Here is a 112,562-nt window from a genome sequence, read left to right on the forward strand (position 1 = left end):
CGAGTTCATCTGCAAGGCATGGGCTTCCCAGCCCGAGCGCTTCACTCTCAATCCGCTCCAGCAAATGCCGGGACTAAACATCTAGAGCGTGATCCCGAACCGAAGGTCCGCGTTAGCGAAAAGTGGAATCCGGTTTTCGGAAAAGATCATGCTCAAACAAAAAGTTAGAACGTACGCTTACTGGATGTCGTCGCTCTCGTCCTCGTCGGGGCTGGCGCAGCTTACATTGCCTTCCGCGCAGGTCGAATCGGCAGTGAGCTGCTTGGTGCGGTCGTCGGTCAGCCGTGTCAGGCATTCCGATATCAGCATCGGATAGATCGAGCCGCCTTCGCTGTCCGCGGCGGAATAGCTGCATTCCGCGTCGCGAAATGCGATCCACGCGCGCTGCGCCGTCTGCAACAGCTTCCTGGCTTTTGCATCGCCTCCGCCGATGAGATCCTGGTAGGCCTTGTTGAGCTTGGCGTCGGCGGATTTGGTGTCCGCGTCGGCGCAGATGTTCATCATCTGCTGGCTGTCGTCGTTGCGGTCGCATTCCTGCGCATAAGCAACAGAGCCTGCCGCGAGGACGACAAGACAGGCGGACACAAGAATTCGGCGCATGATGATCTCCAATTCGCAACCGCATCATTCCAGCCGGTTCAATCACGCGCCGCAAGGCGCCAGTGGCGGATATTTGATGATACGAAACGGTCCGTATCGTTTAGGTAACGCGCTTGCGGTTGACACGGGCAACGCTCCTCGTCTATGAGCCTCGCACAGTTCAAAGGCGCGTCGGTGGGCGCGCCTTAATAATTCGGCCCGGGACAGGGCCCAGACCGACGGGCAAGACCATGAAGATCAAGAATTCGCTCAAGGCGTTGAAGGCGCGTCACCGTGACAACCAGCTGGTTCGTCGCAAGGGCCGCGTCTACATCATCAACAAGACCGCTCCGCGCTACAAGGCGCGCCAGGGTTGAGTTTTCGACCGGAGGCTGCGCGCCTCCGTTCGCATGATACGCCTCTCACGCTAAATTCAGTTTGACGATCCGGCGTCGGGGGCTAGATTCCCGCGATGCGGATTCTTTTTGCATTTTTCACGGCTTTCCTCGTTTCCGGCGCTGTCTCGCTGCCGGCCTGGGCTGAAGATCCGACTACAACTCCGCCGACAGCACCTCCGGTCGTCAAGACGAAACAGGCGCGGCTCGATCAGCTGTTTGCCGATCTCAAGCGCGAACGCAATGAAAAGGCGGCCGAGCGCATCGCCGGGCGCATTGGGAACGAGTGGTCCCAGTCGGGCAGCGCCTCGATCGACCTGATGATGCAATGGTCGCAGAAGGCAATCGAAAACCAGAAATTCGATGTCGCGCTCGATTTCCTCGATCAGGTGGTGACTTTGCAGCCGACCTATGCGGAAGGCTGGAACCGGCGCGCCACTGTTCATTTCATGATGAAGAACTACGGGAAGTCGATGGCGGACATCGACCGCACCCTGCAGCTCGAACCTCGCCATTTCGGCGCGCTTTCGGGCCTGGCCCAGATCATGGCCGAAACCGGCCACAAGCAGTCGGCGCTCGAAGCCTGGCAGCGTGTTCTCGGCATCTATCCAATGATGCGCAGCGCCCAGGACCAGGTCGGCGCACTTTCCGAGGAGCTTGCCGGCGAAGGCATTTGAGACCAGTAAAGGAGTAGGGGTAGGGGAGTAGGGGAATAAGGGAGTAAGGCAGTATGTGAGTGGTGCAGATTGCATTGTGGAACGCACTCTGGAACACATGCCCCTACTCCCCTACTCCCCTACTCCCCTACTCCCCTACTCCCCTATAGGCCCGATCTACGCCGCTTGCTTCCGTGACGAGTTTCTCCACAAGGGCGGCGGCCAGCATTTCCCGGAGCTTCGCAACGCCCTGCCCGGCCCAAATGGGCAAGAAGTCAGCCCGCTTGCTTTCATCCTTTGCCATCGAAAGCGGCATGACCAGACTCGCCTGTAGCGGAAACGCCAGCGCAGCATCTTCCTCACCAGCCATTTCCATCACAAACCGGTTGCGCACCACGCGCGCTGGGCGGCCAGTGAAGCAGCGAGTCACCGACGTGCTCTCGTCGTTGGCCCAGCGCAATGCTACGCGATAGACTGGCTGCACATTGGCTTCAGGACAGGCCAGGAAAGCCGTGCCGATCTGCACACCAGATGCACCAAGTGCAAAGCTGGCAGCAATGCCGCGACCGTCGAAGATACCGCCGGCGGCAATTACAGGCACCCGCACGGCATCAACAATCTGCGGTACGAGCGCCATGGTGCCGGCAGTGCCGATAGCAGGGTCGCCAGTGAATGTGCCGCGATGCCCACCCGCCTCGTATCCCTGGGCGATAATGGCGTCCACCCCTCCTGCCTCAAGCTGGCGCGCTTCCGAGACAGTGGTGGCCGAACACAAGACAGTACAGCCGGCCGCCTTCAACTGCTGCACAATTGCGGTGTCCGGTAGGCCGAAGTGGAAGCTGACCACCTTGGGGCGCAGCTCGAGCACAATTTCGAGACGCTCACGATCGAAGGTGGGGAAGGGCTCGCCCGGCTCGGGTACCGGTCCGAGGCCGACCTCCTCATAGCAGCCGCGAAGGCGGTCTCGCATACTTTGGGCTGCCGCATCATCGCCTGCCGGCGCCGGGTGCGCAAAGAAGTTGACGTTGATCGGACGATTGGTGGCGTGCTGCGTCGCCATGAGCTGCTCGCGGATAGCCGCCGCAGGCAGAATGCCGCATCCGAGCGAGCCAAGCGCCCCGGCATTGCTGACTGCCGCCGCGAGTTCCGGCGTGGTGATGCCGCTCATCGGCGCCTGGATTATCGGGTGCTCAATGCCGAGGAGTTCCAGAAGATCAGTGCGCATCCACATTGGATCACCCTCCTCTTTCTCCCAGGAGAGATTACCTTAACTGACTTCCAGCTCAAGTCGGATAGGGCCTTCGAACCGCTTCACGGCCGGCCACACACCTGATGCAAGCTGGCGGAGTCCGGCGTCGATCCTAACCCAACCGCCGTCGATGCGCCGGGCTGGCGCCGTGTTTACGACGCGCCATGCCGCCGGCCTATCCGGCAGCCGCGGCCGACATTAGCGGCCGACTTCCGATCCGACATAGGCGATGCGCAGCATGTTGGTCGATCCCGGCGTCCTCAGCGGCACGCCGGCGGTGATGATGACGCGGTCGCCCGGCTTGCCGAAGCCCTCCTCGAAGGCGATGCGGCAGGCGCGGTCGACCATGTCGTCGAGGTCGCTGGCATCGGGGGAAACGACGCAATGCGTGCCCCACAACAGCGACAGCCGCCGCGCCGTGTTGAGGATCGGCGACAGCGCCACGATCGGCACTTGCGGCCGCTCGCGCGCGGCGCGCAAGCCGGTGGTGCCAGACGCGGTATAGGTGATGATCGCCGACAGCTTCAGCGTCTCGGCTATTTCGCGAGCGGCGAGCGAGATGGCGTCGGCTCCGGTCGCTTCCGGTTCCGAGCGCTGCGCGTTGATAATGCCGGCATAGGTCGGGTCGGTTTCGACCTTGGTGGCGATCCGGTTCATCATCGCCACCGCCTCGACCGGATAGGCCCCGGCGGCGGATTCCGCCGAAAGCATGATAGCGTCGGCGCCTTCAAACACCGCGATCGACACGTCCGACACCTCGGCGCGCGTCGGCACCGGCACGGTGATCATCGATTCCAGCATCTGCGTGGCGACCACCACCGGCTTGCCGGCGCGGCGCGCGGCGCGGGTGATCTGCTTCTGGATGCCAGGCACGGCTTCGAGCGGCATCTCGACGCCGAGATCGCCGCGGGCAACCATCAGCGCATCCGAGAGCTCGATGATCTCGGCCAGCCGGGCGACGGCCTGCGGCTTTTCGATCTTGGCCATGATCAGCGCCCGGCCGCGTGCGATCTTGCGCGCTTCGGCCAGGTCCTCGGGCCGCTGCACGAAGGACAGCGCCACCCAGTCGACGCCTGTTGCCAGAACCGCGTCGAGATCCCGGCGGTCCTTTTCCGTCAGCGCGCCGACCGGCAGGTCGGTGTCGGGCAGACTGACGCCCTTTTTGTCGGAAATGGTCGTGCCGGCGACGACGGTGCAGACGATCGCCTTGCCGTTGCTGCTGACCGCCTTGAGCTCGAGCTTGCCGTCGTCGATCAGCAGGCGATGACCAGCCTCGACCGAACGCAGGATTTCGGGATGCGGCAGGTAGACCCTCGTCGAATTGCCGGGCTCGGGATTGTCGTCGAGCGTGAAGGTCTGGCCCACGGTCAGCACCTCTTTGCCGTTGGCGAACTTGCCGACGCGCAGCTTTGGCCCTTGCAGGTCGGCGAGAATGCCGATCGGCCGGCCGACTGCCTCCTCGACGGCACGAATGCGGCCGACAAGTGTGCGCATCAATTCATGGTCGGTGTGGCTCATATTGATGCGGAACACGTCGGCGCCGGCTTCGAACAGCTTCTTCAGCATCTCCTCGGACGAGGAGGCCGGACCGATGGTGGCGAGGATCTTGACCTTGCGGCTGCGTCTCATTGACTGTTTGTTCCCGGGGCGGCTGGAGCGCCATCCGTTGCGGGCTCGTCAGTCAGCTGGACCATCCAGCTTGCCTGCTCGCCCGTGTCATATTCCTGGAATCCGGCGCGCTGAAAGCCCCGGGCGACGCAATCGGTAACGCCGGCGATCTTGAACTCTTTTTCGGCCACGCACATGTTGATCGGGCCATCCCAGCGTCCGCCGCGCTCGGCGTCTTCTGCATAAAGATAGTAAAACCTTGATGACAACGGTCCCTCGATCAGCGTCTTGCAGCTCGATCCTTCGATGTGCCACCAGCCTTCGGTGATCCAGCCGGCTTTGGCGCGGTAGCCGATGCCGACACCAACCAGGTTCTGTGTGGCGTTGCAGACCCGGAAATCGGCCCGTGCCGGCGAGGCCGAAATCACCGCGAAAAGGCCCATGGCAGGTATCAGGAGCGGCATGGCCAAGGCATGGCGCACACGCAGCCTGCCAGCGAAACCCATCCCGAAACCCCTCAAGAACCACATTTGCATCTCTCAACGCCCCTTTTCGGAAAAGTCCGCACGCATGTCAACGCGCCGATCTGTCCAATTCCAATCGATTTAGAAGGCTCTGACGCGCTTGCTGTCGCCCCTGCTCAGTTTTTTGGCAGAAACCGTGGCCAAACAACGGCATTGCGCGAGCGTTCTCTTCGTGGAATGACGATACCACCCTCCCCGGAAGCCAGCGAACAGACCTTTCCCGCCAATGACCCGATCCACAGTTTTCGCGCCTTTCGATATCGTCGAAGGCGATCGCAAGCGCGGCATGGTGCTTCTGGCCGATCACGCCCGCCGCGACCTGCCGGAGGAGTATGGCAGCCTTGGGCTGCCGGCGGCGGAGTTCGACCGCCACATCGCCTACGACATCGGCGTCGAGACTGTAACCCGCGAACTCGCAAGTCTGCTCGGCGTTCCGGCGGTGCTTGCCAATTTTTCGCGACTGCTGATCGACCCCAATCGCGGCGAAGACGATCCAACGCTGATCCGCCAGCTCTATGACGGCACCGTCATCCCGGGAAATTATCCCATGGCCACGGAGGAGCGCGAAAGACGGCTGGACCGTTTTTACCGCCCCTATCATGATGCCATCGGCGCCATGATCGCCTCTGTGGCGCAAGCATCCGCTCAGACACCCTTCATCTTTTCGGTGCATTCCTTCACGCCGACCATGCAAGGCTTCGTGCGGCCGTGGCACGTCGGCATACTATGGGATCTCGACGATCGCGTGGCGCAGCCGCTGATCGACATGCTCGCCGAGGACAAGAGCCTCATCGTCGGCGATAACGAACCCTATGACGGCGCATTGCGCGGCGATACCATGTTCAGGCACGCCATCGTCAACGGCTTTGCCCATGCGCTGCTCGAAATCCGCCAGGACCTGATCGCCGACCGCAAGGGTGCCCTCGCCTGGGCCGAACGGCTGGCGCCGATCGTTGACGCGATCGATCGACGTGCCGATATACACCAGGTGAAAATATTCGGCTCGCGCACCGGGCCGGTATGATGGAGGCCCAAGGGAGGCCAACAGGACATGACCGAACTCAGCGACGAACAAAGGCGCGATTTCGAAGCCGCTGCCTTCCGCCGGCTAGTCGCGCATCTGCGCGAGCGTTCCGACGTACAGAACATCGACCTGATGAACCTCGCCGGCTTCTGCCGCAACTGCCTGTCCAACTGGTACCGCGACGCGGCGCAAGCCGAGGGTGTCGAACTCGGCAAGGAACAGTCGCGCGAGATCATCTACGGCATGCCCTATGCCGAGTGGCAGGCACTGAACCAGGTCGAAGCCTCCGACGCCAAGAAGGCCGAGTTCGAGGCAAGACGCCCTACGGATCACTAGGGGAGGCCGCCGTGCCTAAGATTGACGTTGCCGACGTGCCCAGACGCAAGGGCTCATCCTATCCACCGCCGTTCGATGCACCCTGTGCCGAACGCGTGCGGCAGCGGCTGGGCAACGCCGGCGGGCTCACCGATTTCGGCATCAATCTCATGCGCCTGCCGCCGGGCAACTGGTCGAGCCAGCGCCACTGGCATTCGCACGAAGACGAATTCGTCTACGTGTTTGAAGGCGAGCTGACGCTCGTCGAAGATGCCGGCGAGATGGTGCCGCGCGCCCGGTGATTGCGCGGCCTTTCCGAAAGGATCAGGCAACGGCCATCACATGATCAATAAATCGGGCGCGATGGCGATCTATCTCGAAGTCGGTTCGCGCTGGCCCGACGATGTAACCACCTGCTCCGACATCGACATGATGAGCACCAACGCCGACGGCCGGTTTGTACACAAGGATGGCACGCCTTATCCCGAGCCCTAGGAATTTCGGAGTGGACCGTCGAGATGGTTGGCCGACGCGAGAGGACGTAGCGCCTGGTCCAAGCACTTTCGGCGAAGAGCGCTTGACTGTGAATTGAATCGATCTAATTTGCCGCGCAAAGCCATTTCCGGACCGGATTCTACCCGATGGACGCGCAGAAAATTACGCAGACCGCGATTCGTGGACGCTGGGCAGTGGCCGCCATCTTCCTCGCCAATGGCTTCCTGACCGGCAGCTGGGCGCCGCAGATCCCGGTGTTCCTGACCCGGCTGGACATCAGCAAGTTCACGCTCGGCCTGCTGATTCTGTTGTTCGGCGCCGGCGCCGTCACCGCCATGACCTGGTGCGGCCATCTGATCTCGAAGCATGGCTCCCGCATGGTGCTGCGCTGGTTCGGACTTGCCGGCAGCTTCGGCCTTTTGGTCGTGGCTCTGGCCCCCAACGTGCCGTTGGCGGCCGTCGCCATGTTCATTTTCGGCGGTTCGATCGGCGGCATGGACGTCGCCATGAATGCCAATGCAGTGGCAGTCGAACGGCGGCTGTCCCGTGCCATCATGTCGTCCTCGCACGGCTTCTGGAGCCTTGGCGGTTTCGCTGGCGGCGCTTTGGGCGGTTTCGCCATCCAGAACTACGGTCACCTCGCCCATGCGACGATGGTGACGGCTCTTGCCTTCGCCGTCATCGCCGTAGCGGTCCGCTACCTGATCGCCGAGGACAAGCACCCAATCGCCGAGCACCACAAATTCGCGCTGCCGGCCAACCCGCTGGTCTATCTAGTCGGACTTATGGCGCTGCTGACGATGATCTCCGAAGGCGCGGTGCTCGACTGGGCAGCGCTGTATCTCCGGCAGGAACTCGGCGCCGATCTTGCCATCGCAGGCCTGGCCTACGCCGCCTTTTCCGGCGTCATGGCCGTCATGCGCTTTCTTGGCGACGGCGTCCGCAACCGTTTCGGTGCCGTTACGACGTTGCGCGCCTCGGCCCTTGCCGCTGCTGCCGGCATGCTGGTGGCCGGGCTGGCTCCCTCGCCTTGGCTGGCCATTGCCGCCTTTGCCTTTTGCGGCCTCGGCATTGCCAACATGGTGCCGATCATTTTTTCGGCCGGCGGCAACCAGGAAGGCATGGCGTCCGGCACAGGCATGAGCGTCGTCACCACAATGGGTTACTCAGGCATTCTGGTGGCGCCGTCGGCGATCGGCTTCATCGCCGAGCACTCGAGCTTCGGCCCGATCTTCGTCGCTCTGTCCGGGCTGCTGGTCGTCGTGCTGTTGATGGCCGGCCTCGCTCACCGCGCCGAATTCGCTGCCGAGCCCGCACCGGCCGAATAGCGCTTGAACTCTTCGTAGAGGAAATCCGCGACGCGGCGGATGCGCACGCTGGTGCGCACGTCGCGATGCATGGCCAGCCACACCGGTAGCGTCGGCAGCGGGAGACCGGGCAGCACTGTTTCGACCAGCGCATCGCGCTCGGCCAGCGGCTGCTGGCCAAAGCCGATGCCGTTTCCCGCCCGCACCGCTTCCCAAAGCACGATCTGATTGTCGGTCCTGAAGCGGAAGGCACTGCGGGTGAGCGCGACGCCGAATTGGGCGAAGCCGCGAATGATCTCGTCGCTGCGGTCGAAGCCGACCAGATCGTGGCCGGCCAGATCGCGGGCCTCGCGCGGACGGCCGCGCCGGTCGAGATAGGATTTTGCCGCACAGGCGCGGAGCGGAATGTCGGTCACCTTGCGTGCGACCAGTTCATTCTGCGCCGGCTGGACCATGCGAATGGCGATATCGGCATCGCGGCGCAAGAGGTTTTCGACCTGGTTCGACGCGACGATCTCGACCTCGATGCCGGGCTCCTCGGTCCCAAGCCTCGCAGTCATTTCCGGCAGCACATAGGCCGCCACCACCTCGCTGGCGGCAATGCGCACCGTACCCTCTATCGCTTCGACCGATCCCAGCGCCAGCAACGAAAAGGCGCTCGCCTGCTCGCTCACCGCGCGGCCCCGTTCAAAAAGCGTGCTGCCCGCTTCCGTGAGCGCATAGCCGCGCCGCCCGCGCCGGAAGAGCGTGACGCCGAGCGCCTGTTCCAGCTCGGTGATGTGGCGACCGAGCGTCGGCTGGCTCGCGGCAAGTTTTCGCGCGGCGGCCGACAGGCTGCCGGTCTCCGCCACGGTGACGAAACTCTTGATCAGGTTCCAATCGATATCCATTCAAACTTGAATATCAGACCGCCAGCTTTAGTCAATTTTCATTCGTTTGCGAGGAGATCACATTGCGGTCGTAGCGCAAACACGGAGACGAACAATGACCAAGATCGCAATTCTCGGCGCCAATGGCCGGCTCGGCCGCACGGTGGCCAAGGCCTTCCTCGATGCCGGCTACGATGTCCGTGCCATCACCCGCAGCGGCAAGGTGCCGGCCGAGCTCAAAGGCGCCACGGCGATCGCCGGCGACGCGCTCGACCGTGCTGCGCTGATCCGCGCGACCGAAGGCGTCGATATCATTTTTAATGGCCTCAACCCGCTCTACACCGACTGGAGCAAATGCCTGCCGATGGCCGAGAATGTGATGGCTGCCTGCCGGGCGAATGGCGCGCTGCATCTCTTCCCAGGCACCGTCTACAATTACGGCTCGCCGATGCCGGCGGTGATCACTGAAGCCACGCCGTTTCGTCCGACGACGGAAAAGGGCCGCATCCGCGTCGCCATGGAGGACCTGTTTCGCCGCGAGGCCAACGCAGGTCGGGTGCGCACGATCCTGCTGCGCGCCGGTGGTTTCTTCGGCGGCACCGGCAGCGGATCGTGGTTCGATCTGGTTGTTGCCGCCAAGATGACTAAGGGTATCTATACGGCACCGGGACCGGTCGATCTCGTGCATGAATGGGCCTATCTGCCCGACCTGGCCAAGGCTTTCGTCGGACTGGCTGACAATCTCGACAAGCTCGGCTTCTACGAGGCGCTGAACTTTCCCGGCCATGCGGTGGCCGATCTGGAGATCAAGGCGGCCGCGGAGAAGGCGCTCGGGCGCACGTTGAAACTGACGATGATGCCGTGGTGGGTGCTGCGCGCTGGCAGCCCGTTCGTGGCCATGTGGCGCGAGATCGTTTCGATGTCCTATCTCCGCTTCGAGCCGCACCGGCTCGTTTCAGGCAGACTGGAAAGCGTTATCGGTACGATCCCGCACACGCCGCTGGAAGATGCAGTGTCGGAAGCGCTCGAGGATATCGGCATCGCCACGCTCAAGACGATGCAAAAAGTTGCCTAACAACAAACCAAAAAAAGGCGGATGGCCAGATGGTCATCCGCCGCTGTTCGGGAGGGAGGTTGCGCTCAGATCCGGCCCATCAACAGCAGCACCAGGACAACGATCAGGATGACGCCGACGATGCCGGATGGGCCGTAACCCCAAGACCGGGAATGCGGCCACGCCGGAACCGCGCCGATCAGGATAAGAATAAGAATAATGACGAGAATGGTGCTGATCGTCATCAGAAAATCCTCGCTTTGAGGTTGCAATGACGGAACAATGCAGAAGGCCGCCCATTGTTCCAGGGCGGCCTTGCTTGATCAGGACGGCGATCCGGACTCTATTCGGCGGCCTTCGGGAAGGCGATCGCCGGTTCGGCGCCCAGATCGGCGTCCGGGCCTTTCGACGGGATGTCGGCCTTAGGACGCCCAAACAGACGACTGAACCAGCCACGACGCGCACCGGGTTTGAGCTTGGCGCGAGTGAACACCATCAGCATCGACGGCGTCACCACCAGCGTCAGCACGGTGGCGAAGGACAGCCCGAAGACGATCGCCGAGGACAGCGAAATCCACCATTGCGTCGACGGCGCGTTGATCGTCGTCTCGTGATGGAAGATTTCGAGGCCGAGGCCGAAGGCGATCGGCAGCACGCCGAGGATCGCCGACACCGCCGTCAGCACCACCGGGCGGGCACGTTCGCGGCAGGTCTGCAGAACGGCTTCGTATTTGTCCCAGCCCTCTTCGCGCAACCGGTCATAGGTGTCGATCAGCACGATGTTGTTGTTCACCACCACGCCGGCCAGCGCGATGACACCGATGCCCGACATGACGATGCCGAATGCCTCTCCCGTCAGCAGCAGCCCGAGGAACACGCCGATCGTCGCCATGACCACGCAGGACAGCACCAGCCAGACGCTGGTGAATTTGTTGAACTGCGCCAGAAGCACGATGAAGATCAGGAAGATCGCCGCACCGAAGGCTTTGCTGAGGAAGGCCCCGGCCTCCGCGCTGTCCTCATTCGAACCGGCAAGCTTCCAGCGAATGCCGCTGCCGAGGTTCATGTCTGCGACAGCTTTGGTGACCTCCTGCTGGACGGCAGCCACCTGGGCGCCGGCAGCGACGTTGGCCTGGACGACCACCGTTCGCGCACCGTCGATGCGGTTGAGGATACCGACCGTCGGCTCCGGCTTGCGCACGACGAAGTTCGAGATCGGCACCGAGCCTTGCGCTGTCTGCACCCTGAGTTCGTCGAGCGTCGACAGCGTGCGCCGATCCTCGGGCAGGCGCAGTCTGATGTCGACGGCATCATCGGCGCCGGCGGGCCGGTACTCGCTGAGTTTGAGCCCGTTGGTCACCAATTGCACCACCGTTCCGACCGCGGTCGGGCTGATGCCGTACTGCGCCGCCTTGGCGCGATCGACCTCGAGCGCCCAGTCGACGCCGGGCGGCGCCAGACCATCGGAAATATCGATGACGCCGGGCACCTTGGCAATGCGCGCGGCAACGGCGCGGGCCTTGTCGTCAAGGCCCTTCGGATCGACGGCCGAAAGCCTGATCTGGATCGGCTTGCCGGTGGGCGGGCCGGCTTCCGGCACGCGAACCTCCACGTCGACACCGGGAATGCCGGCCATCACGCCGCGCAGTTCGTCGAGGATTGAGTTCGCCGATTTACGCTCACGCCAGTCGACGAATTCGTACTGGATCACGCCGACCACGTCTTCCGGAACGTCCTGGCCGCCGCCCTGCGTCTTGCCGACACGGGTATAGACGGACTTAACGCCCGGCCAGCCGAGCAGCCGGTTTTCCGCCGTCTTGGTGGCCGCATCCATTTCGGCAAGCGAAAGATTGCCGCGGGCGTGGACATAGAGCAGGCCGTAGTCAGGCTCGACATTCGGGAAGAATTCGACGCCGGCGCCGAATTTCGAATAGGCGTAGCCGACGCCGAACAACAGCGCCACAGTGAGGACAAGCACGGTGATGGGATAATGCACCGCCTGCTTGACCACGGCCATGTACCAGCCGTCGCGATTGTCGTCGGGGTGATGGGCGGGCGCCTTGGCGAATATGGCGCCCAGCGTCGGTGCGAAGACCAGCGCATAGAGCATCGAGGCCGAGAGCGTCACGATCAGCGTGATCGGCATATATTTCATGAAGTCGCCGATGATGCCCGGCCAGAACAACAGCGGCGAGAAGGCGGCAATGCGCGTCATCGTCGCCGCGATGACCGGGCCAGCCATGCGCTTGGCGGCAAGCGCGAACGCTTGCTCCTTCGGCATGCCCTCGCTCATGCGTCGCTCGGCGAATTCGGTGACGATGATGGCGTCGTCGACCAGCATGCCGACCGCCAGGATGAGGCTGAACAGCACGATCATATTGATCGTGTAGCCCATCATTGCCAGCAACAGGATGCCCATCAGGAAGGATGAGGGGATGGCCAATCCGATCAGCAGCGAGGCACGGCCAGACAGCGCGTAGAGAATGACGATGAACACCAGGATGACGGCGATCATCACGTGGTTCTGCAGGTCGCCGAGCAACTGGTTCACGAAGACGGACTTGTCTTGCGTGTAGGTGACGTGCATGCCCTCCGGCATGGTCTTGATGAAGGCGTCGGAAACCTCTCTGACCTTGCCAATCGTATCGATCAGGTTGGAGCCGATGCGCTTCTTCACCTCGATGGCAATCGCCGGCTTGCCGTCGAGGCGGGTAACCGTCTCGGCGTCCTTGAAGGTCGAGCGGATGGTGGCGATATCCTTGGCCTGCACCACCGCATTGGGGCCGGCGACGACCGGAAGCGCCGCCACATCCTCTGGCGTCTCGATAAGCGAGGGCACCTTGACCGCGTATTTGCCCTCGGACCCTTCGATATTGCCGGCGGCGACAAGACTGTTGGAAGCGCCGACGGCACCAATCAACTGGTCGAGCTGCAGCCCGTAGGAAGACAGCTTCATCGGATCGATGACCACTTCGACGAGGTCGTCGCGCGCACCCTGCAGCGAGCCCTCAAGCACGCCAGGCACTTCCTCGATGCGGTCGCGCAGCTCGCGCGCCGCCGCCGTCAGCACGCGCTCGGGCACCTCGCCCGACAGCGTCACGACAAGGACGGGGAATTCGGAGATGTTGACCTCTGAGACCACGGGCTCCTCAGCCGCTTGCGGCAGGTCGGCCTTGCCGTCCTGCACCTTGCTGCGCGTGTCCTGCAGCGCGGTGGCGAGGTCCGTCTGCGGCTGGAATTCGACCAGCACATAACCGCCGCCCTGGAAGGCGGCCGAGCGCATCTCCTTGAGGCCCTTCAGGCTCTTCAGCTTGGCTTCCATCGGCCGCAGCAGGAGGCGCTCGGAGTCTTCCGGCGAGATGCCCTGGTAGATCAGGCTGACATACATCATCGGAATCGGAACGTCCGGTTCCGCCTCCTTTGGCGTCGACTGGTAGGCGACCGCACCGGCAAGGATGAGAAAGACCAGGACCGAAATGGTCAGCCGGGCATTGCTGATTGCAAGTTTGACGATGTCCATGATTACTGCGTCCCGGTCGTCGCTTCGCCCAACAGCTTTTGGATGGTCGCCTGGTCGGCTTCGACCGGCTTGATCACTTCGCCTTCCTTCACCAGCTCCTGGCCGGCGACGATGATGCGGGCGTCGGCCGGAATGCCGCCGAGCACCAGGCCGGTCGGCGTGTCGTCGACCAGGTCGATCGGGAAGAACACGACCTTGTCGTCCTTGTCGACGGCGCGAATGCCGAGATCCCCCTTGTCGCCGAGCGTCACCACCGATCGCGGCAGCATCACAGCGTCCGTCGGCTGGGCGCTGAGCGCGATTTCGGCCGTCATGCCGGCCGGTACGGAACCATCGGCGTTGGGGATGGCGACTTCAACCCGGAAGGTACGGGTTGCCGACGATGCATCCCGGCTGATGTAGCGGACGATGCCTTCGACATTCTGACCGCTGACCAGACGCACATTTGCCTTGTCGCCGATCTTCAGATAGCCGAGATCGCGTTCGCTGACCTCGCCGCGCGCAATCACCGGGTCGAGGCTGAGAATGGTAGCCACCTCGCCGCCCTGCATCACCGAACTGCCAAGCTCCACCGGCACCCGGTCGATAACGCCGTCGAAGGGCGCCTTTACCTCATTGCGGTCGAGCTCAGCTTGCGCGGCGTCCAGTTGCGACTTGGCCAGCGACAGGTTGGAGCGGGCCGTATCGAGCTGCAGCGTCGGCAGATTGCCGGTTTTCATCAACCGCAAGGCCGCAGCCAGTTCCGCTTCACGCTGCACGACAAGTTGTTTGGCGTTGTCGACCGCCGAGATTTTTTCCTCGGCGGCAAGCATCAGGATCAGGTCGCCGGTCTTGACGTGCTGACCCTGCTTGACCGGCAGCTTGTCGATGACGCCGGCGACGCGTGTCGCCAGGACGGCGCGCTTATCGGCTTCGGTCAGTCCGGAAATGCGGATAGCGCGTGCATAGGTGCGCCGCGGCGGGGTTATGACCGCGACCGTGCGCAACGGCGCCTTGGGCTGTTTCGCCTCGGCAGTCCCCGGCTTGGCTGCGTCGGCTGGCTTGGGCTGCCCGACCTCTCCTGTCTTGGGCTTGTTGTCGGCGGACGCGCTGCCGACGGACGAGAATTCGCCCGTCGCCATCCAGCCGGCGAACCCGATAAGCACAACAATGGCTGCAAGCTTGTGAAACCTGAATTTCGGCATCGTCATTTTTTCCAGTGCGCGGGGTTCGGCCAGGCCGCATCTTCTACTTGGGGCGCGTCGCCGATATGGGTGCGCGCGAGGCCGTATTCAAATTGCCGTGATCGGCGAAGCGCGCTTCTACCTCAAAGTTGCATCGCAATATAGTCAGAAAAGTTGATGGATTGTTGCTTTGTCCGCAAAGATGCGGCTGCAGCATCGGCTGTTGATCGCCAAAACAGCGGTATGGCAGCAAGTGTCAGGATGATTGGACGGATTGTGATGTCATCTGCTTTGCGGAGGAGCCGGAACAATTCCAGGAAAGGTGTGAAACGGTTTTCCGTCCGGAATTGCGTCAAAACAAAAAGATGGAGCGGTTCGGCGTTTCCGAAAGGATGAACCGTTCTAGGCCGGACGGCGGGCGGCCTCGGGCTGCTTGCGCGCCGCAAGAAACTCCTTGACCCGCCGGCCCGGCGCCGGCCCGCGCACCGGCTTCAAGCCGTCGTCGAGCTCGCCGGACAGATCGATCGTCGGCCGCTTGCCGACGGCGTCGTAATTTTCTTCCAGCCAGTCACTGGCTGCGGTGCGGCCGAGGTCGCGCAGATAGGCAAGAAACGCCCATTCGGCATTGACCTTGGACGATGCCGACAGATCCTTGAACGCTTCGTCGGCGTCGATGCGGTGCATGCGGATGTCGCGATATTCGCCATGCGGCAATCGGCCGGCGGCGATCAGTTCCTTGACGAAGGCGATCGAGCGGAATTCGCGCAACAGCCCGGCATTGAAGGTGATCTCGTCGATGCGGTTCTGGATTTCATTGGCGCTTTTCGGCGTCCCCTCGCGGACCACCGGATTAATCTGCACCAAGAGCACGTCCTCGGTGGCCGCGGTCTTGAAGAACGGGAACAGTGCCGGGTTGCCGCCATAGCCGCCATCCCAATAGGGCACGCCCTTGATCTCGACGGCACGGAACAATTGCGGCAGGCAGGCCGACGCCATCACCGTGTCGAGGTCGATCTCGCCGTCCGAGAAGACCCGCAACTGGCCGGTCTCGACATTGGTAGCGGAAATGAACAGTTCTATCGATTTGCAGGCGCGCACATTATCGAAATCGATCTCACGTTCGACCACGTCGCGCAGCGGATTGATGGCGAGCGGATTGGCGATATAGGGCGAAAATACCCGAGACATCGTATCGAACAGGAAATAGCCGGGCGTGTTCTCGATCGACCAATTGCCCCAGGCGACGTCCCAAGGCATGCGCTGCACCGGGCTGAAGCGCCCCTTTGCCGCCACCGCACGCCAGAAATCATCGAGCTTCCGCCGCGCGCCCTCGACGCCGCCGCGGACAAAGCCGTCGGCCAGCGCCACGGCATTCATGGCGCCGGCACTGGTGCCCGAAACCGCCGTTATGTCGAGGCGCCCGTCCTCGAGCAGCCGATCGAGCACGCCCCAGGAAAACGCCCCGTGCGAACCGCCGCCTTGCAGCGCGATGTTGATCTTCTTTGGCTCTTCCGCCTTGCCGTTTTTCGGCATGGCGTGGCCCTTGACCGCTGGATGGCTCACTGAGCGGTCCAGCCGCCATCGACAGAGATGTGCGTGCCGTTGATCTGCGCCGCCGCATCCGAGCACAGGAACACCGCGGCCGCCGCAACCTGTTTGATCGTGACGAACTCCTTGGTCGGTTGCCTTTCGAGCATGACCTCGCGGACCACCGTCTCGCGGTCCATCTTGTTGGCCTTCATCTGGTCGGGGATCTGCGCCTCGACCAGCGGCGTCAACACATAGCCCGGACAAATGGCATTGCAGGTGATCTTGTCGCGCGCCAGCTCAAGGGCGACAGTCTTGGTCAAGCCCATAATGCCATGCTTGGCTGAGACATAGGCCGACTTGAACGGCGACGCGACCAGGCCGTGGGCCGAGGCGACGTTGACGATCCGGCCGCCACCGGCCTGTTTCATCAACGGGATGGCGGCTGCGATCGTATGGAAGGCCGATGACAGGTTGATGGCGATGATCGCATCCCACTTCTCGATCGGGAAGCTTTCAACCGGCGCGACATGCTGGATGCCGGCATTGTTGACCAGGATGTCGACCGAGCCGAATGTCTCGGCCGCCTTCGCCACCAAAGCCCGGCACTCGGCCGGCTTCGACATGTCGGCCTTGATGTAGATGGTCTTCACCTTGTGGTGCTTGGCGATTGCGTCGACGATGGCGTGATCGTCGGCGGTGTCGGAAAAGGAATTGACGACGACGTTGCAGCCTTCAGCCGCGAGCGCGTGGGCAATTGCCAGGCCGATGCCCGAGGTGGAACCGGTGACGATGGCGGTTTTTCTGGCGGTCAAGGCGGCTTATTCCTTTCGAGGTGGGCTCCCGTGGAACCATGCTGCACTGCAGCATATAGGCTCTCTGCCACCCAAGAACAGCGGATGTGTGGAGCAATTACATGAAAATTTTGTCATGTAGACCTCTCTCATCTTTGACGAGAGAGGTGTCCGGCACCGGCTGTAGCGGGCCGGTTTCCGTAAAGCATTCGGGGAAAAATCCTCAGGCGACGAGGTCCGGCACCGGCCCGATATAGCGCGACTGCGGCCGGATCAGCCGTCCACTCGTCTGCTGCTCGCGCGCATGCGCGATCCAGCCGGCGACGCGCCCGGCAGCAAAGACATTGGTGAACGCCTCTGTTGGAAAGCCCGCCGCTTCCAGCAGAAGTGCTGTGAAGAACTCGACATTAGTCTGGAGCGAGCGCGACGGCTTGGCGATGCGAAGCACTTCGAGCGCCGCTTGCTCTACGCTTTCGGCAAACGCCAGCCGGTGGCCGGCTTCGCCCTTGGCGCCGAGTTGCCGCACCACCGCTTTCAGCACGTCGGCACGCGGGTCGCGCACGCGGTAGATGCGATGCCCGAAGCCCATGATGCGCTGGCCGCGCCCGATCTCGTCGCGCAGCCAGCCGGCGGCGTCGCCATGCGCCTCGATCGCATCCAGCATCTCGATTACCGGACCTGGCGCGCCGCCATGCAGCGGCCCCTTGAGCGCTCCGAGCCCGGCCAGCACCGCCGAAGCAAGCCCAGCCTGCGTCGAGGCGACCACGCGCGCGGCGAAGGTCGACGCGTTGAGGCCATGGTCGCAAACCGTCACCAGATAGGTATCGAGCGCCTTCGCCAATTTCGGCGAGGCCGCAATGCCGGTCAGCATCCGCAGAATGTCGGCGGCATGATCGGCCTTGCTGTCAGGCGCAATCGGGCTTTCGCCGCGCTGCAAGCGCAGCAAGGCCGGCGTCAGCACGGCAGGTGCCGCAACCAGCCGCAGCGCGTCCGGCAATTTGTCACCATCCGGCAGCAGGGCAATGCCGGCGCGCATCGCGCTGTAGATATCGAGGGATGCGAGAAACGGCAGCAAGGGTTCGGTCTGCTCGAACACTTCGCTGCGCGCCCGACCGATCGCGATCGCCAGCTCCCTGCCGTCGGGAAGATCGTCGAAAAAGCCGTCGAACAGCAGATGAACCACCTCGGCGTATTTCCAGCGGCCTGCCAGGTCGGGCAACGAATGGCCCCGGATGGTCAGGCGGCCACCAAGACCGTCAACATCGGAGAGCACCGTTTCCGCCGCCACCACATCATCGAGCCCATTCGCCATTGGTTTTCTCCTTGACCCTTTCCGTGCGGTAGATAAGGGTTGGCGACTGGCCCATCAATCTTGATCAATAGAATCAACATGACAAGGCTGACATGACGGAGTGGCTGACGCGGGACGAAGCCCTGGAGCGTCTCAGGGTGCGCGCCCAGACGCTCTATGCCTATGTCAGCCGCGGACGCATCGGCATGCGGCCGGATGGGGCCGATCCACGCCGCAGCCAGTATCGCGCCGACGACATCGCGGCGCTGGCGAGCCGCCGGGCGCGCGGCCGAAACCCGCAGGCAATCGCCGAAAGCGCGATTGCCTGGGGTGAGCCGGCGATCGCCACCACGATCTCGACCGTTTTGCACGGCCGCCTCGTCTATCGCGGCCAGGATGCGGTCACGCTCTCCGAGACTGCCACGCTGGAGCAGACGGCAAACCTGCTTTGGGCGTCTGGCGCACCAGTGTCGTTCGGGTCGGCGAGCCGCCATAGTAACGGCGCGACTAACCGGCCGGCTGCCTTCGCGGAATTGGCCGCGTTGGCGGCCAACGGCCGGCCTTCGCTCGGCCGCCGATCGGCTTCGCTCAACCACGATGCGGCCGGCGCCATCGCCGCTCTGGCTCAGGCGCTCGGCGCGGTTCACGGAAGCGGTGCCGTGCATGAAAGGCTGGCGCGGGGATGGTCGCTCGATGCGGCCGGCGCAGACTTGATCCGCCGCTCACTGGTACTGTTGGCCGATCACGAATTGAACGCATCGACCTTCGCCGCACGGGTCGCCGCGTCCACCGGCGCACCTGTTTCGGCCTGCCTGCTTGCCGGCCTCGCCACCCTCTCCGGTCCGCGCCATGGCGGCGCCGCGGAGGCGGTCATGATGTTGGGCGAGGATGCACAGAGATTGAGGCCGGATGCGGCTGTCGGTCGCTGGCTCGGTCACGACAGGCCACTGCCCGGATTTGGCCATCCGCTTTATCCCGACGGCGATCCGCGTGCGGAACCGTTACTGGCCGCGATAGATGTCGATGATGGGCTGTCACGGCTTTGCGATGCGGCCTTTGCGGCAACGGGCATGCGCCCGAACGTCGATTTCGCCTTGGCTGCGCTCACGCGCAGTCTCCGTTTGCCGTCCGATGCCCCGTTCCGTCTGTTCGCGCTCGGCCGCAGCGTCGGCTGGGCCGCGCATGCCGTGGAGCAGGTGACAAGCAGCGGCCTGATCCGGCCGCGCGCCCGCTACCAGGGACCGCTGCCGGAGCAGCTCTAGCCGCGCTGTGTGCGAAAGTCTCAGCGGCACCCGAGGGAAGGTTCGACGCGGCGCCTCGCCCTGGCAGTCACGACATCGTGTCGAGCTTGCGCTGCATCGCGGCGATCTGCTCCTTCAGCTCCTGAAGGTCGTCGGGTTTTTCCGGTGTTTCTTTCTTGGCCGGTTCGGGTGGTGCTGCTGCCGGCGCAGAGCCCGCGGGCGGGAACGGCGTGAACAGCCGCATGGCGTTCTGGAACATTTCCATGTTGCGCCGCGTCTGCTCCTCCAGCACCTTGATCGGCGTGGCGATCTTCATCATGTCCATCGGCGACTTGCCAAGGGCATCTTTCATTTGCTCGCGAAAGCGTTCCTGCTCCTTCGAGAAGGCCAGCATCGACTGTTCGAGAAAGCTCGGCACGATCATCTGCATCTGATCGCCGTAATAGGCGATGAGCTGACGCAGGAACGGGATCGGCAACATGTTCTGCCCGTCCTTGTTCTCCAGCTCGAAGATGATCTGGGTCAGCACCGGATGCGTGATGTCGTCACCGGTCTTGGCGTCCTGGACAGTAAACTCCTCGCCTTTTTTGACCATTTCAGCGAGATCCTCGAGCGTCACATAGGTGCTGGTGCCCGTATTGTAGAGACGGCGATTGGCATATTTCTTGATAACAATAGTTTCGTCTTTTGCGGCCATCTGCATCCTCCCCGGACACCGGGCAGCTTAAGTAAGCCGCCGGTAACGATTGCGCCTTTTTAAAGGATATGCGCAAAAGCGTCATGAATCCAAGCAGTTTGTGCAGTGCGGGAACATTTTATGTTGCGCAGCACGGACGGGCCGCCGTTGCAGCGACGGGCGGCCTGCTTGCGGCAGTGGGGCGCCATGCCCATTTCGGGTTTGACTCGGGTTGTGGAAAGGGCAAGAAAAGTCCCCGACGGCACCCGAAATCGTTCCCCGAAAGCCTGGAGAAGAACATGTCCGCTTCCAACGCCATCGTTGTCGCCAGTGCAGCGCGCACGCCTGTCGGCTCCTTCAACGGCGCCTTCGCCAACACGCCAGCCCATGAATTGGGTGCGGTCGCCGTCAAGGAAGCGCTGGTCCGTGCCGGCGTCGACGGCAAGGAAGTGGACGAGGTCATTCTCGGCCAGATCCTGACCGCGGCTCAAGGGCAGAACCCAGCGCGGCAGGCGGCTATGGCCGCCGGCGTGCCGCAGGAGGCGACCTCCTGGGGCCTCAACCAGCTCTGCGGCTCCGGCTTGCGCGCCATCGCGCTCGGCATGCAACAGATCGCCCAGGGCGACGCAAGGATCATCGTTGCCGGCGGCCAGGAATCGATGTCGATGGCTCCGCATGCGCAGCATCTGCGCGGTGGCGTCAAGATGGGCGACTTCAAGCTGATCGACACCATGATCAAGGACGGCCTGACCGATGCCTTCTACGGCTATCATATGGGCAACACCGCCGAGAACGTCGCCCGCCAGTTCCAGATCACCCGCGACGACCAGGACCAGTTCGCACTGGCTTCCCAGAACAAGGCCGAGGCTGCGCAGAAAGCCGGAAAATTCAAGGACGAGATCGTTGCCTTCACAGTCAAGGGCAGGAAGGGCGACACGATAGTCGACCAGGATGAATACATCCGCCACGGCGCGACAATCGACGCCATGACCAAGCTCAAGCCGGCCTTCGACAAGGAAGGCACGGTGACAGCAGCCAATGCCTCCGGCATCAACGACGGCGCCGCAGCCGTGGTGCTGATGACCGAAGCGGAAGCCGCAAGGCGCGGCATCACACCTCTGGTGCGTATCGTTTCCTGGGCGACCGCCGGCGTCGACCCGCAGATCATGGGGACGGGACCGATCCCCTCCTCGCGCAAGGCGCTGGCCAAGGCCGGCTGGTCGGTCGGCGATCTCGATCTGGTCGAAGCCAACGAGGCCTTCGCCGCGCAGGCCTGCGCCGTCAACAAGGACATGGGCTGGGACCCGGCCATCGTCAACGTCAATGGCGGCGCCATCGCCATCGGCCATCCGGTCGGCGCCTCGGGCGCCCGCATCTTCAACACGCTGGTCTACGAGATGCGCCGCAGAAGTGCCAAGAAAGGCCTTGCCACGCTGTGCATCGGCGGCGGGATGGGTGTTGCCATGTGCGTGGAAGCATTGTGATGAGATAAGCGATACGAATAGGATGCTGGCGCAAAGCGAGTAGGGAGTAGAGGGCAAACCCCACCGCTTCAACGCTCAGTCATCTGCATTTCCCGGGAGGACACATGACAAAGGTTGCAATCGTCACAGGCGGGTCGCGCGGCATCGGCGCGGCGATATCGGTCGCCTTGAAAAGCGCCGGCTATTCGGTGGCCGCAAACTACGCCGGCAATGAGGAAGCGGCGGCAAAGTTCAAGGCCGCAACCGGCATCCCGGTCTATAAATGGTCCGTCGCCGACTACGAGGCCTGCGCCGCCGGCATCAAACAGATCGAGGCCGATCTCGGTCCCGTCTCGGTGCTGGTCAATAATGCCGGCATCACTCGCGACGCGATGTTCCACAAGATGACGCGCGAGCAATGGAAAGAGGTCCTCGACACCAACCTTTCTGGTGTCTTCAACATGACGCATCCGTTGTGGGGCGGCATGCGCGACCGCAAGTTCGGTCGCATCATCACCATCTCGTCGATCAACGGCCAGAAAGGCCAGGTAGGCCAGGTCAATTATTCGGCCTCGAAGGCCGGCGATATCGGCTTCACCAAGGCACTGGCCCAGGAAGGCGCGCGCGCCGGCATTACCGTCAACGTCATCTGCCCCGGCTATATCGCCACCGAGATGGTCAAGGCGATGGACGAGAAGGTGCTTAACGAGCGCGTCATCCCGCACATCCCGGTCGGCCGTCTCGGCGAGCCGGAGGAAATCGCGCGCTGCGTCGTCTTCCTCGCTTCCGACGATGCCGGTTTCATCACCGGCTCGACCATTTCAGCCAATGGCGGCCAGTACATTAGCTGAGGCTTGGGATGCCGCGGATGCCCCCCGTACCGGCCCGACGGCAGGTACGGGCAGATAACCGGGCTGTCACGCGGCAAGCTTCAGCACTGGGCTGGCTTCAGGCTGGGTTCGGGCAATTGCACCTGCCTCGCACGCGGGTGCCGGCAGACGGGCAAGCGGCGCCCGACTGAGGCCCGATAGCTTCAAGGCGATGCGGCGCTTCAGGAATGGTGTGAAGTTCAGCACCGATAGCATGAGGTTGCGGACGAACCGCTTCACCGGACTGCGGGTAAGCGCCATGCCGGTCATCATGCCAGCCAGGTCAAGCACCTCCTGGGCCGCCGGGCGTCGCAGTGTTTCATAGAGTTCGAGCTCCGCTTCCGGGCGCACGCCGTTCACCACGTCGCCAAGCAACTGACCAAGCACGATCGCGTCGACGATGCCGGTATTCATGCCTTGCCCTCCCGCCGGGCTGTGTACGTGCGCGGCATCGCCCATCAGGAACAACCGGTCCTTGCGGTATGACCCGACCAGGCGGTGATGCACGCGAAAACGCGAGCTCCATTTCAGGTCGAGCACCCGGCCTCGTTTGCCGGTCGGTCCGCGGCTGTCCAGCAGCGCCTGTATGTCTGCGACCGCGGGTTTTTCCGGCGCGTCGTCCATTGTCGCGACGACGCGGTACGATCCGTCTGGGAGCGGCGCCACCACCACCAGCCCGGCTGGCGCAAAGAACAGCGACACCTCGGTTGGCCCAACCGGCCAGTCGAGACGAACGTCGGCGAGAACGAACGACGCCTCGTAGGCCGCGCCGTCGAACTCGACGCTGGCCGAGCTGCGCACCAGGCTGTGCATACCGTCGCCGCCAACGACGTAGCGTGCCGATATGATCTTCTCGCAGCCGTTCTCGACCACCGTCACGCACGCACCGTCAGTGTCCTGAACCACGGCCTTGGCCTCGACCATGCGGTGGATCACGCCGCCCAGGACGGCAATCCGCTCGGCGAACACCTGCTCGGTGAGATTCTGAGGCAGCATCATCAGATAGGGATGCCTCGACGGAAGCCTTCCGAAATCGAGCTTGAGCAGTGCCCTGTTGCGGTCGCGGATGGCGAAATTCTGCAGCTTCAGGGCAAGCTCGCTCAGCCGCTGTGTGACGCCCAGCGGCTCCAGCGCTTCCAGCGTCTGTGCGTGGATGACGCCAGCCCGCGAGGTCTGAAGGCCCTCTCCAAGCCTGTCGATCAGAACATGGTCGACCCCGGCCTGGTGCAGCACGATGGACAGCGCCAAGCCGGTCGGGCCGGCGCCAATAATCAGGATTTCCGTTGTATCGGGCAACATTTTCTCTCTCCATTTGTCAACATATGTTGACTTTTTAGCCGAAGCCATTGCATTTGTCAACGACCGTTGGCATATGCATTTTCATGACCGAGAATCAGTCGAAGAAACCCAGCAAGTCGGATCGCACCCGGGCTCAGATACTTGAGGCCGCGAAGCTCCTGTTCGCCGAACGCGGCTATGACGGCGCCTCGATCCGTGACGTCGCGGCGCATGCTTCGATCGATCCGGCCATGGTGATCCGCTATTTCCGCAGCAAGGACGAGTTGTTTGCCAGGGCGGCGGTCGTCGATCTGAAATTGCCCGCACTACGGGTGATCGACCGGACCGACATCGGTAAGACACTGATCAGGCGATTTCTCGAAATCTGGGAAGATCCGGCCAACGGTACCGGCATGGTAATTCTGCTGCGTTCGGCGACGTCGAACGAATTTGCCGCCGAAAAGTTGCGCGATGTATTTGCCAACCAGGTGAGGCCACTGGTTGCGGCGGTCGCTGATCCCGCCGATGCGGGCCGGCGCGCCGGGCTCATTTCCAGCCAGTTGCTGGGACTGGCGATGTGCCGGTACCTGCTGCGGCTTCCGCCGGTCGTCGCCCTGTCTCAAGACGAAATCATCCAGAACGTTGGCCCCACATTGCAGCGATATGCCGTCGGAGCGGACGTATCCTGAACAAGCCATTCGGCATGGTTGGCCGAGTTCTGAGCCTCACGCACTAAGCGCGTCGACCCGATGGCCATGATGCCGCGTGTGCCGAACCAGTACACAAAGGTTAACGGCCGCTGCGCAGCCTGTGCAAAAACCGCCCAGCAGCCTGTGGATTCTCGGTGGAAAAGCTGTTCACAACACAACATGTTGCGGTGAACAAACCAAGAAACTTCGCCTATCTCTGATTCGTCGCCGATTCGTTCCGGCTTTGAGCGGAACGTTAACGGCGAGAGCTGAAAACACCCTCGAAATGATTAAAGCGCATTAGGAAACATCAATAATTTCATAATGTTGCGCGAAGCAGGTTGGCCGGCCACGATCATTCACCAGCAAAGGTTAACCGTGGTGCTGGCTTGGATGCCGCCTGCATGAATCGGGCCAGTTTCCGTGATTCAGCATGTGGTGAGATTCGCCGGCAGAAAGCCCAGATGTAGCCGTGAACAAAACCTGAATCAGCGCGAGTCAGTGATTCGTCGCTGATTCGTTCCAGACTCGTTCCAACTGTTAATCGGGAACAGATTTTTGGCTTTGAAGCGACCAATCGGCCCGCCCTCGGCACATTCCGCTTTCGCTTCGCGCCCGAAATCCCTATGTGTCGCCTGTCATACGCGGCCAATATGGGCGCGCTCCCGACAATGCGAGGCAGAGAGCCTTATTTCCAGGCCGATGAACATCCATCCGAAACACACTGAACCGCTGATCCTGTCGGGTCGAGACGTGACGGCCGTGCTCGGCCCGACCAACACCGGCAAGACCCATCTCGCCATCGAACGCATGGTGGCGCATGAAAGCGGCGTCATAGGCCTGCCGCTCAGGCTGCTTGCCCGCGAGGTCTATACGCGCGTCTGCGAGAAGGTCGGCGCCCATAAGGTTGCGCTCATCACCGGCGAGGAAAAGATCCAGCCGGCTGGCGCGAAATACTCGGTCTGCACCGTGGAAGCGATGCCGCGCGAGACCGACGCCGCCTTCGTGGCCATCGACGAGGTCCAGCTTGCCGGCGATCTCGAACGCGGCCACATCTTCACCGATCGCATCCTGCATCTGCGCGGCCGCCAGGAGACGCTGCTACTGGGCGCGGCCACCATGCACGGCATCCTGCAGCGCCTGCTGCGAGGCGTGTCGGTGGTGACCCGGCCGCGGCTATCGCATCTTGCCTATGCCGGCTCGAAGAAGCTGACCCGCCTGCCGCGGCGCACCGCGATCGTCGCCTTCTCCGCCGACGAGGTCTATGCCATCGCCGAGCTGATCCGCCGCCAGCAGGGCGGTGCCGCCGTCGTGCTCGGCGCACTCAGCCCGCGCACCCGCAACGCCCAGGTGGCGCTGTTCCAATCGGGCGACGTCGACTACCTCGTCGCGACCGACGCCATCGGCATGGGCCTCAACCTCGACCTCGACCACGTCGCCTTCGCCCAGAACCGTAAATTCGACGGCTACCAGTACCGCAACCTGACGGCGGCCGAGCTCGGCCAGATTGCCGGCCGCGCCGGCCGGCATCTGCGCGACGGCACCTTCGGCGTCACCGGCCAGGTCGATCCGCTGGATGAGGAACTCGTCAAGAAGATCGAGGCACATGATTTCGACCCGGTGAAAGTGTTGCAGTGGCGCACCGCGCATTTCGATTTCGCCAACCTCGATGCGCTGAAGCGCTCGATCGAGACCAACGCCCCGGTCGAAGGCCTGACGCGCGCACTGCCGGCAGTAGACGCGCAGGCGCTCGAACATCTGTCGCGCGACGAGGATGTCCGGGCACTCACCACCGATGCCAGGCGCGTGGCGCTGCTGTGGGAAGCCTGCGCGCTGCCCGACTACAGGAAGATTGCGCCGGCCCAGCACGCCGACTTGATCGCCTCCATCTACATGGACCTTGCCAGGCACGGCCATGTCGACGAGAACTACATGGCCGAGCAGGTGCGCCGTGCCGACACCACCGAAGGCGACATCGACACGCTATCGCACAGGATTGCCCAGATCCGCACATGGACCTTCGTTTCCAACCGGCCCGGCTGGCTGGCCGATCGGGCACACTGGCAGGAAAAGACGCGCGAAATCGAAGACAGATTGTCGGATGCGCTGCATGAGCGGTTGACGAAACGTTTTGTAGACCGCAGGACTTCCGTCCTCATGCGGCGCCTTAGAGAAAACACGATGCCTGAAGCCGAAATCAGCCCAACCGGAACCGTCCTCGTCGAAGGCCATCACGTCGGCGAGTTGCAGGGTTTCCGCTTCACCGCCGACCAGAGCGCCGGCGGCGAGGATGCCAAGGCAGTGCGGGCGGCGGCGCAGAAGGCGCTTGCCGCCGAGTTCGAGGCGCGGGCCGAGCGCTTCGGCGCCTCTGCCAATGGCGACATTGCGCTGGGTTCGGATGGCACGCTGCGCTGGATCGGCGCCCCGATCGGCACGCTGGTTGCCGGCGAAGACGCTTTGAAGCCGCGTCTCGTTCTGCTCGCCGACGAGCAACTCACCGGCCCGGCCCGCGACAAGGTTGCGGCGCGCGCCGAGCGCTTCGTCAATTTCCAGATCGAATCCCTGCTGAAGCCGCTGGTTGATCTCAAGAATGCCGAGCAGATCACCGGCATCGGCCGCGGCATCGCTTTCCAGCTTGTCGAGCATTTCGGCCTCATCAACCGTCGCGACATTGCCGACGAGATGAAGTCGCTCGACCAGGAAGGCCGCGCGGCGCTTCGCCGTCTCGGCGTGCGCTTCGGCGCCTACCATGTCTTCGTGCCGGCGTTGATCAAACCGGCGCCGGCCGGGCTGATAACGCTGCTGTGGGCACTGAGGAACGACGGCAAGGACAAGCCCGGCTTCGGCGATGTCGTTCACGCACTGGCCTCCGGCCGCACCTCGGTGGTCATCGATCCCACATTCGACAAGACCTTCTACAAGCTTGCCGGCTACCGCAATCTTGGCCGGCGTGCCGTACGCGTCGATATTCTCGAACGACTGGCCGACCTGATCCGGCCGGCGACCAACTGGAAGCCGGGCCTCGGCCCTCGCCCCGACGGCGCCTATGACGGCCAATCCTTCATGGTGACGCCGCCGATGATGTCGATCCTCGGCGCCACCGCCGACGACATGGAAGAAATCCTGAAGGGACTCGGCTATCGCGCCGATGCCAAACCGGCAGCCGAGGTCAAGGCGCGGCTCGAAGCACAGGACAGTGCCGCGCGTGACGCTGCCACTGCAAAGCAGGCGGCGGAAGAGGCTGCGCGAGCCGAGCAGGCGAGGATGGCGGAAGCATCTGCCGCGGCAGAGCCGCCGGCGGAGGTTTCCGAGCCAGTGTCGGATGCGACCCCAGTTGCGGAGGCAGCAGCCGAAGCCGCGACCGAAGCGGCGGCAGAGCCTGTCGCGGAAGCTCCAGCCCCAGAAGCTGCGGCAGAAGTCACGCAAGAGGCCCGGCCCGCCGCCGAGGCGACTGCTGAAGCGCCTGCGGAACCAGCGGCTGAGCCAAGGGCGGAACTTGGGGCGGAAACTGAGGCTACGGCACCGGCAGAGCCGCCGGTTTTCGAAACTACGGAAGCATCGCCCCCCGAACCTGCAGCAACGGCGGAAGCCGTCGCCGGCGAAGCTGCTCCAGAAGCCGAGGAGCCAAAACCCATCCTGTTGTGGCGGCAGGCTCGTTTCGACCAGCGCCCACGTCATCGCCAGCATGACAACCGCCCCCGGGACAATCATCGGGACAATCGTGCGCGCAATGGTCAAGCTGCGCCGGGCGGCCGCAGCGATGCGCCGGTAGATGCCGGCGCGCAACCGACGCCGGGCGACGGGCCTGCCCGTCAGGGGCGCCACGACCAGCGCGACGGCGCCGGCAAGCCGCGCTTCGACCGCAGCAAGTTCAAGCCGAGGCCGCAAGGCGAGGCGGCAGAGCGCGCAAGCAAGCCGCAAGGCGAACGCCCCGACCGGCGCGAAAACCGGCCCGACTGGAAGGGTGGCCGACAGGACGGCAAAGGCGGCGCCCAAGGCGCAAAGCCCGCCTTCCAGCCAAAGCCGCGTGAGGAACGCCCGGTCCGCTTCGATCCGGACTCGCCCTTCGCCAAGCTCGCCGCGTTGCGCGACCAGCTGAAGAAGTAAGCTGCTCGTCCGATGGTCACTGATGCCCGCCAGCGCATCGACAAGTGGCTGTTCTTCTCGCGCGCGGTAAAGTCGCGCACGCTGGCAGCCAAGCTGGTCGTCGCCGGACGGGTCCGCATCAATCGCGACAAAGCAGCGCAGGCCTCCGATACGGTCCGGCCGGGCGACGTTTTGACCATCACGCTGGAGCGGCGGATCTTCGTCTGGAAAGTCCTTGGCACCGGCGTACGGCGTGGCCCGGCCGAAGAGGCCCGCCTGCTCTACGAGGACATGTCGCCGCCCCCCGCGCCCAAGGGCGAGGCGCTTCCCGATGCGGTGCCGCCGTTGCGCGAGGCCGGCAGCGGCCGCCCGACGAAGAAAGAACGCCGCCAGACCGACCACCTGCTCGGCGACGATTGAGCAAACTCGAACGTCCGCTTTGCCGGCCCTCTGGAATTCCATTCCGGAAACCGCGGCACCGCTGGCAAGGGCCGCCCTTGCCACCAGCGGACAAAGGCGTTACCTCACCAAAAAAGCCCAACAAAATGGGACGTCCCGGAGCCGACCAATGACCTATGTCGTGACCGACAATTGCATAAAATGCAAATACATGGACTGCATTGAGGTCTGTCCGGTCGACTGCTTCTACGAAGGTGAGAACATGCTCGTCATCCACCCGGACGAGTGCATCGATTGCGGCGTCTGCGAACCGGAATGCCCGGCCGATGCGATCAAGCCCGATACCGAGTCGGGCCTCGACAAATGGCTGCAGATCAACACCGAATATGCCGAGAAATGGCCTAACATCACCGCCAAGAAGGAGCCGCCGGCCGACGCTAAAAACTTCGATGGCGAAACTGGCAAGTTCGAGAAATATTTCTCCCCGGAGCCCGGCGAAGGCGATTGACGAGCCTGCCGGCTGCGGCGGCCTGACGCCGCGTAACAGACGTGATACATTAACTGCCTTGACAGGCGGCGACGGCGCATGGCCTTCGCGCGTGCAGCAAAACCTTGATTCTCCCGACTTTTTGTGTTATATCAAACCAAACATGCCGGTGACACAACGTCGATTTATGGCGCAAACGCCCCAAATCACTGAAAGGTGAATTTCTCAATCCGGACCAGAGCGATCTGGGGCAGGCGGTCGCAATGTTGCGATTTGCCGGTCCTGGCCTTTCCGGTGAGTTCATCGTTGTGTGGCTAAGGACCGGTCACCCCGGTCGCACGAGTTCGGGCCGGCACGATGCCGGTACCACAACAAGGAGTTCAGGGCGTAATGGCAACGATCACCCCGCAGAAGAAGTCCACCGCAGCGCGCCACGGTTTCAAGACCGGCGAGTACATCGTCTATCCGGCGCATGGTGTCGGCCAGATCGTCTCGATCGATGAGCAGGAAGTCGCGGGCCACAAGCTGGAGCTGTTCGTCATCGACTTCCAGAAGGACAAGATGCGCCTCAAGGTGCCGGTCGCCAAGGCGACCTCGATCGGCATGCGCAAGCTGTCGGAAGAGGATTATGTCGAGCGCGCGCTGAAGGTCGTGCAGGGCCGCGCCCGCGTCAAGCGCACCATGTGGTCGCGCCGCGCCCAGGAATATGATGCCAAGATCAACTCCGGCGATCTGATCTCCATCTCGGAAGTGGTGCGCGACCTCTATCGCGCCGACAACCAGCCGGAGCAGTCCTATTCCGAGCGCCAGCTCTACGAGGCGGCGCTTGACCGCATGGCCCGTGAGATCGCGGCCGTCAACCGCATGTCGGAGACCGAAGCGGTGCGCCTCATCGAGGTGAACCTCAATAAGGGTCCGAAGCGCGGCGCCAAGGCCGACAACGAGGAAGCCGAGCAGGAAGAAGCTGCCTGATTTTTTCTCGCCTTCGAATTCAGAAAGACCCGGCCTCGCGCCGGGTTTTTTGTTTTAGCTGACTTTTCTATTTGGCTGACTGGCGATGGCCGTTCTAGCTCTCGCGACCGCCCTCCCTTTCCGCCTCCTGCTTCAGCGTGGCGATAAACCGCTTGGTCCGCTGGCGTTCCGGGTTGCTGAACAGCACCGCGGCCGGGCCTTGTTCGACGATGTTGCCGGCATCGAGGAACACCACTTCCCGCGCGATCTTCGAGGCGAGCCGCAGATCATGCGTCGCCATCACCATGGTCGTGCCCTCGCTGGCGAGCTTGCCGAGCACGTCGACCACCTCCTGCGCCAGTTCCGGATCGAGCGCAGAGGTCGGCTCGTCGCAGAGCAGGACTTTCGGCGAAGGCGCCAGCGCCCGGGCAATCGCCACGCGCTGCTGCTGGCCGCCTGACAGGGTCGCCGGCCAGGCATCGGCCTTGTGCGCCATGCCGACCTTTTCGAGCAGGGCGAGCGCCCGTTGGCGCGCCCTTTCCTTGGGCCATTTCAGCACCGTCACCAGCCCCTCCATGATGTTCTCGATCGCAGTGCGATGCGGAAACAACTGGAAATTCTGGAACACCATGCCGGTCTGCAGCCGCAGCCGCTGAATATCCCTGGTCGAGACCCTGCCGCCAGGGTGGAATTCGAGTGCATCGTCGCCGATCCGCACCGTGCCTGAAGTCGGCAGCTCGAGCAGGTTGATGCAGCGCAAAAGCGTGCTTTTCCCGCCGCCCGATGGCCCGACGAGCGCCGTGACGCTGCCTTCCTCGATGGTGACGGTCACGCCCTTCAGCACGAGATTGTCGCCGAAGCGCTTTTCAATGTTGGTGAGGCCGATCATGCGCGCGCCTCCAGGAAGCCGCCATAACGGTTGAGCCGTTTTTCCAGCCGCGCCTGCAAGGCCGACAGCACGGAGCTCATGACCAGATAGAGGGCCGCTGCCTCGACATAGAGGATCAGCGGCTCATAGGTGGTAGCGACGATGCGCTGCGCTGCCTGGAACATCTCCGGCACGGTGATGGCGGCGGCGAGCGAAGTGTCCTTGACCAGCGAGATGAAGGTGTTGGACAGCGGCGGCACCGCGACGCGCCCCGCCTGTGGAAGAATGGTGCGCCGCATTGCCTGGGCCCAGGTCATGCCGATCGAATAGGCCGCTTCCCACTGGCCCTTGGGCACCGAACCGATGACGGCGCGGATGATTTCCGACGAATATGCACCGATGTTCAAGGTGAAGCCGATCAGTGCTGCCGGAAAGGCGTCGAGCAGGATGCCGGCCGATGGCAGGCCATAGAAGATAAGGAACAGTTGCACGAGAAGCGGCGTGCCGCGGAAGATCCAGACGTAGAAGCGGACCACGGCGACCAGGGGTTTGGGGCCGAACAGCCGGACAAGCGCCACGACCAGGCCGAGGACAAGACCGAACGCAAACGACAGCAGCGTCAACGGCACGGTGAAGATCAGTGCAGCCCACAGCAGCGTAGGCAGGGATTCCAGCATCAATTGCAGCCAGTGCGGCACTAAGCTCCTCCTTGCCAGATTGCCGTCGCTCATATCACGCGAAAGCGGCGGGCCGTCAAAGACAGCTCGCCGCGATACGAACGACGCGGGCCGGCGTTCGGCCCACACGAGAAAGCCGTTTTACTTCGAAACGTCCTGGCCGAAATAGGTGTCGGCGATTTTCTGGTAGGTGCCGTCGGCCTTGATGTCGGCCAGCGCCTTGTTGATGGCGGCCACCAGTTCCGGATCGCCCTTGCGCACGATGACGCCGGAATAGTCGGCGTTTTCCTCCTGCGCGGCAATCTTCACATTGGCGTCTGGCTTGTGCTTCTTGAAATCGAGGAAGGACAGGCTGTCGTTGATGGTGGCGTCGGCGCGGCCGGTGAGAAGCAGTTGGATCGACTGATCGAAGCCGTCGGTGCCGACGAGTTCGGCGCCGTTGGTTTCAGCCAGCTTGCCGAAATTCGAAGTCAGCGACTGCGCCGCCTTCTTGCCCTTGAGATCGGCGAAGCTCTTGATATCGGTGTTGTCGCCACGCACGATCAGCACTGCCTTGGAGGCGATGTAGGGATCCGAAAAGTCATATTTGGCCTTGCGCGCTTCGGTGATGCCGACCTCGTTGATGACGGCATCGTAGCGGTTGGCGTCGAGACCGGCGATCAGCCCGTCCCATTTGCCTTCGAGGAACTGGGCTTTGACGCCGAGGCGCTCGGCGATGGCCCGCGCGATCTCGACGTCGAAGCCAACCAGCGCGCCGGAAGCATCATGATAGGTGAAGGGCGCATAGGTTCCTTCCGTGCCGACCTTGAAGACGCCGGACTGCTTGATCTGGTCGAGATTGGCGCCGGCATGACCGGCGGCGATGGCCAGAACCTGCAGCGTCCCGGCGATAATGAGCGATTTGAGCCATTTCATTTTTCTGTGATCCCGTCCTTGGCCGATGTCCGGCGTCATTGCGAGTGCCGGAAAATGACAGATGCGCGATGCCGGAATAAGAAACTAGATTTCAAAAATCTCGCGCCCTTGAAATCCCATTCTCAACCAGCATCTCCCGACGCCATCCGGCTGAGTCAGGGCCGGTGGCGAATCGCCTGGAACAGCGCAATCGACATGACAGTCCGGGGGAACATTCCCCCGCATGGCACGTTCTTCGCTGTTGTAGGGCGCGGCGCCGCCATTTCAACCATCGGCGCCAACTCACGATTCGATCGCACCGCAACGCCTGAAACAGGAGCGCGGCATGATGGAAGACAGTGCAGGACGGACCATGGTTCGCGCGGCGATGAAAGCCCCTTATCTGGAACGTGACGAAGAGCATCTCCTGGCGCTGCGCTGGAAGGAAAATAATGACCAGCAGGCGCTGCACCGCATCACCGTCGCGCATATGCGGCTGGTCATTTCCATGGCGTCGCGGTTTCGCCACTACGGCCTTCCGCTGGGCGACCTGATCCAGGAAGGCCATGTCGGACTGCTGGAGGCAGCGGCCCGTTTCGAGCCCGAGCGCGAGGTGCGGTTCTCGACCTATGCGACCTGGTGGATCCGGGCCTCGATGCAGGACTATATCCTGCGCAACTGGTCGATCGTGCGCGGCGGCACCAGCTCGGCGCAAAAGGCGCTGTTCTTCAACCTGCGGCGCCTGCGCGCCCGCCTGGCAAACGGCGCCGAGCAGACGTCGAATGCCACGCTCTACCGCGAAGTGTCGGCGGCTCTCGGGGTATCGGAGGCCGATGTGGCGATGATGGATTCCCGCCTTTCGGCACCCGACAGTTCGCTCAATACGCCGCTTGCCGACGACGCGGGCGCAACCGAGCGGATGGAGTTCCTGGTTTCGGATGACCCGCTGCCCGATGAGGTCGTCGGCGACACGATCGATGTCGAACGCCGCTCGGTGTGGCTGAGGACGGCACTCGGCGCGCTCAATGCGCGCGAGCTCAGGATTATCGAGGAGCGCCGGCTGAGCGACGAAGGCGCGACGCTCGAAGCACTCGGCGAAACACTCGGCATCTCCAAGGAACGCGTCCGCCAGATCGAGGCGCGCGCCATGGAAAAACTCAAGGCGGCGCTGGTAAAGCAGAATCCGGAATTTCTCGCAGCCTGAACCGCGTCGGCTGCTATTTGTCGGTGACGATCTTGACCTTGTCGCCGGCCGAAACGGCGGCACCCGGCGACAGCGCGTTGAGCACCCTGAACAGATCCAGCTTGCGGTCGACGCCGACCATCTGTGCGGCCAGCGAGCCCATCGTCTGGCCGGGCTGCACCGTGACGATGCGGATACGCAGCGGCTTCAGCGCTGCCTTCTCGGCAGCACTCAGGATGCGGAACGAGCCGCTGACCGAGCGCGCCACCGTGCTCAGCGAGGTGCTGGCCGACGGTGCAGCGGTCAGCAAGCGGTAGACCTGGCCGCCGGCGCGGATCACCGCAATGTCGAATTGCCAGCCATCGGCGCCGGCATGCGCGGTTGCGGCTTCGTTGCCGTTGATCGTCTCCTGGCGAACGCTGCTCTCGTCGAGGCCAGCGACCCAGCCGCTGCGGATGTAGTCGGTCAGCGAGCGGTCCTTGTCGATCGAAACACCGTCAAAGCGGATTGCCATGTCGCCCGGGCCTGTCGCCGTCACCGCCGCCGCCGAATTGTCGATGATAAAGCCGTTAGGCACCGAGAACGACACGCCGAGGCCAGGATGCAGGAAGGTTTCACCGCGCACATAGCCTTCCTCCGGCGTGTCGCCGTAAAGCAGCCCGTCTACGCCGGCAAGGAATGAATCGCGGTCGCGCGACCCGACACCGGGCGCGCCGAACTGGCGGGCGTGGCGCTGCGCGAGATCGATACGCTGCGGCGTGTTGGGGTGCGTCGCCAGGAAGTCGAGGCTGGCGTCGGTGGCGCCGCTGATCGAGCGGAAATCGGTATAGGCCGACATCGACTGCAGGAAGCGGCCGGCGGCGTAGGGGTCGAAACCGGCTTCGCCGATCGACTTGATGCCGATGGCGTCGGCCTCCAGCTCCTGATTACGCGAGAACTGGGCCAGCCTCAGCTTGCCGCGGATCAGCGCCGCCTTGGCCGTCGGGTTGTCGCCGAGCACGTCCGAAACGACCTTGGTCGCCAACCCCTCTTCCGCTTCCAGCTGCTGGCGCTGCAGGCCGTGGTTAGCCGTAACGTGGCCCATCTCATGCGCAATGACGGCGGCAAGCTCGGCCGAATCGTTGGCCAACGCCAGCAGGCCGCGGGTGATGTAGAGATAGCCGCCCGGCAGCGCGAAGGCATTGACGTTGGGCGAGTTGAGGATGGTGATGCGGTAGGTCTGGGTCGGGTTGGCCGACACCACGGTCAGTCTGCCCACGATCTTGGCCACCATGCGCTCGAGCTTGGGGTCAGAATACTCACCGCCATAGGTGGCAAGGATGCGCGGGTGCTGCGCCTTCGCCAGTTGGGCGAGCTTGCTGTTGGCGGCGACATTGTCGACCGTGATCGGCTTGTCGGAGGGCTGGAAGCCCGATTCCTGCACGTCGGGAGGCGTGAACATCTGGCAGCTTGCCAGCGCCAAGGCAAGACCGGCCAGCGCCAGAAAGCGAGCCAGCGGTTTCACCCTCCGATTGTCGATGCCGGTCGGCAGATCGGCTTCCTTTCAAGTCCTGGGACGTGACCGCGAAAATCGGGCGCGATTTCCGGAAAGCATCACGCGCAAAATCAAGTGCTACGGCGTCCTTCGTGCGTCCGACAGATACGAGGCAGCAAGGGCAAATCACGGTCTAAGCCGGACCAACTCCTGGCGGACCTAGCCACACTACCTCGACCATGGCAAGCAAGCGCCGCTTCGCCTTGCGCCGGTTTGACCATAAATTATGTCCGCTTCCGGGCAACATCTCGTGATCCAGCCGCAAACGGACCCGAGCCGATATAGCGTCGGAATGCCTCCGGTCCAGCCTCGACGAAAAAATCGGCGGCGGCGCCCGTCGCGGCAACCGTGCCACCATCCAGGAAAACCATGTTTTGGCCGATACGGCGCGCATCGTCCGGCTGGTGCGTGACGAACAGCACCGTCATGCGCTGCTCCGAATGGACGTCGGCCACCAGGTCGAGCATGTCGTCGCGCAGTGCCGGTCCCAGCGAAGCGAACGGCTCATCGAGCAACAGCACCGGCCGGTCGCGCACCAGGACCCGGGCGAGTGCGACCCGCTGCCGCTCGCCGCCGGAGAGTTCGCGCGGCAGCCGGCTTTCCTTGCCGGAAAGGCCGACGCGCTTCAGCGCTGCGGAGATTGCGGCGCGGTCAGCCTCGCTCAGCCTGAGCGAAGGCGAACGGCCGAGCCCGACATTCTGCTCGACGGATAGATGGGCAAACAGGTTGTTTTCCTGGAACACCATCGATACCGGCCGCGCTGAAGGCGGCGCAGTGCTGACGTCGGCGCCGCCGATCAGCACGCGGCCCGACCGCGGCGCCTCGAAACCGGCCACCAGATTGAGTAGCGTCGACTTTCCCGACCCGCTCGGCCCCATGATGGCGGTGATTTCCGACGGCGGGAAATCGACATCGAATGTAAGCGGCGTTTCACCATAGCTGAACGAGACCTTGTCGAGCCGCACGGCTGCGCCTTTTTCCACCGAAATGGACCGTTCCGGGCTGATCGGCATCATGATTTCTCCCTCCTTCCCAGCCAGTCCGCGGCCAGCACCAGCGCCAGGCAGACAAGGCCGAGCAGCAGCGCCAGCCCGGCCGCATCCTCGGTGCGGTAACTGCCCATGCGCGCCAGCAGCAGATAGGGCAAGGTCTGCACGGAATCGCTGCCGAACAGCGCAATGACGCCGAGATCGCCGAGCGACAGCGCCATGGCGAAAGCAAAGCCGGTGGCTAGCGGCCGCCGCAGCGACGGCCAGTCGACCAGCCGCAACCGGTTCCAGCCCGAGATACCAAACTGTGCACAGAGCCGTTCGTGGCGTTCGCTTGCCGCGTCATAGGCAGGGCGGATGGCGCGGATGGCGAACGGCATCGCCATCACCGCATTGACCGCAACGACCATGACGGGGGCGATCGCAAAGACATCGCTGACGGTGCGCAAGAGCAGGAACCAGCCGGCGCCGATGACAATGGGCGGCACCACCAGGACGAACCCCGCACCGGTGTCGGCCAGATGTTCGAGCAGTGTCCGCCGGCCTGTCCGCCGGGTGAGCGCCAGCGCCCGGCGCGCCATGACCAGCGACAGCGACAACGCCACAGAGAGCATCGCCGACAGGAGGGAGAGCACGCCACTGGTCGCCGTCGCTTGCCGCACCGCGCTCTCGCCGGCCAGGCGGCCGAGATCGGCGCCAAGCCCGGCTGCCAGCGTCGCCGCCATCGGCCCGGCGACAAACAGCAATGCCAGCCCGATCACCAGCGCGTTCAGCACGGTCTCGGCCGCACCGGCTGAAAAATACCGGCGCGGCGCCACCGGCAGATTGGCGTCGCCGGTCACATTGGCGCCGAGCCGCGTCAGTGCCAGCACGACCACGAAGGTCAGCGCAATTTGCAACAAGGTCAGCGTCACCGCCCGCGCCGGGTCGAAGTCGAAACGCAGCGCCTGGTAGATGGCAACCTCCAGCGTCGTCGCGCTGGGTCCGCCGCCGAGCGTAAGCACGATGGTGAAGGAGGTGATGCACAGCATGAAAACGAGCCCGGCGATGCCCGGCAGGGCCGCACGCAGCGGCGGCCATTCGATCAGCCGAAAGGCCGGCGCAGCGCCCATGCCAAGCTGGCTCGCCAGCCGCCATTGGTTGGCCGGCACGGTCTGCAATGCTTCCAGGAACAGCCGCGTTGCCAGCGGCAGGTTGAAGAAGACATGGGCAACGAGGATGCCCGACAGGCCGTAGATGCCGGGCCAGCTCTGGCCGCCTAGCGCGCCCAGCGTGCCGGCAAAATACCCGGCACGGCCGTAGAGCGCCAGGACACCGAGTGCGGCAACAATGGCCGGCAGCGCCAGCGGCAGAGCGAAAAGCTGCAGGATAAAGCCTCGCCCGAGAAACTGTGGATGCCGCGACAGGGCGCGCGCGACGAACAGCGCCGGTGCAACGGAGAGCAGGGTCGAAAGGACTGCCTGCCAGAGCGTGAAACGGGCGACGCGCAAGAGATAGGAATCGAAAGCGGAGGCGGCGCCGGACGGGTCGCGTGTGGCTTCGACGACCAGCCCGGCGAATGCCCCGCCGATCAGCAGCGCGATGGCGGCGAGCGCGACGACGCCGGCAGTGACGCGGGAGTCAGGACGGCGAGCCTGCATTTCGCGCTACCCAGCTTGACGATGGGTGCGGTTGAGGTCGGGAACGAACACCATATGGAATCCTACTTGCTCATCGCCGCAAGCCACTCATCGACCCAGGCCTTGCGGTTGGCCGCGACTTCCTCCGGGCTGAACAGCAAGGTCTTGGTCGGTTTGACAAGCTTGTCGAACGCCGGGTTGAGCGGCTTGTCGGTCTTGCCGGCCGGGAACATCCAGTTGGTTTCGGGAATGACATCCTGGAATTTCGGTCCGGTCATGAAGGCAATGAACTTTTCCGCCAGCGGGTTCTTCGCGCCCTTGGTGGTGATCCCCGCAACCTCGATCTGCAGATATTCGCCCTCCTCGAAGGACGCCGCCTGGTAGCGCTCGGTGTTTTCGGCGACCATGTGGTAGGCCGGCGAGGTGGTGTAGGACAGCACCATCGGCGCCTCACCCTTGGTGAACAGGCCGTAGGCCTCGCTCCAGCCTGGCGTCACCGTCAGCACCTTCGCCTTGAGCTTGGCCCAGGCTTCGGGCGCCTTGTCGCCATAGACCGACTTGACCCACAACAGCAGGCCAAGGCCCGGCGTCGAGGTGCGCGGATCCTGGATGACGATCTTGTCGCCGGCATCGCCCTCGACCAATTCCCTGAGGCTTTTCGGCGGGCTCTTCAGTTTTTCGGTATCGTAGACGACGGCGAAATAGCCATAGTCGAACGGCACGAAAATATCGTCGCTCCAGGCTCCCGGGACGCTGACGCCCGACACGGCGCCGTGCGGCGAAAACAGGCCGGTTGCCTTGGCGTCCGCCGTCAAATTCGTGTCGAGGCCAAGCACGATATCGGCCTTGGTCGCGGCGCCTTCCAGCTTCACACGGTTGAGCAGCGCGACGCCGTCGGCGACCGAGACGAATTCAACGACGCAGCTGCATTCGGCCTCGAAGGCCTTCTTCACAGCCGGTCCCGGACCCCAATCGGCGGTGAAGCTTTCATAGGTATAGACCGTCAGCTTATCCTGTGCCGATGCCTGCCCCGGCAGGGCGAGCGCGGATGCCGCAAACAGGACAATTGAGACAAGAGAGTGGAAAAAACTGCGCATCGGCGCCTCCTTCGTTCGCGTTGAAAGGAATTGAGGCGTCGGGCTGTCCGAAACGTCTAATCCCTCCGCCGGTACAAACCGGATCAGGTTCAGCGGGTTGGCAGTCTTGCCTCTCAGCCGGTCCGCGAAAATCGCGTCCGGCACCCCGTTAGAGCGTTGCGACACATAGGCCCGGCCGAAGTGCTGCGCAAGCGGAAGTTTGCCGGGCATCCAAAGCCCAGCCTTCCGTTTCGTCTGCCGTTTCATCTTCCGTTTCCGGGGCAGGGCTGGTAAGGGCCACGAGATATGAGCACATTCACCATCCTGCTTGGCGGCGATCTCATCCGCACGCCGCTGCTCGACCGCCAGGTCGAAGGCTCGCGCGTCATCGCTGCGGATGCCGGCATCGGCCATGCCCGCATGCTGGGCCTGAGGCCGGAACTCTGGGTCGGCGATTTCGATTCGGTGCCTGCCGATTTGCCGGAGGATCTGGCGGCCGTGCCACGGCAGGTGTTTCCCGCCGAAAAGGACAAGACCGACGGTGAACTCGCTATCGCCGCCGCACTCGAACGCGGTGCGACCAGCCTTGTGCTCGCAGGCGCCTTCGGCGGCAAACGCACCGATCACATCTTCCTGCATCTGGCGCTGAGCATCCGGCTGGCGGAAGGCGGGACGGAAGTGCTTTTGACCAGCGGCGCACAGGAAGGCATTCCGTTGCTGCCGGGAAAGGCTCGCTTCGACTATGCCGACGGCACACTGTTTTCGGTGCTCGGCTTCTCCGATCTCGCCGGCCTGAGCGTCACCGGTGCCAAATGGCCGCTCGACCATGTCGAGGTCGCGTTCGGCTCGTCGCTGACCATTTCCAACGAGGTCAGGGGCCGGCTGGAAATCGCGCTGGCCAGCGGCCGCGCGCTGCTGCTCGCGCATCCTTTTCCCCTACCTGAAAGCTGACATGGCGCCGCCGCTTCTCAATCTCGACGGGATAAAGCTGACCTTCGGCGGCACGCCGCTGCTCGACGGTGCCGCCCTGACGGCCTCTGCTGGCGACAAGATCGCCCTGGTCGGCCGCAACGGCTCGGGCAAGTCGACGCTCCTCAAGATCGCCGCCGGGCTGATCGAGCCGCAGGACGGCGAAGTCTTCCGCCAGCCTTCGGCGACCGTCCGCTACTTGCCGCAAATTCCCGACATGGAAGGTTTTGCGACCGTCCGCGCCTATGTCTCGGCAGGGCTCGGACCCGCCGACGATCCCTACCGCGCCACCTATCTGATGGAGCATCTCGGCCTGACCGGCGAGGAGCGGCCGAACGACCTCTCCGGCGGCGAGGCGCGGCGCGCCGCCCTCGCCCGCGTCATGGCGCCGGAGCCCGACATTCTCCTCCTCGATGAGCCGACCAATCATCTTGACCTTTCGGTTATCGAATGGCTGGAGGAGGAGCTTGCCCGCACCTCCTCGGCACTGGTCGTCATCTCGCATGACCGTCGTTTTCTCGAGCGCGTGTCGCGCGCCACAATCTGGCTCGACCGCGGCCAGACCCGCCGTCTCGACAAGGGCTTTGCCTTTTTCGAGGAATGGCGCGACACGGTGCTGGAGGAGGAAGAGCGCGAGCAGCACAAGCTCGGTCGCCAGATCGTGCGCGAGGAGCACTGGCTGCGCTATGGCGTGACAGCACGGCGCAAGCGCAACATGCGCCGGCTCGGTGAGTTGCAGACCATGCGCCAGCGCTTTCGTGGTCATCGCGGCGCCGAGGGTGCGGCGACGATGACAGCCAGCGACGCCGCCGAATCCGGCAAGCTGGTGATCGAAGCCAAGAACATCGAGAAGAGCTTTGGCGATCTGACTGTGGTCAAGGGATTCTCGACCCGCATCCAGCGCGGCGATCGCGTCGGCCTGGTCGGGCCGAACGGCGCCGGCAAGACGACGCTGTTGAAGATGCTGACCGGCGAATTGAAGCCGGACGCAGGCACGGTGCGGCTCGGAACCAATCTGGAGATCGCCACGCTCGACCAGAAGCGCGAGGCCGTCGATCCGCAGGAGACACTGGCGCAGTATCTCACCGACGGTCGCGGCGAGAACCTCGTCATCAATGGCGAGCAGCGCCACGTCGTCTCTTACATGAAGGACTTCCTGTTCAAGCCGGAACAGGCGCGCACGCCGGTGCGCGAGCTTTCGGGCGGCGAGCGGGCACGGCTGATCCTCGCCCGCGTCTTGGCGCGGCCGGCAAACCTGCTTGTGCTCGACGAGCCGACCAACGACCTCGACATGGAGACGCTGGAACTGCTGCAGGAATTGGTCGCCGGCTTTGCCGGCACGGTGATCCTGGTCAGCCACGATCGCGATTTCCTCGACCGCACCGTGACCAGCATCATCGCGCCGGATGGCGACGGCCGCTGGATCGAATATGCCGGCGGCTATTCCGACATGCTGGCGCAGCGCGGCGGCACCAGGCTGGATGACCGCAAGGCGCGGCCGAAGGTAGAGACCAGCGAGGCGATGGCTGCAAGCAGGACCAACGCGGCCGCTCCCAAGGGCCCGGCCAAGAAACTGTCGTTCAAGCAGAAATTCGCGCTGGAAACCTTACCCAAAAAGATCGAAGCGGTGTCGGCCTCGATCTCGCGGCTGGAGAACAACATCGCCGATCCGGCCTATTACGAGCGCGACCCGGCCTCGTTCCAGAAGACGATTGCCGCGCTCGACAAGGAGCGCGTCACACTGGCAGCGCTCGAGGAGGAATGGCTGGAACTCGAGATGCTAAGGGAAGAGATGGAGGGATGACAGGTTGCATGCACGCTGATATGCGCCTACATTATGCGCATAAATGGGAGCGGCTCCATGCTTCAATCGAATCCAAAAACCCAGAGAAAGTCGGTTAATACATCGATCGACTCCCGATTGATCGAGGATGCCAAGGCGTTGGGCATCAATATATCCCGCGCTGCTGAAGAGGGCATCGCCAAGGCGATTTCGGCCGAAAAAGGCCGCCGGTGGCAGGAGGAAAACAAGGGAGCGATCGACAGTTCCAATGACTATGTCAGGCGCAACGGCTTGCCTTTGGCCAAGCACCGGCTGTTTTGATGGCGCGTTATGATTTCTATCAGAGTGCCGAAGACGACGGTTACCTTCTCGATGTCCAATCCGACCTTCTGGGACGGCTCGACACCAAGGTCGTCGTCCCGCTGATGCCCGCCAACAAGGCGCCAGTGCCGGGCCGCCGCTTAAACCCTATCTTCACAATCAACGGTAAGGACCATGTCATGGTCACTCAATTCATGTCAGCCTTGATGAGCGCCGAATTGCCCGTTGCCGAAGGAAATCTTTCTCGCCATCACGACGAGATCGTGAGCGCGCTCGACATGCTGTTCCAAGGCTTCTGAGCCAAAGAGGCGTTGGGCTGGCGAGCCGGCCTCACCCCGCCGTCTTTGTCTGCCAGGCCTTCAGCGCCTCATCGAACACCTTCTCGCCGGGAATGCCCTTTTCCATGGTGAGCAGCGCCCGCCGCCCGGTCTTGTAGACGACCGGCACGTCGATCCAGTCCTGGCCCCTGAGCAAGGTCAGATTGGCGTCTTCATCCGCCTTGGTATCGTTGAGCGCAACCAGGAAGAACCCGTCGGCGATCTTGGCCGGGATGCCGATCAGCGGACTGCCGGCATCCTGCTCGGACCCCTTCATGGCGACACGCAGGATGTTGTCGACGCCGCCGCCCTCGAAGCCTTCAGGCGTCAGGAAGATCATCTCGATAATATGGCTGGCCGGCAGCGTCTGGTCGGTGTTGCGACGGATCGTCATGCGCAACTGGATATCCTTGCCCGGAATGGTCGCTTCGGCCCTGATCGCCGGCTCGGGTGGCAAGTCGCCGCCGGGCGATTCCTGCACCAGTGACCAGACGATGTTGCCGGGCTCGGCCGAGCCTTGAGCGGTGCTGGTGCGCTCCTCGTAGAAGATCGCCTTCTGGCCGACGGCCAACGCGGCTTGCGGCGGAACTGCCGTTGGTGCCGCTGCCGGCGCGGGCGGCGGGGCAGCCGCTGTCGGGGGCGCCGCAGCATCGGCCGGCGCTGCTGCCCCATTGGCGGGCGGCGTTGCGGGAGTTGGTGCAGCGGAGCCATCGACCGCTGGAGCATTGGCCGTGGCTTGCGTATCGGCAGGTGCGGCCGGTGTCGGCGCGGCGGGTGCCGGGGTGGTCGGCGCTTGGGCGGCCGACGGCGGCGTGGTCAGTGCGGCGACGGATTCGCCTTCGCCGATGCCCGCCTGCCCGGCCGCGGGGCCAGGATCGACTTCGTGGCCCTCGGGCGTCAGGCGCTGCGTGAACTTCGCGCCTTCGCCGGCTTCCGTCGGCGGCGCGGCGGCCGGTACGGCCGCATCGGCCACCGGCTTGGCCGGGGCTGGTTTTACCAGCGGTTCGGTGGCGACGGCTTTGGTCTCGTCGAGGCCGAGCATGCTGCCGAACGCATCCTTGTTCAGCCAGATGCCATAGCCGCCACCGGCAATGACCAGCAAGGCAATGGCGGCGACGATCACGCCGCCATAGCTGCGCCTGCGCTCGGCGGGATGGAGCCGCTGGAACCTGTCCTCCGCGGGGCCGCCGTCGTTGGAAAAGTCGTCGCCCCGAAAAACGCCGTCTTGGTCATCGGCCGTCGGAATATCCATATTGGGCGGCGGCGGACCAGCGCGCTCCTGAGAAAGAGCGACGGGCTGCGGCTTTTGCCAGTTCGGTGCCGCCTTGGCGGGCGTAGGCTGCCATGCTGGCCCAGCCTTTGCTGGCTCCGTCTTTGCCGGCTCAGTCCTTGCCGGCTGCCATGGCGGCTCGGTCTTTGCCGGCTGCCGGACATGGCTGGACTGGTTCTTGTTGCGGTCGATGGAGGAGAAGATGTCCTCCAGTTCCGCCAGCGGGTCGGGTGGCGGCGCAGGCTTGGCGAAGTCCCGCTCGACTTTGGCGATGGCGTCTTCCAGCACACGCATCTGCCGGTCGACATCGGAAGGCGTCATCGTGGCCTTCTCTGCGAGTTGCTTCGCGATTGACGAACGGGCCTTGTCATAGACCCTGGCGCGCACTTCCGCCGACGGCTCACCGAGTTTATCGAGTGCCTTTTTCAGAATAGGAACAAAATCTACCATACGTCAGTCGACCTGCATTTGTTTCTGGGCCGGCCCCCGCAAATCAGCCGCAATGCCCGGAAAGGCTGAGAAACTAGTCTTGAAACGGATCGGTCACAAGTATCGTGTCGTCCCGTTCAGGGCTGGTGGAAAGGAGTGCGACCGGCGCGCCGATCAGCTCTTCGATGTAGCGGACGTATTTCACCGCCTGGGCCGGCAGGTCGTTCCAGCTGCGCGCGCCGGCGGTGGTGCCTTTCCACCCTTCCAGCGTCTCGTAAACCGGTTCGACGCGCGCCTGCGCGCCTTGGCTGGCCGGCAGGTAATCGATCGCCTCGCCGTCGAGGCGGTAGCCGGTACAGACCTTGATCTCGTCCAGCCCATCGAGCACATCGAGCTTGGTCAGCGCAATGCCCTTGATGCCGTTGACGGCGACAGCCTGGCGGACCAGCACGGCATCGAACCAGCCGCAGCGGCGCTTACGGCCGGTGACGACGCCGAATTCATGGCCGCGCGTGCCCAGGAACTCGCCGATCTCGTTCTTCTGCTCGGTCGGAAACGGGCCTTCGCCAACACGCGTCGTATAGGCCTTGGTGATGCCGAGCACATAGCCGATGGCGCCCGGGCCGACACCGGACCCGGCAGCGGCCTGGCCGGCAACGGTGTTGGAGGAGGTGACGAACGGGTAGGTGCCATGGTCGATATCGAGCAGCGTGCCTTGCGCGCCCTCGAACAGGATTCGCTCGCCGGCGCGGCGCTTGTCGTCGAGGATTTTCCAGACGCGGTCCATATAGGGCAGGATCTCGTCGGCGACCGAGATCAGCTCGCTCATGATCGCCTCATGCGTGACCTCGGCATGGCCGAGCCCGCGCCGCAGCGCATTGTGGTGCGTCAGCAGCCTGTCGACTTTCAAGGGCAGTGTTTCCAAATCCGCCAAATCCATCACCCTGACCGCGCGCCGGCCCACCTTGTCTTCATAGGTGGGACCGATGCCGCGACGGGTCGTGCCGATCTTCGTTCCAGAATTGGAAGCGGCGTCCTCGCGGAATCCGTCCAGCTCCCGGTGCAAGGACAGGATAAGCGCGGTGTTTTCGGCTATTTTCAGGCGGTCCGGCGTCACCTCGACGCCCTGCGCTTTCAATTTCGCAACCTCCGCGACGAAAGCGTGCGGATCGAAGACAACGCCATTGCCGATGATGGACAGCTTGCCTTGCCGCACCACGCCGGACGGCAGCAGCGACAGCTTGTAGACCTTGCCGTCGACGACCAGCGTGTGGCCGGCATTGTGGCCGCCCTGGAAGCGCACGACAACATCGGCGCGCTCCGACAGCCAGTCTACGATCTTGCCTTTGCCTTCATCGCCCCATTGCGAGCCGACGACCACCACATTGGCCATATTTCTTTTCCCTTGAGACGCCGCACGAGCAGCTTGAAACAGTTCGAAACGATAGGCCTCTATCGCATCGGCCCCCAAAATCGGAATCGATTTTCGGAAAAGCACGACGCGAGGATTAGAGCCTTCCGACGCGTAGCGTCCAATTGCACGCACGTCGCTCTATAGCGTCAAGACCCGGCGAGCGCGACCATTCTTTGCCGCCGAAAACGCTCCGAGGCACAACAATTTTCGCCTTTGACATCATTTACTTGCGCGAGCTGCCGCAATAGGCCCGCAACGACCGCGCATTTCTCTCTGCCTGGCCGGAATGTCACGATGCATCGAGCCGCCTACCTATTCCTGCTGTTCACCACCTTGCTGTGGGGCGGCAACTCCGTGGCCGGAAAGCTGGCGGTCGGTCATATCTCGCCGATGACGCTCGTCTTCCTGCGTTGGCTGCTGGCGGTTCTGATCCTGCTACCGATCGGCTGGGGAACGCTACGCCAAGACTGGCCGGTGGTGCGCAGGCACTGGTTGCTGCTTGGCGGGCTCGGCGCTTGCGGCTTCGCCTTCTTCAACACGATCTTCTACACGGCGCTCAACTACACCACGGCGATCAACGTCTCGATCGAGCAGGCGGCGATCCCGATCGTCATCATCATCGCCAATTTTGTGTTCTTTCGCCTGCGCGTCAATGGCGTGCAGGTCATTGGCGTCGTGCTGACCATCGCCGGTGTCGCGGTGACGGCGAGCCATGGCGATCCACGCCAGCTTCTCAGGCTGGATCTCAATTTCGGCGACGCGATCATGCTGGTCGCCGTGCTTTGCTACTCCTTCTATTCGGTGGGGTTGCGGCTGAAGCCGGTCATCCGCTGGCAGAGCCTGATGCTGGCGCTGTCGGTTGCCGCACTCATCACATCGCTGCCTTTCTTCCTGTGGGAGATTGCCGCCGGCAAGGTCATCGTCCCCGATGCCGGCGGCTGGGCGGTCGCGTTCTATACCGCCATCGGTGCTTCGGTCATCTCGCAGATCTTCTATATCAGAGGCAACGAGCTGATCGGCGCCAACCGAGCCGGCCTGTTCATCAATCTGGTGCCGATCTTCGGTACGCTGCTGTCGGTGCTGATTGTCGGTGAGACATTCCAGCTCTATCAGGCGCTGGCTCTCGCGCTGGTGCTCGGTGGCATCAGCCTCGCCGAATACAGCGGGCGGAAGATGGCGACATCCGCTGCTGAATGAAGTCGCTCGCCGCGACGTTCCACTGCGGATCCATCAACGACCGTGGAAGCGCCCCGCGTGCTGCTGCACACGGGGCGACCGAGTTTCAGGCTACGCCGACATCGAAATGCAGCCGCTTGGCGGAGTCGATCGACTTGTGCGAGCGCACCTGCGCCAACACGTTTTCCGGGAACGGCGCATCGAGATAGAGCAATGCAATGGCATCGCCGCCCGGCCGGTTGCGGCCGAGCTGGAAGTTGGCGATGTTGACGCCGTTCTCGCCGCAGACCGTGCCGAGCAGACCGATGATGCCGGGCGCGTCGGCATTGGTCGTGTAGAGCATGTGCTGGCCAACCTCGGCGTCGAGATTAATGCCCTTGATCTGGATGAAGCGCGGCTTGCCATCCGAGAAGCAGGTGCCGGCGATCGAGCGCGTCCTGTGCTCGGTCTTGACCGTCAGCTTGATATAGCCGTCGAACACGCCCGACTTGTCGCGCTTGACCTCGGCGACGATGATGCCGCGCTCCTTCACCATGATCGGCGCCGACACCATGTTGACGTCGGAGACCTGCGGCCGGATCAGCCCGGCAAGGGTGGCGCTGATCAGCGCGCGCGTGTTCATCGTCGCGGTCGAGCCGTCGAACAGTATCTCGACCTCCTTGATCGGATCCTCGGTGACCTGTCCGACAAAGGCGCCGAGCACTTCGGCAAGCTTGACGAAAGGTTTCAGCCGCGGCGCCTCTTCGGCGGTGATCGACGGCATGTTGATGGCGTTGGAAACGGCGCCCTTGATCAGATAGTCGGACATCTGCTCGGCGACGTGCAGGGCGACATTCTCCTGCGCTTCGGTGGTCGACGCGCCGAGATGCGGCGTCGCCACGACATTTTCCATGCCGAACAGTTCATTATACTCCGCCGGTTCGACCTCGAACACGTCGATGCCGGCGCCTGCCACCTTGCCGCTTTTCAGTGCCGCGATCAGGTCGGCCTCGACGACCAGCCCGCCACGCGCGCAATTGATGATGCGCACACCGGTCTTCATTTTGGCGATCGCCGCGGCGTCGATGATGTTGCGCGTCTTGTCGGTCAGCGGTGTGTGCAGCGTGATGAAGTCGGCGCGGGCGAACAGCTCGTCGAGCTCGACCTTTTCGACACCAAGCTCCTCGGCGCGGCTGTCCGACAGGAATGGATCGAAGGCGATGACATGCATCTTCAGGCCGACGCCGCGCGTAGCGACGATCGAGCCGATATTGCCGCAGCCGATGATGCCGAGCGTCTTGCCGGTGATTTCGACACCCATGAAGCGGTTCTTTTCCCATTTGCCGGCATGGGTCGAGGCGTTGGCCTCCGGTATCTGGCGGGCCAGCGCGAAGATCATGGCGATCGCATGCTCGGCGGTGGTGATCGAATTGCCGAAGGGCGTGTTCATCACGATGATGCCCTTGCGGCTCGCCGCCGGGATGTCGATATTGTCGACGCCGATGCCGGCGCGGCCCACGACCTTCAGCCTGGTCGCGGCATTGATCAGCTTCTCCGTGACCTTGGTCGCCGAGCGGATGGCCAGCCCATCGTACTGGCCGATCACTTCGAGCAGTTTTTCCTTGTCCTTGCCGATATCCGGCAAATAGTCGACCTCGATGCCGCGATCCCTGAAGATCTGCACGGCGGTGGTGGAAAGTTTGTCTGAGACGAGAACGCGGGGCGCCATGGCGGCCTCCTTCAATTAGGATTTGATCCGTTTGGGGGTGGGCGGCCCGAGAGCCGCCACAGGAAAACTCAGGCGGCTGCCTTCAGCGACGCCTTTTGCGCGGCAAAGGCCCAGTCGAGCCAGGGCAGCAGCGCTTCGAGATCGGAGGTCTCGACTGTCGCGCCGCACCAGATGCGCAGCCCGGGCGGTGCATCGCGGTAGGCGCCGATGTCATAGGCGACGCCTTCCTTGTCGAGCGCCGAGACAATTGCCTTGGCGAACGCAGCCTGTCCGTCGGCGTCGAGTGCAGCGACTTGCCGGTCGGTAAAGGAAAGGCAGACCGATGTGTTCGAACGCGTCGCCGGATCGACGGCAAGATGGCCGAGCCAGGAAGATTTCCCGACAAAGCGATCGAGAACAGCGGCATTGGCATCCGCTCTGGTGACCAGCGCGTCGAGGCCGCCGATCGACTTCGCCCAACGCAGTGCGTCGAGATAGTCTTCGACGCACAGCATCGACGGCGTGTTGATGGTCTCGCCCTTGAAGATGCCTTCGATCAGCTTGCCGCCCGAGGTGAGGCGGAAGATCTTCGGCAGTGGCCAGGCCGGCTTGTAGCTTTCCAGACGCTCGACGGCGCGCGGGCTGAGGATCAGCATGCCGTGCGCGCCCTCACCGCCCAGCACCTTCTGCCAGGAGAAGGTGACGACGTCGAGTTTCTGAAAATCGAGCTTTTGCGCAAAGGCCGCCGAAGTGGCGTCGCAGATGGTCAGGCCCTTGCGGGCGGCCGGGATGAAATCGCCGTTCGGCACGCGCACGCCCGACGTCGTGCCGTTCCAGGTGAAGACCACGTCGCGATCAAAGTCGATTTTGGTCAGGTCGGGCAGTGCGCCGTAATCGGCCTCTAACCTGCGCACATCGGCGAGCCTCAGCTGCTTGACCACATCGGTGACCCAGCCGGAGCCGAAGCTCTCCCAGGCGACCATGTCGACGCCGCGTTCGCCGAGCAGCGACCACAGCGCCATTTCGACCGCGCCGGTATCCGAGGCCGGCACGATGCCGATGCGGTAATCCGCCGGAACCTGGAGTATTTCCCGCGTCAGCTCGATCGCTTGTTCGAGCTTGGTCTTGCCGATCTTGGCGCGGTGCGAGCGCCCGAGCGCGGCATTTTTGAGCGCCTCGACCGACCAGCCGGGGCGTTTTGCACAGGGACCTGAGGAAAAATTGGGATTTGCAGGACGGAATCCAGGCTTCGTATGCGTCGTCATCGTGGTCTATCCTTCCAGATAGTGGCCCCTCGTTGGGGAGGGGTGGCCCACGGACGGCGATATGCGTTCAGGCTTTCGGCGTCAAGGGGAAAGTTTTTGTCGCTGTCGGGATATTGCCAGCGCCCGGGGCGAAAATGCAAACGGCGGGCCTACGACCCGCCATTGTCAACGCCTCGGCTTCGATCGAGCCTACCAGAGGTCGTAGCGTAGTCCGACTTTGACTTGATGATTGTTGATTCCTTTGCGGATCGGAAAAGAAGTCAGGCTCTCGGCAGTCACATATTCGGCGTCTGGCGCGGAAAAATACTGATAGCCCAGATCGACTGAGACGTTCTTGGACACCTGGTAGGCAAGGCCGGCATTCAGCGTGTAGGCGAAGGAATATTGGGTCTTGTTGTCACGCAGGACGAAATCGTCGGCGGGGTTGGCGTTGTCGGTGAAGTAGCTCGCCGAGAGGCGACGCTTGCTCTGGACGACACCGACACCAGCGCCGAGATAAGGTGTGATTCCGACATAGGTGCCAAGGTCGACATAGCCATTGAGTATGCCTGAGAAGGCATAGTTCTTCAGGGTCGCCGATGCCACGGTCGTTCCGTCGTTATAGCCGACGTCGATCTTGTTGCCGGGAAGATAGCCGACATTGAGATCGGTGCGCAGATAGTCATTGAAATGATAGCCGAAGCCAATGCTGGCGAAGATGGGATCTTCCTTTTCGTCGAAGCTCGCGGGCGTGAAGGCGAAATGCTCATCCTTGAAGCTCTTCTGCACCAGATAGGAGACATCGCCGCGCAGATACCATCCCGAGCCAACCTCGACCGGTACATAGTCGGGCGCCTGGTCGACATAGACCGGCGGTTCGTAATCGGCGCCAAGCGCCGGCGTCAGCGGCATCAGGACGACTGCTGCAAGCGCCAGAGCTACAGGCGATTTGAATGTCATGGTCCTCGGCTCCCGAACTTGGCGCATTCGCGATCGCGCGCCGTTTCAAGGAGCATTGTTAACCATAGTGGTTAAGTGCGGGTTAAGGATAACAAGGCGTTAGCAATTGATTTGATCCGCTTTCGCCCCTCGAGCTGGACGGTGTTACAGAACAACGCAGCATCTTAGGCAGCCAAACGAAACCGCCCGGCATCAGCCGGGCGGTCGATAAATTCCTCGATTTCAGAAACAACTACTTCGTGTAGACGGGCTCGGGTTCCGGCACGTAAGGCTCCGGCGGCGCGCAGTCCGACCTGCCGAACTGGTAGCGCAGGCCGCCGCGCACTTCGTGCACATTGATGCCGCGGTCGTAGCCCGGGCCAACATTGCTATCCGAAGCGTAGTCGAACATCTTGCCGCCATTGATGTGGCTGAAGCGGTAGCCGACGTCGAGTTTGACGCGGTCGGTCAGGCAGTAGGAGGCGCCCGCCATGGCAGCATAGGCAAAACGCCAGCCTTTGCCGCCATGATGCTCGAACTCGCCGTCATCGTCGACGTTGTGGAGTGTATCCCACTTAACCCAGGCGCCGCCGATGCCGGCACCGACATAAGGCGTGACGCCATGCCAGGTGCCGATGTCGACATAGGCGTTGGCCAAGAGCAGCAGCGCTGAATAGGACGAGGTGTCGACGGATGTGCAAGGGGTTTGTAATACGCCGCAGAAGCCGTTGGTCGAGCCGCGGAATTTGGATTTGCTCATCCAGTCCAAGGTAAGATCGGTGCGGAAATGCTCGTCGATCTGGTAACCAACACCGCCGCCGGCCGAAAAAGCGCCATCCAGCTTGCCTGTATCGAACTTGCCGGGATTCTGGGGCGCTACACCGTAGGTGATGTAGTCGCCACCACGAAACTTCGACCAGTGATAGTCGATGTCGCCACGGATATACCAGCCGCCAAAGTCGGCCGGCTGCTCGTAGGCAACCGGTGGCGGCGCCTCCTCGACGACGGGCGGCTCGACGAAATCGGCGGCGAATGCCGGCCCGGCGCCGGCAAACAGCGCGGCCAGGAGAGCCATTCTTGCTGTGTTGAACATGCTTATCACCCCTGAGAACCCTCGAACGGCGAACGCGCCCGAAATGTGATTGACCTCAGTTGTGGATAATGAATCGGAAAGGTTAAAAGGCGTTTAACCGTATTGATTAACCACGAATCTCTAAAATTCGAGCATCTGGCGGCCGTTGCTGCAGGCGGTGCTGGCCGCGACCCAATCAAAAGCCCGCCGGCAAGGCGGGCTTTTGAACCGATGTTGGAGGGAGATCAGGCGGCGCTGCGCGTTTCCGAAATGACCTCGACGATGTCGTTGACCACGGACTCGACAAGCTGCGGGTCGTCGCCCTCCGCCATGACGCGGATGAGCGGCTCCGTGCCGGAAGGCCGGATGACCAGGCGTCCGGCCTTGCCGAGGCGATTGCGCGCATCTTCGATCGCCGCCTTGACCGGCGCCTCCTCCAGCGGCTTGCCGCCGGAAATATGCACATTCTTCAACAGCTGCGGCACCGGCTCGAACTTCTTCGACAGTTCGCTGACCGGCCGGTTATGCCGCTTGATGCAGGCGAGTACCTGGAGCGCCGAGACGAGGCCGTCGCCAGTGGTCGAGAAATCGGACAGCACGATGTGGCCCGACTGTTCGCCGCCGACATTGAGCCCATGGGCGCGCATGTGCTCGACGACATAGCGGTCGCCGACCTTGGTGCGATGCAACTGCAGGTTCATGTCGCCGAGGAAGCGTTCGAGGCCGAGATTGGACATCACCGTCGAGACGACGCCGCCGCCGGCCAGCCGTCCGCTCTGCTGCCAGGACTCGGCGATCAGCGCCATGATCTGGTCGCCATCGACGATCGCGCCGTTCTCGTCGACGATGACGACACGGTCGGCATCGCCGTCGAGCGCAATGCCGATATCGGCGCGCACCTCGTGCACCTTCTTTTGCAGGCCGGCCGGATGAGTCGAGCCGCATTCCTTGTTGATGTTGAAGCCGTTGGGCTCGACATTGATGGCAACGACCTCGGCGCCGAGTTCCCACAGCGCGTCGGGCGCCACCTTGTAGGCGGCGCCATTGGCGCAATCGACGACGATGCGCAGGCCCGACAGCGACATCGAGCGCGGCAGCGTGCGCTTGGCGAATTCGATATAGCGGTCATGCACGCCGTCGACGCGTTTGGCACGGCCGAGCCCATCGGAATCGGCGAGCGCCAATTCGATATCCTTGTCGAGCATCCCCTCGATACGCTCCTCGATCTCATCGGACAGCTTGTAGCCATCGGGGCCGAACAGCTTGATGCCGTTGTCGTAATAGGGGTTGTGCGAGGCAGAGATCATCACGCCGATATCGGCGCGCAGAGAGCGCACCAGCATGGCAACAGCCGGCGTCGGGATCGGGCCGAGCAGGAAGACATCCATGCCGGCGGCGCACAGGCCGGATACCATCGCGTTCTCGATCATGTAGCCGGAAAGCCTGGTATCCTTGCCGAGCACGACGCGGTGGCGGTGGCTGCCGCGCTGGAACGAGAGGCCGGCGGCCATGCCGACCCGCATGGCGACCTCCGCCGTCATTGGAAACTTGTTGGCTCGCCCACGAATGCCGTCCGTGCCGAAATAATGTCCTGCCATGTTCGCCAGCTTCCCGATGGTTCTTTCCGAGCATCTCATGCCATAAAATGGCCCAAGCCCCGTCATCACATTGTATGATTATGGACGACCAATCCTTAGAAAATTGTTGTTTTGTGTGTTTTGCGTCACGCTAGTGTGTTGATTTTCAAGTTCCGAGCCCTTGTTGCGGCAGCAGCATCAGAAACGTCAACTCAAACCTCATCTGGATCCTTTGGTCTGTGGCAGTGTGTGGCCTTGAACCCGAATCCGCATCGTGCTGCTCCAGAAAGCGGTAGGCTCAGGTTCGCCGCACCCGCCGATTTGACTGGCTGTCATGCGACGCAGTGCCCTCGCTGGGAACCAGCCATAGGCGCGCTTTCCTTGCAATGCACCCGGACGAACTTGGCTGGGAGGCAGTCCCGGCAACGAATTCATCACCTTAAAGAAAAGAATGCACTTCTAAATTTGTCTCTACGCTACTTAGCATCTGGCGCAACCAGCCGTTGAGCGCTATTGCTGCACTGGGACATATCATGAACCGCCGTAGGGAGAACAAGCATGCTCATCCATCGACTTGCCACTTTGACGGGTCTTGCCGTCGCGACCTTATTCCTGGCGGCGCCTGCCAATGCGCTGACCATGGCCGAGTGCAGCACCAAGTATAACGCGGCCAAGGATGCGGGAACGCTTGGCGGGCAGAACTGGAACCAGTTCCGCAAGGCCCAATGCGGCACCGATGCCACCGCCGCTACGACCGACACCGCGCCAGCCAAAGCCGCAGCCAAGGCCACTGACACGACCAAGGCAGCCGCCGGCGACGATGCGGCGCCGGGCCTGACGGCGAAGGAGTGCAGCACCAAGTACCAGGCGGCCAAGGCTGCCGGCACGCTCAACGGCATGAAGTGGAACGATTTCCGCAAGACCCAGTGCGCCGCCGGCGCGACGGCAGCCGCACAACCCGCCGCCACGACCAAAGCAGCGGCGGCCAGCAGCGATGACGCGGCGCCTGGGCTGACGGCCAAGGAATGCAGCACCAAGTACCAGGCCGCCAAGGCTGCCGGCACGCTCAACGGCATGAAATGGAACGACTTCCGCAAGAGTGAATGCGCCGCCGGCGCAACTGCAGCCGCACAGCCTGCCGCGGCACCTGCCAAGGCGACGACAGCCGCCGCGACCGATACCGGCAAAGGCCTCAGCATGGCGGATTGCAGCGCCAAATATCAGGCTGCCAAGGCCGGCAACACGCTGAACGGCATGAAGTGGAACGACTTCCGCAAGAGCCAATGCGGCGCCGGCGCAGCCGACGACGACACCCTGCCGGCTCCCGATGCCAAGTACACCGGCGATCCGCAACCGCCGACCATCACCGCCCCCCAGGGCGTGAAATTCCCGACGGCGATCTCCAAGAAGTATGCAACCGAGACCCCGGCCAAGGGCCGCATGCACACCTGCCTCGACCTCTATTACGCCAACAAGGACGCCAACACGCTGGGCGGCCTCAGGTGGATCCAGAAAGGCGGCGGCTTCTATAGCCTCTGCAACGCCAAGCTGAAGAGCTGACCGGCGCCACCATCCGACGACATGAGCCCGCGAGCCGCAAGGTTCGCGGGCTTTTTTGTTGCTGCCGACTCCAAGGAGAGGCCCTGCGTTGCAAAGTGGCATCGTCGATGACGCTGCCAATCTCCCCCTCGTGGGGGAGATGCCCGGCAGGGCAGAGGGGGGCGCGAAGGAAACCTTTAATTTGTTTTCTCTGATGGAGATCAGATCAGTTGTGGCGTGGCTGCGATACGTTGGCAGGTCGGCGGGACAGCGCCCCCCTCTGTCCTGCCGGACATCTCCCCCACAAGGAGGGAGATTAGCCATCATGTCGGCTTTCGCCAATCGCCAACGTTGGCGCAAGGTTGCGGACCTAATCGAAAGGTGCCTGAAACAAAAAACCCGCCTCGGCGGGCGGATCGTTGGAGCCATTTGGCACCATATCCAAATTAGTAGCATAGCTGCCGGCACAAAGCAAGAACAAAATGTGGCGCCGCCGGTAGAAACTGCGAATTTCCTTGACCGCCACGCCTCGTCGATCGTCCCGAAGTCGTCAACGATAGAAGGCCGCGTTCCTTCGCGCCCCTCTCTGTCCTGCCCTCTTTGCGACCACTTGGCATCTCCCCCAGGAGGGGAGATTGGCCGTCATCGTCACTTTCGCCAATTCAAGCGAAGGGTCGCATTCCCCCAAAAGAAAACGCCGCGGTTAGAGCCGCGGCGTTTCGAAGTCGACCTGTCCTGGGCCGGAGCCTAGCTTGACGGCTGGGGTTCCATGCCGCCTTCGGGCTCGGGGCCTTTCTTGCGGCGGCCGGACTTCGGCACGGCCGAGCCGCGGCTCGGCGGTGTGTCGTCGCCGAGGTCGCGTGCGGGCTTGTTGCCGGCGATCAGCTGCTTGATCTCCTCGCCGGACAGCGTCTCGTATTCGAGCAGGCCCTGCGCCAGCGCGATCCATTCCTTCTTTTTCTTGGTCAGGATGGACCTTGCCGTCGAATAGGCCTCGTCGATCAGCCGGCGCACTTCGGCGTCGATGATCTGCGCCGTCTCTTCCGAGATGTTCTGGGTGCGCGCCACCGAATGGCCGAGGAACACCTCCTCCTGGTTGTCGCCATAGGCGACATGGCCGAGCTTGTCGGAGAAGCCCCAGCGCGTCACCATGGCGCGCGCCAGTTTGGTCGCCTGCTCGATATCGGAGGAGGCCCCGGAGGTGATGTTCTCCTTGCCGAACTTGAACTCCTCGGCGACACGGCCGCCCATCATGATGGCGAGACGCGAGATCATGTATTTGTAGCTCATCGAATAGCGGTCGCCTTCCGGCAGCTGCATGACCATGCCGAGTGCCCGGCCGCGCGGGATGATGGTCGCCTTGTGCAGCGGATCGGCCGACGGCACGTTGAGCGCCAGGATGGCGTGGCCGGCCTCGTGATAGGCGGTCAGCTCCTTCTCGGCCTGCGTCATCGCCGACGAGCGGCGCTCGGCACCCATCATGATCTTGTCCTTGGCGTCCTCGAATTCGGCCATGGTGACGAGGCGCTTGTTGCGCCGCGCCGCCATCAGTGCGGATTCGTTGACCAGGTTCATCAGGTCGGCGCCGGAAAAGCCCGGCGTGCCGCGCGCGATCACCTTGAGGTCGACATTGGGCGCCAGCGGCACGTTGCGCACATGCACTTTCAGGATCTTCTCGCGGCCGACGATGTCGGGGTTCGGCACCACCACCTGGCGATCGAAGCGGCCCGGCCTCAGCAGCGCCGGATCGAGCACGTCGGGCCGGTTAGTAGCGGCGATCAGGATGATGCTTTCGTTGGATTCGAAGCCATCCATCTCGACCAGCAGCTGGTTCAGCGTCTGCTCGCGCTCGTCATTGCCGCCGCCGAGGCCGGCGCCGCGATGGCGGCCGACCGCGTCGATTTCGTCAATGAAGATGATGCAAGGCGCGTTCTTCTTGGCCTGGTCGAACATGTCGCGGACGCGGCTTGCGCCGACGCCGACGAACATCTCGACGAAGTCCGAGCCCGAAATGGTGAAGAACGGCACGTTGGCTTCACCGGCGACCGAGCGGGCGAGCAGCGTCTTGCCGGTTCCGGGAGGACCGACGAGCAGCACGCCGCGCGGGATCTTGCCGCCGAGCCGCTGGAATTTCTGCGGGTCGCGCAGGAACTCGACGATTTCTTCCAGATCTTCCTTGGCTTCGTCGACACCGGCGACGTCCTGGAAGGTGACGCGGCCGTGCGCTTCGGTCAAAAGCTTGGCCTTCGACTTGCCGAAGCCCATGGCGCGGCCGGAACCGGACTGCATCTGGCGCATGAAGAATATCCAGACGCCGAGGATGAGGATCATCGGCAGCCAGGAGATCAGGGTACCGAACAGCGAATTGGAGCCGTCGGATTCAGGACGCGCATTGATGGTGACGTTCTTGTCCTGCAGCCGCGAAACCAGCGACGGGTCCCCAGGCGAATAGGTCTGGAAGCCGTTGGAACTGTCCGTGTAATTGCCGGAGATACGGGCGCCGGCGATGGTCACCGACTTGATCCGTCCCGCCGCGACTTCCTGCAGGAACTGCGAATAGGGGACATCGCTCGAGGCTCCACGCGTCTGCGGCGTCTGGAAAAGGTTGAAGAGAGCGATGAGCAGGACCGCTATGATCGCCCAGAGCGCGAGGTTGCGATAATTCGGATTCATCAATTGTCCCGTTGGCGCCGCTGGGCGGACACGCGTCGTGAGAGGAAACTTGGCCCTAACATAGGGAGAGCGTCTCCCCTTGCCAAGCATAACAGCAGGTCTCGGTTAAGCTTTCGGCCGTGGTAGGTCGGCACTGTGGCCACCGAATGGCGAGGCTGGAACCGGCGCCGCGCCAAGCAAGGCGGCGACGGCATCGGCCGGCGCCAGATCGAAGGACGGCAGGAAACGGGCGAAGGGCGCGACTGCCGGATATGCGGCGACAGCCGCCGGCATCGGGCCTTCCCCGGGCAAACCCGCGCCTTCCCCAGGCAGACCAAGGCATTCGCCATCCCGCCATAGCGCCGGCTCGGCGGCCAAGGCGGCACGTACAAGGCTTGCCGGCGTGCCACGCCCTTCAATTGCCCGCTTTGCGGCAAGAGCCGTCCCGAGCGGTGCTACCAACAGCGGCGCGATCAACAATGCACCTGAACTGTCGCCCAATGTGATCCGTCTGCGGCCGTCCCAAAGGGCGTTGTCGGAAACCTCGATAGCGGGCGGCAGATCGCGCAATTCGCGATGCAGAAAGATACCGGTACGCCGGGCATCGACCACGGTCCGCGACAATGTGGCACAAAGCGGCCCGGTGCGGAGCCGGCCGAAAACGGCTTGGCTGCGGGCCTGGTCGGGAAGGAAGGCGGTGCCGCCGGTCGCCGCCAGCAGGATACGCAGCGCATAGATGGCCGCCCGGCTGTCGGCGGCCGTCGCAAAATCCCGATCGAGGCGGATGAGGCCGGCGGCCGGCCTGGAGGCCAAGCTGCGGATCAGCATGGCCGCGCGATGTCCCAGCTGCTCACGCTCGACCGCCGCCTTTGTGGCCAGCGCCATCGCTTCAGCCACGCGAGGCGCACCATCGCCTTCGGCAAGTGCTGCGCGGACGCGCGGCCGCTCGAAAGCGGTGTCGGCATTGGTCGGATCTTCGATCCAGGCAACCTGTTCACGCCGCAGGAATTCGCGCAGCTCAGCACGCCTTACGCCGAGCAGCGGCCGTACGATCCAGTGCCGCCAGTCGTAGAGCGTTGCCGGCGCCATGCCGGCAAGGCCCCGCCCTTCGTCGCGCGGCCCGTCGTCGCTCTGTCCTGCGTCACTTGGCGCCCGATCACTTGGCCACTCGTCACGCGCTTGCCGCATCAGCACGGTCTCGGCCTGGTCGTCGGCGGTGTGGCCGGTCAGGATCAGGCCGATGCCTGCCGCTTCGGCGGCCTCGGCGAGCAGCCGGTATCGCGCTTCGCGCGCGGCGGCGGGCAGGCCGGTCGATGGTTTGTGCCCCGACCAGGCGAGGATGCGATGGGCAATGCCGCGCGCCGCGCACAGCCTGGCCACGGCTTGCGCTTCCGCTGCCGCTTGCGGCCGCAATCGATGATCGATCGTCACCGCCAGCAATTTGGTTGCCGGGGCGTTGCGGTCGAGATGAGCTTTGAGGAGGAGGAGAAGGGCGGTCGAGTCGCTGCCGCCGGACACGGCCGCTACAGCGCCGTTGGAAAAGTCGATCCGCGAAAAATCCGAAAGGTCAGGTTCGGTGTCGAGCGTCATGCATGTCGCCCAAAAGTGGGCCCGGTTTTGCGGCAACGACATGCAGCGGAAAAACTAGCACGCCGCGAGTGCCCTTTCCTGCTTGACCCGCTCCTTGAGCGCGCCGGAAATATCGGGGTAGCGCTTGCCGATCTCGCTGAAAGTGGCACAGGCCACGTCGCGCTGCTTCAGCCCGACCAGTGAAACGCCGAGCTTCAGCAACATGTCGGGCGCCTTCTTGGCCTTGGGATAGTCCTTGCTGGCAGCGAGGAAAATCTCGGCCGCATCGCGGTATTTCTGCTGGCCGAGCAGCGATTCACCAAGCCAGTAATGCGCGTCCGCCGCCTTGGCGTCCCGGGGAAAACGGGCGATGTGGTCGCGGAAACCCTGTTCGGCGGTGCTGTAGTCGCCCGACAGGATGAACTGGTAGGAGTTGCGGTAAAGTTCCTCCGGGTCGTTGGTCGAGGGGAGTGCCGCGACCACCGTATCGTCGGACTTACCGGCCTTGTTGCCGGCTGCGCCGGCGCCGTTGGCTGGGGCCGTATTCTGCTCAGGCGCATTCGCCTGCGCATTGCCATCGGCTTCGACGACATTGCCGTTTTTGTCGACGGTGATGGTGCCGAACGTCTTGGGCGGTGCGCCGGGGATCAGCTTGCCGGGATCGCCGTTGGGCGATTCGATGATGACGTCCTCGACGCTTTTGCGGCCGTCTGCTGCCTTGCCCGCATCAGCCGGAGCCGGCGTCCCCGGCGCCTCCGCCACGTTATTGTCACCGTTGGGGGTGTCGTTGTTGGGGGCGGCCTCGGACTTCTTCTGCTCGGTTGGCTGCTGCGCGCCTTGACCGCCTTCCAATTGCTGGAAGCGGAATTCGTTGTCTTCCTGCTGCTTGCGGATCTGCTCCTGCATCTGCAGGACCTGGAAATTGAGTTCCTCGATCTTGCCGTTCATCTGCCGGAGCTGTTCCTCCAGCGCCGGAGTGCCGGTGCCATCCTGTTGCGCAAATTGAACCTGATCCGGCTTTTTCTTTTCGCCGAAAATGCCGGGCAGCTTGATCGTCGGCAGGTGGAAGGAAAAACCGCTTTCCGATGACTGCCCGGTGCCATTTGCCCCGTCAGCAAGTGCCGCGATACTTGATACGAGCAGCAGCGCAAGCGTGCCGCTCAAGACCGATCTGAAATGCATGTGCCTCTCGCCGTGAAAACCGTTGTTGCGCGCCTCTCAATCGAAGTAGACCAGCCAACTGGGACCAGCCAGACGCTCTCGGCTCTTAACAGGACGTGAGACTTCGGCCAAATTTTGTTTGGAGCGAGCAGATATGAAAAAGGCGGCCCTTTGGCCGCCTTTCGCACCAAGTGTTGCATTTATGCCGATCAGGAGCCGGCGCCGCCCAGCGTGGTGACGGCGCGGCGGTTCTGCGACCAGCAGGAGATGTCATCGCAAACCGCGACCGGACGCTCCTTGCCGTAGGAAATGGTCTTCAGGCGCTGCGCCGAAACGCCCTTGGCGACCAGGAAGTCGCGGGTGGCGGCAGCACGGCGGGCGCCGAGCGCCAGATTGTATTCGCGCGTGCCGCGCTCGTCGGCATGGCCTTCAATGACGATGGCATACTGCTTGTACTGGTTCAGCCACTGCGCCTGGCGCGACAGCGTCGTCTGCGCATCGGCGCGGATCGAGGATGAATCGGTGTCGAAGAAGATGCGGTCGCCGATGTTGACGGTGAAGTCCTGGGCCGACCCGGGCGTTGCCGCGCCGGCGCCGTTGAGGCCGAGATCGGCGGCGCTGTTCGGCGTCTTCTTCGAGGCGCAACCGGTAATCGCGAGCATCGCGACCAGCGCGATCATGACCGGGTTTGTGGTAAGTGCTGCGATACGGCCCATGCCGCCTCTCCTTCGCAATTCGAGTGATTTCATTGATCGTCCAGTAACCACGTTTGGGTTAACCGACGCTCAAGAAACACGGTTAAAATTTGGTTTCGGCTGCCGTCCGCAACCGTTCTGCCGAGGGCTACTCAAAGGCGACAATGAGCGCGGACCGTAGGCGGAAATGCGGCCAAAACGCGACCATCGGGTGAAAACAAGGCCGGAAACGGCGCTTTTCGGCCACCGTTGCCGGCATGCAACTGGGAGCAAAGGATGCTCGAGTTGAACATCCTCTTCCAGCCTATTCGAGCAACGGCGACCAGGCCGGATCCGAGGCGAAGTTCGCCGTCGGGATCGACTGTTCGTTGCGGCCGGTGAGATCGACCGAAACAAGTTTTGGTCCACCATTGGAATCGCGGAAGAACATCAGTACCCGGCCGTTGGGCGCCCAGGTCGGCCCTTCCTGCTGAAAGCCGGTGGACAGGATGCGCTCACCCGAACCGTCGGTGCGCATGACGCCGATCTGGAATTCGCCGCCGGTCTGCTTGGTGAAGGCGATGAGATCGCCGCGCGGCGACCACACCGGCGTCGAATAGACGCCGTCGCCGAACGAGATTCGGGTCTGGCCCGAGCCGTCGGCGCCCATCACATAGATCTGCGCGCGGCCGCCGCGGTCCGAGGTGAACACCACCTTGCTGCCGTCAGGCGAGTAGGACGGTGAGGTGTCGATGGCGGTCGAATTGGTAAGCCTGGTTGTCGAGCGGCTTCTCAGATCCATGGCGAAGATGTTGGAATTGCCGTCGTCGCGCAGCAGGCTCATGATCACCTTCTGGCCGTCCGGCGAAAAGCGCGGCGCAAACGTCATGCCGGGGAAATTGCCGACCAGCTCGCGCTGCCCCGTCTCGATCTGCAAAAGGTACACCCGCGGCTGACCGCTCTCATAGGACATGTAGGTGATTTCCTGCCGGTTCGGCGAGAAGCGCGGCGTCAGCACGATCGATTTGCCGTTCGAGAGATAGCGGACGTTGGCGCCGTCCTGGTCCATGATGGCAAGCCGTTTCTTGCGCGCATTCTTGGCGCCGGACTCGTCGATGAAGACGACGCGCGTGTCGAAATAGCCCTTCTCGCCGGTCAGCCGCTCATAGATAGCGTCGGCGATGATATGGGCGACGCGCCTGGTATTGGCGTCGTTGGCGAAGAACTGTTCGCCCGACATCTGCTGGCCGGCAAAGGTGTCCCACAGCCGGTACTGGGCGCGGACACGGCCGTCAGCCTCCTTGCCGACACTGCCGGTGACCAGCGCCTGCGCATTGATCACCTTCCAGTCTTCGAAGCGCGGTGTGGCATCCGGGTTCGAAATCTTTTCAATGAAAGCGCTTTTGTCGATCGGCGCGAACAGGCCGGAGCGTTTCAGGTCGGCACTGACGATGCCGGAAATCTCGGCACCGAGTGCATCGCCACCCTGGAAATCCGTGATAGCGATCGGCAATGGCTCGACATTGCCCTTGTTGACGTTGAGCTCAACGAGCGCCCGCGCCGGCAAGGTGGCGGCGGCAGTCATGCCCAGCGCCATCGCTACGATCATCAGGAGCGGCTTGAGGATGGATTTCATGTCTTCTCGCTTCTCTTCGCTGATTCTGTGGGCGCCGGTCCTAAAGGCCGAGCATCTCCCTGGGGTCGAAAGTGACCCGAACGTCGGACCAGATGTCTTGCTTGCCCGCCGGAACCTGCAGGCCGGCCACATCGCATTTCTGAACCGCGCGCACTGCACTTTCGTCAAACGGGCGGTTTCCGCTCGACTTTTCAACGCTCGGCCGGCCATCCAGCTTGCCGGAGGCGTCCAGATTAAACCGGACCACGACGACGAAATTCTCCGAACCCTCGAGCCCTGCCGGAAGCGTCCAACAACCGCCAAGCTGGGCCTCCAATGCCCCCTGCTCCGATTTCGAAAGCTTCTGGCCCTGATCCTTGTCGCCGCCGAGCGATGCCTGCTGGGTCGAGCGCTTGGCGCCGCCGCCGGATGGCTTGCGCTTGTCGAGCAAAGCCGAAATCTCGTCGGCGTTGAATTGCTTGTCGTCCGATTTCGGCTTGGATGAGGCCTCCTTGACCGGCTTGTCGGCGTCCTTGCGCTCCGGCGCCTTGGCGCTTTCGGCCTGGGCCGGCTGCGGCTTCGGCCGAGCCTCGGGCGCCGGGGCCGAGTCGGGAAGCTGCGCCTCCTCGGTTGGCGGTTGCTTGGCAATCGCTTCGGCGACGGCATCCGGCTTGACCTCGGGCTGCGGGTCGATCGCGGCGGTCTTGTCCTGCGGCGGCGTGGGCGTCGGCTCCTTGGCCGGCGTCGGCTTGGGTTCGGTCTGCTTGACAGGCTCGGGCTTGACCTCTTCCTTCGGCTGCGGCACCGGCGCTACCTCCGTAGCGGGAATAGGCTTCGGCTCTTCCTTCGGCTTCGGCACGTCCTCGGGCTTGGGCTTCTCGACCGGCGTCGGCGCGGGCGGCGGAGCCGCCGTCATATCGACTGGCTGGGGCTTGGGCTCCGGTGTCGGCGGCTTGTCGGTGTCGACGCTGTTATCGCCGATTTTCTGGGCGTCTGGAACGATGTCGGGACGCTGCGTCGGCAGCGGCGCCGGCTTGTCATGCATCACAGATTTCTTGTCGCCTTGCAGGACCTGCGCCGTCGCTTCCATCGGCACGATCTCGACCGACACTGATTCCGCATCGGACGCAGGCATCGCGGGCGGCGAGGACAACGTGAACAGCCCGAAGGCGATCGCCACCGTATGCAAGATCACCGATGTGGTGAGGCCGGTCCTCATCTTGCGTCTATTGATCCTGTTCCTGCAGTGAAACCAGGCCGATGTTCTTGTAGCCGGCAGCCGAGATGCGGGCCATCACCTTCATGGCCGTGCCGTAATCCGTCGCCTTGTCACCCCTGATGAAAATGCGCTCGTCATAGCCGGTCTTCGAGATCGCCTGCAGCTTTGCCACCAGCTCCTCGATCGGGATCTCGGTTTCCTGGAGGTAGATCTGACCGGCCGGGTTGATGGACACGGTTATAGGCTGCGTATCGGCGTTCATCGCTTTGGCTTGCGTATCGGGCAGGTCGATCGGCACGCCGACCGTCAGCAACGGCGCCGCGACCATGAAGATGATCAAAAGCACCAGCATCACGTCGACCATCGGCGTGACGTTGATCTCCGATATCAAGGCGTGATGGCGGCCGCGCCGCCTGTGGCCGCGCCCGCCGCGTCCTCCGCCACCTGCGCTTACGGACATTCCCATGATCGTTCCTCAGGCCTTCTGCGCGACTTTTTCATCGATTTGGCGCGAGAGTATGGCGGAGAACTCATCCGCGAAGCCTTCCATGCGCACCGCGATCTTGCTCGCGTCCGACGACAGCTTGTTGTAGGCGATAACCGCGGGGATGGCGGCGAGCAGGCCGATGGCCGTCGCCAGCAGCGCCTCGGCGATGCCGGGCGCGACCACCGACAGGCTGGTGTTCTTCGAGGCGGCGATCGCCTGGAACGAGGTCATGATGCCGATAACCGTGCCGAACAGGCCGATGAAGGGCGCCGCCGAGCCGGTGGTGGCGAGAAAGCCGAGCCGCCCTTCCAGCTTTTCCATCTCGCGGGTCAACGCCAGATCCATCGCCTTGTCGATGCGGGTCTGCAGGCCGAGCGGCGATTTCGCGCCCTTCTCGAAGCTCTTCTTCCATTCGCGCATGGCGGCGACGAAGATCGCGCTCATGCCGGTCGTCTTGCGGTCGGCGAGCGTGCGGTAAAGTTCTTCCAGCGACTGTCCCGACCAGAACACCTGTTCGAAGCGGTTGAGCGCCAGCCGCATGCGGGCATAGGCGACGAGCTTGTCGACGATGATCGCCCAGGTCCAGATCGAGGCGCAGAGCAAGCCGATCATGACCAGCTTGACCACCCAACCGGCCTGCATGAACAAGGCCCAAATCGATAAATGCGCGCCCGGGTCGGCGAGAGCGATGTTTTCCATGTTACGTCCTTAAAGATTTTCCGGGCGTGGCTGGCGGCTGGCCCATGGGCATCCCTTGTGGTCCGTTCGCGTTAAGCTTGCGGAATAACCCCAAATGCACCGTTGGCGGCCTTTTCAGGGCAAATATTGGTGAAAGGAAGGCGCTTGGATTCTTCCAATCTTAACCAATCCCTTCATGGACCGTTATGGTTAAGGATGGGTTAGGACGTACAGCGCGGCGCATTGCCGCGCCTATGTGGGTCGCCCCGGCGATCCTGGCCCGGACGGGGCTGCGGGATCGTCACCTCTGAACCCTTTATTTGCGCGTTCTGGGCATGAAGGCTGCCACCCAGTCCTTGGGAAAGCGCCGCGGCCGGCCGTTCTCGCCGATGATCGCCGCTTCGACCCGCGCCTCGACCAGCACTTCGCTACCGCGCTTCAACTGTTGCGCCATGACGATGCGGGCGCCGGAAATCTCATCGGTGCGCGTATCGATGGTCAGGATGTCGTCCATGCGGGCCGAACCGCGGAAGTCGATCTCCATGCGCCGCACCACCCAGACTATTTTCTCGCCATGCTTGCCGTCGGCAAGCTCGGTGTGGTGGACGCCGGCCAGCCGCAGATAGTCGGAACGGCCGCGCTCGAAGAATTCGAGATAGCGTGCGTGGTAGACGACGCCGGAAAAATCGGTGTCGGCATAATAGACCCGCGCCATCAATCGATGGCCGAATTCCGTCAGCGCGCCGGAAAGTCCGGCGGACAATGCCGATTCACCGTGATCGTCCATTGCGCTGTCCTTTTGGCCCGACGGGCCCTGTTTCAAGCAACACCTGTTTTGCGCATAGACCGGCGATGATCAAGACCTGGAGGGCGGGGCCGGCAACTGCCAGCACCGAAGCCGTAAGCAGCGGAACTTATGGCTCTTCCTGGAACAGGCTGATCTGCTGCTGCGCCAGGTCCTTCGGCGCGTCGAGGCCGAGATGCCGCCAGGCATTGGCCGCCAGCACGCGGCCGCGCGGGGTGCGCATGATGAAGCCTTGCTGGATCAGAAAGGGCTCGATGATGTCCTCAATGGCATCGCGTGGCTCCGAAAGCCCGGCCGCGATGGTTTCGATGCCGACCGGCCCGCCGCCGAAATTCCGGGCGATCATCTGGAGATAACGGCGGTCGAGCGCGTCGAGGCCGAGCCCGTCGACCTCCAGCCGCGTCAGCGCCTCATCGGCGATCTGGCGGTCGACATGGCCGTCGCCGGCAACGCTGGCGAAGTCGCGCACCCGGCGCAACAGCCGGCCGGCGATGCGCGGCGTGCCCCGCGCCCTCCGGGCGATCTCCAAAGCACCGTCGTCGCCGAGCGGCATGGCAAGGATGCGGGCGCCGCGCCGCACGATCTGCTCGAGTTCCTCGACGGAATAGAAATTGAGCCGCACCGGAATGCCGAAGCGGTCGCGCAGCGGGTTGGTCAACAGGCCGAGCCGGGTGGTGGCGGCGACAAGCGTGAAGCGGGCCAGGTCGATCTTGACCGAGCGCGCCGCCGGCCCCTCGCCGATGATCAGGTCGAGCTGGAAATCCTCCATCGCCGGATAGAGGATTTCCTCGACCGCCGGGTTGAGCCGATGGATCTCGTCGATGAACAGCACGTCGCGGTCTTCGAGGTTGGTGAGCAGCGCCGCCAGATCGCCGGCCTTGGCGATGACCGGACCCGAGGTCGAGCGGAAATTGACGCCGAGCTCGCGCGCCATGATCTGCGCCAGCGTCGTCTTGCCGAGGCCGGGCGGGCCGACGAACAGCACATGGTCGAGTGCTTCGCTGCGCCCCTTGGCGGCTTCGATGAACACTTTGAGATTGGCCCGCACCGCCGCCTGTCCGACGAAGTCGCCAAGCGTCTGCGGCCGCAAGGTCTGCTCGGCGTCCTCGCCGCGTTTATCGGGAGCAATGAGGCGTGGCGAAAGGCTCATTCGCATACCGCTCGAAGGAAAAAGTTCGTATCGACACGGATCAAGGTCACCCGGCACCCTCTCGTTCGGCGTCTTGCTGCTCGCCAACAACATGGCGGCCTACTGCATCTCTTACCACCGCGTCGATCTGTTCCAGCGTAACAGGCCCGTCAGGTGGATCACCTAGAAATCCAGCGAGGTCGGCAAATTTGAGATTGCGCGGCGTTCCTATCAGGAGACCATCCACGACCGTCCAGGCAACAGTATCGCCTGACTTGAGCGACAACTCGTTCCGGACTTTCTTTGGAATCGTAAGCTGCCCCCTGGAGGTCAAGCCCGCATATCCGACCATGCTCTTGTTCCTAGTCGGAATTTATTTGTCGGGCAACGTCTCACCGTGCCAGCTCCTTCAGCCCGAAGCGGATCAGCTTAGAGGCGTCCGCCTCCTCGCCTGCCGTCTTCAGCGCTGCCGCCACCGCATTGGCGGCGGTGTCGCGCGAATAGCCGAGATTGACCAGCGCCGAGACGGCGTCGGTGATCGGCGCCGGGGCAACGCCTTCGCCGAGCTCCTGCTTCAGGCCGATGGTGCCGGAGGCAGTGCCCGCATAGGCCGGCGCCTTGTTCTTCAATTCGGTGACGATGCGCTCGGCGACTTTCTTGCCGACGCCGGGCGCGCGGCTGACCATGGCGATGTCGCGCAACGCAATCGCATTGGCGAGGTCGGCCGGCGCCAGCGTCGACAGGATGGCCAGCGCCACCTTGGCGCCGACGCCCTGCACATTGTTCATCAACAGCCGGAACCACTCGCGTTCCAGCACCGACTGGAACCCATAGAGCCGCAGCATGTCCTCGCGCACATAGGTCTCGATGAACAGCACCACCGCCTCGCCGGGCGGCGGCAATGCGGCAAGCGTGCGCGCCGAGCAATAGGCGACATAGCCGACGCCATGCACGTCGACGATGCAGAAATCCTCGTCGATCTCGTCCAGCGTGCCTTTTAGCTTGCCGATCATTTGGGCTTGCCGATCATTTGAACTTTCCTGTCAAGCCTGGCCCTTCATGGGTTTCCGGCGAGATGATATTGAGGTCCGGGAAATAGCTACGATAGCGCGCGGCATCGCGCGTCAGTAGCCGATGTCCCGCAATGACGGCGTGGGCGCCGATGAAGAAATCCGGTAAGGTTCGTTCGCGAATGCCGCCGGCGCGGCGATAGCGGGAATGCGTGACACCGGCGAGGAAGGCCGCTTCCCAGGGCAGGAATTCACGCTCAATCTTGAGCATGTCGGCTGCTTGGCGAAGGGCCTGCTCCGTCGCAATCAGCGGCGCGAGTTCGGACCAGACGATTGTGTTGATGACAAGTGCACCGTCGCGCCCGCATGCGGTGATCGCCGACGCTGACCACTTCCTCTCCCGTCCGGCAGGGCCCCACACGTCGATCAGGACATTTGTGTCAATCAATGTCGAGATCTTCACGCGGCCCCCTCAGCCATTCCATATATTCGTCCGTCGTCATGCCCCCCAAATCCAGCGTACCGGCCATACGATCGAGCGTCTGGCTGAATCTGCGCGAGGCTTCCTCCTCCGACATGTTTTCGTCGACCGCAATGACAAGAGCGCCGTCCTCGGTGGGAACGAATTCCACCTCCGAGCCTGGGCCGATGCCCAGGTGATCCCGTATCTCCTTCGGGATGGTCACCTGGCCCTTAGTCGTAACGCGCATGGTAATACCTCGCCGGTATTACTTATTGCCATCCGGAGAACAAGTCAAGAACAACTTATCCGGCCAGCGCCGCCAGCCTGTAGGCGATGCTCTGCCGGTGATGCGCGTGACAGATGGCGATGGCCAGCGCATCGGCGGCATCGTCTGTGTCGAAAGTCGCCTTCGGCATCAGCACCTTGACCATCATGTGGATCTGCTTCTTGTCGCCATGGCCGACGCCGATCACCGCCTTTTTAACGGCGTTTGGCGCATATTCGGCAACGACAAGCCCGGCACGCGCCGGCACCAGCATGGCGATGCCGCGTGCCTGGCCGAGTTTCAGCGTCGCAGCGGCGTCCTTGTTGACGAAAGTCTGCTCGACCGCCGCCTCGTGCGGCATCGCGGCATGCAGGATCTCGGCGAGCCCGTCATGCAATTGGCAAAGACGCACCGCCAGCGCCGCCTTGTCGTCGGACCGCACCGTGCCGGAAGCAACGAAGCGCAGCGAATTGCCGAGGCTTTCGACGATGCCCCAACCGGTGCGCCTCAGCCCCGGATCGATGCCGATGATGCGAATCGCTTCCCCCATCCGCCAAGTTTACCTCCGACGGACAGCGATGCCAGCGAAATGTGAACAAACCAGAAACAGGCTCTGGCAGTGCCCCGAGCAACCTGTCAGCCGCGGGCGAAAGCCGTGTTCAGCAGCGTGATCTGGTCTGAGACCGGATTGACGCGACGGCTCGACAGCGGCACCTCGGCGAGGCCGCCATAGATCTCCTCGTCCATGCGGCGCACCAGCGCCTGAAGGCGCAGCGAGCGGTTGACGAGGTCGACGAAATCCGTCGGCAGCTCGGCCCAGCCGGGCGCCTCCTCGTGCGCGGAGGCGGTGTCGAGACGCACCTTGGATTTTTCGGAAGCCACCTGATCGCGGGTCATCTCGCCGGAATTCGCCGCCCGCTGCAAAAGCAGCCACGAGGCGACCTGCATCAGTCTGGTAGTCAGCCGCATCGATTCGGCCGCATAAAGCGTCGCTGTCAGCCTCGACAGCTTCTTGGCCTCGGCGCGGCCCTTGCCGTCGAGATATTCGGCCGCCTGCTCGACCAGGCCCATGCCTTCCTGATAGAGCGGCTTGAAGGATTGGGAGAAAACCCGGCGCTCCGCCAGCTTGATGGTTTTCGCGCTCGCCTTCGAAGGCTCGTTCATCGCTACGCCCCTGCACTTGCCTGACAGCCGGCCGATTCGGCTCTTGGCCGCCATATCCGGCAGCCTAAACGACTGAAGCTTGAAAATGCGCTTCGCTGCCAGCGAAGGCAAGCACATGTTTAACAAACGGTTAACGGCCGCATTTAGCCGGAAGGAAGCCCATGCCGGCGCACAAAAAAAGAGCCGCGGATAAGGCGGCTCTCAGGAGTTTAACAGGGAGGCGTCAAACAAAGTGGCTCCAACCACTCGGTAAGAATCCAGATCACTGGATGGACATAGTAAACGCCTGTAAAGCTTAACGAAGCCTTAACGCGGGGCATATTTTTCGATCAAGCGCCCAGCATCTGTGCCGTAACAGCACAGCTGACTGGCCACGGCGCCGTTCACACCACCGGCTGGACAGTGGGGCGACGCCCTTGCGCCCGGATTCCTCCAGATCGTGACCGACATACCGAAACAGATCCGCTCGCCGCGCGACATCGTTCCGAAACAGGCGCCGCGCTAAACGCCCGTTCCTCGCAACGAGGCGGAGCAAACCTTGCGCTCCGGCAATCATCAAAATCTCTCAAGGAGCGAACAATGGACTGGTACTCGGCCGTTAAATTTCTGCACATCGTCTCGGCGATCCTCTGGGTCGGCGGCGGCTTCACGCTGATGCTGCTCGCGGTACGCGCCGACCGCGCTGGAAACGTCGAAGGCATGCTGCAGGCGATGCGCGCCACCGGCGAGCTCGGCAACCGGTTCTTCGCGCCGATGTCGATGCTGACATTGCTCTTCGGCCTCATTATGTGCGGCTTCTGGGTCGGCTTTTCCGATCTGTGGGTGCTGATCGGCCTTGCCGGTTATGCGACGACCTTCTGTATCGGCATGTTCATCTTCAAGCCTACTGCCGACCGTATGGCAGGTATGATCGCCAAGGATGGCGTGACGCCGGCAGTGCTTGCCCAGGGCCAGCGCGTCCTCAATGCTGCGCGCTTCGACTATTCGGTGATGCTGGTGATCATCGCGGACATGGTGCTGAAGCCGACGCTGCACGACATCACCATTCTGGGCTGCATGGCGTTCGTGCTGGCAACCGGCGCTGCCCTGGCGCTTGGCAGGACGCGGCCGCTGCTGCCGAGTGCCGCCTGAGGTTTAAGGAATCCGGCGGCGGCCGACAGGGGCCGCCGTCTTACAGGAGGCCGGCGATGCCGTCCCACAGAAGCTTGACCGCGACGACCGCTACGGTCGCATAGGTGAAGGGGTAGAACAGCTCCGGCCGCATCCGCCGCACCAGCCAGGCGCCGGCGATTGTCGACAGCGGCGCCAGCGGCATCAGCACCGCAGACGCGGTCAAATTGGTGGTATCGAACTGGCCGAGCGCGAAATAAGGGATGAGCTTCAGCGCATTGGTGACCGCGAAAAAAATCGCCGCGGTGCCCGACAGCACCTTCGGATCAAGCCTGATCGGCAAGGCGTAGACCTGAAAAGGCGGGCCGCCGACATGGGCGACGAAGCTGGTGAACCCGGCAACGGTACCCCAGAAGCCGGCGGCGACGCGGTTGGGCTCCGCCGCGTGGCCGGCACCGTGGCGGAGTTGCAGATAGAGCCAGCGCAGCACGAAGATCAGGGCAACCGCGCCGACGATCAGCCGCACCATCTCTTCGGTTACCAGTGCCGCCGTCAGCCAACCAAGGGCGATGCCGATCACGGCGCCGGGCATCATGTCGGCCAGCATCTTGCGGTCGAAGATGCCCCACCATGTCCACACCGAGACAATGTCCATCAGGCACAGAATTGGCAGAAGGATTGCGGCAGCCTGAACCGGCGGCATGGTCAGCGCCATCAACGGCACGCCGACAAAGCCGACGGCGCCGCCGAAGCCGCCTTTCGACAGGCCGACGAGGATGACGGCCGGAATGGCCGCGGCATAGAACCAGGGATCGACGAGCAGGCCTGACATGGGGGAAGGGAAGCTGGAGAAAAAGTTGACCTCTGGAATAGACCAGAAATGACCGGACCGCGACCGCAAATATGTGGGCCACGCCACCGAACCCCGTCACATGTTTGGCATATCGAGCGGCGGCGGGCGTCTCCGGATCGGCTGCGCCTTGATGATGGCGGTGCTGGTTTCGGCCTTGTCGGCGATGCGGTCGAGAATCCCGTCGAGCTCGCCGATCGAGCGGACGAACAGCCGCGCAACGAAGCAGTCATCGCCCGTCACCTTGTCGCATTCGCCGAATTCGGGGATTTCCTCGATCAGCTTCTGGACGATGTGCAGTTTGCCCGGCAATGGCCGGATGCGAACGATCGCCTGCAAGGCGTAGCCGAGCGCCTGCGGATCGATGTCGATGGTGAACGCACGAATAACGCCGCGATCCTCAAGCCGCCGAAGCCGCTCTGAAACGCTTGGCGACGACAACCCGACCTGCAGCGCCAGTTCCTTTAGCGAAGTCCGTGAATCCTTGACCAGGATATCGAGAAGCTTTCTGTCGAGCTCGTCCAGCATTTTACAATTCCAAGAAAAAGCCGATGTTTACCTAATTAAATTAGGTTCATTCTGCATATCACCAGCTACAAGTCATGGAAAGGCCCGATCCGCCGTGGGATTATAAAATCTCAACGGGTTTCAGGAGCATCCATGGACAACACGGTACGCGGCACGATCGAAATGACGGCGGCGATGGCGATCCTCGGCACGATCGGCTGGTTCGTCGTCCTTTCCGGCCAACCCATCATGGACGTGGTGTTCTGGCGCTGCGCTTTCGGGGCGGTAACGCTGCTGATCATCTGCGCGGCCCTTGGGCTATTGCGCGGCAGGCTGTCGCTTCGCATCGTCGCGATCGCGGCTCTCGGCGGGGCTGCCATCGTCATCAACTGGCTGCTGCTGTTCAGCGCGTTTTCTCGCGCATCGATCTCGATCGCCACGGCTGTCTACAACACGCAGCCTTTCATGCTGGTGGGTTTTGGCGCGCTCTTCTTCTCCGAACGGCTGACGATGACCAAGCTGACCTGGCTCGGCATTGCCTTTGCCGGCATGCTGCTGATCGTGCAGGCCGCGCCCGATGCAGGCAACCATGGTACGGACTACTTTACGGGAATTGCGATGGCGCTGGCCGCGGCTTTCTTCTGGGCCGTTGCGGCTATCGTCACCAAGAAGCTCAAAGGCACGCCGCCGCACCTTATCGCCCTGATCCAGGTCTGCGTCGGCGTTCTCATGCTGGCACCCTTCGCCAATCTCACCCACCTTCCCGCCGATGCGCGGAGCTGGGTCATGCTGGCGACACTCGGCATCGTCCATACCGGCCTGATGTACATCCTCATGTACGGCGCCATCCAGAAACTGCCTACGCATCTGCAGGGATCGCTGTCTTTCATCTACCCCGTCGTCGCCATCCTCGTTGACGTCGTCGCTTTCGGCCATCGTCTGCAGCCGGCGCAGATCGTCGGCGCCGCCGCCATCCTGGTCGCCGCTGCCGGCATGAACCTCGGCTGGTCGCTTTGGAAATCGAAAGTGCCTGCGTAGAGCCCGCAAGCGGCCAGGCGAGGAGAATTTCGGCCAACGGCAGCCATGCTCCGAGCCCCATGGAATCGTTGACGGCAATCGTGATCCCCCTGCCGCCTGTTCAATCCCCGCACTTTGCTCTATGCCGCAATGCAACCATCTTCGCCCGGCATAGGCGATAACCCGGGATCGAACACCAATGAATAACGCAACGCCGCCCAACCGCTGCCGTATCGTGCTGATCGCGCCGCCGAACGTGCCGGCCGAGCGCATCGCCGCGGCCTTCGACGGCGGTGACGTCGCCTCGCTTATCCTGCCGGAAAACGGCATGGACGAGGCCGCCTTCCAGGCCTTTGCCGAACAGATCGTGCCGGTGGCGCAAGCGGCCGGCATTGCCGTCATCATTGCCGGCGACACCCGCATCGCCGGCCGCGTCCAGGCCGACGGCATTCATGTCGAGGTCGGCAAGGACGAGCTCGCCGAAACGATCGACCATTTCCAGGCCAGGATGATGGTCGGCACCGGCGGCGCCAAGACCCGCGACGATGCGCTGGAACTCGGCGAGGTCAGGCCTGACTACATTTTCTTCGGCCGCTTCGGCTACGACAACAAGCCTGAACCGCACCCGCGCAACCTGTCGCTCGGGCAGTGGTGGGCGGACGTGATCCAGATCCCTTGCATCGTCATGGCAGGATCCGATCTTGCCTCGGTGGAAGCGGTCGCCGCCACCGGCGCCGAATTCGTGGCGCTGTCCAGCGCCGTCTTCGCCGACGGCGTCGATCCGAAGGTGGCGGTCGCCGCCGCCAACGCGCTGCTCGACGAAACCGCGCCGCGCTTCGAGGACTGACGTGCGCTCGCGGAAAATCCTTTTCAGCGCCTTTCTTGCAACGGCCGTGACGCAGGCGATAGCGGCGGAGCCCGTTCCGCTGCCCCAGCCCAGGCCGGATTCCAGCGAACCTGCCGACAGGCCGATCGCCGCACAATTGCCGCAGCCCGCCACCACCGCCCCGCTGCCGTCGGCCGATACAATCAATCCCGACCGCTTCGGTGCAAAGCCGTCCGATGCTGCCTATGGCGCCTTTCAGCGCGGACTTTACAAGACGGCCTACAACCTTGCGCTTTCCCGTGCTCAAAACGGCGATCCGGCGGCACAGACGCTGGTGGCAGAGATACTGTCGCGCGGCCTCGGCGTGCCGGTCGACGCGGCAGGGGCGGCGAAGTGGTATGCGCTTGCCGCCGAGCAGGGCGTCCCGGAATCGCAATTCCAGTATGCGCTGATGCTGCTCGACGGCCGCTACGTCAAAAAGGACGAGAAGGAGGCCTATGCGCTGATGCAGGCCGCCGCCGAGGCCGGCAACCGCCTGGCGCAGTTCAATTTTGCACAGTTGATGGTCGAACAGGAGCCCGGCGATGCCGGTATTGCCAAAGCCGTATCCTATTACGAGCGCGCTGCCGCGACCGGGCTTGCCGACGCACAATATGCGATGGCACAGGTCTACGCCAATGGCGCCGGCGGCAAGCCGCGCGACGATGTCCGCGCCCGCGGCCTGCTGGCACAGGCCGCGCGGCAGAACTACGACACCGCACAGATCGATCTCGCCACCTGGATGATCGAGGGGCGCGGCGGCGTCCGCGACCTGAAATCCGGCTTCAACTGGATGAAACAGGCCGCAGAAGGCGGCAATGTCGCCGCCCAGAACCGTCTCGCCAAGCTCTATATGAACGGCATTGGCACCGATCCGGATCTGATCCTCGCCGGCGCCTGGTATGTTGTCGCCCGCCGCGCCGGGCTCATAGACCAGGAGATGGACGATTTCCTGCAGGGCCTGACCGACGAGCAGACGCAGCAGGCGCTGCAACGGGCCAACCGCCTGCCCTGACCGCGATCTCGCGGCCCATCGCACCCGGGCTCGTCAGGCGGGCTTATCGCGTATGATCGAGGACGACCTTGCCGAAGGGCGAGCCGTGTTCAAGGTACCGAAAGGCTTCAGCGGCCTGGCTCCACGGCACGACCCGGTCGATCACCGGTCTCAACCGGTTGACGACAATGGCGCGGTTCATCGCCTCGAAGGATTCGCGTGAGCCCACCGGGATGCCTCGGGCCCTGACCTGCCGGCGGAAGATGTCGAGCGGGTTGATGGCGCCGTCACTGCCGCCGAGATAGCCGATGACGTTGATCTGGGCGCCGCGCGCCGCTGCCCTCAGCGATTGTGCAAAACTCTGCGGTCCGCCAACCTCGATGATATGGTCGGCGCCGCGGCCATCCGTCAATCCGAGCACGGCCGATGCCCAGTCGGGGACGCTGCGATAGTTCACGCCATCCTGCGCGCCAAGTTGCTTTGCCCGCGCAAGCTTCTCGTCGCTGCTCGACGTCACGATGACGCGGGTCCCGGCAGCGGCGGCGAACTGCACCGCAAACAGTGAAACGCCGCCGGTGCCGAGGCAAAGCACGGTGTCGCCGGGTTTGACGCCGCCCTCCGTAAACAGCGCGTGCCATGCCGTCACGCCGGCGCATGGCAGCGTCGCCGCCTCGAGGTCGCTCAGATTGGCTGGCGCCAGCACCGCCGCCTGTTCGTCAAGCCGGGCAAATTCGCTGAGCAGCCCGTCGATTGGGCCGCCGCGTTGATAGGAGGGCTCGGCCATGGCGAAACTGCCGCCGACCCAGCGTTGCCAGAACGTGCCGCAGACCCGGTCGCCGATCTTGAACCGGCTGACCTCGGCGCCGATGGCAACGACTTCGCCGACGCCGTCCGACAGCGGCACCAGCGGCAATGCAAACTTCGTGTGATAGCTGCCGCGGACGATCTCGGCATCGCGGTAGTTCAGCGCCGTCGCCTTCACCTTCACAATCATCTCCTGGCGCCCTGGCTCGGGCATCGGCCGCTCGACCATTCTGAGGTTCTCGAGGCCGCCCGGGCTCTGCAATTCGATCGCTTTCATCGTCGTTCCTTTCCGGCTGGGTCCTGCCGGAGGAAAATCGCTTGCCATCCATCGGATTTCAAATTCATAATGTTCAGGATAATTATGCTTCTATGACATGTTCGGGTGCGTCATGCTTGAAGAACTGAAAACACTGGCCCTCTTTGCCGAGGAGGGTTCGATTCAGAAGGTGGCGCAACGCCTGCCGTTGACGCAGCCGGCCGTCACCCGCCAGATCCAGCGGCTGGAGGAGATGCTCGGCACGGAATTGCTCGACCGCCGGCTAAAGCCGTCGCGACTGACCCCGGCCGGCTTAGAGGTGCTGGCACGCGGCAAGGACATTCTCGCCGCGGTCGACGCGCTGAGATCATTTGCCAAGGGCGACGAGCCGGAGGGCCTGCTGCGGCTCGGCCTCGCGCATGGACTTTGCGACAAAGCCGTGGCCGCCGCTATTGCTGATGCCGTGGCGCGGTTTCCGAAGGTCTCGCTGCGTCTGAAGAGCGGCTGGAGCCTTGAGCTGGCCGACCAGCACAAGCGCGGACAGCTCGACCTCGCCTTCATCCTGGATGGCGGCAATTCCAACACTGGCGACGGCGTTGTCGGAACCGAGCCCCTTGGCATCATCGCTGCGGAAAACACCGGCCGGCTGGCCGACGTTAAGACCATGCCCTGGGTCCTCAGCCCTGAACCTTGCGACGCGCGCCGGCGGCTGGCGGCTGCCCTTGCCGAGGGCGGCCACAAGTTGATAGTCGGCGCCGAGATTCAGGACAGCGCGCTGCAGATCGACTGGGTTCGTCGAGGCCAAGGCCTTGGCCTGCTGCCCAGGCGGCTGCTGCGGGAAAAGCCGCCGCAGGGCATTGCCCTGGTCGACGCTCCCGGCCTCGAGCTGTCGCTGCGAATTGTCGTGCTGCGTTCGCCGCACCTGCATCTTTTGAGAGAGGTCGCCGACGCGGTGACCGAGGCTGTCACCGCGACTGTCAGGACAGACTGAGGCCGCCACGCCGCGTTGCCGGGCCAGCCTCGCTCCCGCTTCATCGGAAGGCGCTCCTTGCCTCTGCTGGCGATTTGTGGTCTTGGAGGCGCCAAATCGCCCTTTGCGGCGATCATCTCATTTCCGGATCATCTCACCATGGCCAAGATCAATGGCAACGAAATCCGTCCCGGCAATGTCATCGAGCATGATGGCGGCCTTTGGGTGGCGGTCAGGACCAATACCGTGAAGCCCGGCAAGGGCGGCGCCTACAACCAGGTCGAGCTCAAGAACCTGATCAACGGCACCAAGCTCAACGAGCGCTTCCGTTCGGCCGAGACGGTCGAGCAGATCCGGCTCGATCTGAAGGATTTTTCCTTCCTCTACGAGCAGGGCGACGCGCTGGTATTCATGGACACCGAAAGCTACGAGCAGCTCGAATTGCAAAAGGAGTTCGTCGGCGATCGCGCGGCCTTCCTGCAGGACGGCATGATGGTGACGGTCCAGCTCTATGACGAAAGGCCGATCGGCATTTCGCTGCCCGACCAGGTGACGCTGACCATCACCGAGGCCGACCCGGTTGTGAAGGGCCAGACGGCAGCCTCGTCCTACAAGCCGGCGATACTCGAAAACGGCATTCGCGTGCTGGTGCCGCCGTTCATCGGCTCGGGCGAGCGCATCATCGTCGATACCAACGAAATCACTTACGTACGCCGCGCCGACTAGGGCGTTATCCCAAAGAGTTGCAGACTTTTTGGATAAGATCATGCGTCAAGGCAAATAGGCGCAGCGACAGGAAGAACAGCAATGGCGCGTTCCGCGATCCTCAATGTCATGGTCCAGGCCGCAATGAAGGCCGGCCGCTCGCTGTCGCGTGACTTCGGCGAAGTGCAGAACCTGCAGGTCTCGATGAAGGGGCCGGGCGACTATGTCAGCCAGGCCGACCGCAAGGCCGAAGACATCGTCTTTGCCGAACTGTCCAAGGCGCGGCCCGGCTACGCCTTCCTGATGGAGGAACGCGGCGTGATCGAGGGCGACGACGGCCAGCACCGCTGGATTGTCGACCCGCTCGACGGCACCACCAATTTCCTGCACGGAATTCCGCTCTTTGCCGTTTCGATCGCGCTGGAGCGCCAGGGCCAGATCGTCGCCGGCGTCGTCTACAATCCGGCGATGGATGAGCTCTATACCGCCGAGCGCGGCGGCGGCGCTTTCATGAACGACCGCCGGCTGCGCGTCGCCGGCCGCACCAAGCTGGTCGATGCGGTGATCGGCTGCGGCATGCCGCATCTCGGGCGTGGCCAGCACGGCAATTTCCTCATCGAATTGCGCAATGTCATGGCCGAGGTGTCCGGCGTCCGCCGTCTCGGCTCCGCCTCGCTCGATCTCGCCTACGTCGCCGCCGGCCGCATGGACGGGTTCTGGGAAACCGGCCTGTCGGCCTGGGATGTCGCCGCCGGCATTTTGCTGATCCGCGAGGCGGGCGGCTTCGTCTCCGATTTCGCCGGGGGACAGGATGTGCTGAACGCCGGTTCACTGGTTGCCGGCAACGAACTCATCCAGCGCGCGCTGTTGAAAACTATAAAAAGGCCACTCTCAGCCAGCTGATAGAGGCACGCCGCGCTGAAGCGCCGCAGTCGCAAAACCGCAACCAAAGCTTGAAATACTGTCCCGCGGCCGCCCAGATAAGGCGGCGCAGGATCATCGATGACGAACAGCCGACCCCAATCCCAGAGCGAACTCTCCCAGCTCGACATTCCCTTCATGGGGCGCTGGCATTACTCGCGCGCCGAGATCATCGCCGACGGCATCGTCCACGCCGTCGGCATCGTGCTGGCGATCGCTGCCGGCTCGATGCTGCTGGCACTGGCCGCCTATCGAACCGGTCCCCGGCGAATATGTCGCCGCCGCCTTCTATGTAGTCTCGCTGCTCACCGTGCTGTCGGTTTCGCTGGCCTATAATGTCTGGCCGGTGTCGTCGCCGGCAAAATGGATATTGCGGCGCTTCGACCATGCGGCGATCTACCTGCTGATCGCTGCGACCTACACGCCGTTCCTGGCCCAGCTCGGCGGCTCGCCGCTGGCCGTTTCGATGATCGTCCTGGTCTGGACCGCCGCGGCGATCGGCATCGCCATCAAGGTCTTTCTTCCCGGCCGTTTCGACCGACTGGCGATCGTCTTCTATCTGGCTATCGGCTGGAGCGGCATCGTTCTGGTGGAGCCGCTCGTGCGGACGCTGCCGGCGACATCGATCGCGCTCATCGTTGCCGGCGGCATCGTCTACTCCTGCGGCGTGATCTTCTTCGCCTGGAAGGGCCTGCGCTTCCACAATGCGCTGTGGCATGGCTTTGTCGTCACCGGCGCCGGCCTGCATCTGGCCGCCATGGTCGACTGCCTGGTCATCAACCGGCTTTGACCTCTGGTTGCGGACAGTGGCAATATTGCCAAGCGCCATTCAATTTCGTCACAATTCCGTTTAGAGTCGCAAACACAAATTGATCGGCGGCGACGGCATCGGAAACGGGGCACGGATGACTCTTCTCAGATCCTTCGGCATGGGCAGGCGCTCCGACGTTCTGATCTACGATCCGCACAAATTGTCGAGCCCGCAGGTGTTTCTGCTGACCATGGTGATCTTTCTGTTCATCGTGGCCTTCATCGCCGCCATCCTGACCCGCCAGATCTCGACCGCCTTCGTCACCAATCCCGGCCTTAACGGCCTGATCATCGGCGTGCTGGCGGTCGGCATCCTGCTGGCCTTCGTCCAGGTCGGCCGGCTGTTCCGCGAGGTGCGCTGGGTCAACTCGTTCCGCGCCGGTTCCGAAACCACCGAACCGGTGCTGCTGGCGCCGATGAAGGCGATGATCGGCCGCTCGTCGACGATTGCCTTCTCGACCAGTTCGATGCGCACCATGCTGGATTCGATCGCCACCCGCCTCGACGAAAGCCGCGACACGTCGCGCTACCTTGTCGGACTGCTGGTGTTCCTCGGCCTGCTCGGCACCTTCTGGGGCCTGCTCAACACGATCGGCTCGATCCGCGAAACCATCGAGTCGCTCGATCCCGGCACCGGCGATGCCGCCGCCGTGCTCGAATCCCTGAAGCAGGGGCTTTCCGCTCCGTTGGCCGGCATGGGCACCGCCTTCTCGTCCTCGCTGTTCGGCCTCTCCGGCTCGCTGGTGCTCGGCTTCCTCGACCTGCAGGCCGGCCGCGCCCAGACGCGCTTCTATACCGAACTCGAGAACTGGCTGTCCTCGGTCACCGACCTCTCCTCCGACATCGTCGTTGCCGACGCAGTCAAGACCGAACCCTCCGAGGAAATCCGGCTGTTGTCGGAAAAGCTGCGCACGCTGCAGGAGAATGGCGGCAGCTCCAATCCGCGCGTCGCCACCGCCATGGCCAATCTCGCCGACGGCATTTCCGGCCTGGTCAAGAACATGCGCTCGGAACAGCAGATCATGCGCGACTGGGTCGAGGCCCAGTCGGACGAGCAGAAGGCGATGCGCAATACGCTGGAGAAGATCGCCGACGCCTTGAAGAAGCCTGGAGTGCATTGACGTGGCGTTGGCACGAGGCCGGCGCTCCGACCGCCGCATCGATTACTGGCCGGGCTTCGTCGATGCGCTGTCGACGCTGCTGTTGGCGATCATGTTCCTGCTCACGGTTTTCGTGCTGGCGCAGTTCCTGCTCGGCCGCGAGATCTCCGGCAAGGACACGGTGCTCAACCGCCTCAACTCGCAGATCAACGAGTTGACCCAGCTTCTGGCGCTGGAGCGCTCGACGACGCAGGACAAGGAAGACACCCTTGCCAATTTGCAGGCATCGCTGTCCGCATCGGAGGCGGAAAAGAGCCGGCTCGAGCAATTGCTGGCGCAAGGCGCCGGTGCCGGCGATGCCGCCAACCAGCGTGCCACCGCCCTTTCCGGCGAACTCGACAGCCAGCGCCAGATCAGCCAGCAGGCGCTGAGCCAGGTCGAGATCCTCAACCAGCAGATTTCGGCGCTGCGCAAGCAGATCGCAGCGCTCGAACAAGCGCTCGACGTGTCCGAAACGCGCGACCGCGAATCCAACACCAAGATCGCCGATCTCGGCCGCCGCCTCAACGTCGCACTGGCGCAACGCGTGCAGGAGCTGAACCGTTACCGCTCCGATTTCTTCGGCCGCTTGCGTGAAATTCTCGCCGACCGCGAGAACATCCGCATCGTCGGCGACCGCTTCGTCTTCCAGTCGGAAGTGCTTTTCCCGACCGGCTCCGAGGTGATCAACGATGCCGGCAAGGTCGAGATGAAGAAGCTCGCCGATGCCATCATCGAATTGCAAAAGGAGATCCCGGCGGAGATCAACTGGGTGCTGCGCGTCGACGGCCACACCGACAACAAGCCGCTCTCCGGCACCGGCCGCTATCGCGACAATTGGGAATTGTCGACGGCGCGCTCGACATCGGTGGTCAAGTTCCTGATCGAGAACGGCGTGCCGGCCAACCGGCTGGTCGCGGCCGGCTTCGGCGAATTCCAGCCGCTCGACCCCGCCGATACCGAAGAGGCGCGCAACAAGAACCGCCGCATCGAGTTGAAGCTGACCGAGCGGTGATCTGCAAGCCTTTGGCTTGCGCCATGCTCCGGATCGGGGCCGGCCGGAGCGGCGGGGCCATCTAGGGCACCGGCGCGGCGCCGGCAAGCCCCGAAGAAATTACCTTTTTTTGATTACAATTCGCCGCGACGCGTCACTAGCTTTTGGCAAGGGGCCGGGAACCGCCGGCGATGCCTCCCACATCGCGACGCGACGGAACCTGACGGCCCGCGGCCGGAAGGCAGGACCCTCCCAACCACCGCCTTCCCCAGTAAAGGAGACGCAATCATGCGCTTCTTCGCTCCCATGAATCTCAGGACTGCTACGCTCGCCACACTTCTCCTCGCCGTTCCGTTTGCTGGCGCTTACGCCGGCCCGCGTGCGACGGCCTTGATCAATCAGATCCAGAGCGTGGAGACGGGTATCCTGGGCGCCATCCGGGCGAACAAGCTCGAGCCGGGTGAGGCACGTGACCTGCGCACGCAGGTCGCTCAACTCGATCGGGCCGCCCAGAGGGCCGCGCGCGATGGAACGATGCCGAGCACGCAATATCAGCAGTTGCTGGCGCAGCTCGACGATGTCAGCCAAAAGCTGCGCGCTGCTACCGGCAGTGCCTTCCTCATCGGCAACGGCGCCGACGGCGGATACTATCCGAACGGCTATGGCCCAAACTATCCAGGCGGCTGAAATCGGCCGCCGTGCCCGGCGCTGTGGCTATTGATTTTGCGCATGATCCTTTCCAGCTCGGTTCAGGGATCATGCGCTAGCCCAACGCCAGCGCAATCAGCGCCAGCGCTGGCGGCAATGCATCGTTCGCGGACGGCTTTCGGGGTTGCCAACAGTTTTGCATTGGTATCTTTTCCCGCCGTCAAATCAGCGGAATCCACAATGTCCTTTCAAAAACTCGACGACCTCGGCCACAAGCTCGAAGCGCTGGAACACGCCCTCGCCATCCTCGGCGCCGACGAGGCGACCCATATGGCGGTCGGCGGCGGCGAGAAGCGCGCGGAGGCAATGTCGGCGCTTGCCGGCATGCACCATGCCCGGGCAACGGCGCCGGAGATTGCCGACTGGATCGCGGCGGCCGAGCAGGAGGCGCTGAACGAAGAGCAGCAGGCCGCGGTCAGGGAATTCCGCCGGCAATACACCAACCTGACCTGCCTGCCGGTCGAGTTCGTCGAGCGCCAGACGACCGCGCGCATGCGCTCCGAGCAGCTCTGGCGCGACCTGCGAGCCAAGAACGACTGGGCCGGCTTCCTGCCGGCGCTGGAAGGCGTCGTGGCACTGGTCCGCGAGGAGGCAGCCCTTCGCGCCGAGGTGCTCGGGCTCGAGCCTTACGACGCGCTGATGGAGCAATATGACCCGGGCAATCGCACCGCCGACATCACGCCTGTGTTTGCCGAGTTGAAGACCTTCCTGAAAGGCTTCGTACCGGAGGCACTGGCCGTGCAGGAAGAGCGGCTGGCGAAACATCCGCTGAAGCCGCTTTCCGGCAGCTACCCCCTGGACAAGCAGCGCGAGCTTGGCCTCGCCATGATGGCGGCAGTCGGGTTCGACCTCACCCACGGCTCGCTGTCGGTTTCGCACCATCCGTTCTGCGGCGGGGTGCCGAGCGACGTGCGCATCACCACGCGCTACAAGACTTCGGATTTCCTGTCGGCGCTGATGGGCGTGCTGCACGAGACCGGCCATGCGCTGTACGAGCAGAACCTGCCGAAGGCGTGGGCGCACTGGCCGCTCGGCAAAGCGCGCGGCATGGCGGTGCATGAAAGCCAGAGCCTGTTCGTCGAAAAGCAGATCGGCCGCAATCCAGAATTCTGGCGCTGGGCGCTGCCGGTGGTCGAAAGGCACCTCGGCGAGAGCTGGACAATCGACGACATCCTGCCGCATGTGCACCGGGTCGAGCGCGGCCTGATCCGCGTCGATGCCGACGAGGTCACCTATCCGCTGCATGTCATCCTGCGCTACGAGCTGGAGCAGGAGCTTGTCTCGGGTCGGCTGGAGGCAGCCGACCTGCCCGAGGCCTGGGATGCCAAGATGCGCGATTATCTAGGCCTGTCGACATCAGACAATCCGGCTGATGGTCCGATGCAGGACGTCCACTGGCCGGGTGCCGCCTTCGGCTATTTCCCCTCCTACACGCTCGGCGCCATGATGGCGGCGCAGCAATGGGCGGCGCTGACCAGAGATCATCCTTCAGCCGACGAAGACCTCGCCAAGGGAGATTTCGCCGCGATCAACGACTGGCGCCGCAAAAGGATCTGGTCGCAAGGCTCGCGCTGGTCGACACCGGAACTGCTCGAACGCGCCACCGGCGAAAAGCTCAATGCCGTGCATTTCACCGACCATCTGAAGAAGCGGTACGGGAACTGAGGCGCTTCATCTATTCCCGGTTCTTGCCGCGTGACCGCAGAAATCCGCGAAACTGGCCTTTACTTTGGTGAGAAAGCCTCTGAAAAAGGAGTTCTGCCAAGTTGGGCGAGCGTAGATGTCTATCTGTTACAGTTTTCATAGGATGAAGTCTTTCTGGCCCCGCTTGGTATTTTTCATCTTATTGATCGGCCTGAGTTCTCCGGCCATGTCCGACGACATGGTTCTCAAGGGTCCGGCAGAAAGCTGGGTAGAGCAGCTTGATATTCCGGCTGCCGATCCCGCCCGATCGGATCAAATCAAGAATGGCGTTTCATGGCTGCTCTCGGACGACCAGATCAAGCATCGTGCCGGCGGCTACATCGAGTACTCGCGCACCGTCTATAAGATCGTCGACCGTCCCGGCCTGGATCGTGGCGCGAGCATCGATCTGCAGTTCGATCCGTCCCGGCACAAGGTCACGCTCAACCATCTTCACATCATCCGCGATGGTGCCGTTCTGGACCGGCTGGAAGGCGTCGAATTCGACATCTTCCGCAGGGAAAGAGACGCCGAGAAAGGCGTCTTCGACGGCTGGCTGACAGCACATGTCAACATCGATGACGTGCGCGCCGGCGACATCGTCGATTACGGGTCGACCTACGAAGTAACACCGCTGGTCGGCAAGGATCTTTTCTTCAAGAATTTCTCCACCGAATGGGAAGAACCGGTAGCGCTTATCCGTACAAGCATCATTTGGCCTTCGGGCCAGCCGCTCGAGATCAAGACCAGGGGGACCCGACTCAAGCCCTCAATCTCCTCGACTGGGCCAGACACCACCTATCTGTGGGAAATCTCAAACCCGAAACCGGTCAATGTCGAGGATAACCTGCCCGTGACCTATCCGGGCTGGGGCTCCATCGATGTCGCGTCTACCGCGAATTGGCAAAGTGTGGTCGATGCTGTTGCGCCCTATTACAAGCCAGCGACCGTTTTTCCCTCGGCTTTTGCCGCAAAGCTCGACGACATCGCTCTGCGGCATCCGGTGCCCGAAGACCGGATGGTCGAGGCAATGCGGTTGGTGCAGGACCAGATCCGCTATGTAAGCCTGTCGATGGGTGCCGGTTCCTACGTTCCGCGTGATCCCGCGACGGTCATCCTGAGCGGGTTCGGTGACTGCAAGGACAAGGCCCTGCTGCTGGTTTCGTCGCTTGTGCGGCTTGGCATTGCTGCCGAGGTCGCCTTGGCCGATCTCGACGAGGGACGGGCCCTGGACCAGCATCTGCCGGCGCTTCGCGATTTCGACCATGCCATCGTCAAGGCAAGGATCGGAGCAAAGACATATTGGCTGGACGCCACGAACTATCTTCAGGGTGGCAGGGCGCACAATCTCGCACAGCCGGACTACGGCTTCGCGCTGCCGCTTTCCAGCACCGGCGGGTTGGAGAAGATGCCGAGCCCTGTACTCACCAGCCCATCGATCCAGATCGCCGAGGAATTCGACTTTCCGCCGAAACCGGGCGATCCCCTCGTGCTGACCGTCTTCTCGACATATGAGGATGCCGATGCCGATTGGATGCGCGGCAATTTCGCCAGCCGGTCGCTGAGCGAGGTGTCGGACGCTTACCTGAAATATTACAACAAGCAATATCCGGGCATCCAAACCATCGCCAAGCCGGAAATCGTGGATCGCCGCGACGGCAACATAGTGAGCGTGAAGGAAAGTTATCGCTTGCCGGCGGAGGCGCTGGCGGCCAACGATCTGGCAAAGAATTTCCCGATCCGCGCGGCCGATCTCGGCAACAACTCTTTTCCAACCCCGACAATCGTCGACCGAACCGGGCCCGTCTCCCTCGGCCCCCAGCTCTACCGCCGCCACAAGGTGACCGTGCGCAACCTCAAGGCGAGATTTTCCGGCGAGTCGATGAAAAACGTCGTGACGCCCTATCTGTCTCTCAAGGCGTCCTGGTCCAACACGCCCACCGAATTTCAAGTTGAATGGAACTTTCAGACGCTGGCAACTGAAGTGCCGGCGAAGGCGATTGCCGATTATCTGAAAACCGTCGATGAGGTCGCAGACCAAATTCGCTGGCAGTACGATTTTACCTATGAAGAGCCGCCTGCCGATGTGCAGCTCAGCGATCCGGCAAGGGAGCAGCGACAGACCGTCGCCAGCATGCTTTTGTTGTCGTTGCTTGTCGGCGTTCCCCTGTTCATCGCCTATCGACGCGGCAAACGCCGAGCTTTCGGTAGCTGAAGAATCTCGGCGGCCGCGGGCAGATCATGCCGGTCTTCGGAAAAGATCACCGTCAAACAAGAAGATGAAGCCCAACCCCCGATGAGATCGGGATGGAACAGGCTTCGACTCCGTAGCGATGCTACTCCGCCGCGCCCCTGAAAGCATTCGCCCCGGTCTCAAATTGCAGCTTGGCCAGCCGCGCATAGATACCGCCCTTGGCGACCAGGCTCTGATGCGTGCCTTCCTCGACGATGCGGCCGCCATCCATGACCAGGATGCGATCGGCCTTCAGCACGGTTGCCAGCCGATGCGCGATGACGATCGTGGTGCGGCCCTTCATCAGCCGGTCCAGCGCCGTCTGCACCAGCGTCTCGCTTTCGGCATCTAGCGCCGAGGTCGCCTCATCGAGCAGCAGGATGGGCGCATCGCGCAAAATGGCGCGGGCGATCGCGACGCGCTGGCGCTGGCCGCCCGACAGCGTCACCCCGCGCTCACCGACCTGGCTATCATAGCCCTTTTCGAGTTTTAGGATGAACTCGTCGGCAAGCGCGTCCTTCGCCGCCGCCTCGATCTCGGCCTGGCTGGCGCCAGGCCGGCCAAAGCCGATATTGTCGCGCGCGCTTGCGGCAAAGATGGTGACGTCCTGCGGCACGATGGCGATGCGCGCGCGGATCGCGGCCGGATCGGCCTCGCGCAGATCGATCCCGTCGATGACGATCCTGCCGGCTTCAGGATCGTAGAAGCGTAGAAGCAGCGAAAACACGGTACTCTTGCCGGCGCCGGATGGCCCGACGATCGCCAGCGTCTCACCGGGTTTGACCTGAAAGCTCAGGCCATGGACGGCGGCGCGGTCGGGCCGGGCCGGATAGGAGAAGGAAACATCGTCGAAGCTGATCGCGCCTCTCGCCTTTGCCGGCAGCGGCTTCGGATCGGCGGGCGCCTGGATCGCGGGTTTCTCGGCCAGGATCTCGGTCAGCCGTTCGGCAGCGCCCGCTGCCTGGGACAGTTCGCCCCAGACCTCCGACAAGGCGCCGAGCGCGCCTGCGGCGAACACCGAATAGAGCAGGAATTGGCCAAGCGTGCCCGGCGACAGGGTGCCGTCGAGCACGTCGCGCGAACCGAACCACAGCACCGCCACGACCGACGAAAAGATCATGAAGATGGCGAAGAAGGTGAGAAAGGAGCGGGCAAAGATCGAGGCCCGCGCCGCTTCGAAGGCTGCTTCCACGGCGGATGAAAAATACCTGGTTACAAGCTTCTCGTTGGTGAAGGCCTGCAGCGTGCGCACCGCGCCGATCTGCTCGCTGGCATAGGCGGTGGCATTGGCCAGTGTATCCTGCGCCAGCCGTGACTTGCGCCGCACCGAGCGGCCGAAGGCGACCAGCGGCAGCACGATTAGCGGAATGGCCGCGATGACCAGGCCGGACAGTTTTGGGCTGGTGAAGACCATCATCGCCACAGCGCCGAGGCCGAGGATGACGTTGCGCAGCGCCACCGAGGCGGTGGCACCGACGGCGGATTTGACCTGTGTCGTGTCGGCAGCGAGCCGCGAGACGATCTCGCCCGACTGGGCCGTGTCGAAGAAGGAGGGCGACAGCGTGGTGACGTGGGCAAAGACATCGCGGCGGATATCGGCAACGACGCGCTCGCCGAGCGTGATGACGAAATAGTAGCGGCTGGCCGACGCCGCCGCCAGAACGGCCGCCATCACCACCAGCATGGCGAAATATTCGGCAATGAAGCTGGAATCGGAAGCGGAAAAGCCGTGGTCGATCATCCGCCGCACGGCCAGCGGCAGCGCCAGCGTCGTCGCCGCCGCGATGGCCAGCGAGACGACCGCGCCGATGACCATCTTGCGGTAATGGGTGATGTAGGGAAACAGGCGCTGCAGCGGCCTCAGCGAGCGCCTGCGCTCGTCTGCATCGCCGCTGATGTTCGCCATGACCGTTTCCTTTGGCCCTTTGAGGTTTGCGCCATCAATATGCGCTTGCCACGGCCTTGTGATTCAATTCCGGCTGATGTATAGGCTCGCCGACCGTTTTAGAAGCCGTGGCTCCTCAATAGCTGCGGCTTCGAGTTTTAAAAAGGGGCGCATCGACGCAGGCTTCAGCCCGTCGGCAGCGCCCGGCAAGCCAGGAACAGACCCATGAAGACCGACATCCATCCCGACTATCACACCATCAAGGTCGTCATGACCGACGGCACCGAATACATGACCCGTTCGACCTGGGGCAAGGAAGGCGATACGATGAACCTCGATATCGACCCGACCACCCACCCGGCCTGGACCGGCGGCCAGCAGACCCTGCTCGACCGCGGTGGCCGCCTGTCGAAGTTCAAGAAGCGCTTCGAAGGTTTCGGCCTCTAAGCCGCAGGCCTTTCGCATCAGAAAAAACCCGCCCTTGAGGCGGGTTTTTTCTTGACCTTAAATGCGCGGCGGAACGCATCCGCCAGGGAGGGCGACATGTCTATTCTCGAAGATAAGCGATGTTCCAACCTCATGGGCGGGTACAAGACCATTTATGATCCGCGACCGGCCTTGCGAGCGCTCGCCCTTCAGTACGGTAACAAGTCTATCTGGGATGAACTCTGGAATGAGTTGCATCACCAGGGAGATGTCGGAGACGCATCTTACGCAGCGGTTGTTGAAATCGCTCACATCTCCGAAGGCCACGCTCCCGCCTATTGGGGAGCCTACGGTCTGGCTGCCACCATCGAAGAGGCTCGCCTGGTCGACGGTCGAAACCCGTCAATTCCGGATTGGATCGAACCGCACTACAAAATTGCCTGGCAGACTCTTTTCCAGTTGGCTTTGCGGGATCTGGCACTTTCGGCGGATGACGAGACCATTAACTGCGCATTGGCTGTTGTCGCCCTTTATCGAGGCCTGCTCGACCTCGGCCGAATGGCGATGTGCACGGAGGATGAACGTGCGGAAATGCTGCGGGATTACTTCGGCCGCTAGCGTACAGCTTTACTCGGCCAGCAACTCCCTCAGCGCCATCCGCTTGTAGGCCGCAACCAGCCGGTCGCCTTCCTGCCGCCCGACCGAGATCGCCAGCCGCATTGCGGCCTCGCCCATCTGCCAGATGAGAAATGACGTCGTTTCCAGTGCTTCCGGATCGGCCGACGGCCGCAACCGCTTCAGCACCGCAGTAAGGAATTCGGCGTTGGCCCGGCTGTCGGCAAGCTCAAGTTCGCGCAACGCCTTGTCGGCCTGCGTGCCCGACCAGATGTCGCGCATCACCGGCTCCGCCAGGAACATTCCGTAGTAGATATCTACCAGTTCCGAAAATGCCCGGCGCAGGCCTTCGGCGTCATTGACCTCGGCCAGTGCTGCCGCAATGCAGGCCTGGCTTTCGGCGGTGTAGCGTTCGGCTAGCGCCCAGATGATCGCCCGCTTGTCCGGGAAGAACTGGTAGAGCGAGCCGATCGACACGCAGGCCCTCTCTGCAACCTCGCCCATGCGCATGGCATCGCTACCTTGCTCGGCGATCAGCGCCGAGGCGGCGGCCAACATGCGCTCGACCCGCTCGCGGCTGCGCTGCTGGCTCGGCGCCCGACGCGGCGATGCGATCTGGCCGTCCTGTGAATCCGATACGGCAGAGCCTTCCATCATTGTCTCCAGACGAACAATCAACAAATTGGCTTGACTCGCAAAATACGAGGGTTTATCACGTTTTGCAAATGTGAGGATTACTCACATTTGGAAAACGGAGGAAACCGAAATGACTGACACGACATCGAAACCAATTCTGATACTCGGCGGCACCGGAAAAACCGGCCGCCGCCTTGCCGAGCGGCTGACCGCGCATGGCACGCCGGTGCGGATCGGTTCGCGCTCCGGCAGCCCAAGCTTCGACTGGGAAATTCCGGCGACCTGGGGCCCGGCCTTGCAAGGAGTGAGTGCCGTCTACATCAGCTACTACCCCGACATTGCCGTGCCGGGCGCCGCCGAAGTCGTCGACGCCTTCGCCCGGCTCGCCTTGGCCAACGGTGTCACCCGGCTGGTGCTGCTGTCAGGCCGCGGCGAGACCGAAGCCCAGCGCGCCGAAGAGATGCTGAAAGCCTCGGGCGCTGACTGGACGATCCTGCGCTGCGCCTGGTTCTCGCAGAATTTCAGCGAAGGTTTTCTCGTCGAGTCCTTGCTGGAAGGCGAAGTGGCCTTGCCGGTCAGCAATGTCGGCGAGCCATTCGTCGATGCCGACGACATCGCCGATGCCGCCTTCGTCGCGCTGACCGAGCCAGGCCATGTCGGAGAGCTCTACGAGCTGACCGGGCCGCGGCTGCTGAGCTTCGCCGACGCGGTCGCCGAGATCGGCAGGGCCGCCGGCCGCGACATTCCCTTCAAGCAGATTTCACATGCCGAGTTCACCGTCGCCATCGCCGAGCACGGATTGCCGGCCGAGTTCGCCTGGCTGCTTAACGAGCTGTTCACCGAAGTGCTCGACGGCCGGAACGAGTCGCTGACCGACGGCGTCCAGCGCGTGCTCGGCCGCGCCCCAAAAGACTTTTCCGCCTACGCAACCGAAACTGCCGCCACGGGCATCTGGAGGAACTGACATGATCATGAAACTGCTTCCCACCCTCACCTTCGTCGCTGCCATTGGCTCAGGCGTTGTCGGCGGCGTTTTCTTCGCCTTCTCCAACTTTATCATGCCGGCGCTCGCCCGCTTGCCTGCCGGAGGCGGCATCGCCGCCATGAATTCGATCAACATCACCGTGATTACGCCGACATTCATGACCGCGCTTTTCGGCACCGGGCTGGTCTGTCTTGTCCTTGCAGCCGGCGCTCTTATCGGCTGGAGCCAACCGGGTGCATTCTGGCTCCTCGCCGGCGCCCTGATCTACCTCGTCGGCAACCCGATCGTGACGATGATGTTCAACGTACCGCTCAACAACGCCCTGGCCGCAGTCGATCCGGCAAGCGCCAACGGCGCCGCGGTATGGGCCACTTATCTCAGGGACTGGGTGATGTGGAACCATGTCCGCACCGTCACCGCTATCGTGGCGCTGGGCTGCTTCATCTTCGCATGGCGGTGAATGCAGGACGGAAGTGTAAAAGGCCGTCAGGCAGGGTCCTTCGACTTATGGCCCTTGCGGTCGGCATGGCCGAGATCGCGATCCGGATCGATGACATCGCGAACCAGTTGCTTGAGTTTTGCGGCGTCGGGAAAACCGCCGTCACGCTTGCGGTCCCAGACCAGCGTGTCATTGCAGGAAATGGTGAAGATGCCGCCGGTGCCGGGCACCAGCGTCACTTCGCCGAGATCGGTGCCGAAGGTGGACAACAGCTCCTGCGCCATCCAGCCGGCCCTGAGCAGCCATTGGCACTGGGTGCAATAGGTGATGCGGACGGTGGGCGCCTGTTCGTTCATGCCGCGCTGAGCTTCGCCAAGGTCTCCTCGTCGACCTCGAAATTGGCGTAGACGCTCTGCACGTCGTCGTCGTCTTCGAGCGTCGCGACCAGCTTCATCAGCGATTGTGCCCGCTCCTCGTCGACCGCGATATTGGTCTGCGGCTTCCAGATCGGTTTCACCGATTCAGCCTCGCCGAGTGCGCCTTCCAGCGCCTTCGACACTTCGCCGAGATTCTCGAAGGCGCAATAGATCGTGTGGCCTTCCTCGTCCGACTGGACATCGTCGGCGCCGGCCTCGATCGCTGCGTCCATCACCTTCTCGGCGCTGCCGGCCGATGCCGGATAGTAGATCTCGCCGACGCGGTCCCACATGAACGAAACCGAGCCGGTCTCGCCCATCGCCCCGCCGGCCTTGGTGAAGGCGGCACGCACATTCGACGCCGAGCGGTTGCGGTTGTCGGTCAGCGCCTCGACGATCAGCGCGACACCGCCTGGCCCGTAACCCTCGTAGCGCACGGCTTCGTAGGTCTCGGCATCGCCCATCGACGCCTTGTTGATGGCGCGTTGGATATTGTCCTTCGGCATCGACACCGCCTTGGCATTCTGCACCGCAAGGCGCAGGCGCGGGTTCATCGATGGATCGGGCGTGCCGCTCTTGGCGGCGACGGTGATTTCGCGCGCCAGCTTGGAAAACATTTTCGACCGCACCGCATCCTGGCGGCCCTTGCGGTGCATGATGTTCTTGAACTGTGAATGGCCAGCCATGGCACCCCTGTCGTCTTCTCGGCTAGAGCATCTGCCGCCTGGTGAACCACCCGGCATCTTGCAAAATGCTCGAATTCAAAATTTCAGAACGTCCTGCTGCGTCCTGACGGACGGACGGCGCTCTCTGTCGGAATGGCCGGCTTATAGATAAATCGGCTCACTTCGTCCAGCCGCGCCATTGCTGCCGGCACGCAAGGGTTTCAAGACCCGAAAATCGGCAGGCTTCGGCAACCTTTCACCCCTCAAGATCGGATTTCAGCCGGTCGAGGATGCTGATCGCGTGCGTGGCATATTGGCTGATCCAGCGGTCGTGGATGTGCTTGATCGGCAGCGCGTTGAGATGGTTCCAGCGTTCGCGGCCCTCGCGCCGCGCCACCACCAGGTCGGCCTCCTCCAGCACCTTCAGATGCAGCATGACCGTGCAGCGGTCCATGTCTGGGAAGGCATCGCACAACATGCCGGTGGTCTGCGGCGCATCCTTCAGCTGGTCCAGCAACGCACGCCGGCGCGGATGCGCCAGCGCCTTGAAAACATTATCGTCCCGCGATTGGCTTGACATGTTATATTTCTATAACATATCGTTGACCCGTTCAAGAAAGGAGCTGTGGATATGTCTCTCGGATTCAGGGTTTCTGGCCGCATCGGCAAACCGGTCGCCGAAGTCTTCGATGCGGTCGTCAATCCGAAGAAGCTCAGCGGCTACTTCACCACGATCGGCGGCGCCAGCGCCCCTCTAGTGGCGGGCGTCGGCGTCGTCTGGTGGGGCAAGGTCCCGGTCGAGGTCGACGAGGTGAAGAAAGACAGCCGCATCGTGCTGCGCTGGGATGCCACCGGCGCCGACGGCAAGCCAGCCTACAAGACCCGCATCGAGATGAATTTCGAGCCGCTCGACGATGGCGGCACCTTCGTCACCATCGCCGAAACCGGCTGGCACGAGGACGCGGTCGGCCTGAAGAAGTCCTACCTCAATTGCGAGGGCTGGTCGCAGATGCTGGCCTGCATGAAGGCCTATGTCGAATACGGCATCAATTTGCGCGACGGCTATTACCGCAGCGAGATGAAGGGCGAGCCGGCCAACGAGAACAACATCTGAAAAGCCACCAAGATGACGGAGGCCTGCGATGAAGCAAGTGACGCCATTTCTGATGTTCGAGGGCAAGGCCGAAGAGGCAATGACCTTCTATTGCGAGACAATCCCCGACAGCAGCGTTCTTGACGTCACACGTTACGGCTCCGGCGAAGACGGCCCGGAAGGAACGGTCAAGCTGGCGCGCGTGTCCATAAGCGGTCTGGAAGTGATGGTCTACAACAGCCCCGTGCACCATGCCTTCACGTTCACGCCGTTGGTCTCGCTGTATGTGGATTGCTCCACGGAGGCAGAGCTGAACGGCATTGTCGAGGCGCTGGCCAAGGACGGCAAATTTCTGATGCCGCTGGACAATTATGGTTTCAGCCGCCGGTTTGCGTGGCTCAACGACAGGTTCGGAGTCTCCTGGCAGATCAATTTGGCATAGCAGGTTCTGGACCGAACCAGCCAATCGAACCTGAACACGGCAATGGAGCCAGCAAATGACCCCGAAGATCACCGGCGGCATTAACATCGCCATGAAAGTCCCGCCGCATCAATACCAGGCGACGATCGCCTTCTATCGCGACGTCGTCGGCCTGAAGCCATTCACGGCCAAGGCGCCGGCCGTCGGCTTCGAACTCGGTCCCAATCGGCTGTGGATCGACGAAGCACCGATGCTGAGCCAGGCCGAGATCTGGCTCGAGCTGTTCACCGATGATTTTCCGGCCGCTGCGGAGCATCTCGCCCAGGCCGGCGTCGTGCGTTGCGACGCCATCGAGGCACTGGGTGAAGGCTTCCGCGGCGGCTGGATCACCAACCCGGCCAACATCATTCACCTGGTGCGCGAGCCCGATGCCTGGTGAACAGGGCGGCGCCGTGGAAAGGAGGACGATATGGAAATCCGTGAAACACCGACCGCCGAAGCCGGCATGCTGATAAGGCGGCCGGTCGCCGACGTATTCGAAGCCTTCGTCGATCCGGCGATCACGACGAAGTTCTGGTTCACCCATGGCAGCGACAGGTTGGACAGCGGCAACGAAATCCGTTGGGAATGGCGCATGTACGGCGTCTCGACGACGGTCAATGTCAGTGAGATCGTCGAAAACAAGAAGATCGTCATGCAATGGAGCGATCCGCCGACCACGGTAGTGTGGACTTTCGCCGAAATGCCCGGCGGCATGACCTTTGTCGAGGTCCGCAATTTCGGCTTTGCCGGCAGCCCCGACGAGCAGGTCAAGCAGGCGATCGATTCGACCGGCGGTTTTGCGCTGGTGCTCGCCGGCGCCAAGGCGTGGCTGGAGCAAGGCCTGACGCTTGGCCTGATCGGCGACCGCCATCCGAAGGGCGTGCCGGCAAATTAGCTCTTCTACACGGGGAATTTGACTCCTTTGGCGAGCCTTCCAAGCGCTGCGCGGTGCCGAAGTTGTGAAATGTCGGCGGGACAGCGCCCCCTCTGCCCTACCGGGCATCTCCCCCACAAGGAGGGAGATTGGCCGTCACCTCTGCCTTCGAAGCTGCCGATCTCCCCCCTTGTGGGGGAGATGTCCGGCAGGACAGAGGGGGGCGCGAAGGATCGCCAGAGAGCGGAGCTTCCGGAATGTCGAAAGTATCGATTTCGCTGTCGGGCAATTCAGCCAGCTTGGCGAGCTGGTCGCGCTGATCCTGGCTGAGATCGTTCCTGCTCATCGAGTCATTCTATCATCAATGTGAACCATTCACATACCCTACTCAGTGCCCGCCGCCCTTTGCCTTCTTCCGCCGCCGCGCCAGCATGTTGAGCCCTTCGACCAGTGCCGAAAAGCCCATGGCGGCGTAGATGTAGCCTTTCGGCACATGGTAACCCATGCCGTCGGCGATCAGCGTCATGCCGATCATCAGCAGGAAGCCGAGGGCCAGCATGACGATGCTGGGATTCCTGGCGATGAAATCAGCCAGCGGCCCGGCCGCCAGCATCATCACGCTCACCGCCACGATCACCGCGATGTACATGATCGCGATTTCGTCGGTCATGCCGACCGCGGTGATGATCGAGTCGATCGAGAAGACGAGGTCGAGCAGCAATATCTGAAAAATGGCGCCGGCCAGCGACAGCTGCAATGTCTCGCCCATCATAGTGTCCTGGTGATCATCGAGATCGACCGTGTGGTGGATCTCCTTGGTCGCCTTCCAGACGAGGAACAGGCCGCCGGCGATCAGGATCAGGTCGCGCCATGAAAAGCCATGGCCGAAGGCGGTGAATATCGGCGTCGTCAGCTGGACGATGATCGAGATGGTGGCCAGCAGGATCAGCCGCATCACCAGCGCGGCGGAGATGCCGAGCCGCCGGGCGCGGGCTCGCTGCGCTACCGGCAATTTGTTGGTCAGGATCGAGATGAAGATCAGATTGTCGATGCCGAGCACGACCTCCAGCACGATCAGCGTCAGCAGCGCGACCCATGCCGTCGGGTCGGAGACAAAGGCGAAATGCGGCGCCAGGAATTCGACTAGCTGCATGGAGGTCGTCCCCTCTACGATCTAGAGCAGTTTCGCCGGCAATTGGGTATTGCAAGCGTCCATATCAATGTCACGACCAGAAGGATGGGGCCGTTTCCTCCAGCCGCGGGCCGCGGCGAAACGGCGCGATCCGTTCGGTCAGGCCGCTACGGTCGGAAATGTCGACGCCAACGCCGCACAATGTCGCCGGTCCGGTCGACGCCTCGAAGCGGCCTTTCGGCACCTTGGACAAGAACCGGTTGAGCGGCTCCTCCTTGTCCATGCCGAGCGAGGAATCGTAATCGCCGCACATGCCGGCATCGGAAATATAACCGGTGCCGCCATTGAGGATCTGGTGATCGCCGGTCGGTTGATGCGTATGGGTACCGACAACAAGGCTGGCACGGCCATCGACGAAATGGGCGAAGCACATTTTTTCCGAGGTCGCCTCGGCATGGAAATCGATGACGATCGCATCGGCCTGCTCGCCAAGCGGACAAGCGGCAAGTTCGCGCTCGCCGGCCTGGAACGGATCGTCGAGTTCGGGATGCATGAACACCCGGCCCATGATGTTGGCGACCAGCACGCGCGCGCCGTTCCTGGCGATGTAAACGCCTGAGCCGCGCCCCGGCGTACCCTTGGGGAAATTGGACGGACGCAGGAAGCGCTCTTCGCGCGGTGCGAAAATCAGCGCATCGCGCTGGTCCCAGACATGGTTGCCGGTGGTGACGACATCGGCGCCGGCCGAGATCGTCTCGCGAAAAATCTCCTCGGTGATGCCGAAGCCGCCGGCGGCGTTCTCGCCATTGACGATGACGAAGTCGAGTTTGAAATCCGAGATCAGGCCGGGCAGTTGTTCCCACACCGCCGTACGTCCTGTCTTGCCGACCATGTCGCCGAGGAAGAGAAGTCTCATATAAGCGTGATCCCGAACCGAAGGTCAGCGAAGCAAAAAGCTGCATGACTTTCGGAAAAGATCATGCGTCCAGGAACTTATCTACAATTTCGGCGCGAACCGGCGCAACCCGCTCTCGGTGAGTATTTCCGGAATGATCATGTCATGCGGCTCGTCCGGCACCAGGGCCACCTCCTGGCAGTCGAAGGCAATGCCGATCAGCCGCGGCTGTTGCCCCTTGTCGGCCAGCCGCGCGATCGCCCGGTCGTAATAGCCGGCGCCGTACCCGATGCGGTGGCCGCGCGAATCGAAGGCGGCAAGCGGCACCAGCATCGTTTGGGGATCGAGCACCTCGGCTTCCTCATGCGGCCCGACGGTGCCGAAGCCCATGTCGATCATCGGCGCGCCGCGTACCAGCTCGCGAAAAACGATGGTGGTCTTGTCCAGGATGGCCGGCAGGCAGAGCCTTGCCCCCTTTTCGCGCAAGGCAAACATCAGCGGCCGGACGTCGACTTCCGAGCGCATCGGCCAGAAGCCTGAGACGATCTGGCCCGGCTCGACCGTGATCCGGTCGCGCGCCGTCTCAGCCATTTCGAGTGCTGCCTCCACCCGCCAGAACGGATCGAGCGCGTCGCGGCGCCCGAGGGCTTGGTTGCGGAGATTTTTTTTCCGGTCTTTTGGGGATGTCATGCGCCGACGATAGAAAAGGTCAGATTTGGATGGAGTTTTACGAGCGACGTTTTGGAGGAGCGGCGCGAACCGCACAAAGCGGCGCGACGACAAGATCCGCCAGACATGGCCTTCAGATATGGCCTTTTCGATAGGTGACGATCCACACAACCGGTGGAGAGAGCGATCCCGGGAACCTACAAAGTAGGTGGGCGCCGTATGAGAAAACCCACGGGTCTTCCCAGGGACAGCTCCCTAGGGATCATTAAGGCCCCGGGGAAAATGTTCTCCTGCCGGGAAGCGCAGACCGTCCCCGCCAATATAGGCAGACGGCAGACCAAGCGCCAGAGAGACGACATGTTTCGGCGCTTAATTCGACGCAGAACCCCTCGACGAGGTCAGCGCCCGCAAGATCCCCGCTTCGCCAGCGGCGCCTTGCACAGCGAAGGCCGCGTCCTTAGGGTCGCGCGATGAACCCGGGAGCAAAAATGCGTTTCGAAGGCACGGCAGCCTATGTTGCCGACAAGGATCTGATGGTGGCAGTCAACGCGGCGATCGCGCTGGAGCGGCCGTTGCTGGTCAAGGGCGAGCCCGGCACCGGCAAGACCGAACTTGCCCGCCAGGTGGCGGCAGCTCTCGGCCTGGATCTGATCGAATGGCACGTCAAATCGACGACACGGGCGCAGCAGGGTCTCTATGAATATGACGCCGTCTCGCGGCTGCGCGACAGCCAGCTCGGCGATGAGCGCTTCAACGACATCCGCAATTACATCAAGCGCGGCAAATTATGGGATGCCTTTGCCGCCGGCAAGAAAGTCGTGCTTCTGATCGACGAGATCGACAAGGCCGACATCGAATTCCCCAACGATCTGTTGCAGGAACTGGATCGGATGGAGTTCTTCGTCTACGAGACCGGCGAGACCATCCGCGCCATCGTCAGGCCGATCGTCATCATCACCTCCAACAACGAGAAGGAATTGCCGGACGCCTTCCTGCGCCGCTGCTTCTTCCACTACATCCGCTTTCCCGACGTCAAGACGCTGCACAAAATCGTCGACGTGCACTATCCCGGCATTAAGCAGAATCTCGTGCGAGCAGCACTGACCCAGTTCTACGAGATCCGTGACGTGCCGGGCCTCAAGAAGAAGCCGTCGACCTCCGAGGCACTCGACTGGATCCGCCTGCTCGTCGCCGACGACATCGCGCCGGAAGACCTGCGCGCCGACCCGAAGAATGCGCTGCCGAAATTGCATGGCGCGTTGCTGAAGAACGAACAGGACGTGCATCTGTTCGAGCGCCTGGCCTTCATGGCGAGACGGCAGGGGTGAGGGGCGGGTCGGCCGGAAGCCGACCAAAGCTACCGGACAGCGCTTTCCCCGTGCTGGACCGTTGCCCTTGGCCAGGCACGGAGGCAGCTTCGGGTGGCCGAGTTCAGAGGGAAACGAAATGACCGAGATCACCGTCCGCCCGCTTGCGCAATCCGACCATGCCGACTGGCGGCGTCTGTGGACCGCCTATCTCACCTTCTACGAAACCAAGCTGCCGGAAACGGTTTACGCCGTCACCTGGAAGCGGCTGTTCACGGCGGGCGAGTTCGAGCCAAAAGGTTTCATCGCCACCCTCGACGGCAAGGCCGTCGGCCTGACGCACTATCTCTACCATCGCTCCTGCTGGTCGGAGATAAACAACTGCTACCTGCAGGACCTGTTCGCCGATCCCGATGTGCGCGGCAAGGGCGTCGGCGCCGCCCTGATCGAAGCGGTCAAGCAGGAAGCCGGCAAGATCGGCGTCAAGAACGTCTACTGGATGACGCACGAGACCAACACCACCGCGCGCAAGCTCTACGACCACGTGGCGCGGCGCACGGGCTTCATCGAATATGATTTGATGTGATGGCTGCCGACGATTGAAATAGCTACTGTTGCGCAATATATTGCGCATGATCAGGACTGCCCGTGCCGCTGATCGAGACCAACACGCGCAAGATCGTCACGACGCTTTTACGTGACGGCTGGGTGAACGTAGGCGGCGGCAAGCATGAGAAGTATGAGCATCCGGAGAGGCCGGAGACCATGATCATCGTGCCGCGGCATCGCGAACAATCTCTGGGTGTCGCGCGGTCGATCGCCCGGCTTGCTGGATGGATTTAAGGACGATCATGACGCACTATGTCGGAATTCTCGACGGCGCAAATGACGTCTGGGGAGTGCGGGTGCCCGATCTTCCCGGATGTCACGGTGGCGGCGCAAGTCCCGAGGAGGCGATCGCTGACGCCACGTCCGCCGTGCGCGAATGGGTCGAAGCACGCACGGCGAAACGCTTGCCCTTGCCGGTCCCCCATACGGTGGCGGAGTTGCTCCAACAGGGCGAACTCGACAGTGCCGCTGGTGAATCCGCGGTGATGATCCCTGTGTTGATCGATTCCGGACGACCAGTCCGGGCCAATCTGTCGCTCGACGCAGGCCTTCTAGCGGCGATCGACGAGGAGGCTAGCCGGCGTGGGCTGACGCGTTCCGCCTTCATCGCCAGCGCCGCACGGGAGAAGATCGAAGGTCACAGATAAAGTCGTACGATGTTCATCCCCTTCTTCCTCGAATTGAAGGCAGCGCGGGTTCCAGTCTCGCTCCGCGAATATCTGTCGCTGCTGGAGGGGCTGGAAGCCGGGCTGGTCGACTATGATGTCGAGGGCTTTTACTATCTCGCCCGCGCCGCTCTGGTGAAGGACGAGCGCCACATCGACCGCTTCGACCAGGTCTTTTCGCACATCTTTAAAGGTGTCGAGGCGCTGGCCGGCGAAGACCCGGTCGATGTCGCAAACATCCCGGAGGAATGGCTGCGGAGGCTCGCCGAAAAGCACCTGACCGACGAGGAGAAGAAACTGGTCGAGGCGCTGGGCGGCTTCGAAAAGCTGATGGAGACGCTGAAGAAGCGGTTGGAGGAGCAAAAGGGCCGGCATCAGGGCGGTTCGAAATGGATCGGCACCGGCGGCACCTCGCCCTTCGGCGCCTATGGCTACAATCCCGAAGGCGTGCGCATCGGCCAGCACGAAAGCCGCAACCGCCGCGCGGTAAAAGTCTGGGACAGGCGCGAGTTCAGGAATTTCGATGACGCCGTCGAACTCGGCACCCGCAACATCAAGGTCGCGCTGAAGCGCCTGCGCCGCTGGGTGCGCGAAGGCGCCGAAGAGGAATTCGACCTGCCCGGCACCATCCACGCCACCGCCGAGCACGGTTATCTTGACGTTAAGACACAACCCGAACGTCGCAATGCCGTCAAGCTGCTGATTTTCTTCGATGTCGGCGGCTCGATGGACGACCATATCAGGAGTGTCGAAGAGCTGTTCTCGGCCGCCCGCGCCGAGTTCCGCCAGCTCGAATATTTCTACTTCCACAACTGCCTCTACGAAGGGGTGTGGAAGGACAATCGCCGCCGCCATGCCGAGGTGATTCCGACCTTCGATCTCCTCCATAAATATGGCCCCGACTACAAGGTGATCGTCGTCGGCGACGCCTCGATGAGCCCCTATGAGATTGCCCAACCCGGCGGCTCGGTCGAGCACTGGAACAAGGAGGCCGGCGCCGTCTGGCTCGGCCGGCTGCTGCAGCAATGGCCGAACGCCATTTGGCTCAACCCCGAAGCCGAGAAGAACTGGGGCTATACCCATTCGATTGCCATGATCCGCGATATCTTTGGCGGCCGCATGTTTCCGCTGACGCTCGCCGGCCTCGAAGCCGCGACGAAGCAACTTTCAAGGAAGCACTGAATGGATCCACGCAAAACAGGACGGTCGACCTGTTTCCTTTGCCTGCAATGCGGTGTCCAGTTCGCGGCGACAGCGACGTCGCCGCGACATTGCCCGATCTGCGAGGACGAGCGGCAATATGTGCGCTGGGAGGGCCAGGCCTGGACCACGCCGGAAGAGCTCGCCGCCGGGTATCGGGTCGTGATCAAGGATGATGCCGGCGCGCTCGCTTTCGGCATCGAGCCGCGCTTCGCCATCGGCCAGCGGGCGTTGCTGGCGCAAACGCCGCACGGCAATGTGCTGTGGGACTGCATCTCGATGGTCAGCGACGAGGCGGTGGCGGAGATCAACCGCCGGGGCGGCCTGGCCGCCATCGCCATTTCGCATTGCCACTATTATTCGGCAATGGTCGAATGGAGCGAGGCGTTTGGCGGCGTGCCGATTTATCTGCACGCCGATGATCGTCAATGGATCATGCGGCCGCATCCGGCGATCATCAGCTGGGAAGGCGAGACGCGCGCCATAAACCCGTCGCTGACGCTCATCCGCTGCGGCGGCCACTTTGCCGGTGGCCAGGTGCTGCACTGGAAGCGCGATACCGGCAATGCCATCCTGGCCGGCGACATACTGCAGGTGACGCCGACGCGCCGTCATGTCAGCTTCATGTACAGCTATCCGAACTATATCCCGCTCAACGCGACGAAAGTGCTCGGCATCAAGGCTGCGCTGGAGCCTTTCGCATTCGACCATATCTACGGCGCATGGTGGAACCAGAACGTCATCGGAGGTGCAAAGGCGGCATTTTCATCATCGGTTGCGCGCTATCTCGCGGCCATCGCCTGAGGAATTTTTCGCAGCAGGACTTGGAAATACGGGCAAACGCCGTAACAAATGCCTATTTCAGGCGAAGTTGGGAAGGCAACCCAAATAGCGACATAAGCTAAGAGGAAAAAATGGACAGCCACACCTACCCCGTTACCCGCACCGACGCCGAATGGCGCGCCCGGCTGACGCCCGAGCAATATGCGGTGATGCGCAACCACGGCACCGAGCGGCCGGGAAGCTGCGCGCTGCTGTACGAGAAGCGCGCCGGCACCTTCTCCTGCGTCGGCTGCGACCAGCCCTTGTTTGAATCCAAGCTGAAATTCGAGAGCGGCACCGGTTGGCCGAGCTTCAACGATCCCGTGCCGGGCTCGGTCGAGACCACCGTCGACCGCAGCTACGGCATGGTCCGCACCGAGTGCCATTGTGCCCGCTGCGGCAGCCATCTCGGCCATGTCTTCGAGGACGGCCCGCCGCCGACCGGTCTGCGCTATTGCATCAACGGCGTGGCGCTCAAATTCGAGCCGGCCGCCTGATCGTCAGGCCACGACCACCAGGATCAGCCACAATGTGGCGCCAAGCGTCATCAGCGAGGCCTTGACGCCACTCGATGTTCCGGCAGTTCGCCAAACGGCAAAGGTCAGGAAGATATTGTAGGGTACCGGCGCGAAATGCACCGCCAGGACCAGCGCAAGCGGCAGCTTCAGCCCGAGCAGAATGAGTGCCGCCACCGACGACGCAACGTTGATCGCTGTGCCGACAATGACCAGGTCGCGCCAGAACAGCCGATCGAGCGGCACGCCGCCCAGCCAGCGTGAGCGGAAGAAAGCGGCAACGCGCGACATGATCGTCATCGATCCACCGGCTCCCTCGCCCTGCTCACCAGAGCAACCCTTCCACAAGGATTGCGTCTGGAACCCTGCTTTATTCCTGACCCAGAACTTCGGCAATCGCGCGCTCGAAACGCGAGGCTTCCGTCACCAGCCAATCGGTCATCGCCGGCCAATTGTCCTCGGCAAAACAATTCACCCGCCACATCGAATTGATGCCGAGGCCGTCGCAACTTTGTTCTGGCCTGAGCTTCAGCCGGTCTTCGATGGCCGGCTGGAACGGCTTCAGCCGCGACCAGGCTTGCGTGGCACCGAATTTCTCGTTGCGGCCGAAGAAGACGCCGACATGATTGTGCGCAGGCGCGACATACATTGAAATGACCAATGCGAAATCGGGCAGCCCACGCTGCCAGAACCACGGTCCGCGCCTCGCCAGCAGAGCCCTTTCATCCGGATGCCGTTCCGCGAACAGCGTCCAGAAGCTGCGTTGGCGGAATTCAGAGGCGCGGCGGGCGCCAAAATCGAATTCGCTCATGGTTCCAACCGTCGAGGGGCGCCGCAACCGGCGCCCAAGGCTGTTACCGGCTTACACCATTCCAAGCGCGGCCTTGTACAGATCGAGAATGGATTCCTCTTCCTGCCGCTCGGCCTGGTCCTTCTTGCGCAGCCGGATAATCGACCGCATCGCCTTGGTGTCGAAGCCGGTGCCCTTGGCCTCTGCGAACACTTCCTTGATGTCGTCGGCAATCGTCTTCTTCTCTTCCTCGAGCCGCTCGATGCGTTCGATGAAGGCGCGCAGCTGGCCGGCGGCAACAGTCTGGCTGGTCTCGGTGATGTCGTCGGCCATATTCTTCTCTCCGCGTCGTTTTCTCGCCGCGACTCGGGGGGGACCCGAGCGGCGAATTGCAGCGGTTCGATGCCCGACCGGGCGCGGCGGGTCAAGGTGCTATCGATGCGGCATGAAGGGGTTGGGCACGCCTTAAGGTGTGTAGAGATTCAGGTCAGGCCGAGCCGAAAACGATGGCTGCCGAGAACCGGAGCGGAGCGTACCTGAGTACGTGAGCACCGGAAGCGCAGGAAGCCGGCGTTTGCAGGCCGGCATCACCTGAATATCAGCACACCTTACCCGAATGCGATCAGCAGATCCTTGGCATCGATCTGGTCGCCGGCCTTGACCAGCACTTCGGCTATGGTGCCGTCGCGTTCGGCATGCAACGCCGTTTCCATCTTCATCGCTTCGATCGACAGCAGCACGTCGCCGGCCTTCACCGCCTGACCGGCAGCGACCGCAAGCGCCGAGACGACGCCAGGCATCGGCGCGCCGACATGCGCCTCGTTGCCCGGCTCCGCCTTGCGCCGCGCCTTGGCAGCGGACGCGCCATGCGCCCGGTCCGGCACCTTCACGCGGCGCGGCTGGCCGTTGAGCTCGAAGAACACGGTGACCATGCCCTTTTCGTCGACATCGCCCAGGGCAAGGCAGCGCACCACCAGCGTCTTGCCTTTTTCGATATCGACGAAAATCTCGTCTTCCGGCTTCATGCCGTAGAAATAGGTCGGCGTCGGCAGCACGCTGACCGGCCCGTAGGTCTCCTGCGCGGCGGCAAAATCCGAAAACACCTTCGGATACATCAGCCACGACGCGAACTCGAACTCGCTGAGCTTGCGCTCGAGCTTTTCCTCGACCTCCGTGCGACTGGCCTTGAGGTCCGCCGGTTTGAGCAGCGAGCCCGGCCGCACCGTGATCGGCTTTTCGCCCTTCAGCACCTTCTTCTGCAATGGCTTTGGCCAGCCGCCCGGCGACTGGCCGAGATCGCCGCGCAACATCGACACCACCGAATCCGGGAAGGCGATGTCCCTCGCCGGATTCTCGACATCGGCGACGGTCAGGTCCTGGCTCACCATCATCAGCGCCATGTCGCCGACGACCTTGGACGACGGCGTCACCTTGACGATATCGCCGAACATCAGATTGACGTCGTGATACGTCTGCGCCACTTCGTGCCAGCGTGTCTCCAACCCGAGCGAGCGCGCCTGTTCCTTGAGGTTGGTGAACTGCCCGCCCGGCATTTCGTGCAGATAGACCTCCGATGCCGGCCCCTTCAGGTCGCTTTCAAAGGCGGCGTATTGATTGCGCACCGCCTCCCAATAGAACGAGATGTTCCTGATCCATTGCGGGTCGAGGCCCGGATCGCGCTCGGTGCCTTTCAGCGCCTCGACGATCGAACCCAGGCACGGCTGCGAGGTGTTGCCCGATAGCGAATCCATCGCCGCGTCGATGGCGTCGACGCCGCTCTCCACCGCCGCCAGCACGGTTGCCGCCGACAGGCCGGATGTGTCGTGGGTGTGGAAGTGGATCGGCAGGTCCGTCGCCTCGCGCAGTGCCTTGAACAGCACGCGGGCCGCCGCCGGTTTCAAAAGCCCGGCCATATCCTTGACGGCGATGATATGGGCGCCTGCCGCCTGCAATTCCCTGGCCAGGCCGACATAGTATTTCAGATCGTATTTGGCCCGCGCCGGATCGAGTATGTCGCCGGTATAACAGATAGCCGCTTCGATCAGTCTGCCCTCGGCGCCGACCGCATCCATGGCGACGCGCATGTTGTCGACCCAATTCAGGCAATCGAAGACCCGGAACAGGTCGATGCCGCCGGCAGCGGCCTGGCGGACGAAATGCTGGACGACATTGTCGGGATAGTTGGTATAGCCAACGCCGTTGGCGCCGCGCAGGAGCATCTGCAGCAGAAGGTTGGGTGCTGCCTCGCGCACCAGCGACAGCCGCTCCCACGGGTCTTCGGTGAGAAAGCGCATGGCGACGTCGAATGTGGCGCCGCCCCAGCATTCGAGCGACAAAAGCTGCGGCAGAGCACGCGCATAGGTGCCGGCAATTCCGGCGATGTCATAGGTGCGCACACGCGTCGCGAGCAAGGATTGATGCCCGTCGCGCATTGTCGTGTCGGTGACCAGCACCTCTTTTTGTTCGCGCATCCACGCGGCGAATTTCTCCGGCCCGAGCACGTCGAGCTTCTGCTTGCTGCCGTGCGGCACATTGCCGTTGAGATATGGCACCACCGGCGGCGCCGCATCGGCCTTTGGCTGCGGCCGGCCGCGCGTCTCGGGATGACCATTGACCGAAACGTCGGCAAGATAGTTGAGCAGCTTGGTCGCGCGGTCCTGCCGTTTCACGCTGGCGAACAGTTCCGGCGTCGTGTCGATGAACTTGGTGGTGTAGGAATTGTCGGCGAAGCTCGGGTGATTGATGATCGCCTCGAGAAAGGTGAGGTTGGTCGCCACGCCGCGGATGCGGAATTCGCGCAGCGCCCGGTTCATGCGGGCGATGGTTTCGGCCGGCGTCGGCGCCCAAGCCGTTACCTTTTCCAGCAGCGGATCGTAGAAGCGGGTGATGACCGCCCCCGAATAGGCGGTGCCGCCATCAAGGCGGATACCGAAGCCGGTGGCGCCGCGATAGGCGGTGATGCGGCCGTAGTCGGGGATGAAATTATGCTCGGGATCTTCCGTGGTGATGCGGCACTGCAGGGCGTGACCGTTGAGCCTGATGTCCTTCTGCGCCGGAACGCCCGATTCCGCCGTGCCGATGGCAAAGCCGTCGAGGATATGGATCTGCGCCTTGACGATGTCGATGCCGGTCACCTGTTCGGTGACGGTGTGCTCGACCTGGATACGCGGATTGACCTCGATGAAGTAGAATTTTCCGGTGTCGGCATCCTGGAGGAACTCGACCGTGCCGGCGCCGATATAGCTGGTTTCGCGCGCGATCCTCAGCGCATAGCCGCAAAGCTCCTCGCGCTGCGGCATTTCAAGATACGGCGCCGGCGCCCGCTCGACCACTTTCTGGTTGCGGCGCTGGATCGAACAATCGCGCTCGAACAGGTGCACGGCGTTGCCATGCGTGTCGCCCAGTACCTGCACCTCGACATGGCGGGCGCGCTCGATCAGCTTTTCGAGATAGACCTCGTCCTTGCCGAAAGCCGCCTTTGCCTCACGCTTGCCTTCCATCACCTCGCGGGGGAGATCGGCCTCGGAGCGGACGGCGCGCATGCCGCGGCCGCCGCCGCCCCAGGATGCCTTGAGCATCACCGGGTAGCCGATCGTCTTGGCAAGTTCCTTTACCGCCGCCATGTCGTCCGGCAAGGGATCGGTCGCGGGAATTACCGGCACGCCGACTTCGATCGCGAGATTGCGGGCGGCGACCTTGTTGCCCAGCCGGCGCATCGTATCGGGCTTTGGTCCGATGAAGATGATGCCGGCCTTGGCACAGGCCTCGGCGAATTCCGGGCTCTCCGACAGCAGCCCGTAACCCGGATGGATGGCATCGGCGCCCGAAAGCCTGGCGACGCGGATAACCTCCTCGATCGACAGATAGCTTTCGATCGGCCCCATATCCCTGGTCAAATGCGGCCCGCGCCCGACCTGGTAGCTTTCGTCGGCCTTGAAGCGATGCAGGGAGTATTTGTCCTCCTCTGCCCAGATCGCCACGGTTTTGAGGCCGAGTTCATTGGCCGCGCGGAAGACGCGGATGGCTATTTCGGAGCGGTTGGCGACAAGGATCTTCGAGATTGCCAAGGACAGGGCTCCGGACGGGGAAGGGAACTGCCGGACATGATTAGCGCGAAAATGCTGCAGTGCAAACAAAATCGAAAAGAGGGATTAAACCGATTTAGTTCGATCGGTCACGCTGACACATTGCGTGTCGGTCCGGAGAACGCCTGGGCAGTTCCGATCCAGGCTTTCGGGAAACTCCTATAAAAAATGCCCGGCGCGAGGCGCCGGGCATTTTCATGTAGCAACGTCCGGTTATTTGCCGGGTGCGTTCTCGACATAGGTGTATTTGCCGTCGTCACCCTTCTTCCAGGTGTACATGACGTAGTCCGGACGGGTGATATCGCCCTTCGCGTCGTAGCCGATCTCGCCGATCGCGGTCTTCCAGGGGCCGGCCGACTTGATGGTCTCGGCTACCTTCTGAGCGTCATCGGCTGAACCGGTCTTGGTAATGGCGGCCGCGATGATTTCCATCGCTGCGTAGGAGTAGAGGGTGTAGGCCTCGGGCTCGAAGCCGGCCGCACGGAACTTCTCGACGAGTTCCTTGGCGTTCGGATTCTTGCGCGGATCCGGAGCGAACGTCATCAGCGTGCCCTCGACGGCGTCGCCCGCGATGGAGGCCAATTCGTTCGACACGATGCCGTCGCCGGACATGAAGGTTGCCTTGAGGCCCTGGTCGGCGAGCTGGCGTATGATCAGGCCGGCTTCGGTGTGCAGGCCGCCATAGTAGACGACCGTGACGCCCGCGTCCTTCATCTTGGCGATGAGGGCCGAGAAATCCTTGTCGCCGACATTGATGCCTTCATACATGGCCTCAGTCACGCCGTTGGCTGCGAGCGCCTTCTTGGTTTCGTCGGCGAGGCCCTGGCCATAAGGCGTCTTGTCATGGATGACAGCGATCTTGGCATCCTTGAAGTTCGCGGCGAGATAGTCGCCGGCGACCTTGCCCTGCTGATCGTCACGTCCGCAGGTGCGGAAGGTGTTCCACATGCCACGTTCGGTCAACTTCGGATTGGTCGCGGCCGGGGTGATCTCAAGGATGCCGTTCTCGGCGTAGACTTCCGAGGCCGGGATCGAGACGCCGGAGTTGAAGTGGCCATCGACGTACTTGACGCCGTCGGCGACGAACTTGTTGGCGACCGAGATGCCTTGCTTGGGATCGGAGACGTCGTCGCCGACTTCAAGCTTGAGCTGCTGGCCAAGAACGCCGCCCGCCGCATTGATATCGGCGACTGCCTGTTCGGCACCCTTCTGAAGTTGGGCACCGAACGCCGCGTTCGGACCGGTGATCGGACCGGCAACGCCGATCAGGATGTCAGCCCACGCGTTGCCGCTGAACGCGACAAGCGCGGTCAGGGCGACGGCGGACAAAAGTGACTTTTTCATTGAAACGCTCCCATTTACCGAGTGGGCGTGGATGTTGCTTTCATGCGATGCCCACTCTTGCTCGCAGAAAGAGTACTTTGCCGATTTTCAGGCACTTGTCACGCCGATTCATCCCTGAAACGCCGTTAATGATAAATGTCAACCTTTTGGTTTCCAGCTCAAAAGAGAGGCTCTTTCGTAAAGCCAATTATACTGCGTTACCATCTGGTTGGTGCGCGTGTATTGGTAGCCAATGAAGCCCAATATCATCAGCACGATGGTATCGACCACGTAGTAATGCAGCGAAAACATCGTTCCGCCGAACAGCGCATGATGGATGAATCTTACGCCGATGCCGAGCCCCAGCATATAGGCGAATAGCTGGGCGAAGCTGCGCCATGTTTGGGCACACGCCTTGCCCGTCATCCAGGCCGCCCAGCCACCGAGCAGGCAGGTGACGAAAAAGAACTGCCAGATCGAGGGTTCCTCATAGAGAATGCCCTGCATAATGCCCTGCATGATGAAGTCTCCTGAAACTCAGTGATGGCCGCCCTCGAGATAGGCGGCGCGCACTTCCGGATTGGCGAGCAGTTCCTTGCCGGTGCCGCTCATCGTCACATTGCCGTTGACCATGACATAGCCGCGCGTGGCGAGCTTCAGTGCGCCGAAGGCGTTCTGCTCGACCAGGAACACGGTCAGTCCCTGCGTGCGGTTTAGCTCGCGAATGGCGTCGAAGATCTGCTTGACGATCAGCGGCGCCAGGCCTAGCGACGGCTCATCCAGCAAGAGCAGCTTCGGCCTTGCCATCAGCGCGCGGCCGATCGACAGCATCTGCTGCTCGCCGCCCGAAAGTGTGCCGCCTCGTTGGCCGACGCGTTCCTTGAGCCGCGGGAACAGCGTGAAGACCCTTTCGACGTCCTCGTCGTAATGCTTGAGACCGTCGAGGCTGGCGCCCATCTGCAGGTTTTCCATCACCGTCATGCGCGGAAAGATGCGCCGGCCCTCCGGCGACTGCGCGATACGCATGCGCGCGATCTCGTGGGTCGGCATCTGGGTGATATCGGTGCCGGCGAAAGTGATGGTGCCGGCACGAGCGCGCGGAGCACCGAAGATGGTCATCATCAGTGTCGACTTGCCGGCGCCGTTGGCGCCGATCAGCGCCACGATCTCGCCCTGTTTGACGGTGACGTCGACGCCGTTCAGCGCCCTGATGTTGCCGTAGTAGGTCTGGACGCCCTTGATATCGAGCAGCGTTGTGCCGGCCATTATTTCCGCCCTCCGCGCCGATTAGAGGTGCCGGGAGTTTTCGGCTTCGCCGGAGCCTTGCCCGGCTTTGCCGTGGAAGATTTCGTGGCCGATTTGGCTTTGGCCGATCCGGACTTTGCAGCAGCGCTCGACCTTGCATCGATCTGCCCGGCTTTCGAAGCGCCCTTTGACACGGTGACGCGTTCGCCCTCGCTATGGCCGACCGTATCGGCCACCGGTCCGGCGAGATAGGAAGACGATGTGCCCGGGCCGTGTGCATAATCCGGACCGGTATCCAGTTGCTCGATGACGTCTTCGTCACCGACCTCGGTCAGCACCGTCTCGACTTCCTCGTCTTCGACACCGAGATAGGCGGCGATGACGCGCGGGTCGGTGCGTACCGATTGCGGGTTGCCGTCGGAGATCTTGCGCCCGTATTCGAGCACGACGACATGGTCTGAAATCTGCATGACCACCGCCATGTCGTGCTCGATCAAAAGGATCGACGTGCCGGTGTTGTCCTTGATGTCCATCAGCAGCGCATTGAGTGCCGCCGATTCCTTCGGATTAAGGCCGGCAGCCGGCTCGTCGAGGCACAGAAGCTCAGGGCCGGTGCACATGGCGCGAGCAATTTCGAGCCGTCGCTGCGCGCCATATGGCAGATCGCCGGCAGGATCGTCGGCGCGGTCGACGAGATCGGCCTTCTCCAGCCAGTGCTCGGCCAGTTCAACCGATTCCGCCGAAGCCTGTCTGTATCCGCTATAGCCGAACAGGCCGAGAATAGTATAGCCGGACGCCTTCATCAGCTTGTTGTGCTGGGCGACCAGAAGGTTCTCCAGCAGCGTCATGCCCGAGAACAGGCGGATGTTCTGGAAGGTGCGCGCCACCTTGGCACGCGCCGGGATCTCATGGTTCGGCAAGCGTTCGAGCAGGAAGGTCGAGCCGTCGCGCCGGTTGAGCGTGATCATGCCTTCCGACGGCTTGTAGAAACCGGTGATGCAATTGAACACGGTGGTCTTGCCGGCGCCGTTGGGACCGATCAGCGCGGTGATCTCGCCACGTTTGGCCTGGAACGACAAATCGCCGATGGCGATGAGACCGCCGAACTTCATCGACAGATGCTCGACCTGCAGGATGGCATCGTTCACGGAGGGGCTCGCATTCATCAGCCGTGTCCCTCCTTGGTGAAGGACCCGGACACCGCCCTGCGCACCTTGAGGAAGGCTGTCGGCTCGCGGCTGCCGACGAAGCCACGCGGCTTCCACAGCATGACGATGACCATGGCCATGCCGAACAACAGCATGCGATAAAGCTCCGGCGTAAAGTCGGGGCCGAACCCGGGTATGACCTTGATGTTGCCCCAACTCAGGCCGGTCTTGAGGAAATCCAGTTCGCGCAGGATTTCGGTGCCGCCGATCATCACCATGGCGGCGACGGCAATGCCGACCAGCGAGCCCATGCCGCCAAGCACGACGATGGCAAGGATGATCGCCGATTCCAGGAAGACGAAGGATTCCGGGCTGACGAAGCCTTGCCGCGCGGCGAAGAACGAGCCGGCGAAGCCGCCGAACATCGCGCCCGTGGCAAAGGCCGTGAGCTTGGTGGTGGTGGTGTTGATGCCGAGCGAGCGGCAGGCGATCTCGTCCTCGCGCAGCGCTTCCCAGGCGCGGCCGACCGGCAGGCGCCTGAGCCTCACCGTGACGAAGGCGGTCAGCAGGCAGAGTCCAAGGATCAGGTAGTAGAGGAAGATCTTGTAGTAGGCGCCGGACTGCGCGATGCCGAGCACCTTGGCGATGTAGTTCGGGTCGGAGACGTTGAACGACATCAGGCCGAAGAAAGAGACCTTCGGGATGCCGGAAATCCCGGCCGAGCCGTTGGTCACTTCGCGCCAGTTGATGATCACCAGCCTTATGATCTCGCCGAAAGCGAGCGTCACGATCGCCAGATAGTCACCGCGCAGGCGCAGCACAGGGAAGCCCAGCATCACGCCCCAGAATGCGGCCATCAGGCCGGCGGCGGGCAGCAGGATCCAGAAGGAAAGGCCGAAATGCGTGCCGAGCAGCGCATAAGCATAGGCACCGACGGCGTAGAAGGCGACATAGCCGAGGTCGAGCAGGCCGGCCAAACCAATAACGATATTCAACCCCCAGGCCAGCATCACGTAGATCAGGATCTGGATGCCGAAATTGTCGACATACTTCAGCGAACCCTGGAAACCGACCGCCATGGACCCGGCATATAGCGCCAGCACCAACACCACGACGA

At 62.9% G+C, this 112,562-nt stretch carries 110 protein-coding genes, 1 other RNA gene, 3 pseudogenes and 1 riboswitch (1 of these 115 running past the window's edge); of the genes and pseudogenes, 50 read left to right on the top strand and 64 right to left on the bottom strand.

What is annotated here, in order from left to right; genetic code table 11:
* Positions 1-177 precede the first annotated feature (177 nt).
* Complete coding sequence (locus NKH21_RS13245; protein ID WP_352671802.1) at positions 178-600, bottom strand: lysozyme inhibitor LprI family protein; 423 nt, start codon at positions 598-600, stop codon at positions 178-180.
* Between the two features lie 230 nt (positions 601-830).
* Here NKH21_RS13245 and ykgO point away from each other — a divergent pair, with 230 nt between their 5' ends.
* Both ykgO and NKH21_RS13255 read left to right on the top strand, forming a co-directional pair.
* On the top strand, positions 831-956 hold the full coding sequence (ykgO, locus tag NKH21_RS13250; protein WP_006327841.1) for a type B 50S ribosomal protein L36: 126 nt from the start codon (positions 831-833) through the stop codon (positions 954-956).
* Positions 957-1,051: 95 nt separating this feature from the next.
* A complete protein-coding gene (locus NKH21_RS13255) occupies positions 1,052-1,651 on the top strand; it encodes a tetratricopeptide repeat protein (protein WP_352671804.1) in 600 nt (199 codons plus the stop codon).
* 127 nt (positions 1,652-1,778) lie between these two features.
* On the opposite strand, the gene NKH21_RS13260 is transcribed toward NKH21_RS13255, so the two are convergent.
* The 3 genes from NKH21_RS13260 to NKH21_RS13270 form a co-directional block, all read right to left on the bottom strand.
* The gene (locus tag NKH21_RS13260) at positions 1,779-2,861 is read right to left on the bottom strand and encodes an NAD(P)H-dependent flavin oxidoreductase (protein WP_352865485.1); all 1,083 of its coding nucleotides are present in this window, start codon (positions 2,859-2,861) and stop codon (positions 1,779-1,781) included.
* Positions 2,862-3,077: 216 nt separating this feature from the next.
* Positions 3,078-4,508 (bottom strand): pyruvate kinase, encoded by a 1,431-nt coding sequence (pyk, locus tag NKH21_RS13265; RefSeq protein ID WP_352865487.1) that lies wholly within the window; start codon positions 4,506-4,508, stop codon positions 3,078-3,080.
* The gene (locus tag NKH21_RS13270; RefSeq protein WP_473505739.1) at positions 4,505-4,951 is read right to left on the bottom strand and encodes a DUF1036 domain-containing protein; all 447 of its coding nucleotides are present in this window, start codon (positions 4,949-4,951) and stop codon (positions 4,505-4,507) included. Before NKH21_RS13270 ends, pyk begins: the two co-directional genes overlap by 4 nt.
* A 286-nt stretch (positions 4,952-5,237) precedes the next feature.
* Here NKH21_RS13270 and NKH21_RS13275 point away from each other — a divergent pair, with 286 nt between their 5' ends.
* From NKH21_RS13275 to NKH21_RS13290, 4 genes and pseudogenes are all read left to right on the top strand, one after another.
* On the top strand, positions 5,238-6,035 hold the full coding sequence (locus NKH21_RS13275) for an N-formylglutamate amidohydrolase (RefSeq protein WP_352666232.1): 798 nt from the start codon (positions 5,238-5,240) through the stop codon (positions 6,033-6,035).
* 27 nt (positions 6,036-6,062) lie between these two features.
* Positions 6,063-6,371, top strand: coding sequence for a DUF1244 domain-containing protein (locus tag NKH21_RS13280; protein WP_352666230.1), 309 nt, complete (start codon positions 6,063-6,065; stop codon positions 6,369-6,371).
* Positions 6,372-6,382: 11 nt separating this feature from the next.
* A pseudogene (locus NKH21_RS13285) lies at positions 6,383-6,845 on the top strand (cupin domain-containing protein).
* A 146-nt stretch (positions 6,846-6,991) separates the two neighbouring features.
* Positions 6,992-8,173: an MFS transporter gene (locus tag NKH21_RS13290; protein ID WP_352666228.1), complete on the top strand. Its 1,182-nt coding sequence runs from the start codon at positions 6,992-6,994 to the stop codon at positions 8,171-8,173.
* Here the strand turns inward: NKH21_RS13290 and NKH21_RS13295 are convergent.
* Positions 8,131-9,042, bottom strand: coding sequence for a LysR family transcriptional regulator (locus NKH21_RS13295; protein ID WP_352666226.1), 912 nt, complete (start codon positions 9,040-9,042; stop codon positions 8,131-8,133). The two genes, NKH21_RS13290 and NKH21_RS13295, sit on opposite strands and share 43 nt — an antisense overlap.
* A 94-nt stretch (positions 9,043-9,136) precedes the next feature.
* Between NKH21_RS13295 and NKH21_RS13300 the strand changes: the two genes are divergently transcribed.
* On the top strand, positions 9,137-10,096 hold the full coding sequence (locus NKH21_RS13300; protein WP_352865491.1) for an SDR family oxidoreductase: 960 nt from the start codon (positions 9,137-9,139) through the stop codon (positions 10,094-10,096).
* A gap of 65 nt (positions 10,097-10,161) precedes the next feature.
* Here NKH21_RS13300 and NKH21_RS13305 read toward each other — a convergent pair whose 3' ends face one another.
* From NKH21_RS13305 to NKH21_RS13330, 6 genes are all read right to left on the bottom strand, one after another.
* Entirely contained in the window at positions 10,162-10,320 is a 159-nt protein-coding gene (locus NKH21_RS13305; RefSeq protein ID WP_352564626.1) for a DUF3309 family protein, read from the bottom strand.
* Between the two features lie 98 nt (positions 10,321-10,418).
* On the bottom strand, positions 10,419-13,595 hold the full coding sequence (locus NKH21_RS13310; RefSeq protein WP_352666222.1) for an efflux RND transporter permease subunit: 3,177 nt from the start codon (positions 13,593-13,595) through the stop codon (positions 10,419-10,421).
* A gap of 2 nt (positions 13,596-13,597) precedes the next feature.
* A complete protein-coding gene (locus NKH21_RS13315) occupies positions 13,598-14,779 on the bottom strand; it encodes an efflux RND transporter periplasmic adaptor subunit (RefSeq protein ID WP_352666220.1) in 1,182 nt (393 codons plus the stop codon).
* Between the two features lie 381 nt (positions 14,780-15,160).
* The gene (locus NKH21_RS13320; RefSeq protein ID WP_352666240.1) at positions 15,161-16,291 is read right to left on the bottom strand and encodes a patatin-like phospholipase family protein; all 1,131 of its coding nucleotides are present in this window, start codon (positions 16,289-16,291) and stop codon (positions 15,161-15,163) included.
* A gap of 26 nt (positions 16,292-16,317) precedes the next feature.
* Positions 16,318-17,100 (bottom strand): 3-hydroxybutyrate dehydrogenase, encoded by a 783-nt coding sequence (locus NKH21_RS13325; protein WP_352666218.1) that lies wholly within the window; start codon positions 17,098-17,100, stop codon positions 16,318-16,320.
* 202 nt (positions 17,101-17,302) lie between these two features.
* The gene (locus tag NKH21_RS13330; RefSeq protein ID WP_352865496.1) at positions 17,303-18,391 is read right to left on the bottom strand and encodes a citrate synthase/methylcitrate synthase; all 1,089 of its coding nucleotides are present in this window, start codon (positions 18,389-18,391) and stop codon (positions 17,303-17,305) included.
* Between the two features lie 92 nt (positions 18,392-18,483).
* Between NKH21_RS13330 and NKH21_RS13335 the strand changes: the two genes are divergently transcribed.
* Entirely contained in the window at positions 18,484-19,632 is a 1,149-nt protein-coding gene (locus NKH21_RS13335) for a citrate/2-methylcitrate synthase (protein WP_352865498.1), read from the top strand.
* A gap of 67 nt (positions 19,633-19,699) precedes the next feature.
* On the opposite strand, the gene phaR is transcribed toward NKH21_RS13335, so the two are convergent.
* Complete coding sequence (gene phaR, locus NKH21_RS13340) at positions 19,700-20,308, bottom strand: polyhydroxyalkanoate synthesis repressor PhaR (RefSeq protein WP_352666214.1); 609 nt, start codon at positions 20,306-20,308, stop codon at positions 19,700-19,702.
* A gap of 278 nt (positions 20,309-20,586) precedes the next feature.
* On the opposite strand from phaR, the gene NKH21_RS13345 reads away from it, so the two are divergent.
* Complete coding sequence (locus NKH21_RS13345) at positions 20,587-21,771, top strand: acetyl-CoA C-acetyltransferase (RefSeq protein WP_352666212.1); 1,185 nt, start codon at positions 20,587-20,589, stop codon at positions 21,769-21,771.
* Between the two features lie 104 nt (positions 21,772-21,875).
* Positions 21,876-22,601 carry an acetoacetyl-CoA reductase gene (gene phbB / locus NKH21_RS13350; RefSeq protein WP_352666211.1) on the top strand — a complete coding sequence of 242 codons (726 nt, stop codon included), beginning with the start codon at positions 21,876-21,878 and terminating at the stop codon, positions 22,599-22,601.
* 66 nt (positions 22,602-22,667) lie between these two features.
* Here phbB and NKH21_RS13355 read toward each other — a convergent pair whose 3' ends face one another.
* Positions 22,668-23,918: an FAD-dependent monooxygenase gene (locus NKH21_RS13355; protein WP_352865501.1), complete on the bottom strand. Its 1,251-nt coding sequence runs from the start codon at positions 23,916-23,918 to the stop codon at positions 22,668-22,670.
* An 83-nt stretch (positions 23,919-24,001) separates the two neighbouring features.
* Here NKH21_RS13355 and NKH21_RS13360 point away from each other — a divergent pair, with 83 nt between their 5' ends.
* The 5 genes from NKH21_RS13360 (at position 24,002) to NKH21_RS13380 (ending at position 30,530) form a co-directional block, all read left to right on the top strand.
* Complete coding sequence (locus tag NKH21_RS13360) at positions 24,002-24,586, top strand: TetR/AcrR family transcriptional regulator (RefSeq protein ID WP_352666208.1); 585 nt, start codon at positions 24,002-24,004, stop codon at positions 24,584-24,586.
* A gap of 702 nt (positions 24,587-25,288) precedes the next feature.
* Positions 25,289-28,693, top strand: a complete 3,405-nt coding sequence (locus tag NKH21_RS13365; RefSeq protein ID WP_352666207.1) for a helicase-related protein — start codon at positions 25,289-25,291, stop codon at positions 28,691-28,693.
* Between the two features lie 12 nt (positions 28,694-28,705).
* Positions 28,706-29,092, top strand: a complete 387-nt coding sequence (locus tag NKH21_RS13370; RefSeq protein ID WP_023680553.1) for an RNA-binding S4 domain-containing protein — start codon at positions 28,706-28,708, stop codon at positions 29,090-29,092.
* Between the two features lie 148 nt (positions 29,093-29,240).
* Positions 29,241-29,579 carry a ferredoxin FdxA gene (gene fdxA / locus NKH21_RS13375; protein WP_292664799.1) on the top strand — a complete coding sequence of 113 codons (339 nt, stop codon included), beginning with the start codon at positions 29,241-29,243 and terminating at the stop codon, positions 29,577-29,579.
* Between the two features lie 369 nt (positions 29,580-29,948).
* Positions 29,949-30,530, top strand: coding sequence for a CarD family transcriptional regulator (locus tag NKH21_RS13380; protein WP_006327799.1), 582 nt, complete (start codon positions 29,949-29,951; stop codon positions 30,528-30,530).
* 94 nt (positions 30,531-30,624) lie between these two features.
* On the opposite strand, the gene NKH21_RS13385 is transcribed toward NKH21_RS13380, so the two are convergent.
* From NKH21_RS13385 to NKH21_RS13395, 3 genes are all read right to left on the bottom strand, one after another.
* Positions 30,625-31,398 (bottom strand): amino acid ABC transporter ATP-binding protein, encoded by a 774-nt coding sequence (locus NKH21_RS13385; protein ID WP_352666205.1) that lies wholly within the window; start codon positions 31,396-31,398, stop codon positions 30,625-30,627.
* Positions 31,395-32,075, bottom strand: coding sequence for an ABC transporter permease subunit (locus NKH21_RS13390; RefSeq protein ID WP_352666203.1), 681 nt, complete (start codon positions 32,073-32,075; stop codon positions 31,395-31,397). Before NKH21_RS13390 ends, NKH21_RS13385 begins: the two co-directional genes overlap by 4 nt.
* Positions 32,076-32,195: 120 nt before the next feature.
* Positions 32,196-32,969 carry an amino acid ABC transporter substrate-binding protein gene (locus NKH21_RS13395; RefSeq protein WP_352666201.1) on the bottom strand — a complete coding sequence of 258 codons (774 nt, stop codon included), beginning with the start codon at positions 32,967-32,969 and terminating at the stop codon, positions 32,196-32,198.
* A gap of 325 nt (positions 32,970-33,294) precedes the next feature.
* On the opposite strand from NKH21_RS13395, the gene NKH21_RS13400 reads away from it, so the two are divergent.
* Positions 33,295-34,152, top strand: coding sequence for an RNA polymerase factor sigma-32 (locus tag NKH21_RS13400; protein ID WP_352666200.1), 858 nt, complete (start codon positions 33,295-33,297; stop codon positions 34,150-34,152).
* A gap of 13 nt (positions 34,153-34,165) precedes the next feature.
* Here the strand turns inward: NKH21_RS13400 and NKH21_RS13405 are convergent, their stop codons facing one another.
* From NKH21_RS13405 to thiB, 4 genes are all read right to left on the bottom strand, one after another.
* Positions 34,166-35,635 (bottom strand): M48 family metalloprotease, encoded by a 1,470-nt coding sequence (locus NKH21_RS13405; protein ID WP_352666198.1) that lies wholly within the window; start codon positions 35,633-35,635, stop codon positions 34,166-34,168.
* A gap of 254 nt (positions 35,636-35,889) precedes the next feature.
* Positions 35,890-36,681, bottom strand: coding sequence for a thiamine ABC transporter ATP-binding protein (gene thiQ / locus NKH21_RS13410; RefSeq protein WP_352666196.1), 792 nt, complete (start codon positions 36,679-36,681; stop codon positions 35,890-35,892).
* Positions 36,678-38,294, bottom strand: coding sequence for a thiamine/thiamine pyrophosphate ABC transporter permease (gene thiP, locus NKH21_RS13415; RefSeq protein ID WP_352865507.1), 1,617 nt, complete (start codon positions 38,292-38,294; stop codon positions 36,678-36,680). Before thiP ends, thiQ begins: the two co-directional genes overlap by 4 nt.
* A 62-nt stretch (positions 38,295-38,356) precedes the next feature.
* On the bottom strand, positions 38,357-39,370 hold the full coding sequence (gene thiB / locus NKH21_RS13420; protein ID WP_352865509.1) for a thiamine ABC transporter substrate binding subunit: 1,014 nt from the start codon (positions 39,368-39,370) through the stop codon (positions 38,357-38,359).
* A 43-nt stretch (positions 39,371-39,413) separates the two neighbouring features.
* Positions 39,414-39,528: riboswitch (TPP riboswitch) on the bottom strand.
* A gap of 127 nt (positions 39,529-39,655) precedes the next feature.
* On the opposite strand from thiB, the gene NKH21_RS13425 reads away from it, so the two are divergent.
* Genes NKH21_RS13425 through NKH21_RS13440 form a run of 4 tightly spaced genes read left to right on the top strand, consistent with a single transcriptional unit; the run spans position 39,656 to position 42,721 of the window.
* Positions 39,656-40,300 (top strand): thiamine diphosphokinase, encoded by a 645-nt coding sequence (locus NKH21_RS13425; RefSeq protein ID WP_352666190.1) that lies wholly within the window; start codon positions 39,656-39,658, stop codon positions 40,298-40,300.
* 1 nt (position 40,301) lies between these two features.
* Positions 40,302-42,122 (top strand): ABC-F family ATP-binding cassette domain-containing protein, encoded by a 1,821-nt coding sequence (locus tag NKH21_RS13430; protein ID WP_352666188.1) that lies wholly within the window; start codon positions 40,302-40,304, stop codon positions 42,120-42,122.
* 57 nt (positions 42,123-42,179) lie between these two features.
* On the top strand, positions 42,180-42,422 hold the full coding sequence (locus NKH21_RS13435) for a type II toxin-antitoxin system CcdA family antitoxin (protein ID WP_352666186.1): 243 nt from the start codon (positions 42,180-42,182) through the stop codon (positions 42,420-42,422).
* A complete protein-coding gene (locus NKH21_RS13440; protein WP_352666184.1) occupies positions 42,422-42,721 on the top strand; it encodes a CcdB family protein in 300 nt (99 codons plus the stop codon). Before NKH21_RS13435 ends, NKH21_RS13440 begins: the two co-directional genes overlap by 1 nt.
* A gap of 31 nt (positions 42,722-42,752) precedes the next feature.
* On the opposite strand, the gene NKH21_RS13445 is transcribed toward NKH21_RS13440, so the two are convergent.
* Complete coding sequence (locus NKH21_RS13445; RefSeq protein WP_352865513.1) at positions 42,753-44,459, bottom strand: hypothetical protein; 1,707 nt, start codon at positions 44,457-44,459, stop codon at positions 42,753-42,755.
* Between the two features lie 73 nt (positions 44,460-44,532).
* Positions 44,533-45,831, bottom strand: a complete 1,299-nt coding sequence (locus NKH21_RS13450) for an adenylosuccinate synthase (RefSeq protein WP_352865516.1) — start codon at positions 45,829-45,831, stop codon at positions 44,533-44,535.
* A gap of 315 nt (positions 45,832-46,146) precedes the next feature.
* Here NKH21_RS13450 and NKH21_RS13455 point away from each other — a divergent pair, with 315 nt between their 5' ends.
* Positions 46,147-47,049, top strand: coding sequence for a DMT family transporter (locus NKH21_RS13455; RefSeq protein ID WP_352666181.1), 903 nt, complete (start codon positions 46,147-46,149; stop codon positions 47,047-47,049).
* A gap of 85 nt (positions 47,050-47,134) precedes the next feature.
* On the opposite strand, the gene serA is transcribed toward NKH21_RS13455, so the two are convergent.
* From serA to glmM, 5 genes are all read right to left on the bottom strand, one after another.
* Positions 47,135-48,736, bottom strand: a complete 1,602-nt coding sequence (serA, locus tag NKH21_RS13460) for a phosphoglycerate dehydrogenase (protein WP_352666179.1) — start codon at positions 48,734-48,736, stop codon at positions 47,135-47,137.
* Between the two features lie 68 nt (positions 48,737-48,804).
* Positions 48,805-49,980, bottom strand: a complete 1,176-nt coding sequence (locus NKH21_RS13465; protein WP_352865520.1) for a phosphoserine transaminase — start codon at positions 49,978-49,980, stop codon at positions 48,805-48,807.
* Between the two features lie 189 nt (positions 49,981-50,169).
* Positions 50,170-50,919: an outer membrane protein gene (locus NKH21_RS13470; RefSeq protein ID WP_352865522.1), complete on the bottom strand. Its 750-nt coding sequence runs from the start codon at positions 50,917-50,919 to the stop codon at positions 50,170-50,172.
* Positions 50,920-51,151: 232 nt separating this feature from the next.
* Entirely contained in the window at positions 51,152-51,991 is an 840-nt protein-coding gene (locus NKH21_RS13475; RefSeq protein WP_352666173.1) for an outer membrane protein, read from the bottom strand.
* Positions 51,992-52,215: 224 nt separating this feature from the next.
* A complete protein-coding gene (glmM, locus tag NKH21_RS13480; RefSeq protein WP_352471193.1) occupies positions 52,216-53,568 on the bottom strand; it encodes a phosphoglucosamine mutase in 1,353 nt (450 codons plus the stop codon).
* Positions 53,569-54,105: 537 nt separating this feature from the next.
* Between glmM and NKH21_RS13485 the strand changes: the two genes are divergently transcribed.
* Positions 54,106-55,107, top strand: coding sequence for a hypothetical protein (locus NKH21_RS13485; RefSeq protein WP_352666171.1), 1,002 nt, complete (start codon positions 54,106-54,108; stop codon positions 55,105-55,107).
* A gap of 726 nt (positions 55,108-55,833) precedes the next feature.
* Here NKH21_RS13485 and ftsH read toward each other — a convergent pair.
* The 16 genes from ftsH to rcdA all read right to left on the bottom strand — a co-directional run bounded on the left by ftsH (position 55,834) and on the right by rcdA (position 69,977).
* Complete coding sequence (ftsH, locus tag NKH21_RS13490; protein WP_023677989.1) at positions 55,834-57,759, bottom strand: ATP-dependent zinc metalloprotease FtsH; 1,926 nt, start codon at positions 57,757-57,759, stop codon at positions 55,834-55,836.
* Between the two features lie 105 nt (positions 57,760-57,864).
* Positions 57,865-59,328 (bottom strand): tRNA lysidine(34) synthetase TilS, encoded by a 1,464-nt coding sequence (gene tilS, locus NKH21_RS13495; RefSeq protein ID WP_352865526.1) that lies wholly within the window; start codon positions 59,326-59,328, stop codon positions 57,865-57,867.
* A 54-nt stretch (positions 59,329-59,382) separates the two neighbouring features.
* The gene (gene ybgF / locus NKH21_RS13500; RefSeq protein WP_352666167.1) at positions 59,383-60,489 is read right to left on the bottom strand and encodes a tol-pal system protein YbgF; all 1,107 of its coding nucleotides are present in this window, start codon (positions 60,487-60,489) and stop codon (positions 59,383-59,385) included.
* Between the two features lie 188 nt (positions 60,490-60,677).
* The gene (gene pal / locus NKH21_RS13505) at positions 60,678-61,184 is read right to left on the bottom strand and encodes a peptidoglycan-associated lipoprotein Pal (protein WP_023677992.1); all 507 of its coding nucleotides are present in this window, start codon (positions 61,182-61,184) and stop codon (positions 60,678-60,680) included.
* Positions 61,185-61,467: 283 nt separating this feature from the next.
* Positions 61,468-62,751, bottom strand: a complete 1,284-nt coding sequence (tolB, locus tag NKH21_RS13510) for a Tol-Pal system beta propeller repeat protein TolB (RefSeq protein WP_502895839.1) — start codon at positions 62,749-62,751, stop codon at positions 61,468-61,470.
* Between the two features lie 67 nt (positions 62,752-62,818).
* The gene (gene tolA / locus NKH21_RS13515) at positions 62,819-63,976 is read right to left on the bottom strand and encodes a cell envelope integrity protein TolA (protein ID WP_352666165.1); all 1,158 of its coding nucleotides are present in this window, start codon (positions 63,974-63,976) and stop codon (positions 62,819-62,821) included.
* A 7-nt stretch (positions 63,977-63,983) separates the two neighbouring features.
* On the bottom strand, positions 63,984-64,442 hold the full coding sequence (gene tolR / locus NKH21_RS13520) for a protein TolR (RefSeq protein WP_254816466.1): 459 nt from the start codon (positions 64,440-64,442) through the stop codon (positions 63,984-63,986).
* A 9-nt stretch (positions 64,443-64,451) separates the two neighbouring features.
* Positions 64,452-65,162 carry a protein TolQ gene (tolQ, locus tag NKH21_RS13525; protein WP_352489260.1) on the bottom strand — a complete coding sequence of 237 codons (711 nt, stop codon included), beginning with the start codon at positions 65,160-65,162 and terminating at the stop codon, positions 64,452-64,454.
* Between the two features lie 295 nt (positions 65,163-65,457).
* A complete protein-coding gene (gene ybgC / locus NKH21_RS13530) occupies positions 65,458-65,928 on the bottom strand; it encodes a tol-pal system-associated acyl-CoA thioesterase (protein ID WP_352666164.1) in 471 nt (156 codons plus the stop codon).
* A gap of 127 nt (positions 65,929-66,055) precedes the next feature.
* Positions 66,056-67,096 (bottom strand): Holliday junction branch migration DNA helicase RuvB, encoded by a 1,041-nt coding sequence (gene ruvB / locus NKH21_RS13535; RefSeq protein ID WP_352666163.1) that lies wholly within the window; start codon positions 67,094-67,096, stop codon positions 66,056-66,058.
* A 46-nt stretch (positions 67,097-67,142) separates the two neighbouring features.
* Positions 67,143-67,427, bottom strand: a complete 285-nt coding sequence (locus NKH21_RS13540) for an AbrB/MazE/SpoVT family DNA-binding domain-containing protein (RefSeq protein WP_352666162.1) — start codon at positions 67,425-67,427, stop codon at positions 67,143-67,145.
* 40 nt (positions 67,428-67,467) lie between these two features.
* Positions 67,468-68,088 (bottom strand): Holliday junction branch migration protein RuvA, encoded by a 621-nt coding sequence (gene ruvA / locus NKH21_RS13545; protein WP_352666160.1) that lies wholly within the window; start codon positions 68,086-68,088, stop codon positions 67,468-67,470.
* 13 nt (positions 68,089-68,101) lie between these two features.
* On the bottom strand, positions 68,102-68,548 hold the full coding sequence (locus tag NKH21_RS13550; RefSeq protein ID WP_352666158.1) for a type II toxin-antitoxin system VapC family toxin: 447 nt from the start codon (positions 68,546-68,548) through the stop codon (positions 68,102-68,104).
* Positions 68,526-68,795 carry an AbrB/MazE/SpoVT family DNA-binding domain-containing protein gene (locus NKH21_RS13555; protein ID WP_292664915.1) on the bottom strand — a complete coding sequence of 90 codons (270 nt, stop codon included), beginning with the start codon at positions 68,793-68,795 and terminating at the stop codon, positions 68,526-68,528. The genes NKH21_RS13550 and NKH21_RS13555 overlap by 23 nt, the downstream gene beginning before the upstream one ends.
* A gap of 55 nt (positions 68,796-68,850) precedes the next feature.
* On the bottom strand, positions 68,851-69,363 hold the full coding sequence (gene ruvC / locus NKH21_RS13560; RefSeq protein WP_352666156.1) for a crossover junction endodeoxyribonuclease RuvC: 513 nt from the start codon (positions 69,361-69,363) through the stop codon (positions 68,851-68,853).
* An 86-nt stretch (positions 69,364-69,449) separates the two neighbouring features.
* Entirely contained in the window at positions 69,450-69,977 is a 528-nt protein-coding gene (gene rcdA / locus NKH21_RS13565; RefSeq protein ID WP_352465697.1) for a protease adaptor protein RcdA, read from the bottom strand.
* 579 nt (positions 69,978-70,556) lie between these two features.
* Between rcdA and NKH21_RS13570 the strand changes: the two genes are divergently transcribed.
* The gene (locus NKH21_RS13570; protein WP_352666154.1) at positions 70,557-71,108 is read left to right on the top strand and encodes a DUF2269 family protein; all 552 of its coding nucleotides are present in this window, start codon (positions 70,557-70,559) and stop codon (positions 71,106-71,108) included.
* A gap of 40 nt (positions 71,109-71,148) precedes the next feature.
* Here NKH21_RS13570 and NKH21_RS13575 read toward each other — a convergent pair whose 3' ends face one another.
* On the bottom strand, positions 71,149-71,919 hold the full coding sequence (locus NKH21_RS13575; protein ID WP_352450835.1) for a sulfite exporter TauE/SafE family protein: 771 nt from the start codon (positions 71,917-71,919) through the stop codon (positions 71,149-71,151).
* A 96-nt stretch (positions 71,920-72,015) separates the two neighbouring features.
* Positions 72,016-72,465: an Lrp/AsnC family transcriptional regulator gene (locus NKH21_RS13580; RefSeq protein WP_023678010.1), complete on the bottom strand. Its 450-nt coding sequence runs from the start codon at positions 72,463-72,465 to the stop codon at positions 72,016-72,018.
* Positions 72,466-72,597: 132 nt separating this feature from the next.
* Here NKH21_RS13580 and NKH21_RS13585 point away from each other — a divergent pair, with 132 nt between their 5' ends.
* The 3 genes from NKH21_RS13585 to NKH21_RS13595 all read left to right on the top strand — a co-directional run bounded on the left by NKH21_RS13585 (position 72,598) and on the right by NKH21_RS13595 (position 75,341).
* Positions 72,598-73,482 (top strand): DMT family transporter, encoded by an 885-nt coding sequence (locus NKH21_RS13585; protein WP_352666153.1) that lies wholly within the window; start codon positions 72,598-72,600, stop codon positions 73,480-73,482.
* A 178-nt stretch (positions 73,483-73,660) separates the two neighbouring features.
* The gene (locus tag NKH21_RS13590; protein WP_352666152.1) at positions 73,661-74,308 is read left to right on the top strand and encodes a thiamine phosphate synthase; all 648 of its coding nucleotides are present in this window, start codon (positions 73,661-73,663) and stop codon (positions 74,306-74,308) included.
* 1 nt (position 74,309) lies between these two features.
* Positions 74,310-75,341, top strand: a complete 1,032-nt coding sequence (locus NKH21_RS13595; RefSeq protein ID WP_352666150.1) for a tetratricopeptide repeat protein — start codon at positions 74,310-74,312, stop codon at positions 75,339-75,341.
* Positions 75,342-75,384: 43 nt separating this feature from the next.
* On the opposite strand, the gene NKH21_RS13600 is transcribed toward NKH21_RS13595, so the two are convergent.
* Positions 75,385-76,401 (bottom strand): zinc-dependent alcohol dehydrogenase family protein, encoded by a 1,017-nt coding sequence (locus tag NKH21_RS13600; protein WP_352666148.1) that lies wholly within the window; start codon positions 76,399-76,401, stop codon positions 75,385-75,387.
* A gap of 112 nt (positions 76,402-76,513) precedes the next feature.
* On the opposite strand from NKH21_RS13600, the gene NKH21_RS13605 reads away from it, so the two are divergent.
* The 9 genes and pseudogenes from NKH21_RS13605 to NKH21_RS13645 all read left to right on the top strand — a co-directional run bounded on the left by NKH21_RS13605 (position 76,514) and on the right by NKH21_RS13645 (position 86,525).
* Positions 76,514-77,371 (top strand): LysR family transcriptional regulator, encoded by an 858-nt coding sequence (locus NKH21_RS13605; RefSeq protein ID WP_352666147.1) that lies wholly within the window; start codon positions 76,514-76,516, stop codon positions 77,369-77,371.
* A 138-nt stretch (positions 77,372-77,509) separates the two neighbouring features.
* Positions 77,510-78,076: an elongation factor P gene (efp, locus tag NKH21_RS13610; RefSeq protein WP_292664037.1), complete on the top strand. Its 567-nt coding sequence runs from the start codon at positions 77,510-77,512 to the stop codon at positions 78,074-78,076.
* A gap of 81 nt (positions 78,077-78,157) precedes the next feature.
* Complete coding sequence (locus NKH21_RS13615; protein ID WP_352504937.1) at positions 78,158-78,958, top strand: inositol monophosphatase family protein; 801 nt, start codon at positions 78,158-78,160, stop codon at positions 78,956-78,958.
* Positions 78,959-79,057: 99 nt separating this feature from the next.
* Positions 79,058-79,766: pseudogene (trhA, locus tag NKH21_RS13620) on the top strand (PAQR family membrane homeostasis protein TrhA).
* Positions 79,767-79,881: 115 nt separating this feature from the next.
* Positions 79,882-80,907 carry a MotA/TolQ/ExbB proton channel family protein gene (locus NKH21_RS13625; protein WP_352489246.1) on the top strand — a complete coding sequence of 342 codons (1,026 nt, stop codon included), beginning with the start codon at positions 79,882-79,884 and terminating at the stop codon, positions 80,905-80,907.
* 1 nt (position 80,908) lies between these two features.
* Positions 80,909-81,940 (top strand): peptidoglycan -binding protein, encoded by a 1,032-nt coding sequence (locus NKH21_RS13630; RefSeq protein WP_352865540.1) that lies wholly within the window; start codon positions 80,909-80,911, stop codon positions 81,938-81,940.
* Positions 81,941-82,207: 267 nt separating this feature from the next.
* A complete protein-coding gene (locus NKH21_RS13635; RefSeq protein ID WP_352666143.1) occupies positions 82,208-82,606 on the top strand; it encodes a hypothetical protein in 399 nt (132 codons plus the stop codon).
* 201 nt (positions 82,607-82,807) lie between these two features.
* Entirely contained in the window at positions 82,808-84,292 is a 1,485-nt protein-coding gene (locus tag NKH21_RS13640; protein ID WP_352865542.1) for a carboxypeptidase M32, read from the top strand.
* Between the two features lie 205 nt (positions 84,293-84,497).
* The gene (locus tag NKH21_RS13645) at positions 84,498-86,525 is read left to right on the top strand and encodes a DUF3857 domain-containing protein (protein ID WP_352666141.1); all 2,028 of its coding nucleotides are present in this window, start codon (positions 84,498-84,500) and stop codon (positions 86,523-86,525) included.
* A gap of 121 nt (positions 86,526-86,646) precedes the next feature.
* Here NKH21_RS13645 and NKH21_RS13650 read toward each other — a convergent pair whose 3' ends face one another.
* The gene (locus NKH21_RS13650; RefSeq protein WP_352666139.1) at positions 86,647-88,449 is read right to left on the bottom strand and encodes an ABC transporter transmembrane domain-containing protein; all 1,803 of its coding nucleotides are present in this window, start codon (positions 88,447-88,449) and stop codon (positions 86,647-86,649) included.
* 204 nt (positions 88,450-88,653) lie between these two features.
* Here NKH21_RS13650 and rpmE point away from each other — a divergent pair, with 204 nt between their 5' ends.
* The gene (gene rpmE, locus NKH21_RS13655; RefSeq protein WP_006327661.1) at positions 88,654-88,875 is read left to right on the top strand and encodes a 50S ribosomal protein L31; all 222 of its coding nucleotides are present in this window, start codon (positions 88,654-88,656) and stop codon (positions 88,873-88,875) included.
* A 96-nt stretch (positions 88,876-88,971) separates the two neighbouring features.
* Positions 88,972-89,472, top strand: coding sequence for a hypothetical protein (locus tag NKH21_RS13660; RefSeq protein ID WP_352666137.1), 501 nt, complete (start codon positions 88,972-88,974; stop codon positions 89,470-89,472).
* A 9-nt stretch (positions 89,473-89,481) separates the two neighbouring features.
* On the opposite strand, the gene NKH21_RS13665 is transcribed toward NKH21_RS13660, so the two are convergent.
* Positions 89,482-90,123 carry a TetR/AcrR family transcriptional regulator gene (locus NKH21_RS13665; protein ID WP_352865546.1) on the bottom strand — a complete coding sequence of 214 codons (642 nt, stop codon included), beginning with the start codon at positions 90,121-90,123 and terminating at the stop codon, positions 89,482-89,484.
* Between the two features lie 112 nt (positions 90,124-90,235).
* On the opposite strand from NKH21_RS13665, the gene NKH21_RS13670 reads away from it, so the two are divergent.
* Complete coding sequence (locus tag NKH21_RS13670) at positions 90,236-91,069, top strand: NAD(P)H-binding protein (protein WP_352865549.1); 834 nt, start codon at positions 90,236-90,238, stop codon at positions 91,067-91,069.
* Position 91,070: 1 nt separating this feature from the next.
* A complete protein-coding gene (locus NKH21_RS13675) occupies positions 91,071-91,550 on the top strand; it encodes an anthrone oxygenase family protein (protein ID WP_352666133.1) in 480 nt (159 codons plus the stop codon).
* A gap of 26 nt (positions 91,551-91,576) precedes the next feature.
* On the opposite strand, the gene NKH21_RS13680 is transcribed toward NKH21_RS13675, so the two are convergent.
* From NKH21_RS13680 to NKH21_RS13690, 3 genes are all read right to left on the bottom strand, one after another.
* A complete protein-coding gene (locus tag NKH21_RS13680; RefSeq protein WP_352666131.1) occupies positions 91,577-91,885 on the bottom strand; it encodes an Rdx family protein in 309 nt (102 codons plus the stop codon).
* Positions 91,882-92,631 (bottom strand): YebC/PmpR family DNA-binding transcriptional regulator, encoded by a 750-nt coding sequence (locus NKH21_RS13685; RefSeq protein ID WP_023678028.1) that lies wholly within the window; start codon positions 92,629-92,631, stop codon positions 91,882-91,884. The genes NKH21_RS13680 and NKH21_RS13685 overlap by 4 nt, the downstream gene beginning before the upstream one ends.
* Positions 92,632-92,866: 235 nt before the next feature.
* Entirely contained in the window at positions 92,867-93,190 is a 324-nt protein-coding gene (locus NKH21_RS13690) for an ArsR/SmtB family transcription factor (RefSeq protein WP_352666129.1), read from the bottom strand.
* Positions 93,191-93,241: 51 nt separating this feature from the next.
* Between NKH21_RS13690 and NKH21_RS13695 the strand changes: the two genes are divergently transcribed.
* The 4 genes from NKH21_RS13695 to NKH21_RS13710 are packed head-to-tail and all read left to right on the top strand — an operon-like array spanning position 93,242 to position 95,061.
* Positions 93,242-93,724 (top strand): SRPBCC domain-containing protein, encoded by a 483-nt coding sequence (locus NKH21_RS13695; protein ID WP_352865553.1) that lies wholly within the window; start codon positions 93,242-93,244, stop codon positions 93,722-93,724.
* Between the two features lie 28 nt (positions 93,725-93,752).
* The gene (locus tag NKH21_RS13700) at positions 93,753-94,145 is read left to right on the top strand and encodes a VOC family protein (RefSeq protein ID WP_352666126.1); all 393 of its coding nucleotides are present in this window, start codon (positions 93,753-93,755) and stop codon (positions 94,143-94,145) included.
* A 55-nt stretch (positions 94,146-94,200) separates the two neighbouring features.
* Positions 94,201-94,563, top strand: coding sequence for a VOC family protein (locus NKH21_RS13705; protein WP_352666125.1), 363 nt, complete (start codon positions 94,201-94,203; stop codon positions 94,561-94,563).
* Between the two features lie 30 nt (positions 94,564-94,593).
* On the top strand, positions 94,594-95,061 hold the full coding sequence (locus NKH21_RS13710) for an SRPBCC family protein (protein ID WP_352666123.1): 468 nt from the start codon (positions 94,594-94,596) through the stop codon (positions 95,059-95,061).
* 367 nt (positions 95,062-95,428) lie between these two features.
* Here NKH21_RS13710 and NKH21_RS13715 read toward each other — a convergent pair whose 3' ends face one another.
* The 4 genes from NKH21_RS13715 to ssrS form a co-directional block, all read right to left on the bottom strand.
* Entirely contained in the window at positions 95,429-96,193 is a 765-nt protein-coding gene (locus NKH21_RS13715; RefSeq protein ID WP_023678035.1) for a TerC family protein, read from the bottom strand.
* A gap of 70 nt (positions 96,194-96,263) precedes the next feature.
* Positions 96,264-97,088 (bottom strand): TIGR00282 family metallophosphoesterase, encoded by an 825-nt coding sequence (locus NKH21_RS13720; RefSeq protein WP_023678036.1) that lies wholly within the window; start codon positions 97,086-97,088, stop codon positions 96,264-96,266.
* 81 nt (positions 97,089-97,169) lie between these two features.
* On the bottom strand, positions 97,170-97,757 hold the full coding sequence (locus NKH21_RS13725) for a 5-formyltetrahydrofolate cyclo-ligase (protein ID WP_352666122.1): 588 nt from the start codon (positions 97,755-97,757) through the stop codon (positions 97,170-97,172).
* Between the two features lie 135 nt (positions 97,758-97,892).
* A non-coding RNA gene (ssrS, locus tag NKH21_RS13730) (6S RNA) lies at positions 97,893-98,048 on the bottom strand.
* A gap of 176 nt (positions 98,049-98,224) precedes the next feature.
* On the opposite strand from ssrS, the gene NKH21_RS13735 reads away from it, so the two are divergent.
* The 7 genes from NKH21_RS13735 to msrB all read left to right on the top strand — a co-directional run bounded on the left by NKH21_RS13735 (position 98,225) and on the right by msrB (position 102,836).
* The gene (locus NKH21_RS13735) at positions 98,225-99,064 is read left to right on the top strand and encodes an AAA family ATPase (RefSeq protein WP_352666121.1); all 840 of its coding nucleotides are present in this window, start codon (positions 98,225-98,227) and stop codon (positions 99,062-99,064) included.
* A gap of 118 nt (positions 99,065-99,182) precedes the next feature.
* Positions 99,183-99,629: a GNAT family N-acetyltransferase gene (locus NKH21_RS13740; RefSeq protein WP_352666120.1), complete on the top strand. Its 447-nt coding sequence runs from the start codon at positions 99,183-99,185 to the stop codon at positions 99,627-99,629.
* 62 nt (positions 99,630-99,691) lie between these two features.
* Positions 99,692-99,886, top strand: a complete 195-nt coding sequence (locus NKH21_RS13745; protein ID WP_352865559.1) for a type II toxin-antitoxin system HicA family toxin — start codon at positions 99,692-99,694, stop codon at positions 99,884-99,886.
* Between the two features lie 8 nt (positions 99,887-99,894).
* Positions 99,895-100,299 carry a type II toxin-antitoxin system HicB family antitoxin gene (locus NKH21_RS13750; protein ID WP_352666116.1) on the top strand — a complete coding sequence of 135 codons (405 nt, stop codon included), beginning with the start codon at positions 99,895-99,897 and terminating at the stop codon, positions 100,297-100,299.
* A 9-nt stretch (positions 100,300-100,308) separates the two neighbouring features.
* Positions 100,309-101,499 carry a vWA domain-containing protein gene (locus NKH21_RS13755; RefSeq protein ID WP_352666114.1) on the top strand — a complete coding sequence of 397 codons (1,191 nt, stop codon included), beginning with the start codon at positions 100,309-100,311 and terminating at the stop codon, positions 101,497-101,499.
* On the top strand, positions 101,500-102,321 hold the full coding sequence (locus tag NKH21_RS13760) for an MBL fold metallo-hydrolase (RefSeq protein ID WP_352666112.1): 822 nt from the start codon (positions 101,500-101,502) through the stop codon (positions 102,319-102,321).
* Between the two features lie 110 nt (positions 102,322-102,431).
* Positions 102,432-102,836, top strand: a complete 405-nt coding sequence (msrB, locus tag NKH21_RS13765) for a peptide-methionine (R)-S-oxide reductase MsrB (RefSeq protein ID WP_287151808.1) — start codon at positions 102,432-102,434, stop codon at positions 102,834-102,836.
* A 3-nt stretch (positions 102,837-102,839) separates the two neighbouring features.
* On the opposite strand, the gene NKH21_RS13770 is transcribed toward msrB, so the two are convergent.
* The 9 genes and pseudogenes from NKH21_RS13770 to livM form a co-directional block, all read right to left on the bottom strand.
* Positions 102,840-103,154 (bottom strand): hypothetical protein, encoded by a 315-nt coding sequence (locus tag NKH21_RS13770; protein WP_352666110.1) that lies wholly within the window; start codon positions 103,152-103,154, stop codon positions 102,840-102,842.
* Between the two features lie 70 nt (positions 103,155-103,224).
* Positions 103,225-103,665, bottom strand: a complete 441-nt coding sequence (locus NKH21_RS13775) for a hypothetical protein (protein ID WP_352666109.1) — start codon at positions 103,663-103,665, stop codon at positions 103,225-103,227.
* A gap of 51 nt (positions 103,666-103,716) precedes the next feature.
* Positions 103,717-103,977 (bottom strand): DUF2312 domain-containing protein, encoded by a 261-nt coding sequence (locus NKH21_RS13780; RefSeq protein ID WP_023719653.1) that lies wholly within the window; start codon positions 103,975-103,977, stop codon positions 103,717-103,719.
* A gap of 275 nt (positions 103,978-104,252) precedes the next feature.
* Complete coding sequence (gene pyc, locus NKH21_RS13785; RefSeq protein WP_352666108.1) at positions 104,253-107,711, bottom strand: pyruvate carboxylase; 3,459 nt, start codon at positions 107,709-107,711, stop codon at positions 104,253-104,255.
* A gap of 231 nt (positions 107,712-107,942) precedes the next feature.
* Complete coding sequence (locus NKH21_RS13790) at positions 107,943-109,073, bottom strand: branched-chain amino acid ABC transporter substrate-binding protein (protein ID WP_352666107.1); 1,131 nt, start codon at positions 109,071-109,073, stop codon at positions 107,943-107,945.
* Positions 109,074-109,211: 138 nt separating this feature from the next.
* On the bottom strand, positions 109,212-109,559 hold the full coding sequence (locus NKH21_RS13795; protein WP_254816421.1) for a DUF6867 family protein: 348 nt from the start codon (positions 109,557-109,559) through the stop codon (positions 109,212-109,214).
* 30 nt (positions 109,560-109,589) lie between these two features.
* The gene (locus NKH21_RS13800) at positions 109,590-110,318 is read right to left on the bottom strand and encodes an ABC transporter ATP-binding protein (protein ID WP_254816420.1); all 729 of its coding nucleotides are present in this window, start codon (positions 110,316-110,318) and stop codon (positions 109,590-109,592) included.
* 8 nt (positions 110,319-110,326) lie between these two features.
* Positions 110,327-111,463: pseudogene (locus NKH21_RS13805) on the bottom strand (ABC transporter ATP-binding protein); the annotation flags it as partial.
* A protein-coding gene (gene livM, locus NKH21_RS13810) for a high-affinity branched-chain amino acid ABC transporter permease LivM (protein ID WP_352666106.1) crosses the window boundary here: on the bottom strand, positions 111,463-112,562 show its 3' portion. The gene runs 529 nt beyond the window's last position; only the last 1,100 of its 1,629 coding nucleotides appear in the window; the start codon falls outside the window, past its right edge; its stop codon occupies positions 111,463-111,465. The gene livM and the pseudogene NKH21_RS13805, both read right to left, overlap by 1 nt.

This window comes from Mesorhizobium sp. M1329, assembly GCF_040318035.1.
Taxonomy (GTDB): domain Bacteria; phylum Pseudomonadota; class Alphaproteobacteria; order Rhizobiales; family Rhizobiaceae; genus Mesorhizobium.

Bases quoted from the DNA above. Each gene is read 5' to 3' on its own strand.
- NKH21_RS13300 (WP_352865491.1), top strand. From the start codon at position 9,137: ATGACCAAGATCGCAATTCTCGGCGCCAATGGCCGGCTCGGCCGCACG.
- NKH21_RS13650 (WP_352666139.1), bottom strand. From the start codon at position 88,449: ATGGCGAACATCAGCGGCGATGCAGACGAGCGCAGGCGCTCGCTGAGG.
- NKH21_RS13400 (WP_352666200.1), top strand. From the start codon at position 33,295: ATGATGGAAGACAGTGCAGGACGGACCATGGTTCGCGCGGCGATGAAA.
- NKH21_RS13585 (WP_352666153.1), top strand. From the start codon at position 72,598: ATGGACAACACGGTACGCGGCACGATCGAAATGACGGCGGCGATGGCG.
- NKH21_RS13380 (WP_006327799.1), top strand. From the start codon at position 29,949: ATGGCAACGATCACCCCGCAGAAGAAGTCCACCGCAGCGCGCCACGGT.
- NKH21_RS13695 (WP_352865553.1), top strand. From the start codon at position 93,242: ATGTCTCTCGGATTCAGGGTTTCTGGCCGCATCGGCAAACCGGTCGCC.
- NKH21_RS13370 (WP_023680553.1), top strand. From the start codon at position 28,706: ATGGTCACTGATGCCCGCCAGCGCATCGACAAGTGGCTGTTCTTCTCG.
- ruvA (WP_352666160.1), bottom strand. From the start codon at position 68,088: ATGATCGGCAAGCTAAAAGGCACGCTGGACGAGATCGACGAGGATTTC.
- fdxA (WP_292664799.1), top strand. From the start codon at position 29,241: ATGACCTATGTCGTGACCGACAATTGCATAAAATGCAAATACATGGAC.
- ruvB (WP_352666163.1), bottom strand. From the start codon at position 67,096: ATGAGCCTTTCGCCACGCCTCATTGCTCCCGATAAACGCGGCGAGGAC.
- NKH21_RS13435 (WP_352666186.1), top strand. From the start codon at position 42,180: ATGCTTCAATCGAATCCAAAAACCCAGAGAAAGTCGGTTAATACATCG.
- tolQ (WP_352489260.1), bottom strand. From the start codon at position 65,162: ATGGAAAACATCGCTCTCGCCGACCCGGGCGCGCATTTATCGATTTGG.
- ruvC (WP_352666156.1), bottom strand. From the start codon at position 69,363: ATGGGGGAAGCGATTCGCATCATCGGCATCGATCCGGGGCTGAGGCGC.
- NKH21_RS13685 (WP_023678028.1), bottom strand. From the start codon at position 92,631: ATGGCTGGCCATTCACAGTTCAAGAACATCATGCACCGCAAGGGCCGC.
- phaR (WP_352666214.1), bottom strand. From the start codon at position 20,308: ATGGCCGCAAAAGACGAAACTATTGTTATCAAGAAATATGCCAATCGC.
- NKH21_RS13800 (WP_254816420.1), bottom strand. From the start codon at position 110,318: ATGGCCGGCACAACGCTGCTCGATATCAAGGGCGTCCAGACCTACTAC.
- NKH21_RS13720 (WP_023678036.1), bottom strand. From the start codon at position 97,088: ATGAGACTTCTCTTCCTCGGCGACATGGTCGGCAAGACAGGACGTACG.
- thiP (WP_352865507.1), bottom strand. From the start codon at position 38,294: ATGCAGGCTCGCCGTCCTGACTCCCGCGTCACTGCCGGCGTCGTCGCG.
- thiB (WP_352865509.1), bottom strand. From the start codon at position 39,370: ATGCGCAGTTTTTTCCACTCTCTTGTCTCAATTGTCCTGTTTGCGGCA.
- NKH21_RS13540 (WP_352666162.1), bottom strand. From the start codon at position 67,427: ATGGTCGGATATGCGGGCTTGACCTCCAGGGGGCAGCTTACGATTCCA.
- glmM (WP_352471193.1), bottom strand. From the start codon at position 53,568: ATGGCAGGACATTATTTCGGCACGGACGGCATTCGTGGGCGAGCCAAC.
- NKH21_RS13680 (WP_352666131.1), bottom strand. From the start codon at position 91,885: ATGAACGAACAGGCGCCCACCGTCCGCATCACCTATTGCACCCAGTGC.
- NKH21_RS13320 (WP_352666240.1), bottom strand. From the start codon at position 16,291: ATGCCGAAAAACGGCAAGGCGGAAGAGCCAAAGAAGATCAACATCGCG.
- phbB (WP_352666211.1), top strand. From the start codon at position 21,876: ATGACAAAGGTTGCAATCGTCACAGGCGGGTCGCGCGGCATCGGCGCG.
- NKH21_RS13430 (WP_352666188.1), top strand. From the start codon at position 40,302: ATGGCGCCGCCGCTTCTCAATCTCGACGGGATAAAGCTGACCTTCGGC.
- NKH21_RS13570 (WP_352666154.1), top strand. From the start codon at position 70,557: ATGGACTGGTACTCGGCCGTTAAATTTCTGCACATCGTCTCGGCGATC.
- efp (WP_292664037.1), top strand. From the start codon at position 77,510: ATGGCCAAGATCAATGGCAACGAAATCCGTCCCGGCAATGTCATCGAG.
- NKH21_RS13470 (WP_352865522.1), bottom strand. From the start codon at position 50,919: ATGACATTCAAATCGCCTGTAGCTCTGGCGCTTGCAGCAGTCGTCCTG.
- NKH21_RS13635 (WP_352666143.1), top strand. From the start codon at position 82,208: ATGCGCTTCTTCGCTCCCATGAATCTCAGGACTGCTACGCTCGCCACA.
- NKH21_RS13780 (WP_023719653.1), bottom strand. From the start codon at position 103,977: ATGGCCGACGACATCACCGAGACCAGCCAGACTGTTGCCGCCGGCCAG.
- NKH21_RS13775 (WP_352666109.1), bottom strand. From the start codon at position 103,665: ATGAGCGAATTCGATTTTGGCGCCCGCCGCGCCTCTGAATTCCGCCAA.
- NKH21_RS13600 (WP_352666148.1), bottom strand. From the start codon at position 76,401: ATGAAAGCGATCGAATTGCAGAGCCCGGGCGGCCTCGAGAACCTCAGA.
- tilS (WP_352865526.1), bottom strand. From the start codon at position 59,328: ATGACGCTCGACACCGAACCTGACCTTTCGGATTTTTCGCGGATCGAC.
- NKH21_RS13425 (WP_352666190.1), top strand. From the start codon at position 39,656: ATGAGCACATTCACCATCCTGCTTGGCGGCGATCTCATCCGCACGCCG.
- NKH21_RS13725 (WP_352666122.1), bottom strand. From the start codon at position 97,757: ATGACATCCCCAAAAGACCGGAAAAAAAATCTCCGCAACCAAGCCCTC.
- NKH21_RS13665 (WP_352865546.1), bottom strand. From the start codon at position 90,123: ATGGAAGGCTCTGCCGTATCGGATTCACAGGACGGCCAGATCGCATCG.
- pyk (WP_352865487.1), bottom strand. From the start codon at position 4,508: ATGAGACGCAGCCGCAAGGTCAAGATCCTCGCCACCATCGGTCCGGCC.
- NKH21_RS13280 (WP_352666230.1), top strand. From the start codon at position 6,063: ATGACCGAACTCAGCGACGAACAAAGGCGCGATTTCGAAGCCGCTGCC.
- NKH21_RS13740 (WP_352666120.1), top strand. From the start codon at position 99,183: ATGACCGAGATCACCGTCCGCCCGCTTGCGCAATCCGACCATGCCGAC.
- NKH21_RS13710 (WP_352666123.1), top strand. From the start codon at position 94,594: ATGGAAATCCGTGAAACACCGACCGCCGAAGCCGGCATGCTGATAAGG.
- NKH21_RS13590 (WP_352666152.1), top strand. From the start codon at position 73,661: ATGAATAACGCAACGCCGCCCAACCGCTGCCGTATCGTGCTGATCGCG.
- thiQ (WP_352666196.1), bottom strand. From the start codon at position 36,681: ATGATGCCGATCAGCCCGGAACGGTCCATTTCGGTGGAAAAAGGCGCA.
- NKH21_RS13450 (WP_352865516.1), bottom strand. From the start codon at position 45,831: ATGGCCAATGTGGTGGTCGTCGGCTCGCAATGGGGCGATGAAGGCAAA.
- NKH21_RS13255 (WP_352671804.1), top strand. From the start codon at position 1,052: ATGCGGATTCTTTTTGCATTTTTCACGGCTTTCCTCGTTTCCGGCGCT.
- NKH21_RS13625 (WP_352489246.1), top strand. From the start codon at position 79,882: ATGACTCTTCTCAGATCCTTCGGCATGGGCAGGCGCTCCGACGTTCTG.
- msrB (WP_287151808.1), top strand. From the start codon at position 102,432: ATGGACAGCCACACCTACCCCGTTACCCGCACCGACGCCGAATGGCGC.
- NKH21_RS13365 (WP_352666207.1), top strand. From the start codon at position 25,289: ATGAACATCCATCCGAAACACACTGAACCGCTGATCCTGTCGGGTCGA.
- NKH21_RS13275 (WP_352666232.1), top strand. From the start codon at position 5,238: ATGACCCGATCCACAGTTTTCGCGCCTTTCGATATCGTCGAAGGCGAT.
- NKH21_RS13705 (WP_352666125.1), top strand. From the start codon at position 94,201: ATGACCCCGAAGATCACCGGCGGCATTAACATCGCCATGAAAGTCCCG.
- NKH21_RS13690 (WP_352666129.1), bottom strand. From the start codon at position 93,190: ATGTCAAGCCAATCGCGGGACGATAATGTTTTCAAGGCGCTGGCGCAT.
- NKH21_RS13700 (WP_352666126.1), top strand. From the start codon at position 93,753: ATGAAGCAAGTGACGCCATTTCTGATGTTCGAGGGCAAGGCCGAAGAG.
- tolR (WP_254816466.1), bottom strand. From the start codon at position 64,442: ATGGGAATGTCCGTAAGCGCAGGTGGCGGAGGACGCGGCGGGCGCGGC.
- NKH21_RS13330 (WP_352865496.1), bottom strand. From the start codon at position 18,391: ATGGCGAATGGGCTCGATGATGTGGTGGCGGCGGAAACGGTGCTCTCC.
- NKH21_RS13315 (WP_352666220.1), bottom strand. From the start codon at position 14,779: ATGCCGAAATTCAGGTTTCACAAGCTTGCAGCCATTGTTGTGCTTATC.
- ybgF (WP_352666167.1), bottom strand. From the start codon at position 60,489: ATGCATTTCAGATCGGTCTTGAGCGGCACGCTTGCGCTGCTGCTCGTA.
- NKH21_RS13270 (WP_473505739.1), bottom strand. From the start codon at position 4,951: ATGCCGCTCCTGATACCTGCCATGGGCCTTTTCGCGGTGATTTCGGCC.
- NKH21_RS13715 (WP_023678035.1), bottom strand. From the start codon at position 96,193: ATGCAGCTAGTCGAATTCCTGGCGCCGCATTTCGCCTTTGTCTCCGAC.
- ybgC (WP_352666164.1), bottom strand. From the start codon at position 65,928: ATGGACGATCACGGTGAATCGGCATTGTCCGCCGGACTTTCCGGCGCG.
- NKH21_RS13445 (WP_352865513.1), bottom strand. From the start codon at position 44,459: ATGGTAGATTTTGTTCCTATTCTGAAAAAGGCACTCGATAAACTCGGT.
- pal (WP_023677992.1), bottom strand. From the start codon at position 61,184: ATGGGCCGTATCGCAGCACTTACCACAAACCCGGTCATGATCGCGCTG.
- NKH21_RS13465 (WP_352865520.1), bottom strand. From the start codon at position 49,980: ATGACGACGCATACGAAGCCTGGATTCCGTCCTGCAAATCCCAATTTT.
- rcdA (WP_352465697.1), bottom strand. From the start codon at position 69,977: ATGAACGAGCCTTCGAAGGCGAGCGCGAAAACCATCAAGCTGGCGGAG.
- NKH21_RS13295 (WP_352666226.1), bottom strand. From the start codon at position 9,042: ATGGATATCGATTGGAACCTGATCAAGAGTTTCGTCACCGTGGCGGAG.
- NKH21_RS13290 (WP_352666228.1), top strand. From the start codon at position 6,992: ATGGACGCGCAGAAAATTACGCAGACCGCGATTCGTGGACGCTGGGCA.
- NKH21_RS13245 (WP_352671802.1), bottom strand. From the start codon at position 600: ATGCGCCGAATTCTTGTGTCCGCCTGTCTTGTCGTCCTCGCGGCAGGC.
- NKH21_RS13645 (WP_352666141.1), top strand. From the start codon at position 84,498: ATGTCCGACGACATGGTTCTCAAGGGTCCGGCAGAAAGCTGGGTAGAG.
- NKH21_RS13260 (WP_352865485.1), bottom strand. From the start codon at position 2,861: ATGTGGATGCGCACTGATCTTCTGGAACTCCTCGGCATTGAGCACCCG.
- NKH21_RS13575 (WP_352450835.1), bottom strand. From the start codon at position 71,919: ATGTCAGGCCTGCTCGTCGATCCCTGGTTCTATGCCGCGGCCATTCCG.
- NKH21_RS13385 (WP_352666205.1), bottom strand. From the start codon at position 31,398: ATGATCGGCCTCACCAACATTGAAAAGCGCTTCGGCGACAATCTCGTG.
- NKH21_RS13790 (WP_352666107.1), bottom strand. From the start codon at position 109,073: ATGAAAAAGTCACTTTTGTCCGCCGTCGCCCTGACCGCGCTTGTCGCG.
- serA (WP_352666179.1), bottom strand. From the start codon at position 48,736: ATGGCGCCCCGCGTTCTCGTCTCAGACAAACTTTCCACCACCGCCGTG.
- NKH21_RS13555 (WP_292664915.1), bottom strand. From the start codon at position 68,795: ATGCGCGTTACGACTAAGGGCCAGGTGACCATCCCGAAGGAGATACGG.
- NKH21_RS13310 (WP_352666222.1), bottom strand. From the start codon at position 13,595: ATGGACATCGTCAAACTTGCAATCAGCAATGCCCGGCTGACCATTTCG.
- NKH21_RS13345 (WP_352666212.1), top strand. From the start codon at position 20,587: ATGTCCGCTTCCAACGCCATCGTTGTCGCCAGTGCAGCGCGCACGCCT.
- NKH21_RS13395 (WP_352666201.1), bottom strand. From the start codon at position 32,969: ATGAAATGGCTCAAATCGCTCATTATCGCCGGGACGCTGCAGGTTCTG.
- tolA (WP_352666165.1), bottom strand. From the start codon at position 63,976: ATGAGGACCGGCCTCACCACATCGGTGATCTTGCATACGGTGGCGATC.
- NKH21_RS13760 (WP_352666112.1), top strand. From the start codon at position 101,500: ATGGATCCACGCAAAACAGGACGGTCGACCTGTTTCCTTTGCCTGCAA.
- NKH21_RS13455 (WP_352666181.1), top strand. From the start codon at position 46,147: ATGCATCGAGCCGCCTACCTATTCCTGCTGTTCACCACCTTGCTGTGG.
- NKH21_RS13605 (WP_352666147.1), top strand. From the start codon at position 76,514: ATGCTTGAAGAACTGAAAACACTGGCCCTCTTTGCCGAGGAGGGTTCG.
- NKH21_RS13360 (WP_352666208.1), top strand. From the start codon at position 24,002: ATGACCGAGAATCAGTCGAAGAAACCCAGCAAGTCGGATCGCACCCGG.
- NKH21_RS13335 (WP_352865498.1), top strand. From the start codon at position 18,484: ATGACGGAGTGGCTGACGCGGGACGAAGCCCTGGAGCGTCTCAGGGTG.
- NKH21_RS13670 (WP_352865549.1), top strand. From the start codon at position 90,236: ATGACTGACACGACATCGAAACCAATTCTGATACTCGGCGGCACCGGA.
- NKH21_RS13355 (WP_352865501.1), bottom strand. From the start codon at position 23,918: ATGTTGCCCGATACAACGGAAATCCTGATTATTGGCGCCGGCCCGACC.
- NKH21_RS13755 (WP_352666114.1), top strand. From the start codon at position 100,309: ATGTTCATCCCCTTCTTCCTCGAATTGAAGGCAGCGCGGGTTCCAGTC.
- NKH21_RS13795 (WP_254816421.1), bottom strand. From the start codon at position 109,559: ATGCAGGGCATTCTCTATGAGGAACCCTCGATCTGGCAGTTCTTTTTC.
- NKH21_RS13660 (WP_352666137.1), top strand. From the start codon at position 88,972: ATGTCTATTCTCGAAGATAAGCGATGTTCCAACCTCATGGGCGGGTAC.
- NKH21_RS13440 (WP_352666184.1), top strand. From the start codon at position 42,422: ATGGCGCGTTATGATTTCTATCAGAGTGCCGAAGACGACGGTTACCTT.
- NKH21_RS13770 (WP_352666110.1), bottom strand. From the start codon at position 103,154: ATGACGATCATGTCGCGCGTTGCCGCTTTCTTCCGCTCACGCTGGCTG.
- tolB (WP_502895839.1), bottom strand. From the start codon at position 62,751: ATGATCGTAGCGATGGCGCTGGGCATGACTGCCGCCGCCACCTTGCCG.
- NKH21_RS13675 (WP_352666133.1), top strand. From the start codon at position 91,071: ATGATCATGAAACTGCTTCCCACCCTCACCTTCGTCGCTGCCATTGGC.
- ftsH (WP_023677989.1), bottom strand. From the start codon at position 57,759: ATGAATCCGAATTATCGCAACCTCGCGCTCTGGGCGATCATAGCGGTC.
- NKH21_RS13640 (WP_352865542.1), top strand. From the start codon at position 82,808: ATGTCCTTTCAAAAACTCGACGACCTCGGCCACAAGCTCGAAGCGCTG.
- NKH21_RS13615 (WP_352504937.1), top strand. From the start codon at position 78,158: ATGGCGCGTTCCGCGATCCTCAATGTCATGGTCCAGGCCGCAATGAAG.
- NKH21_RS13580 (WP_023678010.1), bottom strand. From the start codon at position 72,465: ATGCTGGACGAGCTCGACAGAAAGCTTCTCGATATCCTGGTCAAGGAT.
- rpmE (WP_006327661.1), top strand. From the start codon at position 88,654: ATGAAGACCGACATCCATCCCGACTATCACACCATCAAGGTCGTCATG.
- NKH21_RS13735 (WP_352666121.1), top strand. From the start codon at position 98,225: ATGCGTTTCGAAGGCACGGCAGCCTATGTTGCCGACAAGGATCTGATG.
- ykgO (WP_006327841.1), top strand. From the start codon at position 831: ATGAAGATCAAGAATTCGCTCAAGGCGTTGAAGGCGCGTCACCGTGAC.
- NKH21_RS13750 (WP_352666116.1), top strand. From the start codon at position 99,895: ATGACGCACTATGTCGGAATTCTCGACGGCGCAAATGACGTCTGGGGA.
- NKH21_RS13485 (WP_352666171.1), top strand. From the start codon at position 54,106: ATGCTCATCCATCGACTTGCCACTTTGACGGGTCTTGCCGTCGCGACC.
- NKH21_RS13305 (WP_352564626.1), bottom strand. From the start codon at position 10,320: ATGACGATCAGCACCATTCTCGTCATTATTCTTATTCTTATCCTGATC.
- NKH21_RS13475 (WP_352666173.1), bottom strand. From the start codon at position 51,991: ATGTTCAACACAGCAAGAATGGCTCTCCTGGCCGCGCTGTTTGCCGGC.